General features: G+C 59.7%; 100 protein-coding genes and 8 tRNA genes (1 of these 108 running past the window's edge). 78 read left to right on the forward strand and 30 right to left on the reverse strand.

Annotation, left to right across the window (positions count from 1 at the left end):
- Positions 1-666, forward strand: a 666-nt coding sequence (locus tag ACQRCA_RS00005; protein ID WP_427717269.1) for an MATE family efflux transporter, incomplete at its 5' end; no start/stop codon positions are given.
- Positions 667-751: 85 nt separating this feature from the next.
- Here the strand turns inward: ACQRCA_RS00005 and ACQRCA_RS00010 are convergent.
- The gene (locus tag ACQRCA_RS00010) at positions 752-1,237 is read right to left on the reverse strand and encodes a cob(I)yrinic acid a,c-diamide adenosyltransferase (protein ID WP_427717271.1); all 486 of its coding nucleotides are present in this window, start codon (positions 1,235-1,237) and stop codon (positions 752-754) included.
- Positions 1,238-1,329: 92 nt separating this feature from the next.
- On the opposite strand from ACQRCA_RS00010, the gene ftsH reads away from it, so the two are divergent.
- Positions 1,330-3,222 carry an ATP-dependent zinc metalloprotease FtsH gene (gene ftsH, locus ACQRCA_RS00015; RefSeq protein ID WP_195838531.1) on the forward strand — a complete coding sequence of 631 codons (1,893 nt, stop codon included), beginning with the start codon at positions 1,330-1,332 and terminating at the stop codon, positions 3,220-3,222.
- A gap of 75 nt (positions 3,223-3,297) precedes the next feature.
- On the forward strand, positions 3,298-3,750 hold the full coding sequence (locus tag ACQRCA_RS00020; protein ID WP_427717274.1) for a DUF523 domain-containing protein: 453 nt from the start codon (positions 3,298-3,300) through the stop codon (positions 3,748-3,750).
- Positions 3,751-3,880: 130 nt separating this feature from the next.
- On the opposite strand, the gene ACQRCA_RS00025 is transcribed toward ACQRCA_RS00020, so the two are convergent.
- Positions 3,881-4,969 carry an iron-containing alcohol dehydrogenase family protein gene (locus tag ACQRCA_RS00025; RefSeq protein WP_427717276.1) on the reverse strand — a complete coding sequence of 363 codons (1,089 nt, stop codon included), beginning with the start codon at positions 4,967-4,969 and terminating at the stop codon, positions 3,881-3,883.
- Positions 4,970-5,479: 510 nt separating this feature from the next.
- On the opposite strand from ACQRCA_RS00025, the gene ileS reads away from it, so the two are divergent.
- The 25 genes from ileS (at position 5,480) to ACQRCA_RS00150 (ending at position 31,425) form a co-directional block, all read left to right on the forward strand.
- On the forward strand, positions 5,480-8,257 hold the full coding sequence (gene ileS, locus ACQRCA_RS00030) for an isoleucine--tRNA ligase (protein WP_427717586.1): 2,778 nt from the start codon (positions 5,480-5,482) through the stop codon (positions 8,255-8,257).
- 403 nt (positions 8,258-8,660) lie between these two features.
- Positions 8,661-9,242 carry a signal peptidase II gene (gene lspA, locus ACQRCA_RS00035; RefSeq protein ID WP_427717279.1) on the forward strand — a complete coding sequence of 194 codons (582 nt, stop codon included), beginning with the start codon at positions 8,661-8,663 and terminating at the stop codon, positions 9,240-9,242.
- A complete protein-coding gene (locus tag ACQRCA_RS00040) occupies positions 9,242-10,255 on the forward strand; it encodes an RluA family pseudouridine synthase (protein ID WP_427717282.1) in 1,014 nt (337 codons plus the stop codon). The genes lspA and ACQRCA_RS00040 overlap by 1 nt, the downstream gene beginning before the upstream one ends.
- A gap of 82 nt (positions 10,256-10,337) precedes the next feature.
- A complete protein-coding gene (locus ACQRCA_RS00045) occupies positions 10,338-11,633 on the forward strand; it encodes a glycosyltransferase family 2 protein (protein WP_154515488.1) in 1,296 nt (431 codons plus the stop codon).
- 77 nt (positions 11,634-11,710) lie between these two features.
- Entirely contained in the window at positions 11,711-12,133 is a 423-nt protein-coding gene (locus tag ACQRCA_RS00050; protein ID WP_427717286.1) for a prepilin peptidase, read from the forward strand.
- Positions 12,134-12,164: 31 nt separating this feature from the next.
- Entirely contained in the window at positions 12,165-13,412 is a 1,248-nt protein-coding gene (locus ACQRCA_RS00055; protein WP_427717289.1) for a deoxyguanosinetriphosphate triphosphohydrolase family protein, read from the forward strand.
- A gap of 60 nt (positions 13,413-13,472) precedes the next feature.
- Positions 13,473-14,822 (forward strand): replication-associated recombination protein A, encoded by a 1,350-nt coding sequence (locus ACQRCA_RS00060; protein ID WP_427717291.1) that lies wholly within the window; start codon positions 13,473-13,475, stop codon positions 14,820-14,822.
- Between the two features lie 100 nt (positions 14,823-14,922).
- Positions 14,923-15,513 (forward strand): hypothetical protein, encoded by a 591-nt coding sequence (locus ACQRCA_RS00065; protein ID WP_427717294.1) that lies wholly within the window; start codon positions 14,923-14,925, stop codon positions 15,511-15,513.
- Positions 15,506-15,883, forward strand: a complete 378-nt coding sequence (locus tag ACQRCA_RS00070) for an ATP-binding protein (RefSeq protein WP_427717296.1) — start codon at positions 15,506-15,508, stop codon at positions 15,881-15,883. Before ACQRCA_RS00065 ends, ACQRCA_RS00070 begins: the two co-directional genes overlap by 8 nt.
- Position 15,884: 1 nt before the next feature.
- Positions 15,885-16,676: an RNA polymerase sigma factor SigF gene (locus tag ACQRCA_RS00075; protein WP_427717298.1), complete on the forward strand. Its 792-nt coding sequence runs from the start codon at positions 15,885-15,887 to the stop codon at positions 16,674-16,676.
- Positions 16,673-18,082, forward strand: coding sequence for an AI-2E family transporter (locus tag ACQRCA_RS00080; protein WP_427717301.1), 1,410 nt, complete (start codon positions 16,673-16,675; stop codon positions 18,080-18,082). Before ACQRCA_RS00075 ends, ACQRCA_RS00080 begins: the two co-directional genes overlap by 4 nt.
- 148 nt (positions 18,083-18,230) lie before the next feature.
- On the forward strand, positions 18,231-20,888 hold the full coding sequence (gene alaS / locus ACQRCA_RS00085; RefSeq protein WP_427717304.1) for an alanine--tRNA ligase: 2,658 nt from the start codon (positions 18,231-18,233) through the stop codon (positions 20,886-20,888).
- A gap of 17 nt (positions 20,889-20,905) precedes the next feature.
- A complete protein-coding gene (ruvX, locus tag ACQRCA_RS00090; RefSeq protein ID WP_035138185.1) occupies positions 20,906-21,334 on the forward strand; it encodes a Holliday junction resolvase RuvX in 429 nt (142 codons plus the stop codon).
- Positions 21,327-22,760 (forward strand): endolytic transglycosylase MltG, encoded by a 1,434-nt coding sequence (gene mltG, locus ACQRCA_RS00095; protein ID WP_427717309.1) that lies wholly within the window; start codon positions 21,327-21,329, stop codon positions 22,758-22,760. The genes ruvX and mltG overlap by 8 nt, the downstream gene beginning before the upstream one ends.
- A 2-nt stretch (positions 22,761-22,762) precedes the next feature.
- Positions 22,763-23,260: a YqeG family HAD IIIA-type phosphatase gene (locus tag ACQRCA_RS00100; RefSeq protein WP_117646451.1), complete on the forward strand. Its 498-nt coding sequence runs from the start codon at positions 22,763-22,765 to the stop codon at positions 23,258-23,260.
- Between the two features lie 8 nt (positions 23,261-23,268).
- Positions 23,269-23,802, forward strand: coding sequence for a shikimate kinase (locus ACQRCA_RS00105; protein WP_154515515.1), 534 nt, complete (start codon positions 23,269-23,271; stop codon positions 23,800-23,802).
- A complete protein-coding gene (locus tag ACQRCA_RS00110) occupies positions 23,799-24,908 on the forward strand; it encodes a hypothetical protein (protein WP_427717313.1) in 1,110 nt (369 codons plus the stop codon). The genes ACQRCA_RS00105 and ACQRCA_RS00110 overlap by 4 nt, the downstream gene beginning before the upstream one ends.
- Positions 24,909-25,040: 132 nt before the next feature.
- Positions 25,041-26,171 (forward strand): M24 family metallopeptidase, encoded by a 1,131-nt coding sequence (locus tag ACQRCA_RS00115; protein ID WP_427717316.1) that lies wholly within the window; start codon positions 25,041-25,043, stop codon positions 26,169-26,171.
- Positions 26,172-26,330: 159 nt separating this feature from the next.
- The gene (gene efp / locus ACQRCA_RS00120; RefSeq protein ID WP_154515524.1) at positions 26,331-26,894 is read left to right on the forward strand and encodes an elongation factor P; all 564 of its coding nucleotides are present in this window, start codon (positions 26,331-26,333) and stop codon (positions 26,892-26,894) included.
- A gap of 24 nt (positions 26,895-26,918) precedes the next feature.
- Positions 26,919-27,281, forward strand: coding sequence for an Asp23/Gls24 family envelope stress response protein (locus ACQRCA_RS00125; protein ID WP_427717319.1), 363 nt, complete (start codon positions 26,919-26,921; stop codon positions 27,279-27,281).
- 3 nt (positions 27,282-27,284) lie between these two features.
- Positions 27,285-27,869 carry a transcription antitermination factor NusB gene (gene nusB, locus ACQRCA_RS00130; RefSeq protein WP_427717322.1) on the forward strand — a complete coding sequence of 195 codons (585 nt, stop codon included), beginning with the start codon at positions 27,285-27,287 and terminating at the stop codon, positions 27,867-27,869.
- A 2-nt stretch (positions 27,870-27,871) separates the two neighbouring features.
- Complete coding sequence (locus ACQRCA_RS00135; RefSeq protein ID WP_154515533.1) at positions 27,872-28,138, forward strand: exodeoxyribonuclease VII small subunit; 267 nt, start codon at positions 27,872-27,874, stop codon at positions 28,136-28,138.
- Between the two features lie 8 nt (positions 28,139-28,146).
- Positions 28,147-28,950, forward strand: a complete 804-nt coding sequence (locus ACQRCA_RS00140) for a TlyA family RNA methyltransferase (RefSeq protein ID WP_427717589.1) — start codon at positions 28,147-28,149, stop codon at positions 28,948-28,950.
- Positions 28,947-29,807, forward strand: a complete 861-nt coding sequence (locus tag ACQRCA_RS00145; protein WP_427717325.1) for an NAD(+)/NADH kinase — start codon at positions 28,947-28,949, stop codon at positions 29,805-29,807. The genes ACQRCA_RS00140 and ACQRCA_RS00145 overlap by 4 nt, the downstream gene beginning before the upstream one ends.
- Positions 29,797-31,425, forward strand: coding sequence for a DNA repair protein RecN (locus tag ACQRCA_RS00150; RefSeq protein WP_427717328.1), 1,629 nt, complete (start codon positions 29,797-29,799; stop codon positions 31,423-31,425). Before ACQRCA_RS00145 ends, ACQRCA_RS00150 begins: the two co-directional genes overlap by 11 nt.
- Before the next feature lie 220 nt (positions 31,426-31,645).
- Here ACQRCA_RS00150 and ACQRCA_RS00155 read toward each other — a convergent pair whose 3' ends face one another.
- Positions 31,646-32,503, reverse strand: coding sequence for a MurR/RpiR family transcriptional regulator (locus ACQRCA_RS00155; protein WP_427717331.1), 858 nt, complete (start codon positions 32,501-32,503; stop codon positions 31,646-31,648).
- 271 nt (positions 32,504-32,774) lie between these two features.
- On the opposite strand from ACQRCA_RS00155, the gene ACQRCA_RS00160 reads away from it, so the two are divergent.
- The 10 genes from ACQRCA_RS00160 to ACQRCA_RS00205 all read left to right on the forward strand — a co-directional run bounded on the left by ACQRCA_RS00160 (position 32,775) and on the right by ACQRCA_RS00205 (position 43,761).
- A complete protein-coding gene (locus ACQRCA_RS00160) occupies positions 32,775-34,784 on the forward strand; it encodes a fructose-specific PTS transporter subunit EIIC (RefSeq protein WP_427717334.1) in 2,010 nt (669 codons plus the stop codon).
- A gap of 529 nt (positions 34,785-35,313) precedes the next feature.
- A complete protein-coding gene (locus ACQRCA_RS00165; RefSeq protein ID WP_022094575.1) occupies positions 35,314-35,577 on the forward strand; it encodes an HPr family phosphocarrier protein in 264 nt (87 codons plus the stop codon).
- A 133-nt stretch (positions 35,578-35,710) separates the two neighbouring features.
- On the forward strand, positions 35,711-37,414 hold the full coding sequence (gene ptsP, locus ACQRCA_RS00170; RefSeq protein WP_427717339.1) for a phosphoenolpyruvate--protein phosphotransferase: 1,704 nt from the start codon (positions 35,711-35,713) through the stop codon (positions 37,412-37,414).
- A gap of 74 nt (positions 37,415-37,488) precedes the next feature.
- Positions 37,489-38,421 carry a 1-phosphofructokinase family hexose kinase gene (locus ACQRCA_RS00175; protein WP_349125764.1) on the forward strand — a complete coding sequence of 311 codons (933 nt, stop codon included), beginning with the start codon at positions 37,489-37,491 and terminating at the stop codon, positions 38,419-38,421.
- A gap of 227 nt (positions 38,422-38,648) precedes the next feature.
- Entirely contained in the window at positions 38,649-39,581 is a 933-nt protein-coding gene (locus tag ACQRCA_RS00180; protein WP_427717343.1) for a 1-phosphofructokinase family hexose kinase, read from the forward strand.
- 192 nt (positions 39,582-39,773) lie between these two features.
- The gene (locus ACQRCA_RS00185; RefSeq protein ID WP_427717346.1) at positions 39,774-41,168 is read left to right on the forward strand and encodes a CCA tRNA nucleotidyltransferase; all 1,395 of its coding nucleotides are present in this window, start codon (positions 39,774-39,776) and stop codon (positions 41,166-41,168) included.
- Between the two features lie 226 nt (positions 41,169-41,394).
- Positions 41,395-41,471: transfer RNA gene (locus ACQRCA_RS00190), tRNA-Glu, on the forward strand.
- A 22-nt stretch (positions 41,472-41,493) separates the two neighbouring features.
- Positions 41,494-41,570, forward strand: a tRNA-Glu gene (locus tag ACQRCA_RS00195).
- Between the two features lie 150 nt (positions 41,571-41,720).
- Positions 41,721-43,013 carry a lysylphosphatidylglycerol synthase transmembrane domain-containing protein gene (locus ACQRCA_RS00200; RefSeq protein WP_427717349.1) on the forward strand — a complete coding sequence of 431 codons (1,293 nt, stop codon included), beginning with the start codon at positions 41,721-41,723 and terminating at the stop codon, positions 43,011-43,013.
- Between the two features lie 136 nt (positions 43,014-43,149).
- Positions 43,150-43,761: a TetR/AcrR family transcriptional regulator gene (locus ACQRCA_RS00205; protein ID WP_427717352.1), complete on the forward strand. Its 612-nt coding sequence runs from the start codon at positions 43,150-43,152 to the stop codon at positions 43,759-43,761.
- A gap of 103 nt (positions 43,762-43,864) precedes the next feature.
- Here the strand turns inward: ACQRCA_RS00205 and ACQRCA_RS00210 are convergent, their stop codons facing one another.
- The 6 genes from ACQRCA_RS00210 to metK form a co-directional block, all read right to left on the reverse strand.
- Positions 43,865-45,079, reverse strand: a complete 1,215-nt coding sequence (locus tag ACQRCA_RS00210) for an ABC transporter permease (protein WP_427717354.1) — start codon at positions 45,077-45,079, stop codon at positions 43,865-43,867.
- Positions 45,076-45,849, reverse strand: coding sequence for an ABC transporter ATP-binding protein (locus ACQRCA_RS00215; RefSeq protein WP_427717357.1), 774 nt, complete (start codon positions 45,847-45,849; stop codon positions 45,076-45,078). Before ACQRCA_RS00215 ends, ACQRCA_RS00210 begins: the two co-directional genes overlap by 4 nt.
- Complete coding sequence (locus tag ACQRCA_RS00220) at positions 45,849-47,282, reverse strand: efflux RND transporter periplasmic adaptor subunit (RefSeq protein ID WP_427717360.1); 1,434 nt, start codon at positions 47,280-47,282, stop codon at positions 45,849-45,851. Before ACQRCA_RS00220 ends, ACQRCA_RS00215 begins: the two co-directional genes overlap by 1 nt.
- Positions 47,283-47,411: 129 nt before the next feature.
- A complete protein-coding gene (locus tag ACQRCA_RS00225) occupies positions 47,412-48,869 on the reverse strand; it encodes a L,D-transpeptidase (RefSeq protein ID WP_427717362.1) in 1,458 nt (485 codons plus the stop codon).
- Positions 48,870-49,285: 416 nt separating this feature from the next.
- A complete protein-coding gene (sdaAA, locus tag ACQRCA_RS00230) occupies positions 49,286-50,893 on the reverse strand; it encodes an L-serine ammonia-lyase, iron-sulfur-dependent, subunit alpha (protein WP_427717365.1) in 1,608 nt (535 codons plus the stop codon).
- A 344-nt stretch (positions 50,894-51,237) separates the two neighbouring features.
- Entirely contained in the window at positions 51,238-52,518 is a 1,281-nt protein-coding gene (metK, locus tag ACQRCA_RS00235; RefSeq protein ID WP_427717367.1) for a methionine adenosyltransferase, read from the reverse strand.
- A 326-nt stretch (positions 52,519-52,844) separates the two neighbouring features.
- On the opposite strand from metK, the gene gltX reads away from it, so the two are divergent.
- The 5 genes from gltX (at position 52,845) to ACQRCA_RS00260 (ending at position 60,062) form a co-directional block, all read left to right on the forward strand.
- The gene (gene gltX / locus ACQRCA_RS00240) at positions 52,845-54,320 is read left to right on the forward strand and encodes a glutamate--tRNA ligase (RefSeq protein WP_427717370.1); all 1,476 of its coding nucleotides are present in this window, start codon (positions 52,845-52,847) and stop codon (positions 54,318-54,320) included.
- A 70-nt stretch (positions 54,321-54,390) separates the two neighbouring features.
- Complete coding sequence (gene priA / locus ACQRCA_RS00245) at positions 54,391-56,862, forward strand: replication restart helicase PriA (protein ID WP_427717372.1); 2,472 nt, start codon at positions 54,391-54,393, stop codon at positions 56,860-56,862.
- 18 nt (positions 56,863-56,880) lie between these two features.
- The gene (def, locus tag ACQRCA_RS00250; RefSeq protein ID WP_427717375.1) at positions 56,881-57,417 is read left to right on the forward strand and encodes a peptide deformylase; all 537 of its coding nucleotides are present in this window, start codon (positions 56,881-56,883) and stop codon (positions 57,415-57,417) included.
- A gap of 327 nt (positions 57,418-57,744) precedes the next feature.
- Positions 57,745-58,665, forward strand: coding sequence for a methionyl-tRNA formyltransferase (gene fmt / locus ACQRCA_RS00255; RefSeq protein ID WP_427717377.1), 921 nt, complete (start codon positions 57,745-57,747; stop codon positions 58,663-58,665).
- Positions 58,662-60,062 (forward strand): RsmB/NOP family class I SAM-dependent RNA methyltransferase, encoded by a 1,401-nt coding sequence (locus ACQRCA_RS00260; RefSeq protein WP_427717380.1) that lies wholly within the window; start codon positions 58,662-58,664, stop codon positions 60,060-60,062. Before fmt ends, ACQRCA_RS00260 begins: the two co-directional genes overlap by 4 nt.
- Positions 60,063-60,520: 458 nt before the next feature.
- On the opposite strand, the gene ACQRCA_RS00265 is transcribed toward ACQRCA_RS00260, so the two are convergent.
- The 7 genes from ACQRCA_RS00265 to glgB form a co-directional block, all read right to left on the reverse strand.
- Positions 60,521-60,757 (reverse strand): FmdB family zinc ribbon protein, encoded by a 237-nt coding sequence (locus tag ACQRCA_RS00265; protein ID WP_427717381.1) that lies wholly within the window; start codon positions 60,755-60,757, stop codon positions 60,521-60,523.
- An 88-nt stretch (positions 60,758-60,845) separates the two neighbouring features.
- Positions 60,846-64,142 carry a 4-alpha-glucanotransferase gene (locus tag ACQRCA_RS00270; protein ID WP_427717383.1) on the reverse strand — a complete coding sequence of 1,099 codons (3,297 nt, stop codon included), beginning with the start codon at positions 64,140-64,142 and terminating at the stop codon, positions 60,846-60,848.
- 217 nt (positions 64,143-64,359) lie between these two features.
- A complete protein-coding gene (gene glgA / locus ACQRCA_RS00275; RefSeq protein ID WP_427717385.1) occupies positions 64,360-66,681 on the reverse strand; it encodes a glycogen synthase GlgA in 2,322 nt (773 codons plus the stop codon).
- Positions 66,682-66,771: 90 nt separating this feature from the next.
- Positions 66,772-67,899 carry a glucose-1-phosphate adenylyltransferase subunit GlgD gene (gene glgD, locus ACQRCA_RS00280; RefSeq protein ID WP_427717388.1) on the reverse strand — a complete coding sequence of 376 codons (1,128 nt, stop codon included), beginning with the start codon at positions 67,897-67,899 and terminating at the stop codon, positions 66,772-66,774.
- A gap of 4 nt (positions 67,900-67,903) precedes the next feature.
- A complete protein-coding gene (locus ACQRCA_RS00285) occupies positions 67,904-69,052 on the reverse strand; it encodes a glucose-1-phosphate adenylyltransferase (RefSeq protein ID WP_427717391.1) in 1,149 nt (382 codons plus the stop codon).
- Positions 69,053-69,157: 105 nt separating this feature from the next.
- Entirely contained in the window at positions 69,158-71,584 is a 2,427-nt protein-coding gene (locus ACQRCA_RS00290; protein WP_427717393.1) for a glycogen/starch/alpha-glucan phosphorylase, read from the reverse strand.
- A gap of 94 nt (positions 71,585-71,678) precedes the next feature.
- Complete coding sequence (glgB, locus tag ACQRCA_RS00295) at positions 71,679-73,958, reverse strand: 1,4-alpha-glucan branching protein GlgB (protein ID WP_427717395.1); 2,280 nt, start codon at positions 73,956-73,958, stop codon at positions 71,679-71,681.
- Between the two features lie 331 nt (positions 73,959-74,289).
- Between glgB and ACQRCA_RS00300 the strand changes: the two genes are divergently transcribed.
- The 32 genes from ACQRCA_RS00300 to ACQRCA_RS00455 all read left to right on the forward strand — a co-directional run bounded on the left by ACQRCA_RS00300 (position 74,290) and on the right by ACQRCA_RS00455 (position 99,697).
- Positions 74,290-74,979, forward strand: coding sequence for an HAD family hydrolase (locus tag ACQRCA_RS00300; RefSeq protein ID WP_427717398.1), 690 nt, complete (start codon positions 74,290-74,292; stop codon positions 74,977-74,979).
- A gap of 9 nt (positions 74,980-74,988) precedes the next feature.
- Complete coding sequence (locus ACQRCA_RS00305; RefSeq protein WP_427717400.1) at positions 74,989-75,657, forward strand: thiamine diphosphokinase; 669 nt, start codon at positions 74,989-74,991, stop codon at positions 75,655-75,657.
- Between the two features lie 169 nt (positions 75,658-75,826).
- Positions 75,827-75,902, forward strand: a tRNA-Ala gene (locus tag ACQRCA_RS00310).
- A 384-nt stretch (positions 75,903-76,286) separates the two neighbouring features.
- Positions 76,287-76,361, forward strand: a tRNA-Val gene (locus tag ACQRCA_RS00315).
- Positions 76,362-76,491: 130 nt separating this feature from the next.
- Positions 76,492-76,564: transfer RNA gene (locus ACQRCA_RS00320), tRNA-Ala, on the forward strand.
- 200 nt (positions 76,565-76,764) lie between these two features.
- Positions 76,765-76,840, forward strand: a tRNA-Ile gene (locus ACQRCA_RS00325).
- A 317-nt stretch (positions 76,841-77,157) separates the two neighbouring features.
- Positions 77,158-77,230 (forward strand) — tRNA-Ala (locus tag ACQRCA_RS00330).
- Positions 77,231-77,305: 75 nt separating this feature from the next.
- The gene (locus ACQRCA_RS00335; RefSeq protein ID WP_427717402.1) at positions 77,306-79,339 is read left to right on the forward strand and encodes an ABC-F family ATP-binding cassette domain-containing protein; all 2,034 of its coding nucleotides are present in this window, start codon (positions 77,306-77,308) and stop codon (positions 79,337-79,339) included.
- Complete coding sequence (locus tag ACQRCA_RS00340) at positions 79,326-79,622, forward strand: hypothetical protein (protein WP_427717404.1); 297 nt, start codon at positions 79,326-79,328, stop codon at positions 79,620-79,622. Before ACQRCA_RS00335 ends, ACQRCA_RS00340 begins: the two co-directional genes overlap by 14 nt.
- A gap of 9 nt (positions 79,623-79,631) precedes the next feature.
- Positions 79,632-80,315 (forward strand): site-2 protease family protein, encoded by a 684-nt coding sequence (locus tag ACQRCA_RS00345; protein WP_427717406.1) that lies wholly within the window; start codon positions 79,632-79,634, stop codon positions 80,313-80,315.
- Positions 80,316-80,399: 84 nt separating this feature from the next.
- Complete coding sequence (locus tag ACQRCA_RS00350) at positions 80,400-81,209, forward strand: segregation and condensation protein A (protein ID WP_427717409.1); 810 nt, start codon at positions 80,400-80,402, stop codon at positions 81,207-81,209.
- A gap of 11 nt (positions 81,210-81,220) precedes the next feature.
- Positions 81,221-81,949 carry an SMC-Scp complex subunit ScpB gene (gene scpB / locus ACQRCA_RS00355; protein ID WP_427717412.1) on the forward strand — a complete coding sequence of 243 codons (729 nt, stop codon included), beginning with the start codon at positions 81,221-81,223 and terminating at the stop codon, positions 81,947-81,949.
- Positions 81,936-82,901 (forward strand): pseudouridine synthase, encoded by a 966-nt coding sequence (locus tag ACQRCA_RS00360; RefSeq protein WP_427717415.1) that lies wholly within the window; start codon positions 81,936-81,938, stop codon positions 82,899-82,901. Before scpB ends, ACQRCA_RS00360 begins: the two co-directional genes overlap by 14 nt.
- A gap of 66 nt (positions 82,902-82,967) precedes the next feature.
- The gene (cmk, locus tag ACQRCA_RS00365; RefSeq protein ID WP_427717418.1) at positions 82,968-83,654 is read left to right on the forward strand and encodes a (d)CMP kinase; all 687 of its coding nucleotides are present in this window, start codon (positions 82,968-82,970) and stop codon (positions 83,652-83,654) included.
- Between the two features lie 3 nt (positions 83,655-83,657).
- Positions 83,658-84,386, forward strand: coding sequence for a lysophospholipid acyltransferase family protein (locus ACQRCA_RS00370; protein WP_427717420.1), 729 nt, complete (start codon positions 83,658-83,660; stop codon positions 84,384-84,386).
- 2 nt (positions 84,387-84,388) lie between these two features.
- Positions 84,389-85,288, forward strand: coding sequence for a 4-hydroxy-3-methylbut-2-enyl diphosphate reductase (locus ACQRCA_RS00375; protein WP_427717422.1), 900 nt, complete (start codon positions 84,389-84,391; stop codon positions 85,286-85,288).
- 2 nt (positions 85,289-85,290) lie between these two features.
- A complete protein-coding gene (locus ACQRCA_RS00380) occupies positions 85,291-86,733 on the forward strand; it encodes a DUF512 domain-containing protein (RefSeq protein ID WP_427717423.1) in 1,443 nt (480 codons plus the stop codon).
- 10 nt (positions 86,734-86,743) lie between these two features.
- Positions 86,744-88,078 carry a ribosome biogenesis GTPase Der gene (gene der, locus ACQRCA_RS00385; RefSeq protein ID WP_117629385.1) on the forward strand — a complete coding sequence of 445 codons (1,335 nt, stop codon included), beginning with the start codon at positions 86,744-86,746 and terminating at the stop codon, positions 88,076-88,078.
- Positions 88,071-88,754 (forward strand): glycerol-3-phosphate 1-O-acyltransferase PlsY, encoded by a 684-nt coding sequence (plsY, locus tag ACQRCA_RS00390; RefSeq protein ID WP_427717425.1) that lies wholly within the window; start codon positions 88,071-88,073, stop codon positions 88,752-88,754. The genes der and plsY overlap by 8 nt, the downstream gene beginning before the upstream one ends.
- 9 nt (positions 88,755-88,763) lie before the next feature.
- Entirely contained in the window at positions 88,764-89,771 is a 1,008-nt protein-coding gene (locus tag ACQRCA_RS00395) for an NAD(P)H-dependent glycerol-3-phosphate dehydrogenase (RefSeq protein ID WP_427717427.1), read from the forward strand.
- Positions 89,772-89,789: 18 nt separating this feature from the next.
- Positions 89,790-90,461: a ribulose-phosphate 3-epimerase gene (rpe, locus tag ACQRCA_RS00400; RefSeq protein WP_427717430.1), complete on the forward strand. Its 672-nt coding sequence runs from the start codon at positions 89,790-89,792 to the stop codon at positions 90,459-90,461.
- A gap of 6 nt (positions 90,462-90,467) precedes the next feature.
- Positions 90,468-91,646 carry a cysteine desulfurase family protein gene (locus tag ACQRCA_RS00405; RefSeq protein WP_427717432.1) on the forward strand — a complete coding sequence of 393 codons (1,179 nt, stop codon included), beginning with the start codon at positions 90,468-90,470 and terminating at the stop codon, positions 91,644-91,646.
- Positions 91,643-92,452, forward strand: coding sequence for a Nif3-like dinuclear metal center hexameric protein (locus ACQRCA_RS00410; protein ID WP_427717435.1), 810 nt, complete (start codon positions 91,643-91,645; stop codon positions 92,450-92,452). The genes ACQRCA_RS00405 and ACQRCA_RS00410 overlap by 4 nt, the downstream gene beginning before the upstream one ends.
- Positions 92,449-93,168, forward strand: coding sequence for a zinc ribbon domain-containing protein (locus ACQRCA_RS00415; RefSeq protein WP_427717438.1), 720 nt, complete (start codon positions 92,449-92,451; stop codon positions 93,166-93,168). The genes ACQRCA_RS00410 and ACQRCA_RS00415 overlap by 4 nt, the downstream gene beginning before the upstream one ends.
- A gap of 2 nt (positions 93,169-93,170) precedes the next feature.
- On the forward strand, positions 93,171-94,385 hold the full coding sequence (gene coaBC, locus ACQRCA_RS00420; protein ID WP_427717439.1) for a bifunctional phosphopantothenoylcysteine decarboxylase/phosphopantothenate--cysteine ligase CoaBC: 1,215 nt from the start codon (positions 93,171-93,173) through the stop codon (positions 94,383-94,385).
- 80 nt (positions 94,386-94,465) lie between these two features.
- Positions 94,466-94,542 (forward strand) — tRNA-Pro (locus ACQRCA_RS00425).
- 294 nt (positions 94,543-94,836) lie between these two features.
- A complete protein-coding gene (locus tag ACQRCA_RS00430) occupies positions 94,837-95,541 on the forward strand; it encodes a CDP-alcohol phosphatidyltransferase family protein (RefSeq protein ID WP_427717441.1) in 705 nt (234 codons plus the stop codon).
- 66 nt (positions 95,542-95,607) lie between these two features.
- The gene (locus ACQRCA_RS00435; RefSeq protein ID WP_195838557.1) at positions 95,608-96,042 is read left to right on the forward strand and encodes an FHA domain-containing protein; all 435 of its coding nucleotides are present in this window, start codon (positions 95,608-95,610) and stop codon (positions 96,040-96,042) included.
- Positions 96,043-96,045: 3 nt separating this feature from the next.
- A complete protein-coding gene (locus ACQRCA_RS00440; protein WP_427717444.1) occupies positions 96,046-96,930 on the forward strand; it encodes a MerR family transcriptional regulator in 885 nt (294 codons plus the stop codon).
- Between the two features lie 38 nt (positions 96,931-96,968).
- Positions 96,969-97,499: an adenine phosphoribosyltransferase gene (locus tag ACQRCA_RS00445; RefSeq protein WP_195838556.1), complete on the forward strand. Its 531-nt coding sequence runs from the start codon at positions 96,969-96,971 to the stop codon at positions 97,497-97,499.
- A 32-nt stretch (positions 97,500-97,531) separates the two neighbouring features.
- A complete protein-coding gene (locus ACQRCA_RS00450; RefSeq protein WP_154516376.1) occupies positions 97,532-98,653 on the forward strand; it encodes a coiled-coil domain-containing protein in 1,122 nt (373 codons plus the stop codon).
- 177 nt (positions 98,654-98,830) lie between these two features.
- The gene (locus ACQRCA_RS00455) at positions 98,831-99,697 is read left to right on the forward strand and encodes a DegV family protein (RefSeq protein ID WP_427717446.1); all 867 of its coding nucleotides are present in this window, start codon (positions 98,831-98,833) and stop codon (positions 99,695-99,697) included.
- A 73-nt stretch (positions 99,698-99,770) separates the two neighbouring features.
- Here the strand turns inward: ACQRCA_RS00455 and ACQRCA_RS00460 are convergent, their stop codons facing one another.
- Both ACQRCA_RS00460 and ACQRCA_RS00465 read right to left on the reverse strand, forming a co-directional pair.
- Complete coding sequence (locus tag ACQRCA_RS00460) at positions 99,771-100,382, reverse strand: DUF1836 domain-containing protein (RefSeq protein WP_427717447.1); 612 nt, start codon at positions 100,380-100,382, stop codon at positions 99,771-99,773.
- 154 nt (positions 100,383-100,536) lie between these two features.
- Positions 100,537-101,475, reverse strand: a complete 939-nt coding sequence (locus ACQRCA_RS00465) for an NAD(P)/FAD-dependent oxidoreductase (RefSeq protein ID WP_427717450.1) — start codon at positions 101,473-101,475, stop codon at positions 100,537-100,539.
- A gap of 186 nt (positions 101,476-101,661) precedes the next feature.
- Here ACQRCA_RS00465 and ACQRCA_RS00470 point away from each other — a divergent pair, with 186 nt between their 5' ends.
- Positions 101,662-102,894, forward strand: a complete 1,233-nt coding sequence (locus ACQRCA_RS00470) for an MGDG synthase family glycosyltransferase (protein ID WP_427717453.1) — start codon at positions 101,662-101,664, stop codon at positions 102,892-102,894.
- 134 nt (positions 102,895-103,028) lie between these two features.
- On the opposite strand, the gene dut is transcribed toward ACQRCA_RS00470, so the two are convergent.
- Genes dut through ACQRCA_RS00485 form a run of 3 tightly spaced genes read right to left on the reverse strand, consistent with a single transcriptional unit; the run spans position 103,029 to position 104,421 of the window.
- Positions 103,029-103,472, reverse strand: a complete 444-nt coding sequence (gene dut / locus ACQRCA_RS00475; RefSeq protein WP_427717456.1) for a dUTP diphosphatase — start codon at positions 103,470-103,472, stop codon at positions 103,029-103,031.
- Between the two features lie 4 nt (positions 103,473-103,476).
- The gene (gene nrdR / locus ACQRCA_RS00480) at positions 103,477-103,920 is read right to left on the reverse strand and encodes a transcriptional regulator NrdR (RefSeq protein ID WP_427717459.1); all 444 of its coding nucleotides are present in this window, start codon (positions 103,918-103,920) and stop codon (positions 103,477-103,479) included.
- 51 nt (positions 103,921-103,971) lie between these two features.
- A complete protein-coding gene (locus ACQRCA_RS00485) occupies positions 103,972-104,421 on the reverse strand; it encodes a LysM peptidoglycan-binding domain-containing protein (RefSeq protein WP_427717462.1) in 450 nt (149 codons plus the stop codon).
- Positions 104,422-104,585: 164 nt separating this feature from the next.
- On the opposite strand from ACQRCA_RS00485, the gene lexA reads away from it, so the two are divergent.
- Positions 104,586-105,230: a transcriptional repressor LexA gene (gene lexA, locus ACQRCA_RS00490; RefSeq protein ID WP_427717464.1), complete on the forward strand. Its 645-nt coding sequence runs from the start codon at positions 104,586-104,588 to the stop codon at positions 105,228-105,230.
- Entirely contained in the window at positions 105,230-105,934 is a 705-nt protein-coding gene (locus ACQRCA_RS00495; protein ID WP_427717466.1) for a heparan-alpha-glucosaminide N-acetyltransferase, read from the forward strand. Before lexA ends, ACQRCA_RS00495 begins: the two co-directional genes overlap by 1 nt.
- On the opposite strand, the gene hflX is transcribed toward ACQRCA_RS00495, so the two are convergent.
- From hflX to ACQRCA_RS00540, 9 genes are all read right to left on the reverse strand, one after another.
- Positions 105,919-107,208 carry a GTPase HflX gene (gene hflX / locus ACQRCA_RS00500; protein ID WP_427717469.1) on the reverse strand — a complete coding sequence of 430 codons (1,290 nt, stop codon included), beginning with the start codon at positions 107,206-107,208 and terminating at the stop codon, positions 105,919-105,921. The two genes, ACQRCA_RS00495 and hflX, sit on opposite strands and share 16 nt — an antisense overlap.
- A complete protein-coding gene (gene miaA, locus ACQRCA_RS00505; protein ID WP_427717471.1) occupies positions 107,208-108,146 on the reverse strand; it encodes a tRNA (adenosine(37)-N6)-dimethylallyltransferase MiaA in 939 nt (312 codons plus the stop codon). The genes hflX and miaA overlap by 1 nt, the downstream gene beginning before the upstream one ends.
- Positions 108,146-109,516: a tRNA (N6-isopentenyl adenosine(37)-C2)-methylthiotransferase MiaB gene (gene miaB / locus ACQRCA_RS00510; RefSeq protein ID WP_427717472.1), complete on the reverse strand. Its 1,371-nt coding sequence runs from the start codon at positions 109,514-109,516 to the stop codon at positions 108,146-108,148. The genes miaA and miaB overlap by 1 nt, the downstream gene beginning before the upstream one ends.
- A 64-nt stretch (positions 109,517-109,580) precedes the next feature.
- Positions 109,581-109,898 (reverse strand): stage V sporulation protein S, encoded by a 318-nt coding sequence (locus ACQRCA_RS00515; protein WP_118079896.1) that lies wholly within the window; start codon positions 109,896-109,898, stop codon positions 109,581-109,583.
- A gap of 74 nt (positions 109,899-109,972) precedes the next feature.
- Positions 109,973-111,058 (reverse strand): ATP-binding protein, encoded by a 1,086-nt coding sequence (locus ACQRCA_RS00520; RefSeq protein ID WP_427717475.1) that lies wholly within the window; start codon positions 111,056-111,058, stop codon positions 109,973-109,975.
- Between the two features lies 1 nt (position 111,059).
- Positions 111,060-112,613, reverse strand: coding sequence for a ribonuclease Y (rny, locus tag ACQRCA_RS00525; protein ID WP_154516337.1), 1,554 nt, complete (start codon positions 112,611-112,613; stop codon positions 111,060-111,062).
- Between the two features lie 256 nt (positions 112,614-112,869).
- Positions 112,870-113,562 carry a regulatory protein RecX gene (locus tag ACQRCA_RS00530; protein WP_154516334.1) on the reverse strand — a complete coding sequence of 231 codons (693 nt, stop codon included), beginning with the start codon at positions 113,560-113,562 and terminating at the stop codon, positions 112,870-112,872.
- 11 nt (positions 113,563-113,573) lie between these two features.
- Positions 113,574-114,722 (reverse strand): recombinase RecA, encoded by a 1,149-nt coding sequence (gene recA, locus ACQRCA_RS00535; RefSeq protein WP_154516331.1) that lies wholly within the window; start codon positions 114,720-114,722, stop codon positions 113,574-113,576.
- A 257-nt stretch (positions 114,723-114,979) separates the two neighbouring features.
- Positions 114,980-115,343 carry the 3' portion of a CinA family protein gene (locus tag ACQRCA_RS00540; protein WP_427717479.1) on the reverse strand. Its footprint extends 152 nt past the window's final position, so 364 of the gene's 516 nt are visible here — the last part of the coding sequence; the start codon falls outside the window, past its right edge; the stop codon is at positions 114,980-114,982.

The following is a 115,343-nucleotide window of genomic DNA, read 5'->3' on the forward strand; positions in this document are numbered from 1 at the left end:
TCCAAACTCGGCATTGATCCTGGTATTTGCAAGAGCATGATCTCGTGTGGTCTGCCGCTTGGCTTTCAGTCTGCTGCGTATTCGATTTCCAACGTCTTGATTCAGGTGTCGGTCAACTCGTTTGGTGCCGATGTCACCACGGCCTGGGGTCTTTCGGGCCGCTTGGATGGCATTGTCTGGATGGTTACCGAGGCGCTTGGCGTGTCGATCACCACGTTTTCGGCACAGAACTTTGGCGCGCGCAACTACGAGCGCATGCGCAAGGGCTACCATACGTCGCTCGTGCTGTCGTTTATGCTCATTGGTGGCCTGTCTGCCGTGCTGCTGGTGTTCTCGGGTCCTCTGTCGCGTCTGTTTGTCGACGATGCTTCGATCTCGGCCTACACCACGACCATCATCCATTTTATTGCGCCGTTCTATGCGATTTTCTCGATTATCGAAAACGCGTCGGGCTCCATTCGCGGTGCCGGCGTGAGCTTGCAGCCCATGATTCTCACGATTTTCGGCACCGTCGTGCTCAGGGTGATCTGGGTGTTTGCGATCATGCCTTTCGATCCGTCGCTTGAGCTCCTGCTGCTGGTTTACCCCGTAACCTGGCTCATCACGGCCACGATGTTCACCATCTACCACCACAGCGGCAACTGGCTAGGCCGCGCCACTGCCTAATGATCCGTATGAGACAGAGGAAAACGGATCATTGCTCTCCGTGGTGATGTCGATGATTCGTTTTCCTCCGTCCCCTTTGGATCAATTAGTATTCGATGCCTTGACGGGCTAGGAGGCCTTCGTCGAAGTAGTGTTTGACGGGGCGCATTTCGGTTACGAGGTCGGCAAGGTCGGCGAGGGGCAGCAAGCCGCGGCCAGTGAGTACGAGCTCCGTGGTGGTTGGTTTCATCGCGATCAACGCTTCGACATCTTCGCGCGTCACAAAGCCCCGTCGCATGGCTTCTCCCAGCTCATCCAAGATCAGCACGTCGACTTGGCTAATCTGCTCGCGCGCCAGATCCATGATCTGTGCGGCACAGGCTTCGGGCGTTTCGCGGTCGGCTTGTTCGATGCAAAGCCCCAATCGATGAGCTGCGTCATGTTCGGCGCAGTGCAGCTTCTTGGCAAACTGAAGCATGAGCACGTTAAGTCCATAGCCCGTGGCGCGCAGCGCGAGCCCCAGCGCAGCCGTCGTCTTGCCCTTGCCGTCGCCCGTATAGATTTGAACCTTGCCGACTTCCAGTGATGCCATCTCTGTCCTTTCGTGCCCGGTGACGGTTTATCGCCGGCCGGGTGGGGTATTCTAGTTAGCATTATCAACCCCAGTAGATGGAGTTCAAGCAGATGGAGATGGATGACAACAAACGTAGACGGAATATGATCCTCTACGTGCTCATCGCCTTCGTCGTCTACCTCGTGCTCTCGACCGTTCTGTTCCCCAACATCGGTCACACGCAGCAGATTACGAAGACCGATTACTCGACGTTTGTCAAAGCGCTCGACAAGAAGAGCGTCGATAAGGTCGAGTACAACACGGACGATTACTCGATTTATTACACCAAGAAGGGCGAGGACGAGAACATCGCCTACAAGACGACCGGTGTGCCGAATGATGCGGGCTTTACCGATCGCGTGCTTGAATCTGGCGCCTCGCTTGAGTCGGTCGTTCCCGATAAGAACTCGGGTCTGATGACTTACTACCTGCTCACCCTCATTCTTCCCATGGCGATTTTCTTCCTGATCGGCTGGTGGCTCAACCGCCGCATGAAGAAGGCCATGGGTGATGACGGTCCGTCGATGAACTTTGGCGGCGGCGGTTTTGGCGGCGGTGGACTGGGCAAGTCCGGCGCGCGCGTGATTGCCTCCAAGGACGTGGGCGTGACCTTTAAGGATGTTGCTGGCCAGGAAGAGGCCAAGGAGTCCCTCAAGGAGGTCGTCGACTTTCTGGAGAAGCCGCAGCGCTACGAGGAGATTGGCGCCAAGCTGCCGCGCGGTGCCCTCCTTGTCGGCCCTCCGGGCACCGGTAAAACCCTGCTTGCCAAGGCTGTGGCCGGCGAGGCTGGTGTGCCGTTCTTTAGTATTTCGGGCTCTGAGTTTGTTGAGATGTTCGTCGGCCGCGGCGCCGCCAAGGTTCGCGATCTGTTTAAGCAGGCCAAGGAAAAGGCCCCGTGCATCGTCTTTATCGATGAGATCGATACCATCGGCAAGAAGCGTGACGGCGGCGGCTTTAGTGGTAACGACGAGCGCGAGCAGACGCTCAACCAGCTGCTGACCGAGATGGACGGCTTCGATAACCACAAGGGTATCGTCGTCCTCGCTGCAACCAACCGTCCCGACAGCCTTGACCCGGCCCTGTTGCGCCCCGGTCGTTTTGATCGCCGCATCCCCGTTGAGCTGCCCGACCTGACCGGCCGTAAGAACATTCTTGAGCTGCACGCCAAGAGCGTGAAGACGCAGCCGCCGATCGATCTGACCGCGATTGCCCGCGCCACGCCCGGTGCCTCGGGCGCCGACCTGGCCAACATTATCAACGAGGGCGCCCTGCGTGCCGTCCGCGAGGGTCGCAAGCGCGCCACGCAGGACGACTTTGAGGAGTCGGTGGAGGTCGTCATCGCCGGTCAGCAGCGCAAGTCCACGGTGCTGTCCGACCACGAGAAGCAGGTCGTTTCTTACCACGAGATCGGTCATGCCATCGTTGCCGCTCGCCAGAAGGGCTCTGCGCCGGTCACGAAGATCACCATCGTGCCGCGCACGAGCGGTGCTCTGGGCTACACCATGCAGGTCGAGGAGGATGAGCGCTTCCTGACCACGCGCCAGGAGATCCTGGACAAGCTCGCCGTCTATTGCGGTGGCCGTGCAGCCGAGGAGCTCATCTTTGGCGAGATGACGACCGGCGCCGCCAACGATATCGAGCAGGCCACCAAGCTCGCCCGTAACATGGTGACGCGCTTTGGTATGTCCGATGAGTTTGGCATGATGGCGCTCGGTACCGTGCAGAACGCGTACCTTAACCAGGATACGTCGCTCACCTGCGCCCCCGGTACGGCCGAGCGTGTGGACGCGATTGTCGCCAAGCTGATCGAGGATGCGCACGACCGCGCCCTGCAGATCCTGAAGGAGAACAAGTTTAAGCTCCACGAGCTGGCTCGTTATCTGTACAAGAAGGAGACGATCACGGGCGAGGAGTTTATGAATCTCCTCACGCGTGAGAATCCGCTGATGCCAAAGCAGCAGTAATACTAGTTGCGCAGTGCTTTCGCCCCATTTGAGTGTCCACCTCAAATGGGGCGTTTTGCTTGGGAAGAGTTGTATATGAAGATCGTGGTTAGTGCCTGCTTGATGGGCGAGAGCTGCAAGTATAACGGGCTCGATAATTACCATCGCGAGCTGGTCGAGGCTTGCGAGCGCACGGGAACCGAGGTGCTCCTCGTGTGCCCCGAGGTTTTTGGCGGTCTGCCCACGCCGCGCAAGCCGTCCGAAATTGTGAACGGCGAAGTCCGTACCTGCGAGGGCGTGTCCGTTGACAGGGAATTTCGCTTGGGTGCCCAACGAGCACTCGATATGTGCGAGCAGGCGGGCGGGCCGGAAGAGATCGCCGCGTGCATCTTACAGGACCGTAGTCCCTCGTGCGGTGCAGGTCGCGTCTACGATGGCACCTTTAGCGGCACGCTCACCGCGGGCAACGGTGTCTTCGTCGACCTGCTCCTGCGCCACGGGTACCGTGTGATTCCCGCAAGTGAATTTGACCCGAGCATGTTGGAATAGCAAATGAAAGGGGGCGGCCATCGAGTAGATGGTCGCCCCCTTTACTGGCAAGCTAAACAATTTCAACAGATGTTCAATGGCGTTTTCCCAGATAAAACCTGCCAAAATAAACCTGTCCCTTTTTGGTAGGTTAGGCGAGGAGCGTGTGGCCGTAGGCGTTGGCTGCCTTGATGGCGGCGGCGAACTTCTCGTCGGTGAAGGGCTCGGGGTTACCCTGCTTCCACTCGTTGGTGGCGTGCGCGTACTCGCACAGGGCAGGGATATCGGCCTCGGAAAGCCCGACCTGCTCAAGCGTCACGGGCAGGCCCATCTGCTTGTTAAAGGCCGCGTATCGTTCAAGGTTCTCGGTGTCGCCCGTGTAGGCGAACAGCACGAGCACGCCCAGGCTTACGACCTCGCCGTGCAGGTAGGTGTCCTCACGCGGAATGCTGCAAGTGGCGTTGTAGAACGCGTGTGCCACGCTCGAGTTGTAGTAGTAATCGTTCTGGTTGGTCAGGTTCGAGACATAGCCCGTGTTGACCACGATATCGAGCGCGATCTGCTTGACGGCCTCGCTCGACAGGTCCTGGCGCACGTCCTCAAGACCCTGGACGCCATAGGTAAACAGCGGCTCGGAGCAGGTGTGGGCGAGTGCCAGGCCAAGACCGGCGGTGTGCTCCAAATTTCCGGCGCTCGTGGCGTACTCGACCTCGGGCTGCTTGGACAGGGCATCGCCCACGCCGGCCCAGAAGTACTCTGCCGGTGCCTCGGCGATGATCTTGGGGTTGATGAAGATGTGCGCGGGGCGGTTGGGGTACGAATAGCCCTCGAGCGAGCCGTCGTCGTTGTAGACAACGGCAATGGCGGTCGCGGCGGAGCAGTTGGAACAGATCGTCGGGACCGTAAAGACGATCTTCTTGAGCTCGATGGCCGCGGTCTTCACGGTGTCGAGTGCCTTGCCGCCACCACAGGCTATGAGCACGTCTGCCTGCTGGCAGGCGGGGGAGTTTACGACCTTGGCGATATTGGCGCGTGTGCTGTTGGTGCCGTAGACGCGCGTCTCCAGAACCTCGACGCCGGTGCCTGCCAGCGCGGCTTCGATACCGGGAAGTGCTGCAGCCAGTGCTCGCTTGCCACCGATGATTGCGACCTTGGTCGCTCCGTATTCGGCCAGCGCGCCGGGCAGCTCGTCGAAGCAGTCCTCGCCGACGGTATAGTCGCTCACTCCGATCGTGCGCATAGCAACCTTCTTTCGTTCGATAAAGTGCTTTCAGGTATTTTGCTCCTAGAGAAGGTCCACAGCCGCGAGAAATTTCGAACGTATAAAACCAGTGTTGAGGGTTTTTCGCCGGCGCGGAACGTGCTAGCATACTCCGAATAAGCGTTGATGGGGACGAGTAGTCGGCCGTCCGCATGCTACAGAGAGCGGGGAGCGCTGAGAACCCGTGCATGCGACCGATGAAAATCACCCCGGAGCTGCGGTCCCAACGGACGTGCCGCGCAGGCACGTCTTAGTAGATATCGCCGAGATGGTCGTCGATACAGGCCAGCCGAGTAACGGATGCGAGCGCGCGGCGACGCGGGCGAGGGCATCTAAGCTGGGTGGTTAAGCGAAGAGCTTTTACGGGCAGACTGCCTGTCTTGTGGCGCTTCGTCCCAGCTTGCAGGGACGGGCGCTTTTTTGGTGCCCAGAGGGCGTGCGCGCCCATGACAAGAAAGGGGTACCGTGGCAAACGAGTACAAGCAGACGATGAATCTGCCCAAGACCGGTTTTCCCATGCGTGCCGGTCTTTCCAAGTCCGAGCCCAAGCGACTCAAGGACTGGCAGGACAACAAGGTCTACGAGCAAGTTCTAAAGAAGAACAAGGGTCACAAGAAGTTCGTGCTGCACGACGGCCCTCCGTATGCCAACGGCCCGATCCACATCGGCCACGCCATGAACAAGATCTCTAAGGACATGATCAACCGTTACTGGATGATGCAGGGCTATGAGGTTCCCTATGTCCCCGGTTGGGACTGCCACGGTCAGCCGATTGAGCACAAGGTCGAGGAGAAGCTTGGCACCGAGAAGTTCAACCAGACCTCCACGGCTAAGATCCGCGAGCTTTGCAATAAGTTCGCTGTCGAGAACATCGAGCTGCAGAAGGCCGGCTTCCGTCGCCTGGGCGTGCTTGGCGACTGGGACAACCCGTATCTGACGCTCTATCACCAGCATGACGCCGCCGACATCGAGGTCTTCAAGGCCATGTTCGACAAGGGCATGATCTATCGCGGTCATAAGCCCGTCCACTGGTGCAAGCACTGCCACACCGCACTGGCCGAGGCCGAGATCGAGTACTCCGACGAGACGAGCCCGTCCATCTTCGTGCGCTTTGAGATGACCACTAAGCCTGCCGGTCTCGAGAACTTCGACGGCCCGGTTGACTTCATCATCTGGACGACCACGCCGTGGACCATTCCCTCCGACCAGGCCGTTTCCCTTAAGCCCGGCGCCGCCTATGTTGCCGTTGACCACGATGGCCGTGCCGAGGTCATGCTCGAGGACCTGGCTCCCAAGTGCTGTGAGGAGTTTGGCTGGGAGTACACCCCGGTCATGGTCGACGGTAAGCCCTATGTGGTTCCCGCTGAGACCTTCCACCACATCCACTACAAGCAGCCGATCTTTGACGGTGTCGAGGGCGTGGCGCTGCTGGCCGATTACGTCGGCGTCGATGACGGTACCGGTATCGTCCACAACTCGCCCGGCCATGGCGTTGACGACTACTTCGCCTGCCTCAAGGAGGGCATCACCGATATCTGCATGCCGGTTGATGACGACGGTAAGTTCTACACCGGCGAGGAGTTTGGTACCGGTGGCCCCTTCAGCGGTATGGATACCGACGAGGCCAATCCGCACATCATCGAGTTCCTGCGCGAGCGCGGCACCCTGGTCCTCGAGAAGAAGATCACGCACAGCTATCCGCACTGCTGGCGCTGCAAGCACCCGGTGCTCTTCCGTGCTACCGACCAGTGGTTTGTCTCGATGGACAAGACCGGTTTGCGCGAGCAGGCTGGCAAAGAGATCCGCGAGAACGTCAAGTGGTATCCGGCTCACGCGGCCAACCGCATCGGTGCCATGGTCGAGCAGCGTCCCGACTGGTGCATCAGCCGTCAGCGCAACTGGGGCGTGCCTATCCCCAGCTACACCTGCGCCGACTGCGGCGAGAAGGTCATGAACGACGCCACGCTCGACGCCGTCATCAAGCTCTTCCACGAGAAGGGCTCCGACGCCTGGTTCACCGACGCTCCCGAGAGTTACCTGGGCGAGGCTTGCGTCTGCCCCAAGTGCGGCGGCCATCACCTCAAGGCCGATAAGGACATCCTCGACGTGTGGTGGGACTCCGGCGTGTCCTGGAAGGCCGTCTGCGAGTATCGCCCCGAGCTTGAGTACCCGGCGGATGTGTACCTCGAGGGCTCCGACCAGCACCGCGGTTGGTTCCAGAGCTCGTTGCTCACCTCGGTGGGTGCCAATGGCCACGCTCCGTACAAGGCGGTCGTCTCGCAGGGCTTCACGCTCGATGGCCAGGGCCGCAAGATGTCCAAGTCGCTCGGCAACGTCATCGACCCCAACAAGGTCTGCGACGAGATGGGCGCCGATATCATCCGCCTGTGGGTCGCCTCGGTCGATACCAGCTCCGACGTCTCCATCGACCACGAGATCCTTGCTCGTACGTCCGATGCCTACCGTCGTTTCCGCAACACGCTGCGCTTCCTGCTCTCCGAGCTCGAGGGTCAGTTTGAGCCCGAGACCGACGGCGTCGCCTTTGCCGACCTGCTGCCGCTCGACAAGCTCATGGTTGCCCGTCTGACCCAGGTCCAGGCCGAGGTCGACGACGCCTACGCCAGCTACGAGTTCCCGCGCGCCTACCGTGCGCTCTACGACTTTGTGGTTACCGAGCTTTCCAACGTGTACCTCGACGCCCTGAAGGACCGTCTGTACTGCGACAAGCCCGGCTCGCTCGAGCGCCGCAGCGCCCAGACCGTGCTCGCTGAGCTCTTCTCGATGCTCATGCGCGACCTGCAGCCGATCCTGTCCTACACGGTCGACGAGGCCATGGCCTATGCGCCCGCCGGCTGCGTCGATCACCAGAAGTACGCCGCGCTGCTCGATTGGTACAAGTCGCCCATCACGGTCGACGAGGCCAATGAGTTCGAGGGCGTGCTCGAGGCCTCGCTCGAGCTCCGTAGCGCTGTGACCAAGGCCCTTGAGGATGCCCGCTCCGCCGGCACCTTCACCAAGAGCCAGCAGGTCCGCGTCAAGGCGGTCGTTCCCGCCGAGATGTATGCGCTGCTGACCGGCGACAAGGCCGTCGATCTGGCCGAGTTCTACATCGTCTCCGATGTTGAGCTGACCCAGGGCGAGGAGCTTTCCGTCGCTATTGAGGCCGCCGAGGGCGAGTGCTGCGACCGTTGCTGGAACTATCGCACCACCGTCGGCGAGTACAACGGTCACGCGCATATCTGCAAGCGCTGCGCGAATGCCTTGTAGTTACGCGGTTTTACCAAACCGCGTAACAGGTTGACGCTGCAAACCCGCCAGAGCGGCAATCTGCCTTTCAGCTTCGGCGGCATGACCAGAAGGTCTATGCCGCCTTGCTTCAAGGCACCTTGCTCGCTCTGGCGGGTTTTCGGTGTCGGTAGTCTTTTTGGGACGGGGCTTTTTTAGCTACCCTACCTCAAATAAGGACTTAATCTTCGAAAGCGCTGGACTGGGTAGCTAAAAAAGCCCCGTCCCAAAAAGACTACCCGGTGAAGGGACAAGGGGACAGCCCCTTTGTCGCATTGGTGGATATGTCGTGCGTTCTGCGTAAGGCAATATAAGATGGTTATTTGCGTTAAATGGAATTCGACGTTCTTGAGGGTAGGGGATTTCTTTGGGTCGTGGTGCGGATATGACGCCGCCTTTGCGTTGGCGGTTGGGTGTTGCTGGTGGGGTGGCGCTCTTTGTGTTGCTTGTTGACCAGCTGACCAAGCTTGCGGTTCGTGCCGTGGGCGATACCCTGCATATGACTGTTATCCCCGGCGTGATCGATTTTGTGTTTGTCCGCAATATCGGAGCTGCCTTTAGCATGGGCGAGGGCCATGGCATAGCGTTTGCCGTGCTGGCGCTTGCGGCCATTGCCGCCATTGCCGTGTACTTGCTCCGTGCTCCTCAGCTCGCTCGCCTAGAGGTCGTGGGTATGGCCATGGTTGCGGGCGGCGCCATCGGCAACGCGATCGATCGCCTGGCCATGGGCTTTGTGACTGATTTTATTGCCACTACCTTCATTGATTTCCCCGTCTTTAACGTGGCCGATATCGGCATTACCGCCGGTGTCGTTCTGGCGCTCATCGGATACATGTTCTTGAGTCCCGCCGCTCGCGAGGTCGATGCGACCGCCGAGCTCAACGCCCGTGACGAGGCCCGCGCCAAACGTAAAGCTAAGCAGCGTGGGGAGCGTGCCCGCAAGATTCGCGAAAGGAATGAGCGGTAATGGCCGACATCCATATTCTCGTTGCCGACGATTGCACCGGTCAACGTCTCGACGCCTATCTGGGCGCCAACGATGGCTGCCCCACGCGCTCTGCCTGCGCGCATCTGATCGAGGGAGGCGCCGTTGCCGTCAACGGCGAGACCTGCCTATCTAAAAAGTATGTCGTACGCTCCGGTGACCGCATCTCGGTCGACCTGCCCGAGCCGCATGACCCGACCGACGTGATCCCCGAGGCCATCCCGCTCGACATTCGCTATGAGGACGACTATCTCATGGTGCTCTCCAAGCAGCGCGGCCTGGTGTGCCATCCTGCGCATGGTCATGAGAGCGGCACCCTTGCGAATGCCTTGGTCTATCACTGCGGCATCGACCATCTGGGTACCGTGCAGGGCGAGGACCGCCCCGGCATCGTGCATCGTCTGGATCGCGATACCTCGGGTCTTATGCTCGCGGCTAAAGACGATGACACCCAGCGTGCGCTTCAAAATCTCATCCGCACGCGCACGCTCGACCGTCGCTATATTACGCTCGTTCATGGGCACATCGCCATGGACGAGGGCACTATCAATACTGGTATCGCTCGCTCCACGCGCGACCGCGTGAAGATGGCGGTTTCCGATGACCCCTTTGCGCGCCAGGCCATCACGACCTTTAAGGTCCTTGAGCGCTTTGATTCCACGCGCTTCGACGACGGCTACACGCTTGTCGAGTGTCACCTGTTTACCGGCCGCACGCATCAGATTCGCGTTCACATGCGCCATATCAACCACGCCTGCGTGGGCGATCCACTCTATGGTAAGTGCGATGCTCGTGCCGATCAGGGTTTGACCAGGCAGTTCCTGCATTCCTGGCGTGTGGCGTTCGATCATCCCGTGACGGGGGAGCACATCGAGTGCCGTGACGAGCTGCCATGGGATCTTGCGGCGGTTCTGGATGATCTGGCCCCGCGTTCGCTCGGCCGCACTGCCGCTGGCAACGAAATCGTCCCTCAGCTCGGTCTGCTCGAGGCCTAGCCAGTATTAGGTGGTTTCTTGAACTCCGTAAGCCTGCGGTAAGATATACGGTTGTTTACGTCACGCGTTCCCGGGAGCCTGCATGCTCGCCTTTTTACAAACCAACACACCTATCGTGATCTTCAACCAGATTGTCGTCACGCTGCTTACGGTCTGCTTTCTGTACCAGGTGGTCTTCTTTGTCATCGGCGCTCTTCGTGGTGAGGTCGCGCCTCCCAAGGCCAAGAAGCTCCATCGTTATGCCTTCTTTATCGCGGCGCATAACGAGGAGGCCGTGATCGCCAACCTCGTGCGCTCCATTAAGGACCAAGATTATCCGTCCGAGCTTATCGAGGTCTTCGTGGTCGCCGATGCCTGCACCGACAACACGGCGCAGCTCGCGCGCGAGGCGGGCGCCGTCGTCTATGAGCGCAATGACTTGGCCCGTAAAGGCAAGAGCTGGGTCATGGACTATGGCTTCGACCGCATCCTTAACGAGTATCCCGATACGTTTGAAGGCTACTTTATCTTCGATGCCGATAACGTTATCGCCCGCGATTACGTGTCCAAGATGAACGATGCTTTTGACCAGGGCTTTCATGTTGTTACGAGCTATCGCAATTCCAAGAACTTTGGCAGCTCGTGGATCTCGGCAGCTAATGCCACGTGGTATCTGCGCGAGGCGCGCTTTCTTAACAACGCGCGCAACATCTGTAAGACGTCTTGCGCCGTTTCGGGTTCGGGCTACCTCATCTCCGCCAGCGTTATCGAGGGTATGCACGGCTGGCAGTTCCACACGCTGACCGAGGATATTCAGTTCACCACGTTCTGTGCCATTCACGGCATTCGCATTGGCTATGCGCCGGCGGAGTTCTTTGACGAACAGCCCGTGACGTTTAAGGCATCCTGGAAACAGCGTATGCGTTGGACCAAGGGCTTCTACCAGGTGTTCTTTACGTACGGTAAGCACCTGGTCAAATCGACCTTCCGCTATCATCGCTTTGCCGCCTACGACATGTTTATGACGATCGCGCCGGGCATGCTGCTCTCTCTGATCTCGATGCTCGCTAATGCGACGTTCCTCATCGTGGGCGGCCTTTCGCACGGTTTCTTGGCTACCGAAGTCGAGATGCAGGCGTGTGCCGCTTCGCTCATTATGACCTTCGCTATGATGTATCAGACTTTCTTTATCCTGGCGCTGCTCACGACTATCTTTGAATACAAGCATATTCACTGCGCGCAAAAGTGGCGTCTGGTAACCAACCTGTTTACCTTCCCGATCTTTATGTTCAGCTATATCCCCATTACGGTGGCAGCGCTGTTCTTGAAGGTCGACTGGGTGCCGACGCAGCACGCCGTAAGCGTTACCCTCGACGAGGTCATGCAGGGCGCCAAATAACCACCATCAAAACCACCACAAAGGGGATAGAACCTTTGCGGTGGTTTTACGTTTGAGCGCTCAGTTGAGGGGTTTCGATGTTCTATATCCCGTTTTGGATTTGCATCTTTGCCGGCGCGGCGATTGATGCCCGCGATCGGCGGTTTCCCAATGAGCTTGCCGGCGCGTGTGCGGTGGCGGCGTTTGCAGGCGTCTGGCTCGACAAGGGCGTTAACATGGCGCTTGACCACGCCGGTCTTGCGGTCATCGTCTACCTTGCCCTTGTGCTTACTGAGTCACTCTGGCGTCGCCTTCGCCATGCCCCCGGCGTTGGCATGGGGGATGCCAAGGCGCTCTTTGCCCTTTGCACCTTCGATCCCCTGGGCGGCGTCGTCGCGTTTGCAGTTGCGCTCCTGACCCTTGCCGCCGCCTGTCTCATCGTAAAATCGCGCTCGCTGCCTTTGCTGCCGTTTTTGGTGCCAATATTTGCCATAATCGAGTTCGTGGGTAGTACGCTGTAACCGTTTGCGCGCCCTTTTTAAGGAGCATGCCATGGCAATCAATCAACAGACAGCCGCCATCAAGGCGCGCCTGGATCGCATTCCCGCGGCGTTGTCGCCCGAGCTGGTCGAGCGCATTGCCGCCGACCGCGCCGCGGGTGTCGTTAATCCCTATCGATACGGTGACGACCAGGCCATCCGCCGTGTCGATCGGGCCGCAGACGAGGGCACGCTTATGCGTCCGGCCTTTATGCGCGATATCGAAAAGATTCTGCATCTGCCAGCATACACACGTTATGCAGGCAAAACGCAGGTCTTCAGTTTTCGCAGCAACGACGATCTGTCGCGCCGCGGCCTGCACGTGCAGCTTGTCTCGCGCATCGCTCGCGATATCGGGCGTGCTCTGGGGCTCAACTGCGATCTGATCGAGGCGATTGGCTTAGGCCACGACTTGGGCCACACGCCCTTTGGCCATGCCGGTGAGCGTTTCCTCAACGATATCTATCACGAGCGCACGGGTCGCTATTTTTTCCATAACGTACAATCCGTCCGCGTGCTCGACGCGCTGTACGGCCGCAACGTGTCGCTCCAGACGCTCGATGGCGTACTGTGCCACAACGGCGAGTACGAACAGCGTGTTTTTGAGCTTTCGGACATGGGTTCCTTTAACCAGTTCGACCGAACCGTCGAGGAATGCATTGCCACGGGTTATAGCGCAATTGAGCACCTGCGCCCCATGACGCTCGAGGGCTGCGTGGTTCGCATCTCGGATATCCTTGCCTACGTTGGGCGCGATCGCCAAGACGCCATGGCGGCGGGCCTGCTGTCACCCGACGCCTTTGACGATGGCCTGGGCGGTGCATACAACAGCTGGATCCTTACGCATGCCTCTATCGATATCGTCGAGCACAGCTATGGCAAGCCGCGCATCGAGATGAGCGAGGACCTGTTTGAGGAGATCCGCCGGGCCAAGCGCGAGAACTACGAGAAGATCTATAGCAAGGGCGGCATAGAAGGCGACTCCGAAGCGGAGCTGCGCGAGGCCTTCGAAAAGCTCTATGACCGTTGCCTGCGGGATATAAACGAAGGCGACGAGTCCTCGTATATCTTTAAGCACCACATTTCTCGCATTGAGCAGCAGCTTTCCTACTACGATCGCACCTATGCATGGCAGGACGATAAGGACCAGACGGTCGTGGATTACATTGCGAGCATGACGGACGGTTATTTCTGCGAGCTCACGAGCAAGCTGTTCCCGGGATTGATGTTTCCGCACCGTACCTATATTAACGAACGGTAGTTCGTATATATTCGGTATACTGTTCATGGAAAACGTTTTTGATTGATGCACGGGATGGCTATGGACGACCTGTTTTCTGCTTCGACGCGTGAGCGTTCCTTTCAGAATGCGCCGCTTGCGGTGCGCATGCGGCCCAATTCGCTCGACGAGTACGTGGGCCAGCAAAAGGCCGTCGGTAGGGGCTCGTGGTTGCGTGCCGCGATTGAGCATGACGTGCTGTCGAGTGTGATTCTGTATGGGCCGGCCGGTACGGGCAAGACGACGCTGGCCCACATTATCGCCAACCATACCAAGAGCGAGTTTGTCGAGGTCAGCGCCGTGACGGGCACTGTGAAGGACCTGCGCCGCGTGATTGACGAGGCCAAGACGCGCCTGAATACGTACGACCGTCGCACCATTCTTTTCATCGACGAGATTCACCGCTTCTCCAAGTCGCAGCAGGATGCCCTGCTGCATGCGGTTGAGAACCGTACCGTCATTATGATTGGCGCCACGACGGAGAATCCGTACTTCGAGGTCAACTCGGCGTTGCTCTCGCGCGGTCGCGTGGTGGAACTTGAACATTTAAAGGACGAGGATATCGCCACGCTTATCGAGCGTGCGCTCGAGGCGCCGCAGGGTTTGAACGGCAAGTTCTCGGCCGATGAGGATACGGTTAAGACCATCTGCACGCTGGCTGCGGGTGACGCTCGCTCGGCACTCACGACGCTCGAGCTTGCGAGCGAGATTGCCGTCACGCGTCCCGATACCGAGGGAACGCCAGCGCCGGCGGCGGGGGAGCGTTATCCCATTACCGTGGATGACGTAAAGATTGCCAATCCGCGCCGTGGTTTTTCGTATGACAAAAACGGCGACATGCACTACGACATCATCAGCGCGTTTATTAAGTCTATGCGCGGCAGCGACCCCGATGCCACGATCTATTGGCTCGCGCGCATGATCGATGCGGGGGAGGACCCTAAGTTTATCGCTCGCCGTATTATGATTCAGGCTTCCGAGGATGTTGGCAACGCCGACCCGCAGGCGCTATTGGTGGCCCATGCCGCGTTTAAGTCTGCCGAGGTCATCGGTTATCCCGAGTGCCGCATTAATCTGGCTCAGGCTGCACTCTATGTGTGCTTGGCGCCAAAATCCAACGCGTGTGAGGCCTCGATTGATGCGGCGTTGGCCGATATTCATTCAAGTGGGCTGCGCGAGGTGCCGAGCTATCTACGCGATCGTCATCGCCCGGGCAGTGACGAATACGGTGTGTATAAGTATCCGCATGATTATCCCGAAGGCTGGGTCGATCAACGCTATTTGCCCGAGGGGCTTGAGCGCGGTGCGTTTTGGCAACCTGCCGGCCGCGGCTGGGAAGAGTGGCGTGTAGAGCAAAGCGAGCGCGACCGTAGCGGGAATGCACCGAAGTAGCCGCTGGTATTTTTGTCTCACGTTGCTGCTCTTGGCATGTTCGGTCCTCTTTGGGGTACCATGAACAGCGTCTGTATTTCGATTCCTTCGGGAGGCTTGTATGAGTCCCATCCAAATCGCCCTGCTGCTGCTCGCCGTTGCCGGCGTGTGGGCTGTCATCGAGCTCGCGCTCACGCTGCGAAAGACCCGCACTGTCGTCGATTCGCTCGACAAGACGGTGAGCGACCTTAACAACACCATCGCCGAGGCTCAGCCCGTGGTAGCAAAGCTCGATGGCGCCGTCGATGAGCTCACCCCCGCGCTGGCGCAGGTTGAGCCGCTCCTCAAGTCGAGCAAGACCGCCGTCGACGCCCTTACCTCCAATCTCGTAGAGGTCGAAGCCGTGGTTCGCGACATTTCCGAGGTTACGGGCAGCATGGCCGAGGCCAGCAATGCTGTGTCGAGCGTGACCGACTCTGCGGCCGGTGCCGTTCAGAAACTCTTTAACAAGGTGAAGGCTCCCGCGGTCGAGGCCGAACGCAATCTTTCCGCTGCCGCCGAAGCCGAGCAGCCGACCGAGCGTGTCCTGATTGGCGAAGCCGGGGACGATGCCGCTGCTGGTGACGATGATGCACAGAAGCCTGCTGCTAAAGCAGCCCGGTATTACACCTACACGCCCGCCGAGACCTTTGAGGAGTCCTGCGATGAGTAGTGAAGCAACTTACTCCATCACGCTGACTGTTGCCGGGGATCCGCGTCTGGCACGCTTGGTGCGCATGACGGCGGCTAATGTCGGCGCGCTCTGTTCCATGTCCGTCGATCGCATCGAGGACATTCGTATGGCTGCCGAGGAGGCCTTCATCTTTGGCTGCACGGCCGTTGATTCTGACGTTATCTCGATCAAATTCGATGTCGACGAGTCTCACGTGGGCATGACCTTCACCTTTGGCGACCAGGCGACTGTCGATGAGGATGACCAGGCCGCCGTATATGCCGAGCTCATTCTGGCAAGCGTGTGCGATTCCTACGAAAAGACTGCGGCGCCTCTGACGCTTTCCCTCGATCTCAAGGCGGATATCTAATATGACCGAACGTTCCCGGAGCGGTAAGACCGCTTGGGACAAGGAGAAAACCCGCGAGCTGTTTCGTCGCTACAAAGAGACCGGTGATCCGGACGCCCGCGAGCAGCTCGTCATGTCCCATATGAACCTGGTAAGGTTTCTTGCCAACAAATTTAAGAATCGCGGCGAGCCGCTCGACGACCTCATGCAGGTCGGCTATCTGGGTTTGCTCAAGGCTATCGACCGCTTTGACCCCGAGCGCGGACTTGAGTTCACCACGTTTGCCACGCCCACCATCTTGGGTGAGATCAAGCGTCACTTCCGCGACAAGGGTTGGAGTGTGCGCGTTCCGCGTCGCCTACAGGAGCTCTCTGCCAAGGTTAACCAGGCCACCGACAAGCTCACTAACGAGCTACAGCGCTCGCCTAAGGTTGAGGAAATCGCTGAGTACCTAGACGTGACCGTTGACGAGGTGCTGGAGGCCATGGAATCGTCCTCGGCCTATACCTCGGTGCCCATCGAGGCCCCCGGTGCGTCCGATTCTGACGACGCGCCTTCAATTCTCGACCGCTACGCCGACGACGACAACGAGCTCGACTTTACCGATGACCGCCTGGTGATTGAGGAGGCCATCCGCGATTTCTCGCCGCGCGAGCGCGAGGTTATCGAGCTGCGTTTCGTAAAGGGCATGACCCAGATCGAGATCGCCAAGAAGCTGGGCATCTCGCAGGTGCAGGTCTCGCGCCTGCTGCGCCGTACCCTTAAGAAGGTTCAGGACAAGATCGACCCCGACGGAGTGATGGTTCGTTCATGAGTGAACACCCCCAACAAACCGATCGCGCGCTGCGCGATACCCGTATTCTGACGCTTCGCATTTGGGCCGTCGTCGGCTGCATTGTCATCGCCGCCGTCATCTTTAACCTTATGGGTATCTTGGCGCCGGTTATCGAGTTTCTAGCTGTCGGTTCCATCATCGCTTTTGTGATGTCGCCGATCACTAACTGGCTCGAGCATCACGGCGTCAACCGTGGCATTGGTTCGCTCATCGCGCTGATCGTGGTCGTTGCTGTGCTCGTCGGTGTCGTTTGCATCTTGTCGCCGATTCTCTTTGGCCAGATCATGGAAGTCTTGAGCCGCCTGCCTGAGCAGCTTCGTGTTGCGGGCGGTGATCTCAACGAGATGGTCTCGCATGCCAAGACGCTCAACAACACGCCGCTCAAAGAGTATCTGGACGATAATCTTTCTTCGCTGGTTACCGTGGCGTCCAAGTATGTATCTCAGATTGCCGCTGAGCTTGGTCGCGGTGTATTCCCGTTCATTACCAATACGGCCTCGCAGCTGTTCGTCATCTTCCTCGGTCTGGTGCTTGCCTATTGGTTGGCCTGCGACTATCCCCGTATGCACCACGAGGTCTGCACCATCATTGGTCAGGAAAAGGAGACCTCGTACCGCTTTATGGTTGCGATTCTTTCGCGCTCGGTCGGCGGTTATATGCGCGGCATGGTCGTGACGTCCATCTGCGGTGGCATCCTCGCCTTTATCGGCTTTACGCTCATTGGCCATCCCTACGCGGCGCTCATGGCCATCTTTACGGGCATTATGCACTTGGTCCCGGTTGTCGGTCCCTGGGTGAGCGCGGCGATTGCCACGGTGCTCGGCTTTATGTTCAGCCCGATGCTGGCTTTGTGGACCTTGGTCGTGACCATGGTGGCACAAAATGTCACTGACAACGTCATTTCGCCTAAAGTCATGCAGAGCTCGGTCCAGGTGCATCCCATCATGAGCCTGACGGCCCTCGTTATCGGTTCGGCGCTTATGGGCGCCATCGGCATGGTCATCGCCATTCCGCTGTGCGCGGCCCTCAAGGGCATTTTCGTTTACTACTTTGAGAACGAGACCGGCCGCCAGCTCGTGGCATACGACGGGGCCGTGTTTAAGGGCACGCCGTATCGCGATACTGAGGGTAACCCGGTTGCCGCCTATGACGCGCTTGGAGACGATACGTTCATCTATGAGTCCGAGCTCATCGGTAACGAGACTGCGCCCGAGGCGCAGGCCATGCCCAGGCCCGAGCTCGATAACCCCTGGATCAAGCTCTCGGGCCTTCAGCCCGATGCTACGGGCTTTTTCAAGAATCCCTTTGCCAAAGACGACGATTCAAACTTGGACGACGATACCAATACCGGCATCGACGGTTCCATGGACGATGATGAGCAGTAAGTCATTTCAAGTTCAAGTTCATAGGCAATAACGTGCAAATTCGCTGGAGGGTCGCTGTTTGGCGGCCCTCTTTTTTGCACTTGCGCGGTGGGATGGTAATATCGTTACGTTTGAACTGTTTCGATGTGAAACCGAGGAGATTCCCTCTATGAGTGCTGACTACCCGTCAATGACTACGGCTGAGATTCGCTCTAAGTTCCTCAACTTCTTTGAGGAGCGCGGTCTTAAGCTCTATCCTTCTTCGTCCCTCGTCCCCGACGATCCTTCGCTGCTGCTTGCCAACGCCGGCATGAACCAGTTTAAGGAGTATTACCAGGGCAAGAAGACCATGAAGGAGATCGGCGCTATCTCCTGCCAGAAGTGCGTCCGCACCAACGATATCGACTGCATCGGCGAGGATGGCCGTCACCTGTCCTTCTTTGAGATGCTTGGCGACTTCTCCTTTGGCGGCGTCTCCAAGCAGCAGGCCTGCGCTTGGGCCTTTGAGCTCATCACCAAGGAGTTCAAGCTGCCGCTCGACCGCCTGTACTTCACCGTCTTTACCGAGGACGACGAGACCCATGACGTGTGGCGCTCTCTGGGCGTTGCCGAGGATCACATCTCGCGTCTGGGCGAGGACGACAACTTCTGGGCCGCCGGCCCCACCGGCCCCTGCGGTCCGTGCTCCGAGATCTACTTTGACATGGGCGAGGAGGTCGGCTGCGGCAGCCCCGACTGCAAGCCCGGCTGCGACTGCGACCGCTTCCTGGAGTTCTGGAACCTCGTCTTTACCCAGTACGACCGCCAGGAGGACGGCTCCATGCCGGAGCTGCCGCACCGCAACCTCGATACGGGCATGGGCCTGGAGCGCATGGCCGCAATCATGCAGCACAAGACCGCCAACTACGACGGCGATCTGATGCAGCACCTCATCAAGCTGGGCGAGGAGATCAGCGGCAAGACCTATGACGCCGACGATTACTCCGGTGCCAGCCGCTCGCTGCGTATCATCGCCGATCACTCCCGTGCCGTCGACTTCATGATCTCGGACGGCATCCTCCCCGGTAACGAGGGCCGCGAGTACGTCCTTCGCCGCCTGCTCCGCCGCGCCGTGTTCCACGGTCGCCTGCTGGGTATCGAGGGCGCCTTCCTGACCAAGTTCATCGACGAGGTCAACGCTCAGATGGGCGAGGCCTATCCCGAGCTGCTCAAGAACGTCGCGCTCGTTAAGGGCATCGTCGCCTCCGAGGAGGAGCGCTTCTCCACGACGCTCGACAACGGCCGCGTTTACCTGGACGAGGCCCTGGCCGCGCTCGCCGACGGTGCTGTCCTTCCGGGCGATGTTGCCTTTAAGCTGCATGACACCTTTGGTTTCCCCATCGACCTGACCGTCGAGATCGCCGGCACCGCTGGCCACGACGTCGACATGGACGGCTTTACCGCCTGCATGGAGGACCAGAAGGCCCGCGCCCGCGCCAACGCCAAGGGCGACGCTTGGGGCAGCTTCAACGACGTGTGGGTCGAGCTTTCCGACAAAGTTGCCGCGACCGAGTTCGACGGCTATGACAACGACGTCATCGAGGGCGCCAAGGTTGTCGCCATTGTTCGCAACGGCGAGTCTGTAGAGTCCGCCGCTGCGGGCGAAGATGTCGAGGTTGTGCTCGACCGCACCCCGTTCTATGCCGAGATGGGCGGCCAGCAGGGCGACGCCGGTGAGCTTTCTGCCGAGGGCGTTGCGCTGACGGTTTCCGATACCAAGAACCACAACGGCCTGTATGCTCACGTCGCCCACGTTGCCGAGGGCACGCTGACCGTCGGTGCCACCGTGACCGCCTCGCTCGACGCCGAGCGCCGTGGCTTCCTGCGCCGCAACCACACCGCCACCCACCTGCTCGACGCCGCCCTTAAGCAGGTCCTGGGCGAGCATGTCTCCCAGGCCGGCTCGCTGGTGACGCCCGAGCACCTGCGCTTTGACTTCACGCACTTTGAGGCCCTGTCCTCCGAGCAGCTCAAGGCTGTCGAGGACCTGGTCAACCAGCAGATCTTCGCTTCCAAGCCGGTCGTGACCCGCATCATGGGCATCGATGAGGCCAAGGCCGCCGGCGCTGTCGCCCTCTTTGGCGAGAAGTACGGCGACGTTGTCCGCGTTGTCTCCGTGGGCGCCGAGGACCAGCCGTTCTCTCGCGAGCTCTGCGGTGGCACGCATGCCGCCAACACTGCCGAGATCGGCCTGTTCAAGATCATCTCCGAGTCCTCCACGGGCTCCAACGTCCGCCGTATCGAGGCCGTAACCTCCAAGGGCGCTCTCGACTACATGGCCGACCGCCTGGCACTCGTTGACGCCGCTGCCGCTGCGCTCAAGTGCCGCGTTGACGAGGTTCCCGCCCGCGTTGAGAACCTGCAGGCCGAGCTGCGCGAGACGTCCAATAAGCTCAAGAAGGCCCTGACCGGTGGCTCCTCCGACGCTATCTCCAATGCTATCGAGGGCGCCCTCGAGCTCGATGGCTACAAGCTTGTTGTCGCCGAGCTCCAGGGCCTTGAGGCTGCTGACCTGCGCAACGTCTGGGATACCGTGCACCAGAAGGTTTCCGGCCCCGTTGCCTGCGTCGTCGCCAGCGTGACCGAGAAGGGCACCCCGGCCCTGCTCGCCGCCGGCTCCGATGACGCCGTGAAGGCCGGTTTCCACGCCGGCAACGTAATCAAGCAGATCGCGGGCCTGGTCGACGGTCGCGGTGGCGGCCGTCCCAACATGGCCCAGGCCGGTGGCAAGAACGCCGCCGGTATCGCCGATGCCCTCGCGGCCGCTAAGACCGCGCTGGGCGCCTAAGAACCGAAGTAGTCGCTGTGGTCGCGCTCGCACTGGACATAGGGGAGACCAGGATTGGCATTGCCGTCTCGAGCCGTGATGGCAAGATGGCGATGCCTGTCAAGGTACTCCCGGCCGCCGAGGTCACCGGTATGGCCAAGACGTTCCGTTACCTGGTCGAGGACTATGAGCCCGACATCCTGGTAAGCGGACGTCCCTTGACCATGGCCGGCGAGCCCGGCCCTCAAGCCGAGCGCGTTGCCGCCGTGGCACAAAAGATCGCCGACGAGCTCGATCTTCCGTTGGAGTTTGAGGATGAGCGTCTGTCCTCGCAAGAGGCAAAGCGTATCTTGCGCGAGCAGGGCCTCAACGAAAAGCAGATGAGGGGCAAGATCGACATGATTGCCGCCAGCCTGTTTTTGCAGACGTGGCTCGATCGTAAAAACGAGGAGGTTTCGCATGCCTAGCGCTTCCGATCCGCGCCAGCCGAATCGTACACGTCAGCCCGCGTCGCGCCCTGTCCAGCCTGGCCAGCGTCCGGCACAGCCGACGCAGCGCGCAGCTCAGCCTGGCGCGCGCCCGGTGCAGTCCTTCGCTCGTTCGGCCCAACCTGCTCAAAGGACGGGTCAGCAGCCTTCTGCTCGTTCGGTTCAGCATCCGGCTTCTCGCGCGGCTCAGCAGCCCACTGCTCGTACGGCCCAGCCTGCAGGCGGTACCCGCTTTAAGCAGCAGGCACCTGTCCGGCGAACGCAGGCTACCCAATCTCATTCGCATCATGCTCGCGGTTTGCATGGCGTTGCTCCGGCGACCCGCTCGAGCTACGACACGCGTGCTCGACGCGGTGCTCAAAAGAAGAGTTCTCCGGTTCCCATGATCATCGGCGTTGTGGTGGCGGTACTCGCGCTTGCTGTGATCGCTTTCTTTGTCGTGCCGGCCGTCAAGGGCTTCTTTGCCGGTGAGGATACGAAGGTTACGGCTGGTCAGCAGGTTACGGTGACCATTCCCGACGGTGCTTCGGGCGACACCATCGCCTCGATCCTCTCCGAGAACCATATCGTCGAAAATCCCAAGGATTACTATGCGGCGGTCAAAAAGCTCAATGCCGATATGTCGCTCAAGCCTGGTACCTATTCGTTCACCACATTCATGGATGCGACCAAGGTTGTTCAGCAGCTCATGGAAGGCCCCAATGCGGGCTCCAATGCGCTTACTATTCCCGAGGGTCTAACGGTCGATCAAGTCGCCGACCGTGTGGCCCAGGCCTACGACAGCATCTCTAAGGAGGACTTCCTCAACCAGGCCAAGGCCTCCAACTACGTGGACGACTATAGCTTCCTTAAGGGCGCCGCCAACGATTCGCTCGAGGGTTTTCTGTTCCCCAAGACCTATTCGCTGGGCAAGGACCCGAGCGCCGATGACGTTATCCGCGCCATGCTCGATCAGTTCAACACCGAGTACAAGTCTCTCGATTTTGCCGGGTGCGAGGCCAAGATCAAAGAGCGTTACGGCGTGGAGATGTCCGATTACGACATCATCAATCTCGCTTCCATCGTTGAGCGCGAGGGTCTCAACGCCGAGCAGCGCGCACATGTCGCCTCGGTCTTCTACAACCGCCTTGCCGGCAAGCTCGACGGTCTGCGTTATCTCAACAGCGATGCGACCATGATGTATGTCACCGGTGGCGTGGTTTCCGCCGACGACCTGCAGAGCGATAGTCTGTATAACACCTATAAGCACGAGGGTCTGCCACCCACGCCCATCTGCTCCCCGTCGCTCGAGGCACTCAAGGCCACGCTTGAGCCGACCGACTCCGATGACCTGTATTTCTACATTACGCAGGACGAGGAGTACTTCTCGCAAACCTACGAAGAGCACCAACAGTCTTGGAATTAAACATGAGGATTTTCAGCCCCAAACGATATGTTGCATCCGTCGACCGCATCGACCTTGATACCCTGTGGGCCGACGGCAAACGCGCCATTCTGCTCGATCGCGATAACACCCTGGTGCCGCGCGACACCGAGCAGGTTCCCGCCGCGGTTTCCGCTTGGCTCGACGCCGCCCGCGCCAAAGGCTTTAAGCTGTGCATGGTGTCTAACAACTGGCATCGCGACCAGGTCATGAGCTCGGCACGCGAGCTGGGACTCGAGGCCATTAGCCACGCCATGAAGCCGGCTCCGTTTGCCCTCAAGGCGGGTCTTAAGCGCCTCGGCGCCACGGCCGACGAGGCGGTGCTGATCGGTGATCAGCTCTACACCGACGTGTGGAGCGGCAATTTCGCCGGCGTCGATACCATCCTGGTAAAGCCGCAGGCCACTCAGGACCTGTGGTATACGCAGATCTTCCGTATCTTTGAGCGCCGGGCCCTGCGCGACCTTCCCTGCGAGGAATAGGTCTCGCTATGTCCCAGCACACCAAACACGGCTGCGACCATATCTTCTTTATCGGCTTTTTGGGCGCGGGCAAATCGACGCTTGCGCGCAACGTGGGCACTATGTTCAAACGTCGCTTTATCGATACCGACCGCCTTGTCGTGCGTCGTTGCGGTAAATCGGTGACCGAGATTTTTGAGACCGAGGGCGAGGAGCGTTTTCGCGAGCTCGAGACCTCGGCGCTCCGTTCGCTCCAAAGCGAGCGCAGCCTGCTGGTTTCCTGCGGCGGAGGTATCGTCGAGACTCCGGTGAATATTGAGCTTATGCACCAGATGGGTATCTGTGTGTATCTCGAAGGCGACTTTGAGGATTCGATTCGCCAGATTCGTCGGTCCGACACGCGTCCCGATTTCCGTTCGCCCGAGCATGCCGCGCGCCTGTTTGAGCATCGCCGTCCGCTATATCGCCAGGCCGCCGATATTACTCTTGATATTCGCAACAAGTCCTTCGAGGACGTTTCCTACCTTTGTGCCGAGATGCTTTTGGAGCGTGGGCTGCTATGATTCGCCGTCAACTGATCAATTTTCAAAACCGCAGTGTCGATGTCCGCGTCGGATTGGGCGCGTTCGAGGAGCTGTCGCGCATGTTTGCCTCGGCTGTGGGCAAGCCTAAGCGCGCGTTGGTGGTTTGGAACGACGCCACGTCAGAGCGTTTTGGCGAGGTCGTCGAGCATGCGCTGGTTGATGCCGGTTTTGTCGTGTCGCAGCTCCCACTCGAGGTTTTGCCTGCTGGTGCCACGCTGGCCGATGCCGATGCCATCTTTGGCGCCCTATCTGCCAACGGCATTACCTGCGACGATCTGGTTGTCGCCGTTGGTGATGCCGCAACCTGCTCGGTTGTTAGCTGGTGTGCTAATCAGTGGTGCGGTCGTACCGAGTGCGCCTCGCTGCCGACAACGTTCGACGCCATGCTCACGGTCGCGACGACCATGAAGCCGCTCGTCGCCTCGTCGTCGAATGCACTTCCCGCTATCGCGTTCCGTCCCGAATCGGGCTTGGTCGTGTGTGACCTCGACCTTGTTCGCGAGGCGGACCCCGAGGATCTCAAGCTCGGCTATGTGGTGCTTGTTGGCACCATGCTTTCGAGCAGCAAGTCCCGCTGGAATCAGTTTACCGAGACTGTTCCCGAGATTCTTTCCGGCGAGGAGGTCGCGCTCGTCAATGCTGTGCAGTGGTCCCAGACCGCGCGCAAAGATGTGCTCATGGCCACGAACCCCAGTGCTCGCCATGCACTCGATTTTGGTAAGACAGGGGAGCGCACCCTTCGCGCCTGCCTGGGCGAGGCCGCGGCTAACGTTCCCGCATACCAGCTCCTTTCCGAGGGTATGCGCTTTGAGGCGCGCCTAGCACATGATGCCTGTGACTTCGATATCGACAATGTGTTTGATCTCGACGATTGCCTGGAGGACTTTGGCATCGAAGAGCTTGCCTTCGACTTGGAGCCCACCGCGTTTATCGAGGAGTTCCGCAAGCAGCAGTTTGCCCGCTCAAACCGCAGCATGCTGCCGCTGCCCGCGGCGCTCGGCGCCATTCGCCTGACAAATGTCGAGGACGAGATTCTCGAACGTCATGCGCAGGCGTATCTGGCTTCTCGCAAGGAACTTTTTTAACTTTATTGACATCCATCGTCTTTCGTATCATTTTGAGGGACGGGTTTTCAATCGGTTGCGAATCGCTTGTGGTTCGGCTATTCGTTTGAAGCCCGTCCTGCTCTTTTTGAGGACAATAAGAAAGGAATCTGAATGTCTGAGTTTGCTGCCGGTCCTGCCGGTCGTATCGAGCGTGTCCGTGCCCTGATGGTCGAGCGCGGCTACGATGCTATCGTCGTGCGCGATGAGGCCAACCTCCGTTGGCTCACGGGTGTGAAGGGCGTCTTCGATTACACCTTCGAGTTTCCGCACGCCGCATTTATTACGGCCGATCAATGCCTGTTCCATACCGACTCGCGCTATCTCAACAGCTTTGAGGAGAACACGCCCGCCGGCAGCCCCTGGGTCTACGACATGGACGAGGGCACCATCCCCGGTTGGGTTGCCGACAAGATCGCGGCCAACAAGTGTCGTGTCTGCGCCGTCGAGGATGACATGCAGATTAACTTTTACCAGGGTATTCAGCGTGGTCTTGAGGATCGCTCCGTCGCCTGCATGCTGCCGCTGATGCATGACGACATTCGTAAGATGCGCGCCATCAAGGATGCCGAGGAGATCGAGCTCATGCGACACGCGCAGTCGATCACCGATGCCGCCTTCCAGCACATGCTCGGCTTTATTAAGCCCGGTATGACCGAGAAGCAGGTTCGCAACGAGCTCGAGAACTTTATGTTCGCCAACGGTGCCGACAGCTTGGCCTTTGGCTCCATCGTCGCGAGCGGTCCCAACACCGCCAACCCGCATGCCGTCCCGAGCGACCGTGTCATCGAGAAGGGCGATTTCGTCCTCATGGATTATGGCGCGGGCTACTGCGACTATCGCTCCGATATGACGCGTACCGTCGTGATGGGCGAGCCCACGCAGGAACAGCTCGACCTGTACGAGCTCGTGCGCCGCACCCACGAGGAGTGCGTCGCCGCTATCCATCCGGGCGTCGAGGGTAACGATATCTTCAAGCTTTCCAAGAAGATCATCGGCGATGCCGGTTATGGCGATTACTACAACCATGGCCTGGGCCATGGTGTCGGTATCGACATCCACGAGCTGCCCAACTTCAACCGCAGCAAGAACATCATCGAGGTCGGCTCGGTTGTCACCATGGAGCCCGGCGTCTACCTGCCCGGCGTGGGCGGCGTGCGCTTGGAGGATTACGGTGTTGTCACCGAGAACGGCTATGAGCCCTTCACCAAGACCCCGCACGACTTGCACGTCATCGACTGCTAAGCCATTCAGTTTGATTTTGGAAGCGGGGCGTCCGAAATGATTCGGGCGCCCCGCGTTCTCTTTTTATGCGCTCGCCGCAGGCGCCGCCTGCAAGTGTATAATTTCGCTCGTATGTAATTTGGACGCTTGTGCGTTCTACCCATAACAAGAAAGGTCGCTATGCCTACCATTTCTACCGCCGACTTCAAGAACGGCCTCGGTCTCCGCATTAAGGACAAGGTCTACACCATCGTCGAGTTCCAGCACGTCAAGCCGGGCAAGGGCGGTGCTTTTGTGCGCTACAAGACCCGCGATATCAAGAGCGGTCGTGTCGTCGAGAACACCTGCAACGCCGGTACCAAGTTCGAGAGCGTCATGCTCACCACCCGTGAGTTCCAGTACCTCTACAACGACGGCGCCGACTACATCTTCATGGACAACGAGTCCTACGAGCAGGTTCCCGTTCCCGAGGACATGGTGGGCGAGAACTCCAAGTGGCTGCGCGAGAACGACACCTGCCAGTTGCTCTTCGCCGACGACGAGCTCATGGGCGTGACCCCGCCGATGTTCATCGAGACCACCATCGTCCAGACCGACCCGGGCTTTAAGGGCGACACCGTTCAGGGTTCCACCAAGCCGGCCACCATCGACACCGGTGCTGTCATCCAGGTCCCGATGTACCTCAACGAGGGCGAGGTCATCAAGGTTGACACCCGCGACGGCAAGTTCGTCTCCCGCGTCTAGCAACCAACTCTTCTAGGAGGACTCATGCCCCAGGAAATCAAGATTGACGGCATCGGTATTTCGCCCGATGTTCTGACCGCCATCGTCTCGCGCGCCGTCACGGATGTCGAGGGCATCGCCTCCGTGGGCGTCAAGGACCTTGCCACCAACCTTGTCTCCATGATGTTTTCGTCCAAGTCCCCGGCTTCCGATCCGGCGGTAGAGGCCGAGGTCATCGGCGACAAGCTCGCACTCACCGTGCGCGTCGTGGTGTTCTTTGGCTATCCGTTCAAGAAACTCGCCGAGGCCGTTCGCTCCGCCGTGGTCGCAGCTATCGATGCCCAGGTAGGCGTCGAGGTCGAGCGCGTTGACGTTTGCATCGACGGCCTCGTTTTCCCCAAGGAGTAACCTTTGAGCCTTAAGGTTTATCGCGGGCGTACGCTTGCCCGCAGTCAGGCGCTGCAGCTGCTGTTCCAGGCCGAGGCGACGGACAGCCCGCTCGAGCGCGTCCTCGAGGGCGATTTCCTGATCTCGAAGGGTCCCCTCGACCCCTACGCTCTGGAGCTGTGTCGCGGTGCCTACGAGTATATCGACCGCATCGACTGCGCCCTGCGCTCCATCGCCAAGAACTGGGATCTTATGCGCATGCCCGGCGCCGATCGCAATCTGCTGCGTATCGCCGTCTATGAGATGCGCTTCCTCACCGACGAGGAGGTCTCGGACGCCATCGTGATCAACGAGGCTGTAGAGCTTGCCAAGGCCTATGGCACCGACCAGTCCGCGTCGTTTGTCAATGGCGTGCTGGGCAAGATCGCGCGTAGCGAGGAGCTGCCGGGCGAGGACCTGTATCAGGAGCTGCTGGCCGAGGACCGCGCCCGCGAGGAGGCCCAGGCCGCCGAGGCTGCCGCTAAGGTTGCAGCCGCTCAGGCTGCGGCCGGCGTTCTCGACGAGGGTGCCGAGGTCGCCGAGGTCGAGACCGGTACCGTCGAGGAGTAGCCATGCCAGAGGGTTCCGTCCGCAACTTCGACGAGATCTCGGACCGCTTGGACCAGATCATCGCTACCGTTCGCTCCAAGGATACGTCCTTGGAGCGTTCGCTCGATTTGTTTGACGAGGCGATCGAACTTGGCTCCCGTGCGGTCGATATGGTCGACAAGTTTGAGTTGACGCCTCGTGAGGCCGATAAGCTCGAGCAGGAATACGATGAGGATGCGGCAAACGAATCCCAGGATAGCCAGGCCGCGTCTCCGGATACGAATGGTTGATGGCATTCATGAAACGCGTGCGTCTCGATGACGAACTGATTTCACAGGGCATCTGCGCCGACCGCGCGGATGCCCTTCGCACTCTTATGGCCGGCTTGGTCTCGAGTGGCGGCGAGCGTTTGACCTCGCCGGGCCTTAAGGTGACGCCCGGTCTGCCCCTGCACGTGAAGGGCCGTATTCCCTACGTGGGGCGCGGCGGGCTCAAGCTCGAGGGCGCGCTCGATGCGTTTGGGATCGATCCCATGGGCCTTGCTTGCCTCGATGTGGGCTGCTCCACGGGCGGCTTTACCGATTGCCTGCTCAAGCGTGGCGCCGCAACGGTCGTTTCGGTCGATGTGGGTCGCGCTCAGTTTGATTGGTCGCTGCGCCAAGACGAGCGCGTGAGGCTCCATGAGCGCACCAACGTGACACAACTGCCCGAGCTTGGCTACGGCGGCGCTATCGACTTGGCTGTCTGCGATGTGTCGTTTACGAGTATCGCGAATATCATCGACGCCGTGTTGGCGTGCCTGAAGCCTTCGGGTTCGTTCTGCACGCTCGTAAAGCCGCAGTTTGAGGCGCCGGCTGCGCTGGTGGGCGAGGGCGGTATCGTGACCGACCCCTCCGTCCGCCGCGATACGCTTATGGCGGCGATTGAGCTCTTTGCCGCCAAGGGCCTGTTCCCGCTCGACGTGTGCGTGTCGCCCATCCATGGCGCCAAGGGCAACGTCGAATTTTTCCTGTACGGCACGAGGTTTGCCTCTGGCGAGCGTGCCGACGATGAGCTGCAATCACAGGTAACGGCTTTGAGCGAGAAAGCTGCAACGCTATGAAGGTCTTTCTGGTTCCCAATTACTACAAGCAAGAGGCGGTCGAGAGCGGCCTGATGCTCGAGCTTTGGCTTTCGCGCCAGGGCTACGAGGTCGCATGGGCTGCCGATCAGCGTTCCAAGATCCAGTGTGCGCCCGATGTTGACGATGCCGACCTGGTCATTACGCTCGGCGGCGACGGCACGCTGTTGCGTGCCGCCCGCATTCTCAACTACCGCGAGATCCCCATTCTGGGCCTTTCCTATGGTCATTTGGGTTTTTTGACGGCTGCGAGCCCCGAGGATCGCGATATTTTGCAGGTCGTGAGCGATGCCCTTTCCGGTGAGCTCCATGTGAGTCGCCGCGCCACCCTCGCCGCGGATATCGTTTCGGTGCGCGAAGATGGCACGAAGGATGTCGTGCGCACGTTTGCCCTTAACGATATGGCGCTTACGCGCGGGCCCCTGTCCGATATGGTTGAGTTCGACATCACGGTGTCCGGCCATCATATCGACCGCCTGCGCGGTGACGGTGTCGTCGTTTCGACAGCGACCGGTTCCACCGGCTATGCGCTTTCCGCCGGCGGCCCCATCGTCAGTCCCGATTACACGGGCATGGTTTGCGTGCCCATCGCCCCACATACCATTCAGGCTCGCGCCTTTTTGACCTCGCCAAGCGATGTCGTCGAGATTTTTATGTCCGATGACCGCCCGAGCGTGCCTGCGATCGCCATCGATGGACAGTTTATTACCTGCGATGGCACGGTCGAGAGCGTGGCCGTGCGTCGCGGTCCCGGCGATGTACTGCTGCTGGATTACGGCCCCGAGAGCTTCTATAACTCGGTGAGCCGCGTGTTCTACGGAGTGCGTCATGATCGATGAGCTGCAGGTTTCCAACATTGCCCTCATTCGCGAGGCGACGTTGGTTCCGAGCGCGGGCTTAACGGTTCTGACCGGAGAAACCGGCGCCGGTAAGACTGCGTTGCTCTCGGCGCTTAAGCTCATTCTGGGCGAGCGCGCGGATTCGTCGACGGTGCGCGAGGGCGAGACGCTTGCCAACGTCGAGGCGCGCCTGTTTGACGGCCCGCACGACACGGAGGGCTTCACCGTTCAGCGCAGCCTTTCTGCCGAGGGTCGAAGCCGCGTAAAAATTGACGGCCGCATCGCCAGCGTGCGCGAGCTTTCCGAGCGCGTCGGCGCGATGATGGATCTTTGCGGCCAGCACGAGCACCAGCGCCTGCTCGACCCGGCGCATCATGTTGCCATGGTCGATGCATGGGCGGGGCGCCCGGCGCTCGAGGCGCTCGATCGCTATCGTGCTTGCCTTAAGGCATCTCGCGCGGCTGCCAAAGAGGTCCGTCGCGTCGAAGAGGCCTCACGCGCGCAGGGGAGTCGTGTCGAGGAATCGCGCTTCGCTCTGGAGCGCATCGCCGAGGTCGACCCCAAGCCGGGTGAGTATGAGGAGCTCGAGGAGCTGCTGCCGCGCTCCGAGCATGCCGAGGTGTTGGTGGCAACGGCCAACGATGCCCATGCGTCGCTTGCTGACGAAGGGGGAGCACTCGATGCCGTGAACAGTGCCGTCGCGGAGCTTTCGCGTATGGCTACTGTCGATCGCAAGTTGGGTGATATCGCCGATGCGCTTTCGGATGCCTGCATCTCGCTCGAGGATTGTGCCAACGAGCTGCGCGCCTATCGCGATGGGGTCGCCTTCGATCCGCGCGAGCTGGCTCGTATGCGCGAGCGGTATTCCGACCTTAAGGGACTTTTGCGTCAGTGGGGTCCCACCATGGACGACGTGTTTGCCATGCGCGATAGCTCGCGAGAGCTGTTGTCGCTGGTAGACGATGGTGATGAGCAGATTAAGAAGGCGCGCGAAACGCTTGGCGCGGCGGAGCGCGAACTGTTCGCCGCCGCCAAGGCACTTAAGCGCGCACGCAATACGGCAGCCCCGCGCTTTTGCCACGAGGTTGGCCGTCAGATGGCGCGCCTGGAGATGGGCGGCGCCGAGCTCGTTTGGGACTCGCGCGATCTTCCGCGCGCCGAGTGGACGCCGGCGGGCCCTTCGAGCTACGAGCTTTTGTATCGTAGCGGTGCCGGATTGACGCCGCGCCCCCTGCGCCGCATTGCGTCTGGCGGCGAGCTGAGCCGTGTCATGTTGGCGAGCAAGGTTGTTTTGGGTAACGCGGACGGCGTGGATACGTTGGTGTTCGACGAGGTCGATGCCGGTGTTGGCGGCTCTACTGCACGCGCCCTTGCGAGCGTTCTGGCAGATCTTGCCGCAACGCATCAGGTGATTGTCGTAACGCACCTGGCGCAGGTCGCCGTCATGGCCGACAAACATTACGTGGTGAGCAAAGAGCCCGGCGACGTTCCCCAAACCCATCTGGATGAGGTGACCGGGGACGCCCGTACCGCAGAGATCGCCCGCATGCTGAGCGGTGATCAATCGGAGGCGAGCTTGGCGCACGCTAAGCAGATGCTCGAGGAAGCGCGTGCTTAGGCCGAGCCGTTACATGTATGTTCGACTCGGCCGCCACGAAACCGGCCCATCTACTACGTTTAATAGGCTATCGGCAACCACGCCTTGAATTGCAAAAAGAAAACCGCAGGTAGAACGCCTGCGGTTTTTCTATTTTCGGTTTGTGGTTGGGCCATAATGATAAAACGTAGTAGATGGGCCGGTTTCGTGGCGAGTGGCGTTTGTCGGCTCGCCAAAATTTCTATTCCACGACCTTATCTGGCTGGATAAGCTCCTCGTAGTAGCTGATGTGCTCTCGGGCGTCCTCGATTTCGGGCAGCAGGAAGTTGTAGATAACCTCGATGATCATCGTGGCGCTGATCTTGGAGAACGCAAAGTCGCCCGTGGTGAGCAGCGCCTCGTGGTTCACGGTATTAAAGGTGTAGTCGGCTAGGCGAGCAAGCGGAGACTTGCTGTCGCTGCTGATGACGACTACGGTGGCACCACAGCCTCGAGCCGCTTTTGCCATGCGATTCAGTCGACGCGACTTGCCAGAGTTCGAGATCAGCACGATAACGTCGCCGGGGCGCAACGTGAGCGCAAAACCAATCGAGGTCTCGCTGATGGTGCTTGACATACAGCGAAGGCCCAGTTGCGAAAACTTAAACGTCGCGTCAAGCGCAACTGCGTTGGTATTACCTACGGCTGCAAACTCGATAGCCCCTGCGTTCTTAAACGCGTGCACGACGGCTGCCAGTGTATCGTGATCAATGCCATCGATGGTCGCATTGAGTTCACTGACCTTTGCGGCGAGGATGTTTTTGAGGCTCTGCTCCATATTATCGAGCGAGACCTCGTCGGTTAGGCCTTCATTGCGCTGGCTCTCCAGATCGCGCGCCAGCGAAAACTGAAAGCTGCGAAAGCTTCCAAAGCCCAGCTTGCGGCAGAAGCGCGAGACGGTGGCCTCGGAGGTTGCGGCGGCGCGCGAGAGTTGCGCGGCTGTTAGGAGCGGTGCCTCGGACTGGTGCTCTAGGATATAGTCGACAATGCGTTGCTCGGACTCGCTGTATCCCTTGTGCGTGCTAATAAGGGAGAGTGCGCTCTTGCTGCTATAGGACATGGATGACTCCTGGTTGGCATTAAAACCTGTCTTGTTGTGTGCCGCTCTAGTATACGGGGATTTCAATTACAAGATACACCTTGCTGTTTCAAAAGTTGATGGTAAACTTTCATCGACCGTTTACGGTTATGAAAGAACCTTTCACCGGAGAAATAGGCTTGATTGCTTCTCATATAAGCGGTGGCTTGGTATCTTTCAGGAGTGGAAAAGCGCGCACCGTAGCGCGTGTAGGGGAGCGCCCGCGGGCGCAGTACTCAAGAAGGAGGGACACATGGCTAAGTTTGACATCATCGCCGCCACCGGTTGCCCGACCGGCATCGCGCACACCTTCATGGCGAAGGAGGCGCTGGAGAAGGCAGCTGCCGAGCGCGGTCTGACCATTAAGGTCGAGACTCATGGCCAGGTCGGTGTCGAGAACGAACTCACGAAGGGTGAGATCGCCGGTGCCAAGGCTGTCGTCGTCGCAGCCGATAAGGATGTCCAGGCGGAGCGTTTCGCCGGTAAGCCCATGGTTTCCGTCGGTGTTTCCAAGGCCCTGTCCGTCGAGGCTGCCGGCAAGCTGATCGACCGCGCTCTCGCCGCCAAGGGCGACGACACGGTTGCGGCTGCTGCCGATGTCGAGGATGAGGTCGAGGAGAAGGAGTCCATCGGTCACATCATCTATAAGCACCTCATGAACGGCGTCAGCCACATGCTGGTCTTCGTCGTTGCCGGTGGTGTTCTGACCGCCGTTTCGTTCCTGTGGGGCATCACGTCCTTCGACTCGACGGCTGCCGACTACAACAGCTTTGCCGCTATGCTCAAGATCATCGGCGGCATCGCCATGAACCTCATGGTTCCCGTGCTTTCCGCCTATATCGCCGAGTCCATCGGCAAGCGCCCGGCGCTCGTTCCCGGCTTTGTCGCCGGTATGATCGCCATCCAGGGCCTGCCCGTTAATGCCGAGACCGGCATGATCGATGCCGGCGGTGCCGGCGTGGGCTTCGGCTTCCTGGGCGGCATCGTCGGCGGCTTCCTCTCTGGCTATGTCATCCTGCTGCTCGAGAAGGTTTTTGCCAAGCTGCCCAAGAACCTGGACGGCCTCAAGGCTATCTTCCTGTACCCGCTGTTCTCGACCGCCATCGTCGGTCTGGTCATGCTCGGCATCTCCGGCCCCATGGCTGCCATTAACACCGCCATGATGGACTTCCTCAAGGGTCTGTCTGCCTCTGGCGCTGTTGTCCTGGGTCTTGCCATTGGCTGCATGTGCGCCTTTGATATGGGCGGCCCGGTCAACAAGGCTGCTTACGTCACCGGTACCGCTATGCTCACCGAGGCCCTGGCTGCCGGTGTCGGCACCGACACCTATAACTTCGGCACCAACTTCATGGCTGCCGTCTCCGCCGCCTGCATCGTTCCGCCGCTGATCACCACCTTCGCCGTCATCGTCGGCAAGAAGTACTTCAGCCAGGAGGATCATGACGCCGGTATCGTCAACCTCATCCTTGGTTGCACCCACATCACCGAGGGCGCCATTCCGTTCATGACCAAGAACATCTGGCCCGTCATGCCCATCATGATGCTCGGTTCCTCCATCGCCTCGATTCTGACCATTATGTTCAACGTCCACGATCCGGCGCCTCACGGTGGTTTCCTGGTCCTGCCCGTTGTCGAGAACGGTCCGCTGTGGGTCCTCGCGATCCTCATCGGCGCCGTGGTCGGTGGCATCCTGTTCGTTGCTTTCAAGAAGTATGACTTCGAGAAGAATCAGAAGGCCGCTCCCGCCGCTGCCGCTAAGCCGGTCGAGGCTCCCAAGGCCGCTGCCGTCGAGGCCCCCAAGGCTGAGGCTTCCGACTTCGTGAAGGTCGAGAACGTTTTTGTCGCCGAGGATTTTGCTTCTCGTGACGAGGCCCTGAGCTTTGTCTCCAACCAGGCTGTCAAGGCCGGTATCGCTGACGACGCCGACGCCGTAATGAACGCCTTTCTAGCCCGCGAGGCCGAGGGCACCACGGGCATGATGGAGGGCTTCGCTATTCCGCATGCCAAGTCTGATGCCATTACCGAGGCCGCCGTCATCGTCGTCAAGGACGACTCTGGCGTGACCGGTTGGGACACCATGGACGGCGCTCCCGTCAACGTGGCTATTGCCCTGCTCATCCCCGGTGCCCAGGCCGGCACCACGCACCTCAAGATCCTGTCCAAGGTCGCCGAGGCGCTCATGGACGAGGGCTTCCGTGCCACCTTTAAGGGTTCCACCGACGCTGCCGAGATCGCTAAGACGATCAACGCCCGTCTGGTCTAATCCCGCAGCTTGCGAATAACATCGCCCCCTGTATATAAGGCGGAGACTCCATCAGGGGTCCCCGCCTTTTTTCAAGTAACCCGGTACTGAGGGGCGTTTCCTTCCTGCCGATAGTTCGGCATATTCCTCGGTTCACAAGAGGGCATAGATAGCCCCATCAACCAGATCAACCAGGCGAACAAATTATCAGCCAGAATTTCGTTCGCACGATATTGCTCTGGACCGACCGAGTTTCCGCAGCTTGCTCGCCCACAGGGGGCCGGGCGCGGCCAGTGAGATTTATCGCGAGATCCGCACGAGCCGAAGAGCACTTAATATGCTCTTCGTGCGAGCAGGACTGTAGAGCAGGAAATCTCACTGGCCGCGCCCGGCCCCCTGTGGGCGAGCAAGCGGACGACAAACACATCTGTCCAACAATTCGTGCGAAACATAATGAAAAACCGTTTGATGTGAGTTAATATAATCAACGTCGTGAATATGGCTCCTGTCGCATTGCTGATAGGGGTTAAACACAAAAAAGGAGTCAATTATGGTTTCTGAGAAGGCTACCCTCGTTAATCCTCAGGGTCTTCACATGCGTCCGGCTGGCCTCTTCGCCTCCACCATGGGCAAGTACGCCTGCGACGTGACGGTCGTCACCCCCGAGAAGGAGGTCAACGGCAAGTCCCCGATGGCCCTCATGGCTGCCGGCATCCCCTGCGGTACCGAGGTCGAGGTCAAGTGCGACGGCGCTGACGAGGCCGAGGCTCTGGCTGCTGCCATCGAGCTCATCAAGAGCGGTCTTGGCGAGTAGAACTCAAACGGGTCGCATGTTGAACAACTAAGTTCATATTTGGGGGCGCAGTGACCTGTTTAAAGGGAACTGCGCTCTTTTGTCATGGATATGGCAAAACGCTTTATCACATGACACGGAGAGAGGAATGGGAATGTATCAGGGAGTCAACGCTTCCGAGGGCATCGGTATCGGCACCGTCATGGTTGCCGTCGAACCCGACTTGACGTTTGAGCCGCACGAGGTTGCTGATTCGGCAGCAGAGAAGGAGCGCTATCAGGCCGCCCTTTCGGTCTTCTGCGAGAAGACCCAGGCTCAGGCCGACCACATGAAGGAGACGGTGGGCGAGGCCGAGGCCGAGATCATGAGCGGACACATCGTCCTGGCTCAGGACCCGGGCATGACCGACGCCATCAACGCCGCCATTGACGGCGGCACCTGCGCCGAGCAGGCGCTCATGGACACCTCGACCATGTTTGAGAACATGTTCCTGTCCATGGACGATGAGATGTTCCGCCTGCGCGCGGCAGACATCGCCGACATCCGCACCGGTATTCTGGCCGAGCTTTTGGGCAAGGAGGTCGTCGATCTCTCCGTCCTGCCCGAAAACACTGTCGTTGTCGTGCACGACCTTACGCCGTCCATGACCGCCACGATCGATAAGGCCCACGTTGCCGGTATCGTCACCGAGACCGGTGGCCGCACCTCGCACTCCGCGATCATCGCGCGCGCCCTCGAGATTCCGGCTGTCCTTTCGGTTGCCAACAGCTGCACCGCGCTGCGCAACGGCATGACCGTTGTCGTCGACGGTGGCAAGGGTATCGTCGAGGCCGATCCCGACGAGGAGACGCTCGCCGCCTACACCGCCAAGGCCGAGGCTTTCGCTGCCGAGAAGGCAGCCCTCGAGGCTTTCCGTGGCAAGCCGTCCGTGACTGCCGATGGCATCAAGAAGATCATTGCCTGCAACATCGGTAACCCCGATGACGTGCCCAACGCGCTCGATCACGACGCCGAGGCCATTGGCCTGTTCCGCTCCGAGTTCCTGTTCATGGACTCCGCCGAGCTTCCTTCCGAGGAGGAGCAGTTCAACGCCTATCGTAAGGTTGCCAGCGCGCTCAATGGCGCTCCGGTCATCATCCGCACGCTCGACGTGGGTGGCGACAAAGAGATCCCGTACCTGCACATGGTCAAGGAAGAGAACCCCTTCATGGGCTTCCGTGCCGTGCGTTACTGCCTGGCCAACCCCGACCAGTACAAGGTACAGCTCCGCGCTCTGCTGCGCGCCAGCGCCTTCGGTGATGTCAAGATCATGATCCCGCTCGTCACTTGCGTCGAGGAGGTCTTGGCCGTTAAGGAGCTCGTCGAGGAGTGCAAGTCCGAGCTGACCGAAGAGGGCCGCAAGTTCAACGAGAACATCGAGGTCGGTATTATGGTCGAGACGCCTGCCGCATCGCTGATCGCTGACCGCCTGGCCGAGGTCGCCGACTTCTTCTCGATCGGCACCAACGACCTGATCGGCTACACCATGTGTGCCGACCGTGGTAACGACACCATTTCTAACCTGTACCAGGTGTACTATCCCGCCGTGCTTCGCTCGCTCAAGAACATCATCGAGAGCGGCGTCAAGGCTGGCATCATGGTCGGTATGTGCGGCGAGGCCGCTGCCGATCCGCTGCTTGAGCCGCTGCTGATCAGCTGGGGCCTCGAGGAGTTCTCGATGAGCGCTCCGTCTATCCTTCGCGCCCGCAAGACCATCAGCCAGTGGACCAAGGCCGAGTGCGACGATCTCGCCGAGAAGGCGCTCGCCTGCAACACTGCCGAAGAGGTCAAGGCGCTGCTTGAGGCTGCCGCTCGCTAATTTGGTATCAGAGGTAACCGCGTGGTTGGAATGGGCTGGCCGCGCGGCCCTCAAATATACAGGGGGTACTGTAAATGTTCTACACGCTAACCGCTAACCCGGCTGTCGACATGACGGTTTCGAGCTCTCCGCTCGAGCCCGACGAGAACGTCCGCACCGGCTCGGCCAGCTACACGGCTAACGGCAAGGGCCTCGACGTGTCCTTCGCCTTTAAGAAGATGGGTGTCGACACCGTCGCGCTCGGCTTCTTCGCCGGCTTCACGGGCAAGTTCATCGTCGAGGAGGTCATGAACCTGGGTTGCCTGTGCCGCCCGGTTTGGACCGACGGCATCACGCGTATCAACACCTACGTCAACGATGGCCAGCACGAGTACGGCATCCTTAACCCCGGCGCCCCGATTACGCCGGAGCACCAGAAGGAGCTCTACAACATCCTGGACACCGCGGGCGATCTTGAGTGCCTGATCGTCTCCGGCTCCGTGCCTCCCAAAGCTACGCCCGACTTCCTGGCTCAGGTCATGGAGCACGCTCAGGCTCGTGGCGCCGACGTCGTCCTTGACCTGTCTTCCGACAAGCTCAAGGAGCTCGCTCACAAGAAGCCGCTGCTCATCAAGCCGAACCATCACGAGATGAAGGCCATCTTTGGCGTGCCGGTCGACACCGACGACGAGGTCCGCGTTGCTATGAAGATGGCTCACGATGCCGGCGTCCAGAACGTGCTGCTCACCCGTGGTAGCCGCGGCGACGCTTACTTCTCCAACGGCGAGGACATCTGGTACGCTAAGCGTGAGTTCAACATCAAGCTGGTCTCTTCCGTCTGCGCCGGCGACTGCACGCTCGCTGCGTTCCTGCACAAGTGGTACAGGGATCGCGACAACGTCGAGGAGGCCATGAAACTCGCTATGGCCACCGGCGCCAACGTTGCCGAGTCCGTGGGCATCGGCGACTTCGGTCACGTCGATGAGTATAGTAAGCGCGTTGCTGTCCGCAAGCTCGATCGCAAGTAAGCGAAACGCTACATATTCGTGGCTATATGGCGCCCCGGTTTAAGCCGGGGCGCTTATTTGTAAATTGCAAATGAGCTTCAGGGCAAGCACTCCTGATTTTTTTGCCCCGCCTTGCTGCTTTTCTGGCGACCTGCACGCGTTCTACACCGTTCGCCGAGTTGCTATGGTCTTTTCACAAGGTGTGGAATATACTTTCATTAACACGTTGCTTTGTGAAAGGAACATTCATGATTTACACGCTCACTGCAAATCCCGCCATTGATTACAACATTTCCTGCGACGGACTTTCCGCCAACACCGTCACCCGCACGCGCAACGCGGTCTATACGCCCAATGGCAAGGGTCTCAACGTCTCGTTCACCCTCGATCACTACGGTGTCGACACCACGATCCTGGGCTTTTTTGCCGGCTTCTCAGGCGAGTATATCGTCAAGGGCGCCGAGGCCCTGGGTGTGCCCGTCAAGCCCGTGTGGACTGACGGCATCACGCGCGTCAACGTTTTCCTCAACGCCGGTCCCGATACCGAGTACAACATGGTCAATGCAGGCGCTGCCATCAATGCTGCCAACGAGCAGGAGATGTTTGAGCTCATCGACTCGCTCGACGACATGACCTGCCTGGTCATTAGCGGCTCGCTGCCCCCCAACACCTCCGAGGGTTTCCTGGCCGAGGTTCTTCGCCGTGTTAAGGCAAAGGGTGCCGAGTTCGTGCTCGATATTTCGAGCCATCAGCTGGCCGATCTCATTGCCATGGAGCCGTTGCTCATTAAGCCCAACGACGACGAGCTGCTCGACATCTTTGGCATTAAGGTGAGCGGTGGCGACGACGAGTCCGTTAAGTGCGCTATGGCTGAGCTGCACGCCAAGGGCGCTAAGAATGTGCTGCTGACCCTTGGCGGCGACGGCGCGTACTTCTCCAACGGCGAGCACATTTGGTTTGCCAAGCGCACCTTTGAGGTCAAGCTGCTCTCGACGGTCTGCGCCGGTGATTCCTCGCTTGCCGCCTTCCTGTCCGTGTGGCACGATGCCCCCGAGTGCGTCGAGGACGCCCTGCGCCTCTCGATGGCAACCGGTGCCAACGTGGTCGAGTGCCCTGGTTTGGGCGATTTTGCCAAGGTGGACGAATATAAGAAGCACATCGACGTTCGCCAGGTCTGCTAACCGTTTAGACACATCGTTGCCGAACACCCGCTTTGGATCTCCGAGGCGGGTGTTTTTATCTGTTGGCCGCATGGGCTCTGCTGTCTCGTTCGCGCGAATCGACGATGTGATTTCATGTGCGCTCACGCTTGTTTCTTGCTAGACTGCTTGAGAACCATCGTTTAACGCTTGCAAGCGTAGGAGGCCATAGGTATGTGTAATGTTTCGCTCAACGGTACGCAGCCCACAGATGCCTCCCTGCGTGTGCTACGTGCGCTTGAGGACGCCGGTCTCGAGGCCTGGTTCGTAGGCGGTTGGGTGCGTGACGCCCTGATGGGACGTCCCAGCCACGATGTTGACATGTGCTGTAGCGGCCTGTGGCAAGAGTCCAAGGCGGCGCTCGAGGCAGCCGGCATTGCGGTAGTTGAGTCGGGCATAAAATTTGGCGGCATTACCGCCCTTTGTGACGATGAGCGTATTGAGGTCACGACGTATCGCCTGGACGGATTTTACACCGATGGTCGCCATCCCCAGAGTGTGGAGCGTGCGGCGTCGCTTGAGGACGATCTGGCACGTCGTGACTTTACCGTTAACGCCATGGCTTGGCATCCCCAGCGCGGTCTTGTCGACCGTTATGATGGCCAGGGCGACCTGGAGCGTAAGCTGATTCGTGCCGTTGGAGATCCCAAGCGTCGCTTTAACGAGGATGCGCTTCGCATGCTGCGCGCCGTGCGTTTTGCCTGCCGTCTGGATTTTATGATCGAGCCTAAGACCAAACAGGCGCTTGCCGAGTGCTCGCCGCTGCTCGATGCCGTGGCACGCGAACGCGTGGGCATTGAGCTCGAGGGGATTCTATCGACCGGACATGGGGGAGACGCGATGCTACGCTATCCCGAGCTTGTTTGCGCCGCCGTGCCCGAGCTTGCGCCGGCTCGTGGGTTTGACCAGCGCAGCGTCTACCACGCCTTTAATGTCTACGAGCATATCGCTCGCGTTTTGACGGTAGCGGGGGAGCTGGCACTGTGTGACGGCGTGGCGCCTTCGTCGAGCTTAATGTGGGCAGCGTTTTTGCACGATGTCTCCAAGCCCGATTGCTTTACGGTCGATCATGCGGGCAGCGGCCACTTTTACGGTCATCCTGAGCTTGGTGCCAAGAAAGCGCGCGCTATTATGGATCGCTTGGCGCTTTCGCACGATTTGGTTCGCGACGTGTGTCTGCTTATCAGGTATCACGATAAGCCGTTGCGCCCCGAGCGCTCCTGTTTGCTCAATATGATGCGCTCGCTTTCGGGTGAGGGCGTCGACACGCCGCGTTTGATTGACGAGCTTATGGACCTTAAGCGTGCCGATACGCTGGGTAAGGCACCGTCGTGCTTCTATTACGTCGAGACGATCGAGGAGATGCGTTCGCTCGCACACGAACTGTTGGAAGCGGGGGAGCCCTATACGCTTAAGATGCTTGGCATCAACGGAGGGGACCTGATTCGCGCCGGCGTCAAACCGGGGCCTGAGCTGGGACAGCTTCTCAACGTCGCCCTCGACGCCGTGATCGAAGACAACGTCCCCAACACCCGCGAAGCCCTTCTGGCCCACCTCAACCTGGGGTAGCTAATTTGGGACGGGGCTTTTTTAGCTACCCCCGCTGTCAATAGGACGAACAATCGTGATTCTGGCAGGGGTAGCTAAAAAAGCCCCGTCCCAAATTAGCTACCAGGTTGACCTGCTTGTTCCATAACCTCACGACAAAATTTGGCCAATTTGGAATTTCTTCTTGCGCTCGCGTTTTTTGTCCCGTATTATATGTCCTCGCAGCACGGCAGTGCAGATGTCATGTGGCCCGTTCGTCTAGCGGTTTAGGACGCCGCCCTCTCAAGGCGGAGATCACCAGTTCGAATCTGGTACGGGCTACCACTTCTTTTCTGCTGAGGCTTATGGCCCGTTCGTCTAGCGGTTTAGGACGCCGCCCTCTCAAGGCGGAGATCACCAGTTCGAATCTGGTACGGGCTACCAAGTTTTGGATACCCGACCTTCTTTTCGAAGGGCGGGTTTTTTTTACCTGCGGGCTTGTCTGTTAATCCCATTTGCCCCATAGCTTTACGTTTTGCCTATCTCCCATACGGGTACAATAGGCCAGATACATTGACGGTCAGAAGGAGCCTCATGACGGAGTCCTCTCAGCATACCCCAAAGCCTCAAGTCGATGTTTCGGGCGGCGATGACAACAAGAGCGCACGTCGTGGTGCCATCTTTATTGGTATTGTGCTGGTGGGCTATATTGTCTATTTGGTCGTGACCGGTCAGATGGGTCAGTTCTGGGCCGCCATGGCTAGCGTTCAGGCGCCGTGGCTCGCTGCCGCGTGCTTCTGCATGTTCCTATACTTGTTTTTTGGCATCGTGGCGTACGCGATTGCCGTATGGCTCGATCCCAATTCGCCTGTCGGCATCCGCGACCTCATTTCGGTCGAGGCGAGCGGCATCTTCTTTGGCAACCTGACGCCCATGATGATGGGCTCCACGCCTGCCCAGATTTATCGCCTGACCAAAGCCGGCCAAAATGTGGGCGAAGCGGGTGCCACGCAGTTCACCCGCTTTATCGTGTACCAGTTTGGTTTGGTGGCATGGGGTGCCATTCTGCTGCTCGCCCGCATGCCGTTTTTTGCCGAGCGCTATGGCGACATGACGCTGCTTTGCGTCTTTAGTTTTGGCGGCCACTGCTGCATTCTTCTCGGCATCTTTGCCGTGGCGTTGATGCCCAAGACCGTCACGCGCGTCGCACATTGTATTATCAATTGGCTCGAGCGCATGGGTGTTTCCGCTACTAAGATCGAGGGCTGGCGTACCTTTGTCGATGGCGAGATCTACTCGTTCTCCGAGAAATTCAAACTCTCTGCCGGCCATTTTTCGTCCATGCTGCTCACGGTCGTCATCACCATGTTGCAGCTGGCGTTTTTCTACCTGGTTCCGTATTTTTTGATGCTTGCCTTTGGTCAGTACGACGTTGACTTTTTCTCGGTCATGGCGGCGAGTGCTTTTGTACAGCTGTTGAGTTCCGCCGTCCCGCTGCCTGGCGGCACCGGTGGTGCCGAGGGCGGCTTCGCGCTGTTCCTGGGTCACTTTTTTGGCACGGCAGCGACTGCCGGCTATCTGCTTTGGCGTCTGATCACCTTTATCGCGCCGACCATTTTGGCCGCCCCTCTTTTGGGCCTTAAGAGCGCTCATAACGAGAGTATCCATGCGCGCTGGGACCGTATGATGTACAAGCTCGGGCGCACTCCTCAGAAGCCTTCTGCGTCCGTTAAGGCACATCCAGCCTCTCAGGTTACCGTGGACCCCAATCAGCATGCTCAAAAGACTGCTGTGGCCTCTAAACCGGCACGGAAGACCTATGTTCGTCAGACTGGCGACGGTATCCGCGTTTCCCCTGCGGCGCTCAATAAAAAGAAGCGGCCCTAGAGCCCAGTTGGTGAGTCGTGCGTTCTTAATGATGCTCGTCATTGCGATGCTGGATGTAGGATAATCCTCTTACGTTGATTATCTCCCACTTGTACAGGAGCTATAGGTGGGCAGTTGACACGAAGGGGACACGTCTATGGCCACCACTAAACCGCGCCTTGACCGCCGCGTCGTTCGCAGTCGCAATGCGATTCTTTCGGCATTCGAGCGACTGCTGATGGAAAAGCCCCTCGCCGATATTACGGTGAGCGCCATCGCGCGCGAGGCAAATGTCGACCGTAAGACCTTTTACGTGCACTTTGGCACGGTCGACGGCTTGCTCGATGCCATTGCCGTGGATGTGGTCGAGATGATTGTCGACTCAGTCGAGAAGACGCTTTCCTCTATGGGCGGTAACACCAACGAGCGGGCACTCGGAGCGGCGGCGACCTTCTTCAAAACCGTTAACGAGGCGCTGTGCAACAATTTGGTGCTCAATCGCCAGCTGATTGAAAACATTCCGCTCGACGATTTTATGACGCGCTTGCGTGTGCCGCTCGAGCACGAGATTGCCGAGCGCGACCTGCTGCCCGATGGCTTAAAGGACGAGCTGTTCGACTATTATCTGGCGTTTTTGCTTTCGGGCATTATCGGCATTTACCGCACGTGGGCACTCTCCGATGGCTCGGTGCCCATCGAGCGCATTTCGGAGGTCGCTAACAATCTGACGTTGAACGGGCTATCGAGTCTGGAATCTCGTTTCGAATAGCACTAGCGCCTTATCCCCTCTGAGTTGCGGTGAAATAAGGACTGAATAGCCTTTTAACGGCTAAAACACTCCCTATTTCACCGCAACTCAGGGGGGGATTGAGTTACTGGTAGCGCAGGCACTCCACGGGGTCGAGTTTTGCGGCCCGGCGGGCGGGGTAGAAGCCAAAGATTACGCCGATGCCGACGGAGACCGCAAAGGCCAGCAGCACCGTGGCGATCGAAAAACTCGGCGTAATGGTACCGCTGGCACCGAGTTCGCCAAGCACGCCGGAACCCGCGGCGAACATCGCTAGGCCCCAGGCAAGCAGGTAGCCAATCAGGACACCTAGCAGACCGCCGGTGATGCACAGCGCCGAAGACTCGGCCAAAAACTGTGCGGTGATATCGCGACGGCTGGCACCCAAGGCTCGACGAATACCGATCTCGCGGATGCGTTCGGTCACATTGGTGAGCATCATGTTCATGATGCCGATACCGCCCACGAGCAGCGAAATGCTGGCAACGGCGCCCATGATGAGCGAAAACGCGCCCATAAAGGAGTTGAGGGCGTCGATGGCGCTTTTCATTGAGGTCGCCGACACGCTGTCATATTCGTCGTCATCCGCGATGCCCTTCATGCTGCGCACCTTGGATTCAATCGTCTCGCACAGCTCATCCATGTCCGTACCCTCGACGGTGAGCGCCGTTACGCTGGGAAAAGACGGGTTCTCGTCGCCAAAGAGGCCCGAGATGGTCTCGCGCGGCATGTAGAGCGTGAGTGAGCCCATGGAGTCGCTGCCGCCGTCGATAACGCCGATAATCTGCACCTCGCCGTTCGACACCTTGATGGTCTTGCCGAGCGCGTCCTGTTCGTTGCCGTACAGCTGGTCCGCGCCGCCGCGGCTGATGAGCGCCACGCGTGCGCCAGATTGGGACTCAGCCTGCGTATAGGTGCGCCCCGCGACGAGCTTGCTGGCGCCCACTGCGTCGAGCATGTCGCTATCGACGCCCTGCGCCATGACGTTATAGCTTTTGTCACCGGCCTTGTACTCGGTATAGGCACTGTCCACGATACCGATCTGCTCGATCTGCGGTACCATCTTGCGAAGATTCTCAACGTCCGACTCGGTGAGCTCTTGCGACGAATAAATCTGCACCATACGCGCGGCGTTGAGGCCCAGGCTGTTGACCAGGCTGTTTTGGATACCGCCGATAAGCGAGGTCATGGCAATGACGGAGGCGATGCCAATAACAATGCCCAGGATGGTGAGTAGGCTGCGTCCCTTGTTGGCCTCGAGGGAGTGAAGGGCTTCTTGGATAAGGTCGCGCGTGCTCATGCCTTCACTCCTTTCGTCGGATTGGCGTGTGCGGAAATCATGGGCAGGTTATCAATGGCGCCGTGCAGGGTCTGCGGTGCGTGCGCGATGTACGCGCCGTCGTGGATTCGGCCGTCGCGAATGGTTACGGCACGGTCGGCCTCGGCGGCGATACCGGGATCATGCGTGATGAGCACAATGGTCTTGCCACGTTCCTGGAGTTTGTGGAAGGTCTCCATCACGAGCGCTCCGGTGGCGGAGTCCAGGTTTCCCGTCGGCTCGTCCGCCAGGATGATGGGCGGGTCGTTGACGAGGGCGCGCGCGATGGCAACCCTCTGCATCTGTCCGCCTGAGAGCTCGGAGATGCGGTGGTCCCAGTGGTCGACCGGCAGCGTGACGGCTTGCAGCGCATGAACGGCGCGCATCTCACGCTGAGCCCGCGGCACGTTGGTGTACGACAGCGGCAGCATGACGTTTTCTATGACCGATAGGCGCGGCAGCAGGTTAAAGCTCTGAAAGACAAAGCCGATGCTCAGGGCGCGGACTTCGGTGAGCTCGTCATCGTCGAGCTCCGCCACGTTGAGGCCCTGCAGGTAATAATCGCCTGCCGTTGGCTTGTCCAGGCAGCCCAGGATGTTCATGAGCGTTGACTTGCCCGAGCCAGAAGGGCCGGTAATGGCCACGAATTCGCCGGGATTCACTGCCAGGCTCACGTTATGCAGGATATGGGCGCAGCCGGCCTCGCTCTCAAAAATGCGATGCACGTTGCGGATGTTGATGACGGGACGCATTACAAGCCCTCGTCGGCAGACATGCTGCCAGAGTCGTCGCCGTCGGCCGTCATGCCTGCGCCGGTGTCCACGATGAGGGTGTCGCCGTCGCGCAGCTTGGTAACGGGTACGTCTGCGTTGGTCTCATTGCCCTGGTCGTCGCGCTTGACCTGCGTCTTGCCGACCACGGCGTCGTTATCGTTTTGCGTCACAATGGTCACCTTCACGCGGCGCATCTCCTTGCCTTCACCGTTGGTTGCCACGTTGACGTAATAGTGCTCGCCATCCTCGGTCATGAGCGCCATGGTCGGCACCATCACCACATCGTCGAGCTGCTCGGTTACCACCGAGACCTCGGCGGTCATGCCCGGCTTGAGGCGCGCGTCGGGCGCGTCGATCAAAATATCGACGTTATAGGTCACGCTACCGCCGCCACCGTAGGTGGAGTCGGAGTTTGCCACCGAAGCGATTGTCGTGACCGTTCCCTGGCTCACGATATCGGGAAAGGCCGGATAGGTGACGTTGGCGTTCTGGCCCACTGTGATCTTGGCGATATCCTTTTCGCCCACCTGAACGGTGACCTTCATCTTGGAGAGGTCAGCGATCTGCATGCACTGCTTGCCGCCGGTCGTATCGCCTTCGCCCATAATCATGCCGCCCGTCACCGTGGCGCCGACCTTGGCGTTGAGCTCGACGATGCTGCCCGAGCTGGGCGCGGTCACGGTGCGCTCGGCGGCTTTGGCGTTGGCCTGGTCCAGGGTCGCCTGGGCCGAGGCCAGGTTACGTTGGGCGCTCGAGATGGCGCTCGTGTCGGCACTCGTGTCGGCGCCGCCGCTGGCGCCACTTGCGCCTGCCGCATCTGTGTCAGTCGCCGGAGCGGCTTGGGCGGCAGCTACCGCTTTCTGCGCGTTGGCGAGGTCTTCCTGTGCCGCCGCCACCGCGCGCTGCGCCTCGGCAACGTTGCGATCGAGCTCGTCATTTTTAATGGTCATGAGCACATCGCCCTCGTTAACGGACTGGCCGGCTGATACGTTGATCGATGCCACCGTGCCGTCGACAGAAGGGGAGACCACCGAAGCCGAGATAGGCTTGAGCTGGCCTTTAGCCTCGACGGTGGTCGTAAATGTACCCTCGGTGACCATGTCGGTCACCGGCCCGTTGGTACCTGCGGGCCGTGCGTTGATGACGAAGGTTACGACTACGGCGATGAGCACAGTGGCGGCCACGACGCCGGCCGCAATGCCGCGTCGGATGAGCTTTTTGCGCCGACGCTCGGCACGCTTCGCCTTGAGCTTGGCGTAGGCCTCTTCGTCAGAAATCTCGGTTGCATCGCTTGTGCTGCCGTTTTGCTGTGTGGCGCGCACGTTTGTTATGAGGGGAAGCGTTTCGGTGGCACCCTCGGGCGCTCGCTCGGTATCATTCGGTCCCGGGGTGATGGTGGGGACATTCGACATAGCGTATCCTTTATAGAAAGTTTTTCGATAAGTATATGCGCCCGTCGCGAGAAGCGGGCGCATATGGCGGATTCTTTCGGAACTGTTAGATTGGAGCGTCAGTTCCCCGTTGTGCGAAGGCGTGTTTCCCTACGAGTGCACGACCACGCATAGGCCTACGTTGATGCAATCGTGGAGTGCCTTGGCATCGGCCAGGCGCAAGTTGATGCAACCGTGGCTGCCGCACCATTTGTACGAATTTGGGTCGTCAAAGCTCTGATCGTTTTGCCATGTTGCATCATGGAAACCAACCATGTTGCCTTCAAACGGCATCCAATATGACACGGGGCTTTCGTATTTTGGTTTTCCGGTCTTTGGGTCTTTGGCACCGATGAGCTTGCTTGCGCCGTCATTACTATTGATCTGCCAAACGCCCTCGGGGGTGGCATCCTCTCCCGGTTTGCCCGAGATAAAGTTGGCTTCCCAAACGATATTACCGTTCTCGTCATAGTAGCGCGCGTGCTGCTCGGACAGGTCGACGTCGATATACGCCTTCCAGTCGGGCTCTCCCTTTGCGGTATAGGTGTCGGCCTTCTGGGAGTACTTAATCTCGATTTCGCCGGTCTGCTTGTTGTTAATGGCGTCCTCGACCTGCTTGGCAAGCGCGTCGCTATCGACGGACCAGCCAAAGTCACCGCCCTCGACGGCACATTCTTTGCCGTCGGCACGCGTCCACCAGCGGGTGGTGCCCACGGTATTAAAGCCGTTGGCGAGCTCGGCTGCCCAGCTACCGATCTGCGACGTATCGAGTGTGGGGTTGGCCGGATCGGCAAAGCTGATCCACTGCAACACGGAGCTGCCGTCGACCTTGCCGGCATCCTCGCCGTTGAGCTTGAGGGTCACGTTGACGCCCAAGAAGTTGTTGGCGGCATCGCATGCGGCCTGAATCTGATCATTGGTCAGCGTTTCATTGAGCGGCTCATAGGCATCGTTGCCGAGCTTGGAAAGATCTACGGTCTCGGCCAGCGAGGCAAGCTCGAGCTCGGCATACTTAATGACATGCTCGCGGTTGAGTTTTTCGTTGGAGCGCGCCTTCTCGACGGTAAACTTGCCGGCTTGCTCGTCATAGGAGCTATTGGCCTCGAACGTACCCGAACGGCCCTCGTTAAACTCGTCAATGGCGGCGCCCAGATCCTCCTCAAACTTCTTTTGGTCAAAGGTGTCAGAGAGCATGGACAGGTCGACGTCTTGTTCAAGATCGACTTTGTTGGAGGTAGCGATTGTTTTGGTCTTGCCGCTTAAGGATTCCACAAGGCGGACCGGCCATATAAAGGCTTCGTTGCGGCTGATGATTTCTTTTGCGGCAGCTTCGCCGTCGACGATGGGTTCATCGGACTCGGGTTGATAGATCCAGTTAAAGTCATCGCCTGTCACGGTGAGCTTATAGTGCTTCCATGCCGAGTTGACCTTAGTGGCAGCAGACGAAGCGTTGGAGAACGAGACGTCGACGCCGGCAATGGTGGTGTTGGGATAGGCTACCTGCGAAAATGCGACAACGCCAACAATGTAAACGACAACAATGAGGCCCAGAGCAACGAAAAGGGTCATTTTCGCCCCGGATTTTTTCCCGTTGGCGTGGTTCTCTGACCCACGGGGGTCCTTGTGATGGTTTTGCGTGTGTGAAGGCGCGTGCTTAGTCGCTTTATTGCTCTGACGCTGCTGATACGCATGGGGGTTCTGGCGCTGTGAGGTGTTTCCCGAACCATGCTTTGTGCTATGCGTTGGTGTAATGGGGCGCGGCGACTGAACGCCGCCGGTAGGCCTAGAAGGCTGCTGCGGATCGGGAATCAGTTGGGTGCGGTCGTTTTGCGACATCGTATGCATATCCTTCGAGTTTCGCCTTGCGGCTCATCGTGTTTTTACTGGGCTTGCATTATAGCGATTACCCTGTTGTTTGTGGTATTGAAACGGTGGCATTGGCAAGAGGTTGGACATTTGTCCCACCTCTTGTTTTGGACTGCTCTTTATCCGCACACACCGCATTTTGCACAGGCCGAAAGCGCGGCCGGAGCCTGCGCGATGCCGCCCTTTGCCGTCTCGCGCAGCGTGGCCGGCAACGCGTGGCCCACCGAGAGCATGACGTGTGCCATCTGGTCAAACGGCACCAGGCTCTTAATGCCGGCAAGGGCGAGCTGCGCCGAGCTAAATGCGGCCGCCACGCCGATCGCGTTGCGGTTTTGGCATGGCACTTCGACAAGGCCGCCCACGGGATCGCATACAAGACCAAGCAGATTGCTCAGTGCGATAGAGCTAGCGTCGAGTGCCTGCTCGGGCGTGCCGCCCAGCATCTGGACTAGCGCGGCAGCGGCCATGGCGGCGGCGCTGCCCACCTCAGCCTGACATCCGCCTTCGGCACCGGCGACGCAGGCACTTGTGGTGAGGTTGAGACCAATCGCGGCAGAGCAGTAGAGTGCGTCCATGACCTGTTCGTCATCGAGCTGTAGATGGTCGGCGAGCGCCAACACGCAGCCGGGCACGACGCCCGCAGAGCCGGCCGTGGGGGCGGCGACGATGACGCCCATGGTGGCAGAGCGCTCAAGCACGGCCATGGCGCGGGCTACGGCTTCGGTTTGGACGGCGCCCATCAGGTTTGTGCTCAGATCGTTGCGGCGTGTGGCGTCGACGAGTTTTGCCTCGCCGCCGATAAGCCCGCCGAGCGAGCGCTGCGGTGCGGCGATGGGCGCCGTTGTCTCCTCGCGCATGACCTCGAGTACGCGGCGCATCGCGGCGACGGCGTGCTGCTCGCCGGTCAGGCGGGCTTCGCGTACGGCCATGACGGCGCCAATGTTGAGGCCCAGTTCGGCGCAGGCGTCGAGGAGCTGTTCGCCATCGTCGAAGATTTCCTTGGCGGAAACGCCGGGGGAGAGCGATGAGGCCGAGCCGGGAAGCTCAATGAAGGTGGCGTAATCGACATGGTCGAGCATGCGTAGCATGGGAACGACGATGTCATCGGGGGTGCCGTCGGTCTCAAAGACGGAATAAGCTTGGCCGCCTACCTCGGTGCGGTAGGTGCGGCAGAAGGCAATGTTTACGTGTGCGTAGGCGAGCTGGTTCGTGAGCGCGGCGAGAACGCCGGGGACGTCCTGGTGCGCCACAAACAGGGTGGAATACATGCCCGAGATATCGACGCCGACGCCGTTGATGCGGCTGATGCGCATCTTGCCGCCGCCAAGGCTCTCGCCACGGACCTGCGCCGTGGCGCCCGTGTCATCGACCATGTCGATGTCGACGGTGTTGGGGTGGATGGAGGCGTCGTCGCCCTTAATGTCAAAGTGATAGCTGAGGCCCCGCTCGCGCGCGAGGTCAAAGGCCTGCTTGATGTTCTCGTCGTCGGTGTCGAGGCCCAAGATGCCCGCGACGAGTGCGCGGTCGGTGCCATGGCCGCGGTAGGTGTGGGCAAAGGAGTTCCACAGGCCAAAGGTGACCTTGGTGATGCGGCCTTCCAGCAGGCTGGCGGCAACCTGGGCGCAACGCAGGGCGCCGGCGGTGTGCGATGAGCTGGGGCCGACCATGATGGGGCCCAAGATCTCGAATGCCGAGGTCGTAGCTAGTGTTTGCGGCTTGCCTGCCATGGCTGCTCCTTTTCTATCCCGTCGTCCCGAGGGGCGGGGCATACGCTGTCCCGCCGTTCCGAGGGCTTTAGTATTTGGTCGCCTGCTCGGACAGTCCTGCTCGCACGGAGGCCACATTAAGTGGCCTCCGGCTCGTGCGGAACTCGCGATCGACCAAATACTAAAGTCCTCGGAACTTAGGATACATGGTTGGAGTCGCTCTGCTGCAAAATTTATCGGTTGGTGACCTATTCGGTGTCCTATGTCGATACATCTTCACCACCGTTCAAATAAAAAAGAGGTACCGGTTGTTCCGGTACCTCTTTTTGGTGCGTTTTTATTTGGCTGTGGCTTTTGCCGCTGGCTTACAGGCCGCAGGCTGCTTTGAGTTCGTCGATGCGGTCCGTTTTCTCCCAGGTAAAGTCGGCGTCTTCACGGCCAAAGTGACCGTAGGCTGCCGTCTTTTCATAGATGGGGCGACGCAGGTCCAGGTCGCGGATGATTGCGCCCGGGCGCAGGTCAAAGGTCTTCTCCACGGCCTCGACGATCTTGTCCTCGGCAATATGCGCGGTGCCAAAGGTGTCGACCATGATCGACAGCGGCTTGGACACGCCGATGGCGTAGGCCAGCTCGACCTCGCAGCGATCGGCCAGGCCGGCGGCGACTACGTTCTTGGCGACCCAGCGAGCGGCGTACGCGGCAGAGCGGTCGACCTTGGTGCAGTCCTTGCCGCTAAAGGCGCCGCCGCCGTGACGGCCGTAGCCGCCGTAGGTGTCGACGATGATCTTGCGGCCGGTCAGGCCCGTGTCGCCCATGGGGCCGCCCACGACAAAGCGTCCGGTGGGGTTCACATAGATATCGGCGCCATCCCACGGCATGTTCTCGGCATCCATGACGGGTGCGATGACATGCTCGATGAGGTCGGCCTTGATCTTGCCCATGTCCTCAACTTCGGCAGCATGCTGCGTGGAGATGACGATGGTTGTGACCTCCACGGGCTTTCCGTCCTCGTAGCGCACGGTGACCTGGGTCTTGCCGTCGGGGCGCAGATAGGGCAGGGTGCCGTCGTGGCGCACGGCGGACAGGCGTTCCGCCAGGCGGCTTGCCAGGTAGTGCGGCATGGGCATGAGGGTCTTGGTCTCGTTGGAGGCGTAGCCAAACATCATGCCCTGGTCGCCGGCACCGATCAGGTCGATCGGGTCGGTGGTGGCGCCGGTGTGGGTCTCAAATGACTCGTCGACGCCCTGGGCGATATCGGGGGACTGCTCGTGGATGAGGCTCATGACGCCGCAGGTATCGCAGTCAAAGCCAAACTTGGCGCGGTTGTAGCCGATGCGGCGGATGACGCCACGGGCGATTTCCTGCACGTCGACGTATGCCTGGGTGCGAATCTCTCCGGCGACGATGACGGTGCCGGTGGTCACGAGGGTCTCGCAGGCGCAGCGGACGTTTTCCACGTTGGCGGGCACGCCGTTGGGCGCAATATAGCCCTGCTCCTGCAGCTCTATTTCTTTGGCGAGGATTGCGTCGAGGACGGCATCGCTGATCTGGTCGGCGATCTTATCGGGATGGCCTTCGGTCACCGACTCCGACGTAAACACAAAAGACCCCTGCTGGGGCGGGATGGAACGAAGCTCTTCTGACATGATTGTCCTTTCGAATAACGTGTCCCAGCGACCGTTACCATTCCGCCGGGCTCTGTATGCAGGGGCACATCATAGCGCGTAAATCCAACATTCACACCCTTTCCGCACCTAGTCATTAGGTAGCTAATTTGGGACGGGGCTTTTTTAGCTACCCCGGCTGATTGTTTGCTGGTTTAGCCGATAGCCTGCCGGGGCAGCTAAAAAAGCCCCGTCCCAAATTAGCTACCCGGCTTCGATGACTGGGTCGGTGCCCTTTGTGCGGAGGTGGGCATTGTTGCTTTATACTGGTGCGGTTAGACATCCATCCTGCAATCGAGGAGATTTCCATGGCATCAGACGTTCGCGTCCGCTTTGCACCCTCACCGACGGGCAAGCTGCACATCGGCGGCGCCCGCACCGCTATCTATAACTGGGCTTTTGCCCGCGCAAACGGCGGCACGTTCATCCTGCGCATCGACGACACCGATCCCACCCGCTCTACCGATGAGAACACGCAGATCATTCTGCGCGCTATGCGTTGGCTGGGCCTGGACTGGGATGAGGGCCCCGAGGTTGGCGGCGACTTTGGCCCCTATGCCCAGACCGAGCGCCTGGACCTGTACAAGCAGGCCGCCCAGAAGCTTTGGGACGAGGGCAAGGCCTATCCCTGCTTCTGCACCAAGGAGCAGCTCGAGGCCGACCGTAAGGCCGCCCAGGAGCGTAAAGACCCCTTCCAGGGCTATCAGCGCCGCTGTCGCGATCTCGATCCCGAGGAGGCACGCCGCCGCATCGAGGCAGGCGAGCCCTACGTCCTTCGCATCAAGGTGCCCGAGGACCGCGGCGATGTCGTCATCCACGACGCCGTCCACGGCGAGGTGACCTTCGACGCCAAGGAGCTCGACGACTTTGTCATCTTCCGCTCCGATGGCACGCCCACGTATAACTTCGCGACCGTCGTCGACGACGCCATGATGAAGATCACCCATGTCATCCGCGGCGATGACCATCTGTCCAACACCCCGCGCCAGGTCATGGTTTACGAGGCCCTTGGCGCCCCCGTTCCCACGTTCGCCCACATCTCCATGATCTTGGGTGCCGACGGCAAGAAGCTCTCTAAACGCCACGGCGCCACCTCGGTGGAGGAGTACCGCGACGCCGGCTACCTGTCCGACGCGTTCGTTAACTACCTGGCGCTGCTCGGCTGGTCGCTCGACGGCGAGACCACGATCATCCCGCGCGATGTTCTGGCCAGCAAGTTCTCGCTCGACCGCATCTCCAAGAACCCGGCGACCTTCGACCCCAAAAAGCTCGACTGGGTCAATGCCGAGTATATCAACAACATGTCCGACGCCCAGTTTGCCGACGAGATCATGATCCCCGAGCTGCACGAGGCCGGTATGATCGAGGGTAACATCGAGTACGGCGAGGACTGGATCGACGCGCTTGCCGCCATCGTCAAGCCGCGCACCAAGATGCCGGCCGACGCCGTGACCGTCGCCGCTCCCATCTTTGCCACGGCCGAGACGCTCGAGTATGACGAGAAGTCTGTCAACAAGGGTCTGGCCAAGGAAGGCATGGGCGCCATTCTGGATGCCGCCAAGGTCGCGCTCGAGGGCGTGGATGAGTGGACTGCTGCCAACATCGACGCCGCGCTTGAGCCGCTGCCCGAGCAGATGGACCTCAAGAAGCGCGTGGTGTTCCAAGCTGTGCGCGTCGCCGTCTGCGGTAACATGGTGAGCCCCCCGCTGGGCGAGACCATGGCGCTCGTCGGCCGCGACGACTGCCTGGCGCGCATCGACCGCGCCCGCACGATGGCGCTGTAGCAGCTGCGTAAACGCATGTTTCCGAGCCCCGTTCACCCGAGCGGGGCTCTTGTTTCTAAAGACGTATGGGATGGGAGGTACAGAGACCATGGCCGAGCAACTGTCGCTGTTTGGTTCGCCGGAACCTAAGGAAGCTTCGAAGTCCGCGGCCCCTGCCGCCGCCCCGGCGCAGCCCGAGCTCGCACCCGAACCCGTCTCCGCCTACGCGAGCGTGGTTCTCGACATCCCGACCCGTGCGCTCTCCGAGCCATTCGACTACGGCATCCCGCAGTCCCTTGCCAACGATGCCCAGATCGGGTCCACGGTCCTGGTCCACTTTGGCAACCGCGCGGCCGCGGGCTATATCGTCGATATCGCGCCCGGGCTGGGTGACCTGCAAGGCAACGACACTCTCGACCCCTTGCGCATCAAGCACATCGAGGCCATCCTCAGCAAGCCGCTCTTTACCGCCGAGGCTGCACGCATTGCGCGCTGGATGAGCCACGAGTACGTCGCGACGCTTTCCGAGTGCCTGCGTCTGTTCTTGCCTCCGGGCGGCAGTCCGCGTGTCGTGAAGGGCGATGACGGCGTGTGGACCGTTGAGCGCCCCGCCGTAAAACCCATCCAAAACCGTTGGGTCATGCTCACGCCCGAGGGATTCGACTACACGCCGCCTAAGACAGCGGTCCGTCAGCGTCAGCTCATCGACGCGCTCCAATGCGGCCCGGTCACGACGCGCGACCTCAACCTGCTCTACAACAGCATGTCGGCGACCATTAAAGCGCTTGAAAAACGCGGCGTCGTGGTGGTGGAGGAGCGCCGCGCCTGGCGTGGGTGTAGCGAGCAGACCACGTTGTCCTCGGCAAGCGGCAAGGCGCCGGTCTCTCTCACAAGCGGCCAGCAGCAGGCGCTCGCCCAGATTGAACGCGCCCGCCTTGATGCCCATGGCGATGTGGTCCTTGTCGATGGCGTCACCGGTTCCGGTAAAACCGAGGTTTACCTCTCGGCGATTGAGCGCGTGCTGGCGGCCGGCCGTTCGGCCTGCGTGCTCGTGCCCGAGATCTCGCTGACGGCCCAGACCGTCGGCCGGTTCCGCTCGCGCTTTGGCGAGACGGTCGCGGTCTTCCACTCGCGTCTTTCGGCCGGCGAGCGTCTGGACCAGTGGGATATGGTTGCCAGCGGTGCCGCGCGCGTGGTCGTGGGCGCCCGCTCGGCGCTCTTTTGCCCGCTCAGCGATCTTGGCCTCATCATCATCGACGAGGAGCACGAGACCAGCTACAAGCAGGGCTCCAGCCCGCGCTACCATGCGCGCGAGGTGGCTGCCGAGATGGCGCGCCGCTATCGGTGCCCGCTCGTGTTGGGCTCCGCCACGCCCTCGGCCGAGGCCCTCGACCGCTGTCGCCGCGGTATGTACAACGGTGCCACCTGGACGCGTGTCGAGATGCCCGAGCGACCGGGACACGCCGTGCTGCCCACGGTCCGCATTGCCGACCTACGCCGCGAGTTCGCGCACGGCAGCCGCTCCATGTTCTCTAAACCGCTGATGGAGGGCTTGGAACGCGTGGTCGAGCGCCGCGAGAAGGCCGTACTGCTGCACAACCGCCGCGGTTTTGCGCCGTTTTTGATGTGCCGTGAGTGCGGCTGCGTCCCCACCTGCAACCACTGTTCTACCGCACTCACGTACCACGAGCGCACGCACACGCTGCAGTGTCACACCTGCGGATCGTCCTGGCGCGTGCAGCCCTATCCGGCGCCCACGAGTCGTTGTCCCAAGTGCGGCAGCCGCTACCTGGCAAAAATGGGGCTGGGTACGCAGCAGATCGAGGACGCCCTACACCAGATGATGCCCGACGACGTCGCCATCATTCGTATGGACGCCGATTCCACACGCGGCAAGGATGCGCACAAAAAACTACTCGAGCAGTTCGATGCCGCCGATTGCGCGGTGCTGCTGGGTACCCAGATGATTGCCAAGGGCCTCGATTTTCCCGAGGTCACGCTCGTGGGCGTGGTCAATGCCGACTTTGCGTTAAAGCTGCCCGATTTTAGGGCGGGGGAGCGCGCCTACGATTTGCTGGAACAGGTCGCCGGTCGCGCCGGTCGCGGCGATCGTCCCGGCGAGGTTATCATCCAGACATATCTGCCCGAGGACCCGGTCATTCGCGCCGTCGCAGAGCACGATCGTTCGATCTTTACCGACTACGACCTGGACCAGCGCCGAGACGCGCTGTACCCGCCTTTCGTGCGTCTTGTCAACATCTTGGTGTGGTCGGCGAATCGTGATAATGCGCAGGACTACATTGGGCGCATCGCAAAGCTTCTCAAGCGCCGCTGGCATGCCGCCGCGCCTGACTTTTTGCGGGCCGGAAGTGTCTTGCCGCAGGTGCTGGGCCCGGCTTCGTGTGTAATCGAGAGAGCCAAAGACCGTTACCGCTTCCATCTGCTTGTAAAGTCGCCGGTAGGGTACCATGTCTCTGATGATATCGACGCCTGCCTCAAAGAGGTGGGCTCCGTGCGCGGCGTGAGCGTGAGCGTTGACGTCGACGCCTATGATTTGATGTAACAACCCGAAAGGATGGCCATGGAAGCCAACGGAATCGTACTTTCCCCCGACCCTCGTCTGCGTCAGGAGTGCGCCGTTATCGAGGAGATCACCCCGGCGATTGAGGCGCTTGCCGAGAAGATGAAGAAGATGATGTTCGACAACGGCGGTTGCGGCCTGGCTGCCCCGCAGATCGGCGAGCTCATCCAGCTCGTCACCATCGACTGCGACTACACCGACAAGAACGACTATGACCCGTACGTGCTCATCAACCCTGTCATTGTTGAGCAGAGCGACCATCTGGTGCCGTTTAACGAGGGCTGCCTGTCCATTCCCGGCATTAGCTGCGAGATCGAGCGTCCCGACCATGTCGTTGTCGAGGCATACGATCTGGACGCCAATCTGATTCGCTATGAGGCCTCGGGCGACCTGTTCTGCGTGTGCCTGCAGCACGAGATCGATCACCTGCACGGCAACACCATGTTCGAGCGACTCAAGCCGATGCAGCGCATCAAGGCCGTCAAGGAGTACCAGGACGCCCTGGCCCGCGGCGCTCGACCGGGCGAGACTGAATAAGGTCGTCCGTCCCTGGGGCTGGCCGCCTATATATCGTCCCGCGCGCAGTTTCGCAGCGCAGCGAGAATGTTTGAGCACGGGATGATATATAGGCGGCCAGCCCCAGGGACTACTAGTTCTTGGCTCGGTTCGCCCGGGTGCCGTCGGGCCAGGGAGAGGCGTCTTCGCTGATAATTGCTTTGTTGGAAGAGCTGCTTTTATTGCGGCTCTTTCTTTGGTTTTGGGTATATTTGTTCATGTTGAATTGTTATTGCGGATGGGCTGGGGGCTTGGCTTTCCGCTGGTATTTGTAGCCGTCTCGGTTTTGTTTGAGGGGAGACGTTCTTGATGCGTATTGTGTTTATGGGTACGCCCGATTTCGCGGTGCCGTCGCTGACTTCGCTTGTTGAGGCTGGGAATGAGATTACGCTGGTAATTACGCGTCCCGATGCTGTTCGCGGGCGTGGTAAAAAGCTGGAGCCGTCTCCTGTTAAGGCCAAGGCGCTTGAGCTTGGCCTGCCCGTTGTTGAGGCAAATCGTATGACGCCGGATGTTATTGATCGGCTTAAGGCTGCTGATGCCGATATTTTCTGTGTGGCTGCCTATGGCTGCATTTTGCCCGATGAGGTGCTGCATATGGCGCCGCTCGGTATTGTGAATGTTCATGCTTCGCTGCTGCCCCGTTGGCGTGGCGCCGCTCCCATTCAGCGTGCCATTCTTGCTGGTGACGAGGTTGCCGGCGTTTCCATTATGCGCATTGGGCATGGCGTGGATACGGGCGCTTATTGCGCCCAGGCGTCGACCTCGGTTGCCGGTAAACATGCCGAGGCATTGACCATGGAGCTTGGTGAGCTGGGCGGTAAGTTACTTGCCGATACGCTTCCCTCGCTTGCCGATGGCTCGGCTGTTTGGACTGAGCAGGATGAGTTCCTTGTCACGCATGCTGCCAAGATTTCCAAGCAGGAGATGCGTCTGGATCCGCAGATGGGGGCGCTTGATTGCGTGCGTCATGTGCTTGCCTCTTCCGACACCGCTCCCGCTCGCTGCGTGATTGCCGGCAAGACCGTGCGCGTGCTCGATGCCGCGCCGGCAGATGTATCGCTTGGCGAGGGGCTCGTCGCTGTTCAGGCCAAGCGCGTCTACCTGGGCCTGTCCGATGGCGCGGTCGAACTGCTCGAGGTTAAGCCCGATGGTAAGCGTGCTATGGCTGCTTCTGCCTGGGCTGCCGGCCTGCAGGGTGCGGATCTTTCGTGGGGTGTTTTGTCATGAGTAAGCTTTCCCCCGCGCGCAAGCTCGCGCTTGATGTTTTGATGGAGGCCGATCGCCGCGGCATGTACGCTCGTGATGTGCTCTCGTCCCGCGCCTCGGCCAAGGCCATTGACCAGCGCGATTCTGCTTTTGCCGCTCGTTTGGCACTGGGCGTTGCAGCCACCCAGGGCATTTTGGATGAGCTGCTCGACCAGTTTCTCGATAAGCCCAAAAAGGTCGCGCCCCGTGTGCGCATGGCACTACGTATCTCGGCCTTCGAGATGCTCTACCTGCATACCCCGGGTCGTGTTGCGGTGAGTCAGGGCGTTGAGCTCGTGCGCAGCGGTGCTAAGTCTGCCGCCGGTCTGGCGAACGCCGTGCTGCATAAGGTTGCGAACAACGTCGAGGACTTTGCCACCGCGGCGGATGCGGATGAGTCCGAGCGCCGTTTGGTTCGCCTATCTCGCCTGATGGGCATGCCGCGCTGGCTGTGCGCTCGCATTATTGCGTCGTTCGATACACCCGAGGGCGCGCTCGGCTTTGCCGGCAATCTGGCGCCCGCGCCGCTGGCTTTGCACGAGAATGCCTTTGCAACCAAACCCGATCCGTACATTTCGCATCTTGTGGCACCCGTGTTCCCGGGTTGCCATGCGCCGGTCGACGCGCAGGCCACGGTTGCGTCGGGTGTGTTTGAGCGCGCAGCTGCCGTGGCCTCGGACCTTAACGCCCAGCTCATCGCTACCGCGGCGACGCGTCCCGGGCGTTGTCTAGAGATTGGCGCCGGTCGTGGCACCAAGACCTATGTGATGATGTGCCAGGCCAAACGTGCCGGTTACGACCGTCAGCACACCGCACTCGATTTGCACGACCGCAAGTGCGACCAGAATCTCGCACGTCTGCATAAGGCGGGTATTACGGGTGTTCGTACGGTGTCGGGCGATGCCTGCGAGCTCAATGAGGTGCTCACGTCCTTTGACGCGATGCTTGGCGAGCCTGTCCTGTTCGACACGGTGTTTATCGATGCTCCGTGCTCGGGCACCGGCACCATGCGCCGTCATCCCGAGATACCGTGGCGTCTTGCCGAGGGCGACGTTACGACCGAGTTGCCCCGCCTGCAGCTGACGATGCTCAAGGAAGCAGCCGCGCGCGTCGCTGCCGGCGGTGAGCTTATCTATGCCACCTGCTCGGTCTTCGACGAGGAGAACACGCAGGTCGTTGATGCCTTCCTAGCCTCTCCCGAGGGCGCCGGCTTTACCGTGGCACCCCTCTCCGAGGCACAGATTCTGCAGCTGCCCGATTTCGCGCAGGCCAAGAAGCTTGTCTCCGTACGCCAGAACGACCGTGGACTTTTCCAGAGCGTCCCCGCAAACGCCGATTCCTACGACGGCCACTTCTGCGCCAGACTGGTCCGCAAGTAAAACGGATTCCAAGGGTAGCTAATTTGGGACGGGGCTTTTTTAGCTGCCCTGGCCGCCAGTCGGCCAAACATTTGCGTTATCAGCTGGGGCAGCTAAAAAAGCCCCGTCCCAAATTAGCTAAAGAGTGGGAAAAATAGCCCCGTTTCATACTTGCTGCTATCAAAAGTAGAGCGGATTACGGGGCAAGATTGGTGATGCCTGACCACAGCAAAAATGGCCTAAATAAAACCGCAGGTAGATGGTTTGTTGAAATTTGCAAATTACCGGAATGGATAGAGGTTGCCAATTCGGCCCCGTAATCAGCAGGGTTTTGAAATGTTACAAACTTAGCATCAGCCCGAAATCGATCTAAAGAAAAGTTGCGGTGAAATGGATCCTGCTTGGCCGTTGAAAGGGCTGATTCAGGAACTATTTCACCGCAACTCATCAGGAAGCCTGGGTGTCGGGACCGCTTGTCGCTAGTGGTTATGCGGGCAGTCGGCACAGCAACCGCTTGTGGCGCTGGTGCTAAACCCGCCACTGCGCTGGTCGGTGTTGTAGAAACCGCTGCCGTCGAACTTAATGCCGCTGGCCGAGAACGTCTTGGATGCCGGGGCGCCGCAGCTGGGGCATACAACCTCGGGAGTCTCGGACATGGGGTGCTCAACCTCAAAAACGTTGCCGCAGCTCGTGCACTTATATTCGTAGCGCGCCATAATACTTCCTTTTCAGCACAAAGCGGGCAGATCGCTCTGCCCGCAAAAATTCAAACAGCTGTAACTGTACCCTATATCGGGGGTTTTATCACGCTTCGCCCCAGAATCTATGGGTGCTGCGCAGGAGCTTCGCAGTTTTCTTTTCGGCCTCCGCAACGTCTGCCTCTTGTGCCTGCCACGTCCAGTTGCCTGTGGCTACTCCCGGCACGTTCATACGTGCGTCGTCCCCCAGCCCCAGCACATCCTGCAGCGGCATCATCACCAGGGGGGCGTCGCTTGCGAGCGCGTCGCCCATCAGCTTGGCCGCCACCTCAGCACCGCTCGTCTCGTCGCCGCCTGCAAAGGAGCGCGTGCACCAGCCAGCGAGTGTCGAAGTGTCGTGCGTCGAGGTGTACAGGATTTTGCCCGGCGTGGGATGAATTCCGCAGCGAACGTCGTAGTCACTAAACTCCAGTACGTCCATGCCGGGAAAACCGCAGGTTGAAGCCATAGCGCGAACGCCAGGCGTCAGATAACCCAGATCCTCGGCAATAAAATTGAGCGGACCCAGCTCGTCGTAGGCGGTCTGGAACAGGTCCTTGCCCGGACCAGCAAGCCAGCGGCCGTCGGCACAGGCTTTGCCAGCGGGAATGCTAAAGTAGTTGTGGAAGCCCAGGAAGTGGTCCAGGCGCACGCGGTCGTAGAGCGCGAACGCTCGGCGCAGGCGATCGAGCCACCAGCGATAGCCGCTCTCCTTCATGTGATCCCAGCGGAAGGTGGGGTTGCCCCACACCTGACCTTCGGGCGCAAAGTTGTCGGGCGGCGCACCGGAGATCTCGATTGCCTTGCCGGTATCGGACAGCCAGAAGTTATCGGGCTCGCTCCACGCATCTGCCGAATCGTCCGATACATACATCGGGATATCGCCGATGACCTCGATGCCCTTCTTGTGCGCATAGTTCATGAGCTCGCACCAAGCCAGGTCAAAGCGGTACTGCATGTACGCCTGAAGCTCGGCCTCGTCGTGGAAGCGCTTGTCGTCGATCAGATGCTCGTTGTAGCGCGCGACATCTGCCGGCCAATTGTGGCGCGACTCGCCCTCAAAGTATTTCTTAACGGCCATGTAGACGCAGTACTTCTCGAGCCAATCGGCATTGCGATGTTTAAACGCGGTGTACAGCGGGTCGGCATCTTCGCCACCGTGGGCCTTCCAAGAAGCGAAGTCGGCGGCCAGCTCCTCGTGACTCTCGGGCAGCAGGTCTATGTTACCTGCAAAAGCCGAGGGTCCGGCATAGGGGGAGCGGAAGAAATCCGTCGGGTTGACGGGCAGGACCTGCCAGTAGCGCATGCCCATGGCGGCCAGGTGGTCGATAAAGCGGCGCGTGGGTGCGCCGATTGTACCCGGCTTGCCATCGTCAGTCGGCACCGAGGTGATGTGGCACACGACGCCCGCGCCATGATCGAGCGGCTCCTGCAGGCGCCTCTCGGCATGGTGATAGATGATCGAAGAGCCCAGCGGGTACAGATCGAGCGTAACCGTGCCGTTGTGGATCTCGCACTCGTGACCGCTGATCACGTCGCTCGCACATTCAACGAGCGCCGGAATCGTCACGCGGTGCGAATTGCGCAGGCTGCGGTTGATGATAACAGTCGCAGCTTCGCCGTCTTTGCCCGTGCGGGTGTAGGCAAGGACGTCGTCGTTAAGCGCGAAGGCCTTGATCTCGCCGTCAACCATAAAAGGCAACGCGCGGCGCAGGGCGGATGCGTTCTTCACGATGGCCAACGTATCGAAATCGTGGAGCTGGTCCTTTGTCGGCAGGGTACGGCGGTTGCCCGGATCGGTGAGGCCCTCCAGGCCGTACTCATCGCCATAATAGATCGAGGGCACGCCGGGGAAGGTCATCTGCATGAGCGTCGCCAACCAAAAGCGCCTCTTGGCCAGGTCCATGGAGTTCTCATCCAAGCGCCATTTGCTACGCTCGCTCTCGGGTAGCTGCGACTCGTCGGGACCACCGCCGAGCACCGAGATAATGCGCGGACGGTCGTGGCTCGAAAGCAGATTGAGCGCGCAGGCCAGTGCCTCGCGCGGGTAATTCTCGCGCAGCGTCTCGATGTCCTCGGCAGCCTGATAGGCATCTCTGTAGCCCATCAAAAAGCCGATGACCATATCGCGGAAAGGGTAGTCCATGGCGGAATCGAGTTCGGAGCCCTGCAGATAACGGCGCAGATGGCCATAGCTGATCTTGTTGGAGGCGTCCTCCCAGACTTCGCCGAGCAGCAGCGCATCGGGCTTCTCTTCGAGCACGGCGGCCTTGATATCGGCCAGGAAGTCATCGGAAAGCTCGTCGGCCACATCGAGTCGCCAGCCGTGGGCACCGGCGCGCAGCCATTTGCGAATGACGCCGTCCTTGCCTAGAAGCTTTTTACGCACGAGCTCGGAATTCTCGTTGAGGGCGGGCATGTTGCTCACGCCCCACCAGCAGTCATACGAGCCGTCCTCGTGGAAGGTAAACGCATCGCGCCACGGGGAGTCCTCGCTCTGCCACGCGCCGACGCCGGGATAGTTGCCGTAGCGGTTAAAGTAGATCGAGTCGTCGCCCGTATGGTTGAAGACGCCGTCCAGGATGATGGAAATGCCGAGCTTCTCGGCCGCCTCGCATAGCTCCGTAAAGTCCTGCTCGGTTCCCAGAATCGGGTCGATCTTGGTGTAATCGGCCGTGTCGTAGCGGTGGTTGCTCGCGGCCTCAAAGATCGGGTTGAGGTAGATGGCCGTAAAGCCCAGCTCGGCGATGCGGGGCAGGTCATTTTGGATACCCTTGAGAGAGCCGCCGTAAAAATCCCAAGTCTTGATGGATCCGTCCTCGGCACGCTCGTACACGGGCGGCTCGTTCCAGTTCTCGACCATGCGACGCTGGATTCCCTTACGCGGTTTTTCGACATCGGCCAGCGTGCGTTCGCGCCAGTTTTCGTCGCGGGCGTAGCGGTCGGGGAAGATCTGGTAGACCATGCCGTGCTCGTACCAGGTGGGACGGTTCTCGCGGTGCTTGTAGACGGTAATCTGGAAGGACGGAACCTCGGCGTAGTCGTATACAACGCCCTCGCCGCCGGTGCGACCCTGCGGCGCACCCAAGCGGACCTCGGACTGGCCTTCGATATTGCATATAAAGCTGTACCATACAAGACAGGGCTCGGCGCAGTTGAGCTCACCGGTAAAGATGCCATCGCCCTTGTGCTCCATGGGGATCAAGGTCTCTCCGATGCCGTCGACCCAGGTGCGCAGGGTGAGCGTTGCCTGGTTGGGGTCGGCATCCTCCAAAATCACCGAAAGCGAAACGGAAGTTCCAGTGGTCACAGCGCCAAAAGGAGTGCGAAACTGCGTCAGGCGGCTGTTGTGTATCAATCTCATAGTACGGTCCAGTTCTATACAATCATGGCCAGCGGGTCATGGGCTTAACGCACAGTGCATAAGTATATCCGTTGCACTTTAGTTGTATAAACTACAGTCGCTCACTATCGGCGAACGGTTGTCCTAGAAAATCGTTTTACCAACTATCTACAGAGAAGGGGCGCCCAGTTGGAGCGCCCCTTGTTTAGGGTTTTTATTAGGTTTTAGATCGTCCGGACTAGTGGCGCTTACGGGTGGCCGTTGCCTTGCGGACGGAGGTCTTCTTGGTCGGAGCCTTTTCCTCGGCTGGAGCGGCGGGGGAGACCGGGGCCTTCTTGGCGGGTTCGGTCTTTACCGTAGCCTTCGGAGCGGTCTTGACCTCGGCGTCCTTCGGTTCCGGCTCGGCCTTTACTGCGGGTTCGTCCTTGGCTTTAGCCTCTGCCTTGGGAGCGGCCGTCTTGGTCGTAGCCTTTTTGGCCGTTGTCGTTGCGCGCTTGCGTGTGGTGGTCTTGGCGGCCGGCTTTGCCTCGACAGCTGCCTTGGCCTTGGGCTCGGAGGGTGCCTCCTCGACCTTGACGGCGGGCTTTGCAGCAGCCTTCGGGGCCGTCTTCGCGGCGGCCTTCGTCGTAGCAGCCTTGGTCGCCGGCGACTTCGTAGCCGTGGCCTTCTTGGCGGTCGCGGTCTTCGTCGGGGTCTTCTTGGCCGCGGTCTTGGTCGCGGTCTTTGCCGCGGTCTTAGCCTCGGCAGTGGTAGCCTCAGCGGTGGCCTCGGCCTTTACCTCGGGAGCGGCCTCGGCTTCGACGGCCTTCTTGGCAGCGGCGGTCGTACGCTTACGCGTGGTGGTTGCCTTGGCAGCGGTGGTCTTGCTCGTAGCGGCCTTCGTGGTCGTGGCCTTCTTAGCCGTTGTCATGCGGATCGTCGTCTTCTTGGCGGCAGGCTTCGCCGTGGGCTTTACCTCGCCGTCGTCAGCCGGCTTCTCCTCGGCTTTGGGCTCCTCGGCAGCAGCGGGCTCCTTAACGGGTGCCGCAGGCTCGGCCTCAGCGGCAACCGGCTCCTCCACAGCCGCAGCAGCCTCCACTGCCACCGGCCTCTCAATCTCTGGGTGCATAAAGAAGTACAGGTCCAGATACTTATCGGCCGAACGTGTCCAGCTAAAGTCCTGGCTCATGGCCTGCGTGACCAGCTGATCCCAGGCCTTGCGGTTATCCCAGAACAGGCGAGCCGCGCGGAACACCGCGTCGCCCATCTCGTCGCCGTTAAAGTGACTAAATGAGAAGCCCGTGCCCTCGCCGGTAAACTCGTTGTACGGTTGCACGGTGTCCTTCAGGCCACCGGTCTCGCGCACAATGGGCAGGGTGCCGTAGCGCATGGCGATGATCTGCGACAGGCCACAGGGCTCAAACTTCGAAGGCATCAGGAACATATCGGCGGCGGCATACATGCGCTGCGAAAGCGCCGGGTCAAACTCGATACGCGCCGCCATGGTGCCGGGGTATTTGCCCTGGAAGTAGCGCAGGCCGTCCTCGTAGTCGCGGTCGCCGGTACCCAGCACGGCCACCTGAACGCCACCGGACAGGATGCGGTCGAGCGCGTACATGACCAGGTCCATGCCCTTCTGTCGCGTCAGGCGCGTGACCATCACCATAAGCGGACGGTCGTCGCGAATCTCGAGCCCCAACTCCTCCTGCAGCTTGGCCTTGCATACGGCCTTCCCCGTGCGGTCATCAACCGTGTAGTTGGCGGCAATGCGCTTGTCGGTCGCCGGATCAAAACCCACAACGTCAATGCCGTTGAGGATACCCTGCAGAGCGTACGAACGCTCGCGCAGCACGCCGTCCAGGCCCTCGCCAAACTCGGGCGTCTGGATCTCGCTCGCATAGGTGGGGCTCACCGTGGTGATGGCATCGGCATAGTGCAGCGCGCCCAGCATATAGTTAATGCTGCAGGCGTCACAGCGCAGCTGCGTGGCGGCTGCTGGAATATGCGCCATACCCAGTATGTCTTCCATCACAGTGTCGCTAAACTGGCCCTGGAACGCCACATTGTGGATCGAGAACACGGTCTTGACGCGGTCGTACAGCGGCAGGCCTTGGTAGAACTCTCGCAAGAACACGGGCGCCAGCGCCGTCTGCCAGTCGTTGCAGTGCAGGATGTCGCACTCAAAGCCTTCGGGCAGGTGCTGCAGGCTCTCGGTGATGGCCTTGGAGAAAAACGCGAAGCGCTCGCCGTCGTCAAAGAAGCCGTAGGGATAGTCGCGCGCAAAGTAGTGCTCGTTGTCCACGAACATATAGGTGACGCCGTCGTGCTCGAGCTTCTCCAACCCGCAGTACTCGTTGCGCCAGCTCAGGCTCACGTAAAAGTCGGTAAAGTGCTCCATCTGCGCCTTGTACTCGTCCTTGATGGTGGCGTACTTGGGCACCATCACAATGACTTCGGCGCCAGCGCGCACGAGTGCCGCAGGCAGCGAGCCCGCCACGTCACCCAAGCCACCGGTCTTAACAAACGGCGCGCACTCTGCCGAGGCAAACACGATCTGCATCTTTTTGCTGGTTTGTGCCATTTTGTCTCCCATGTTGCAATTCTAGAATAGTCGCCTGGCGCTAACCGGGCGACTATTCTACAAGTTACGTGCGATTATGTGGTGCCAACGTTAACGAGCGATGGTGGTATCGGAAGTTAACGGAGCCTTGCCCAGCACCAGGATGTTCTCGGGCGTACCGCGAAGCTCGGTGTTGGTGGGAACCACGTTGTTCTTGTCCAGGATGGCGTTCTCAACACGGGCGCCGCTCTTGATGATGCAGCTCTGGTTGATGATCGAGTTGGTCACCGAGGCGCCTTCCTCGATCACAACGCCGCGTGACAGGATCGAGTTGCGCACGGTGCCCTTGATGATGCAGCCGGCCGAGATGATCGAGTTGCAGGCGTGGCTGCCGGTCGCGTAACGCGAAGGCGGCACGTCGTGGGCCTTGGTCAGGATCGGGCGCTCGGGGTCAAAGAGCTGATCGGCCACGGTCTGGTCGAGCAGGTCCATGCTGCGACGATACAGCGACTTCTCGCTAAACACGCCCACGACCTCGCCCTTGTACTCATAGCTGCACACGTCGATGTTGCCAAAGTCGCCCTGGAGTGCCTCGAGCAGGTCCAGATAGTCGGCGGCTTGGTAGTGGTCGATGATCTCGAGCAGCGTCTCGCGGTTGACGATGCAGCAGTCCATAGAGGCGTTGTCGCCGTACGCGACGCCGGCGCTCACGCCCGTCAGGCGGCCGTTCTCGTTGATATCGAGCTTGGTCTCGTCTTCGATGTTGTGCGTGGCCTTGCAGTACACCACGGTCATCTGGGCACCGGATTTCTCGTGCGCCTCGATAATGGTGTTGAGGTCCATGTTAAAGATGACGTTGGTGCCCATCATCACAACATAGGGCTTGTCCGAGCGCTGGAACAGCGTCTTGTTGGAGATGATGTCGCGGAGCAAGAAGCGCATGCCGCCCTTTGTGGTGCCATACGCGTTGCCGGGCACCATGAACAGGCCGCCGTTCTTGCGGTCCAGGCCCCAGTCCTTGCCCGAGCCCACGTGGTCGATCAGCGAGCGGTAGTTGCCCGGCATGACAACGCCGACGGTCTTAATGCCGGCATTCATCATGTTGGACAGCGGAAAGTCGATCAGGCGGTAGCGGCCCAAAAACGGAACGGACGCGATGGGGCGATCCTTGAGCAGCACGCTGCCGTAGGTCGAAGAGTAGTTAGCGGTGATATAGCCGATGGCCTTGCGATTGATCATCGGATCATTCCCCCTTCCCGACAACGACGTCATTTCCAACGACGGCCGTATCCTTGGTGGTATCGACAGAGCCGAGCTTCACGCCCTCTTCGACCGTGGAGTTCTCGCCCAAAATAGCGCGGCAAATGTGCGCGCCGCTCTTAACGTGCGCACCCGGCAGCAGCACGGAGTCCTCGACCACGGCGCGCTCCTCGATAATGACATCGGTCGAAAGGATCGAGTGGCGAGCGGTGCCGTAGATCTTGCAGCCATTGGAGACCAGGCAGTCGTCCAGGCGACCGTCCGGGCCAATGTAGTGCGGCGGACGCGTGGTGATGTTGGACATGATGGGGAAGCTCTTGTCAAACAGATCGAACTCGGGGTTGTTGCCCAGCAGGTCCATCGAGGTCTCGTGGAAGCTGGCGATGGTGCCAACATCCTTCCAAAAGCCGTGGAACTCGTAGCTGTACAGGCGCTTGTCCTCGCCGAGCAGCTTGGGGATGATGTCCTTGCCAAAGTCGTGGCTCGAGCGCTGGTCCAGAGCGTCCTCCTCGAGCGCCTTGATCAGCACGTCGGCCGAGAAGATGTAGATGCCCATGGACGCGAGGTTCGAATCGGGCTTCTCGGGCTTCTCCGTGAACTTGGTGATGCGGCCGTCCTCGGGATCGGTGGTCAGGATGCCAAAGCGGCTGGCCTCCTCCCACGGCACGGGCATAACGCTCACCGTGAGGTCGGCGTTGTTCTCAATGTGCGTCTTGAGCATCTTGCGGTAGTCCATGCGATACAGATGATCGCCCGAAAGAATCAGGACGTACTTGGGGTCGTTGGACTTGATGTAGTTGAGGTTCTGCGTGATGGCGTCGGCCGTGCCCGCATACCATGCGCCACCGGTTTGCGTTTCGTACGGCGGCAGGATCGACACGCCACCGTCGCGGCTGTCCAGATCCCACGCCTCGCCAGAGCCCACGTAGGCATGCAGCAGATAGGGACGATACTGCGTCAGAACGCCCACCGTGTCGATGCCCGAATTGGAGCAGTTAGACAGCGAAAAGTCGATAATGCGGAACTTGCCACCAAAGCTAACCGCCGGCTTAGCGATCTTTTGGGTGAGTGCCCCCAATCGACTGCCCTGTCCTCCTGCGAGGAGCATCGCGATGCATTCTTTCTTACTCATCGGTTTCTCCTTCTGTCATCGATGTTCCTAAACCCATTAGCGACGGGCGTGGCGCTCGGTCGCGCCCGTCGAGTAATGCCGTGCGGCAAAGGGAACTCGCGGCCTTTAAGCGTGCCAGATCTCGTCGCGGTACTCGCGAATGGTGCGGTCGCTCGAGAACCAGCCGCTCGAGGCGGTGTTGAGCAGCGCCTTGCGGTTCCAGGTCTCCTGGTCGCTATAGCTGCCCGTGAGCTTCTCCCATGCATCCACGTAGCTGCGGAAGTCTGCCATGACCAGGTCGGGGTCGTTGTTGTTCATAAGCTCGTTGTAGATGCTCTCAAAGTTGCCCGAAAGGCCGGCAAACGTGTTGTCCTTGAGCTCATCCATCACGCGGCCCAGACGTTCGCGATCATTGTTGAGCGTATCCCACGCAAAGTAGCTGTTCGATGCCCAGAGCTGCTCGACCTCGGGAGCGGTCAGGCCAAAGATCGCCTCGTTCTCGCGGCCGGCCAAATCGGCGATTTCGATGTTGGCACCGTCGAGGGTGCCCAGCGTAATGGCGCCGTTCATCATGAGCTTCATGTTGGACGTGCCCGAGGCCTCCTTGCCAGCTGTGGAAATCTGCTCCGAAATCTCGGCGGCAGGGTAGATGAGCTGTGCGTTGCTCACGCGGAAGTTGGGGATAAAGCAGACCTTCATGACCTCGTTGACGCGCGGGTCGTTGTTGATGACCTCGGCCACCGAGTTGATCAGGCGGATGGTCTCCTTGGCAAAGGTGTAGCTCGAGGCAGCCTTGCCGCTAAAGATAAAGGTCGTCGGTGTCACGTGGAAGTTGGGATTGGCGATGCGACGGTTGTAGATGTCCATCACCTTCATGATGTTCATGAGCTGGCGCTTGTAGGCATGGAAACGCTTTACCTGAACATCGAAGACGGTGTTGGGGTCTATAACCAGACCGGTCTCTGCCTTAACGTAGGCGGCAAGGCGCTCCTTGTTGGTGCGCTTGGAGGCACCCACGGCCTTCAGGAACTCGGTGTCGTTCTGAAAACCTTTAAGTTTCTCCAGCTCAAAGGCGTCCTTCAGCCAGCCGTCGCCAATGGCCTCGGTCACGAGCTTGGCGTAGGTGGGGTTGGCCTCGGCAAAGAAGCGACGGTGCGAGATGCCGTTGGTCTTGTTGTTGAACTTCTCGGGCGTTAAGGCATAGAAGTCCTTGAGCACATTGTTCTTGATGATATCGGAGTGAATCTTGGCCACGCCGTTGACGCTGTGGCTGCAGATCACGGACAGGTTGGCCATGCGAACCTCGCCGTCCCATAGGATGGCGGTCTGGCGCAGGCGCTCCTGCCAGCCTTCCTGCGTAGTATCGAACGACTCATGCCAACGACGGCTGATTTCGTCGATGATCTGGTACACACGGGGGAGGAGCTTGGAGAACGTACCGATGGGCCATTTCTCCAGGGCCTCGGGCAGGATGGTGTGGTTGGTGTAGCTTACGACCTGCGTCACGATGTTCCAGGCGTCATCCCACTCGAGCTTCTTCTCGTCGATGAGGATGCGCATAAGCTCGGGGCCGCACATGGCGGGGTGCGTATCGTTGGTGTGGATGGCCACAAACTGCGGCAGCAGCTCCCAGTTCGCGCCGTGCTCCTTCTCAAAGGTGTCGAGCAGGCTATAGATACCGGCCGAGACAAACAGGTATTCCTGCTTCAGACGAAGCAGACGGCCGTGCTCGCCGGCGTCGTTGGGGTAGAGGATGGCGCTGATGGCCTCGGCCTCGGCGCGCTCGGCGTCGGCCAGGGCGTAGTCGCCGCGGTTGAAGGCCTCCAGATCGAAGTGCTCCTCGACCGGCTCAGCGGCCCAGACGCGCAGCTTGTTGACGGTCTCGCCGGCATAGCCCACCACGGGGATGTCGTAAGGGACGGCCAGGATGTCCTGCGTGTCCACGGTTCGATAGAACGTGCGACCGTTCTCCTCAAAGCCCTCGACGCGGCCACCAAACTTAATGGTCACGGCCTTGTCCTGACGACGGACCTCCCAGGGATAGCCGTTGGTGAGCCACTCGTCGGTGGTTTCGACCTGGCTGCCGTTGACGATCTCCTGTTTAAACAGGCCGTAGCGGTAGCGCATGCCGTTGCCGTAGCCGGCAATGCCCTCGGCTGCCATGGAATCCAGGAAGCATGCGGCCAGACGACCCAGGCCACCGTTGCCCAGCGCCGGATCGGGCTCCTGGCTCTCGATGACGGACAGGTCAAGGCCCATATCGTCGAGTGCCTCGGCGACCATGTCGCGCACGCCAAAGTTGAGCAGGTAGTTGTCGAGCAGGCGGCCGATCAAAAACTCGATCGAGAAGTAGTACACGCGCTTCTTGCCCTCGGCGGTGGCGCGGGCGTCGCTCTTGGTGGCAACGGTGCGCGCCTTCTCGGCCACGAGCTTGGCCAAGGCGTTAAAGCGATCCAGGTCGCTGGCGGCCTCGACGCTCTTGCCGCTAATGCTCATGACGGCATCGCGATAGAGCTCGGTAAACTCCTGCTTGTTGTCGAAGATCTTATTCATACGTTCCTTTCCCCCGGGGATGTTTCTCCCGGAACGGTTGTGACTTGTATCCTACGCCCCGCTGGGGCGGGTAATTACAGCTGTAATGGCTTTGTTACGCATCCTTAGGTGATGACTTAACAGAAGCAGACTTGGCTTTGGTAGCGGCCTTTTTGGCAGCCGGCTTCTTGGTCGCGGTAGCCTTGGCAGCGGGCTTTGCGGCGGCCTTAGCCTTGGCCTTGGTCGTCGCAGCCTTCGCCTTGGCCGGAGCCTTCTTGGCGGCCGCTGGCTTGGGCTTTACCGAGGACGCACGCTTGCGGGTCGCCTTCTTGGGCTCCTCGACCACGGGCGGCTTATAGCTGCTGGGGCCGCGACGCTTAAGCACCACGCCTGCCAGGCTGGGCACCTTAATCTCGATGGAGTCCATCTGCCCGTTCCAGGGATAGGGCTCGCTCGAGCAGGTGTAGGGCTCCTCGCCAGCATAGCCGCTGCCGCCAAACTCGGGACGGTCGGAGTCAAAGATGACCTCCCAGTCGCCCTCACGCGGCACGCCCACACGGAAGCTCTCGTAGGCCGCCGGGTCAAAGTTGATCAGGATCACGAGGTCGTCATCGACGTTTTCGCCCTGACGCACAAAGCTCACGATGGACTGCTTGGAGTTGTCCGCGTCGATCCAGGTAAAGCCGTCGTCATTGTAGCCGCGCTCGTACAGGGCAGGCTCGGCGGTATACAGGTGGTTGAGCGCCTTAATGAACGCCTGATGGTGTGCATGGGTCTCATACTGCTCGGTCAAGAACCACTGAATAGATTCGTAGTAGCGCCACTCGATAAACTGGCCGATCTCGTTGCCCATAAAGTTGAGCTTGGCACCGGGGTGCGTCATCTGGTAGAAGGCGAGCGTGCGCAGGCCGGCAAACTGGCGCCACCAGTCACCCGGCATGCGGCCGATGAGCGAGCACTTGCCGTGCACGACCTCGTCATGGCTCAGCGGGCAGATAAAGTTCTCGGTAAAGGCGTACATGATGGAGAACGTGAGCAAGCCATGGTTGCCGGGGCGCCACGGAAAATCGGTCTGCATGTAGTGCAGGGTGTCGTTCATCCAGCCCATGTCCCACTTGTAGTGGAAGCCCAGGCCGCCGTCCTGCGGCGGATAGGTCACAAGCGGCCACGCGGTGGACTCCTCGGCCATCATCATCACGTCGGGGTAGTGCGCCTCAACAGCGCAGTTGACCTGACGGATAAACGCGCTGGCGTCCAGGTCCTCCTCGGTACCGTACTTGTTGAACTTCTTTTGGCCAGGATCGTCAATGCCAAAGTTGAGGTACAGCATGCTGGACACGCCGTCCATGCGAATGCCGTCCACATGGAAGTTCTCGATCCAGTACAGCACGTTGGAGACCAAGAAGGAGCGGACCTCGCCGCGGGCAAAGTCAAACTTGTGCGTGCCCCAGTTGGGGTGAATCTCGTGCTCAAACAGCATGTGGCCGTTAAAGGTGGCAAGGCCGTGGGAGTCGGCGCAAAAACCGCCGGGCACCCAGTCCATAATCACGCCGATGCCCGCCTCGTGGCACGCATCGATAAAGTGCATGAGCTGCTGCGGGTTGCCGTAGCGTGACGTGGCGGCAAAGTAGCCGGTCGTCTGGTAGCCCCAGGAGCCATCGAAGGGGTGCTCCATAAGCGGCATGACCTCGATATGCGTGTAGCCCATATCGCGCACGTAGTCCACGAGCTCCACCGACAGGTCGTCGTAGGTGTAAAACTCGCCGCGCTGCGCAGGGAAGGGGTCCATGGGACCGGGGTAGTTGCCGTACTCGTCCGGCTCGCCCTGTGGCTCGTCTCCGTGGCGCTTCCACGAGCCAATATGCACCTCGTAGATGTTGAGCGGCTGCGACATATGGTTGTGCCCGGCGCGGCGTTTGAGCCACGCGGCGTCGTTCCACTGGTAGCCATCGAGGGTCCACAGCACGCTCGCCGTTCCCGGAGGGCACTCGGCCTTAAAGGCGTACGGATCGGCCTTGTAGAGCTTTTCGCCCTCGTTGGTCTCGATGAGGTATTTATAGAGCTGGCCCTGCTCGGCGCCAGGAATAAAGCCTTCCCAGATAGCGCTCGTGTGTACGGGCACCAGCGGGTTGGCTTGTTCGTCCCAATTGTTAAATTCACCGATAACGTGGACGCTCTTAACGTCGGGCGCCCAAACGCAAAAACGCCAGCCGCGCGTGCGCTGCTGCGTGTCGGGATGCGCGCCCATCTTTTCCCAGCTGCGCTCCCACATTCCAATGCCAAACAGATAGACATCGTCCTTGGTGAGCTCCGGTGCGTGCGGGGCGACTTTACGGGTAGCGGGCTTTTTGGTTGCTGGCTTTAGCTTTGTATCGCTCACGTTTGATCCCATCATGACGCGGCAGCGTGTTGCCTTGGTGACTAGATGCGAAAGGTCCAAGGCTGCGCGAATCGAAGGGACGGCGATAGCTCTATGAGTCGTCCCACCTCGCGTGCACGGTGGAACTTTCGGCAAAAACCACAATAACACCTGTCCGTTAGTTTTATGGACGAAAGTGGATTTACGGTGGCGTTTAATCGGTGAGCGCCATGTTTATGCCACTGACAGAATTGCGATGGTAAAACTCTTGACAGTTTTACCAATTAGGGTTTCAAGATTTTTAGATTTACGTTTGGTAAAACGTTTTTAGCAGGTTGTTTACCATTTGACATTGAAAGGTTTGCGAATGAACCACACAGCCGCCTCTAATGTTGCTTTTATTTTTGATTGCGACGGCACACTGGTAAATAGCACTCCCGTTTGGGCCTATGCCCAGCCCGCATTATTGCGGCGTCACGGCATTGATGTAACGATTGACGATTTTGCCCAGTTTGAGCATTTGTCGCTCGAGGACGAGTGCCAGGCCTACCACGACACGTGGGGCATTGGCGAAAATGGCGAGGAGCTGTATCGCGAGCTGAGCGACATCCTGATCGATGGCTACTCCAAGGTGCCGCCGCGCGAGGGGCTCCTGGCATTTTTGGAGCAGGCGAAGTCGGCCGGCATTGCTATGTGCGTGGCCACGTCCACGCCGGCCGAGCTGGTGCGGTCCGCACTCGTGGGTGCGGGGCTCGACGCCTATATGGAGTTTATTACCACGACGGGCGAGGCGGGCCGCTCCAAGCAGTTCCCCGATGTGTACGAGCTGGCGCTGCGTCGCCTGGAAGAGCGCCACGGGCACCAGTTTGAGCACGCGTGGGTGTTTGAGGACGCCGTCTTTGGCCTTAAGAGCTCTGGCACTGCAGGCTTTAAGCGCGTGGGCATTTATGACCCGCACGGCCGTATGGAGCGCGACGAGGTTCGCGATAACTGCGATATCTTTATCGATAGCTATGAGGACCTGGACCTGGCCCGCGTGCTTGCGTTTGAGGGATAGGCGAGGGCCGTGGCTTGCAAAGTATTAGTTGTTTGCGGCTCACCGGTGGTGGCGAGCGCGGATCTGTTGCGTCGACTAGCGGGGGAGTGCGACCACGTTGTCGCCGTGGACCGCGGGCTCGACGCGCTGCTGGGCGCTGGCCTGGGTTGCGACGTGTATGTAGGAGATGCCGACACGGTGAGCGACACCGGTCGCGCGTTGGTCGATGCCGCCGAGGCCTTTGAGGTTGAGCGCCACGACCCCTACAAGGACTATACCGATCTAGCGTTGGCACTCGATTCGGTCCGCCGTCGCTGGCCGGGTGCCGAGGTGGTTGCGACCTGCGCCACCGGCGGCCGTCCCGACATGGCCCTGTCTGTGTTAGGGCTACTGGCAGGCTATGCGGACGCCCCCATTTGGATTGCCGAGGACAAGGTGGTCGCCCGCATCCTTCACGCAGGCGAGTCGTGGATCATCGAGGGTGCCGAGGGCAAGACGTTCTCCATCATCGCCATAGCCCCTGGGACAGTAGTAAGCGAACACGGCCTAGAGTGGGAGCTAGACCACAGCCCTCTAGGCCTGTTAGCTGACACGGGCATCTCTAATGTCGTAAGGAAAACGGCCAAGATTCAAGTCCACCAAGGCATCGTAATCGGTTTTTTATACCGTGAGGGTTTTATCGGGATGGTGGGCGAGTAGGCAATCGCCGCGTGAGGGTTTTATCGGGACGGTGGGTTAATTGACTGATTTTGCCAAAGTCAAAATCAGTCAATTCAGCCCCGTCCCAGGAAAACCCGTAAGTAAGAAGATCAAGCCAAAAAACTTCTTGCACAACCAAGGATCTTACCCTATAGTATCTCCTCGTCACGGGGGCGTAGCTCAGCTGGGAGAGCGCTTGACTGGCAGTCAAGAGGTCAGGGGTTCGATCCCCCTCGTCTCCACCATCGTGAATGTAAAGCCTTCGGAAAACCGGAGGCTTTTTTTCTTATAAAGAGGCTCAATTGGTTGACTGTGTTCGCGGCGGGCGTTTCGGCGCGAGTCTATAAAAAGGTTTAATCATTTCAATAAATGGTGGTGTGGTCCAGCGGGATTTACGAGTACGAGCATCCCAAGATCTTCGACACCTATTACGAGAAGGTCTTGCCGTATGAAAATTGGTTTAGCTGCTGGTTTTGACGACGAGTGTAGGAACAGGTCGTTGTGCTGCAAGTATGCCGTAAACACGGATTGCTCCGGAGCGGTTTGACATACGATTTTACAATCGAAGCCAAAAAGTTCTTGGTAATCCTCGCGTTGCTATGTTAGTATCTCTTTTGCCGAAAGGCGACGGGCGATTGGCTCAGGGGTAGAGCATATCCTTCACACGGATGGGGTCACAAGTTCGAATCTTGTATCGCCCACCATCAAAAGCACAGGTCAGAGGTGATAAGCCTCTGGCCTTTTTCTTTTTGACACAGAGAGTGTGATCAAAAAAGTTTCTTCAAAATTGTTCTTGCACCCTTGGAGGAGTTCCCGTATAGTACTTTTTCGCACGGGGGCGTAGCTCAGCTGGGAGAGCGCTTGACTGGCAGTCAAGAGGTCAGGGGTTCGATCCCCCTCGTCTCCACCCGAGCATTGAATGAGGCTCCAACGCAAGTTGGGGCCTTTTTTCATATAGGCACACAAGGTCAAAGGCAGGACCATGATCCTTCCGATCGAAAAGATCGTGCGTTGAATGACCATTGCGCGCATGGTAGTATTTCACGTCGTGGTGCAACGACACGCTAAATGGAACTTCTCCATTGCCTTTGCAACCACTAATATAAAGGGCTCTTGGCGCAACGGTTAGCGCAGGGGACTCATAATCCCTGGGTTCTGGGTTCGAATCCCGGAGGGCCCACCAGATTTTTCAACAGGTCAGGCAATCTGTCTGGCCTGTTTCTTTTTCATGGCAACATTTTCTTGCAAGTAGCTTGTTTGCCCACTTCCAAACGCCTTGGGTCGCGTTCATGGCGGGAGGTCCCCGGGGGCGACCGGGCTGGAGCCGGAAAGGCGGGCTGCGGCAGCACCGCACGCCTTAGGGCGCGCCCCGCGGGCATGGCCAGGCATCGCGGACTCTCGATCCTGTGCGGGTCCGCGCCCCCGCGCCGCGACGGCGAAAGTTTTTCTAAAATTGTCCTTGCATCTCCGTCCGAGTTCCCGTATAGTACTTCTTCGCACGGGGGCGTAGCTCAGCTGGGAGAGCGCTTGACTGGCAGTCAAGAGGTCAGGGGTTCGATCCCCCTCGTCTCCACCCGAGCATTGAATGAGGCTCCAACGCAAGTTGGGGCCTTTTTTCATATAGGCACACAAGGTCAAAGGCGGCACCATGATCCTCCTGGTCGACAAGATCGAAAAAAGCTTCGGCGCGCGCGTCCTCTTTAGCGGCGCGTCCTTTCAGATCAACCCCGGCGAGCGCTTTGCGCTCGTGGGACCCAACGGCGCCGGCAAAACCACCATGCTCAAAATCATCATGGGTATCGACAGCCCCGACGCCGGCCAGGTCCAGTACTCCAAGGACTGTCAGGTGGGCTACCTCGAGCAGGAAACCAACCTGGAGCACAAGGATACGACCATCCTCGCCGAGGTCATGGCCGCCGCCAAGGAAATCCGCCGCATGGGTGAGCGCGCCAACGAGCTGCAGGCCCAGATCACCGAGCTCTCTGAGCAGGGCAAGGACGTCGACGCGCTCCTTAACGAGTACGGCCAGGTCCAGGACCGCTTTGAGCACTTGGGCGGCTACGAGCTCGAAAGCAATGCCCGCAAGATCCTGTCCGGTCTGGGCTTTAAGGTCACCGACTTTGAGCGCCCGTGTTCCGAGTTCTCGGGCGGCTGGCAGATGCGCATCGCGCTGGCCAAGCTCTTCCTGCGCCATCCTGATCTGCTGCTTCTGGACGAGCCCACCAACCACCTGGACCTCGAAAGCGTCCAGTGGTTGTGCGGCTTTATCGCCAACTACGACGGCGCCGTGCTCATCGTCAGCCACGACCGCGCCTTTATGGACGCCTGCGTCGACCACGTCGCCGCGCTCGAGAACCGCCGCGTGACTACCTACACCGGCAATTACAGCAGCTACCTCAAGCAGCGCGAGGACAACCTGGAGCAGATGCGCGCCAAGCGTGCCGCCCAGGAGCGCGACATCGCCCACATGCAGGTTTTCGTCGACAAGTTCCGCTACAAGCCCACCAAAGCCGCCCAGGCGCAGGAGCGCATCCGCAAGATCGAGCAGATCAAAAAGGAGCTCGTCATCCTGCCCGAAGGCCACAAGCACATCGACTTTAAGTTCCCCGACCCGCCGCGCTCGGGCGACATGGTCGTGGGCCTGGAGGGCGTGTCCAAGTCCTACGGCAACAAGCACATCTATAGCGATATCGACCTCAAACTCTACCGCGGCGAGCATGTGGCGCTCGTCGGCCCCAACGGCGCCGGCAAGTCCACGCTCATGAAGATCATCGCCGGCCTGGAGCCGCCCACTACCGGCACGCGCGAACTGGGTACCAACGTGGGCGTGGCCTATTACGCCCAGCACGCGCTCGAGGGCATGACCGAGTCCAACACCGTCCTGCAAGAAATCGACACCGTCACGCCCAAGTGGACCGTGCCACAGCAGCGCAGCCTGCTGGGCGCCTTCCTGTTTAGTGACAACGATTCTATCGAAAAGCAGGTCCGCGTTCTTTCCGGCGGCGAAAAGGCGCGTCTGGCCCTGGCTAAGATGCTCGTGGCCCCCGAGGCACTTCTGTGCCTGGACGAGCCCACTAACCACCTGGACATCGACTCGGTGGACATGCTCGAGAACGCCCTACAAAACTTCCCCGGCACCATTGTACTGATCAGTCACGACGAGCACCTGGTGCGAGCCGTGGCCAACCGCGTCATCGACATCCGCGATGGCAAGGTCACGGTCTATGACGGCGACTACGACTACTACCACTACAAGCGCGAGGACCTCGCGGCCCGCGCCGCCGCCGAGGCGGCAGGGGAGAGCACGCCTTCCGCGGCCAAGCCCACCAAAGCCAGCGCCGCCCAGGCCGATACCCCCGCCGCCGCCCCCAAGCCAGCCGAGGGCAAAAAGACCAAGGAGCAAAAGCGCGCCGAGGCCCAGGCCCGCGCTGCGCTCAACAAAAAGCTCAAGGGCGTGCGCAACCAGCTCAAGAAGATCGAGGCCGAGCTCGACAAAAAGCGCGCCCGCTATGACGAGCTTATGGAATTGATGGCGAGCGAAGAGCTTTATGCCGATCAGGATAAGTTCAACGCCGCGCTGGGGGAATATAACGGCCTTAAGCAAGAGCTGCCCAAGCTCGAGGACGAATGGCTGGAGCTTTCCACCCAAATCGAAGAGGAGACCGCGCGTGAACTCTCGTAAGGCCGCTGCCGTGGCGATGAGCATCATAGCCATCGCGTGCCGCATCTGCGGCATTTTTATGAGCGCGATGACCGTGCTGCTGTGCTTTAGCGGCCTCTCCGCCAAGCTGCAGATTGTGGGCTTTGTCGTTGAGCTTTCTCGCGCGCTGCCGAGCGCCATCGCCGGATACGGCGTCATCACATCGCCCTTCGGCGGTGTGTTCCGCCTGGATTACGCCATCGTGGCCGTCATCCTGTTTGTGGCCGACTACCTGCTCACGCGCGCCTCGCGCCGCGTCCGCTAGGGGAGCGCCATGTCCAGTAGCTACCTCATGAACCTGCTCGCGAGCGCCGTCGCCGTCATCGTGGGCATCGTTATCCACGAGAGCGCGCACGCCGCCGCGGCCTGGGCGCTCGGCGACAAGACGGCCCGTTCGCGCGGCCGCGTCTCGCTCAACCCGCTCAACCATATTGACCCGTTTGGCACCATCATCCTACCGCTGCTCATGCTCGCCGCCGGCGGCCCGGTGTTCGCCTTCGCCAAGCCCGTGCCCGTGTACCTCAACAACCTTAAGCATCCCAAGCGCGACGAGGTCTTGGTGAGCGTGGCCGGCCCCGTATCGAACATCGCACTGGCGTGCCTTGCGGCCGCCATCATGCACACAGCATATGGCAACCTCTACACCAGCATGTCCTTTGCCGTGGCGTCCCAAATCATGAACTTTGGCGCCACCTTTATCGTGGTCAACCTGTCGCTTGCGTTCTTTAACCTTATTCCGATTCCGCCGCTCGACGGCTCGTCGATCATCGTGCCGTTTCTCAAAGGCAAGGCACTCGCCAACTACTACCAACTGCAGCAATACGCCATGCCGATCCTTATCATCGTGCTGTATCTGCTGCCCATGTGGACCGGCATCGACTTGATCGGACGATATTTCGACGTTACCGTGTATCCGCTCGCTGGGCAGCTGCTTAACTTCGCAATCGCCGGCATCTAAGGTAAACTTACAGGTCGACCGTGCAAAACGGTCGCAACATGCACCCAAACCGCGCCGCGAAGGCGCCGTCAAAGGAGGTCGAAGATGTCGTATCGCGTGTCGACGCAGGTCTACAGCGGACCGTTCGACCTGCTGCTGCAGCTGGTAACCCGCCAAAAAGTTGATATCGGCGCCATCTCTATCAGCGAGGTGGCCGAGCAGTACCTGGCCGAGGTCGAGCGTATTGAGGCGCTGGACCTGGACGTGGCGAGTGACTTTCTGCTGGTCGCGGCAACCCTTTTGGACATCAAGGCCGCCTCGCTGGTGCCGCAGGAGGCCCCCAGCAAATCCGTCGACGATGACGAGATTGACGAAGACCTCGAGGAGCTCAGCGCGCTCGACGGCGACGCCCTGCGCGAGGTCCTGATCCAGCGCCTGATCGCCTACAAGCAGTTTAAGGGCGCGGCGGCGGCTCTTGGCGCGCGCATGCAGGCCGAAAGCCGCATGCATCCGCGTGTGGCCGGCCCCGACCCCGAGTTTTTGGGCCTTATGCCCGACTACCTGGCCGGTATTACCCTGCGCGGCCTCGCCGTCATCTGCGCCGACCTGGACGGCAAGCGCCAGACCTTCCTGCTGGAGGCCGAGCACGTGGCGCCGCATCGCGTGCCGCTCGACCTGACGGTGGCCTCGGTCGACCGCTTTACCATGGCGCACCAAACCTGCACCTTCCGCGAGCTGTTAGACGGCGACGCCACCACCGAGCAGCTCGTCGTCACCTTCCTGGCCATGCTCGAACTCGCCAAGCGCGGCTCGCTCACCCTGAGCCAGGACGAGATCTTTGGAACCATTCGTATCAACCGCGTCGAGGGCGCCGAGGCCTACGTGCCCGGCGAGGGCCCCGAGCTCACCGAATAGGAGCGGCTACCATGTCAACCCTTTCTACGCTAGAGGCAAACAGCCTCAAGGGCGCCCTCGAGGCGCTCCTGCTGGTTTCGAGCGATCCGGTGAGCGCGCCCGCGCTGGCAGATGCGCTGGATATCGCCCCAGGCGAGTGTGCGTCGCTTTTGGCCGAGCTCAAAGTTGAGTACGAGGAGGCCAACCGCGGCTTTCAGCTGCGCGAGGTTGCCGGCGGCTGGCGCCTGTTTACGCATCCCGCCTACCATGACGTGGTCGAGGCCTATGTGCTGAGCTGGGATACGCAAAAACTGTCGCAGGCGGCACTCGAGACCCTGGCCGTCATCGCCTACCACCAGCCCGTTACGCGCGAGGTGGTCAAGGGCATCCGCGGCGTCAACTCCGACGGCGTCATCGCGTCGCTCGTTGACAAGGGTCTGGTGCGCGAGCTCGGTCGCGACCCCCAGCGCGGTCAAGCCATCATTTACGGCACGACCAACGCCTTTTTGGAGAAGTTTGGTCTGCGCTCCACCCGCGACCTGCCCGATCTGGAGCAGTTTGCCCCCGACGAGCAGTCGCGCCAGTTTATCCGCGAGCGCCTGAGCGGCCGCAGCATTCAGTCTACGCTCGAGGAGCAGGTCGAGGACCTGGACGAAGAGCGCGAGCTGCTGGATACCGATGTTGAGGATGTCGAGGCAGTCGGTGGCGAGGGAACACTTGCCGCTGACGACGCTGCGGAGGATACGCATGACGAGGACTAACGAAACAGGGGAGACGCGTACCGCTGGTGCCACGGGCGCGCCCGCGATCGACCCCCAGCCCGTCTACCCGCACACCATGCGCCTGCAGCGCTTTTTGGCGCGCGCGGGTGTTGCGAGTCGCCGCGGCTCGGAGGACCTGATGACCGCCGGCCGCGTGACTGTCAACGGCCAGGTCGCGACCGAACTGGGCACCAAGGTCGATGTGGACCGCGACCATATCGAGGTTGACGGCATGCCCGTCAAGCTCAACCAGGGCGCCGTGTACCTGATGCTCTACAAGCCGACCGGCTATCTCACCACCATGAGCGATCCGCAGGAGCGCCCCTGCGTGGCCGACCTGGTCCCGCGCGACCGCTTTCCGGGGCTCTTCCCGGTGGGCCGTCTGGACCGCGACACCACGGGCCTTTTGCTCTTTACCACCGACGGCGACCTGTCGCAGGACCTGCTGCACCCCAGCAAGCACGTCTACAAGACCTACCAGGCGCTCGTGGACGGACACCTGACCGATCGCGACTTGGAACCGCTGCGCCGCGGCATCGAGCTCGACGACGGCCTGTGCCAGCCGGCAATCTGCCGCGTTATTACCGCGCGCGAGGCCGAGGCGGTGGCTCCGCAGGGTGTGAAGCCTGGCACAACCGCCGTGGAGGTCATTATCCGCGAGGGGCGCAAGAACCAGGTCAAGCGCATGCTGAGCAAGATCCACCACCCGGTGATCCGCCTGCACCGCTGCAACTTTGCCGGCCTTGAGCTCAAGGACGTGGCCAAGGGCTCGTGGCGCGAGCTCACCGACCGCGAGGTACAGATCCTCAAGGCCGGCGGCATCCCGCCCAAGCAGGCCGGCGCCAAGCGCGGCGCTGCGCCGGCGACCAACACCGCGAGCCGCACGCGCCACCACGGCAGCCACGGCTCCGCGCCCAAGCGCAACACCTACCGCGAGCGCTACACGGGCTAGCCAGTCCGCCAGCAAGCAGCGCCCGCGTCCCATACCAGCACGTCAACCACCGAAAGGAAGCATTGCATGATCGTCGCCATCGACGGCCCCGCCGGTTCCGGCAAGTCCACCATCGCCAAGGAGATCGCCCGCCAGCTGGGCTTTAACAAGCTCGACACGGGCGCCATGTATCGCGCCGTTACCTTCGCCGCGCTCGACCGCGGCATCGATCTGGACGACGAGGCTGCCATCGACGCCCTCGCCGAGCAAATCGAGATCCGCTTTACCAACGGCACCGGCGAGGACACACGCCTGACCATCGACGGCGCGGACGCCTCGGCTGCCATTCGCACCCCGCAGGTGGACGCCAACGTCTCCAAGGTCTCGGCCTACCCGGGCGTACGCGCCGCCATGCTCATCCATCAGCGCCGCGCCGCCGAGGACCGCGACATCGTGGCCGAGGGCCGCGACATCGGCACCGTCGTGTTCCCCAACGCGCAGATCAAGGTGTTCCTGACCGCCGACCCGCGCGAGCGCGCCCGTCGCCGCGTGCTGCAGCGCCACCAAAACGACGCCCAGCCGCCCACCGAAGAGCAGCTCGAGGCCGAGGTCGACGAGACGCTCGACGCCCTCAAGCAACGCGACAAGCTCGACAGCAGCCGCGAGGTCGCGCCGCTCGTGCCCGCCGAGGACGCCGTGCACGTCGACTCCACCGCACATACCATCGACGAGGTCGTCTCGATAATCGAGGACCTCATCAACCAAAGGAGGTAGCTCATGCGCCTGTTTAAGCAGACGCCCGAGGATTACTACAACGCGCCTTATGCCGAGTTCCCCGTGCTCATCCGCGGCACCGTCTTCGTGGTCATGGGCATCCTGTGGGGCTTCTCCAAGCTCATGTGGCGCTGGAAGGTAGAGGACAGCGACCTGCTGTTTGAGCGCCAGGAAGGCCGCGGCAGCGTGGTCATCTGCAACCACACCTCGATGGCCGAACTCCTGGCTGTAGAGACGGCGCTATTCTTTGGCGGCCGCCGCATTCGCCCCATTTTTAAGTCCGAGTTTGCCAAGAGCAAGATCGTGCGCTGGGCCTTTAGCCGCGTGGGCGGCATTCCCGTCGAGCGCGGCACCGCCGACATGAAGTGCCTGCGTGCCGCCCAGCATGCGCTGCAGCGCGGCGAGGACGTCCTGATCTTCCCCGAGGGCACACGCATCCGCTCGCGCGAGATCAAGCCCGAGGTCCACGGTGGCTTTGCGCTCATTGCCCAGATGGGCAAGGCACCCGTCAACCCGCTCGCCATCTGTGGCTGGTCCGATATCACGCCTGCGGGCAAAAAGCTTATGCGCCCCAAAAAGTGCTGGATCCGTGCAGGCAAGGCCATCTCGCTATCCGATGCACCGGCCGAGCTCAAGCGCAAGGAACGCCTGGCATGGTTTGAGTCCGAGGCCATGAGCCGCGTCTACGCCATGCGCGACGACCTGTGTGCCGAGCACCCCGGCAGGTTCTAGCCATGGGCGAGATCGTCATGAACACCGTCGAGGCTGCGCCCGGCAAGGCAGACGCCCCCACCATCGAAATCGCAGCGCATGCCGGTACCTGCTACGGCGTGCAGCGTGCACTCGACATGGCGCTGGCCGCCGCGCCGCAGGCAGGGGAGAGCGCTCAGGTCCACACGCTGGGTCCGCTCATCCATAACCCCATCGTGGTGCGCGAGCTCGCCGAGGCAGGCGTCGGTCTGGCAGACACCTTGGACGACGCCGCATCGGGCACCGTGGTCATTCGCGCGCACGGCGTGGTGCCGCAGGTCATCGAGGCTGCTCGCGAGCGCGGCCTTACTGTGGTCGATGCCACCTGTCCCTACGTCAAGAAGGTCCACGTGGCGGCCGAGCGCCTGGTGCGCGAGGGCTACCGTGTGATTGTCGTGGGCGAGCCGGGCCACCCCGAGGTCGAGGGCATCCTGGGTCACGCCGGCGATGACGCGCAGGTCGTGAGTTGCGCCGCCGATGCGGATGCGCTGCCGCTCAAGGGCAAGGTGGGCCTGGTTGTGCAGACCACCCAAACCGCGCAGAACCTGGCCGAGGTAGTGGCCTCCATCACCCCGCGTGTGCAGGAGCTGCGTGTGATCAACACCATCTGCGCTGCCACGAGCGAGCGACAGCAGGCGGCCGCCTCACTTGCCAACCGCTGCGACTGCATGGTCGTCGTGGGCGGCAAAAATTCGGGCAATACGCGCCGCCTGGCGCAGATTTGTGCCGATGTCTGCGAGCACACCCATCACATCGAGGAAGCATCCGAGATTGAGGCCGCATGGTTTGCCAACGCGCGCCACATCGGCATCACCGCCGGAGCCTCAACTCCGCAAGAACACATCGAACGCGCCGTTGCGCGCATCAAGGAGCTTTGTCGCTAATCATGGACCAGACCGTACCCGCATACGCCGCCGAGGTGGCCGATTACGGGCGCAGCCGCGACCCCGAGCCGGGTGAGGGCGCGCTCGTAAAGAACGTGCGTCCCGAATCGCCCGCATGGGATGTGGGTATCGAGCCGGGCATGCGCGTGCTCACGGTCAACGGCGAGCGACTCACCGACATGATCGTGTGGCTCTGGGAGGCCGACGAGGACACCGTCGACCTAGAGGTTCTCGACCCGCGCGACGGCACCGTCACCCCCGTCGAGCTCGATCGCTTTCCCGGCGAGGACTGGGGCCTTGAGTTCGACGGCCCCATCTTTGACGGCATGCGTACCTGTGTGAACGCCTGCGTGTTCTGCTTTATGACCATGCTGCCCAAGGGCGGCCGCTCCACGCTGTATATTCGCGATGACGACTACCGCCTGAGCTTTTTGCAGGGCAACTTTGTCACGCTCACGAACCTTTCCGACGAGGACGTGCAAAACGTTATCGACCGCAATATGAGTCCCATGAACGTGTCGGTCCATGCCGTAAGCCCCGACGTCCGCCGACGCATGATGGGCCGCAACGCCCAGCGCGGCATGGACGTGCTCGAGGCCATCATGGCCGCCGGCATCGAGATCCACGCGCAGATTGTGCTGTGTCCCGGCATGAACGACGGCGAGGAGCTGCAAAAGACCCTACGCTTTTGCGAGGAGCACGAACAGATCACGAGTCTGGGCATTGTGCCACTGGGCTTTACCAAGCACCAGAGACGATTTACCTGGTCATACAGCGACAAACCTGAGCTCGCGCGCGAAACCATTGCCATGATCCGTCCCTTCCAGGATCGTGCCTACAAGCGCTTTGGCCGCCACACCTTCCAGATGAGCGATGAGTTCTATCTGGACGCCGGCATCGAGCCACCCCAGGCCGATTTTTACGACGGCTACCCGCAGTATTACGACGGCATCGGTATGATCCGCTCGTATCTGGACGAGACCGACGACGTGCTTGCCGCCGACGCCGAGCGTCTGGCCCGCGTCCGCGCTGGCATCGCCGGGCGCAACCAGCGCCTCCTGTGCCTCTCCGGCGCCAGCGCGCGCGACACCGTGGCGCGCTTTGTGGAGTCGCCACGGGGCCTTGCCGGCACCGTCACCGCTATCGAAAACCGTTACTTTGGCGGCAACGTGGACGTCACCGGCCTCATCGTCGCATGCGACATTCTGGAGCAGCTGCCGCAGGACCTCTCGGGGGTTATGCTCTTTGTGCCTAAGCTCATGTTCAACGCTGACGGCATGACGCTTGACGAGTATCATCGTGACGATTTACTCGCAAGCCTTGAAGCTCGCGGCGCCGAGGTTCATGTGGTATCGACCATGCCGCATGAGCTGCTCGATACCCTGGAGCATATCCTTGGCATTATGCCCGCAGGCTCTAACATTTCCACTGACCCTACCCATTAAAGGAGTGCAGATGAAACCTATCGTCGCCGTCGTCGGACGCCCCAACGTGGGCAAGTCCACGCTCGTTAACCGCCTGGCCCAGACCTCGGACGCCATCGTCCATGAGTCCCGCGGCGTAACGCGCGACCGCTCCTACCACACGGCCGATTGGAACGGCCGTGAGTTCACCATCGTCGACACGGGTGGCATCGAGCCGCTCAAGAGCGATGACGTCTTTGCCACGTCCATCCGCGACCAGGCCCTCGCCGCCGCCGAGGAAGCCGCCGTCATCCTATTTGTGGTCGACGGCCGCACCGGCGTCACCGAGGAGGACGAGTCGGTCGCCCGCATGCTCAAGCGCTGCGACAAGCCGGTCTTTCTGCTGGTGAACAAGCTCGACAACCCCGATCGCGAAAACGACAGCATCTGGGAGTTTTATTCGCTCGGCATCGGCGAGCCAACGCCGCTCTCGGCCCTGCACGGCCACGGCACGGGCGACCTGCTCGACGACATCGTTGCCCTGTTGCCCGAGGAGGAGGACGAGGTCGCCGACGAGTTCCCCGACGCGCTGAACGTCGCCATCATCGGCCGCCCCAACGCCGGTAAGTCCTCGTTGTTCAACCGCATCCTGGGCGCCGACCGCTCTATCGTGTCCAACATCGCCGGCACCACGCGCGACGCCATCGACACCGTCGTGGAGCGCAACGGCAAGCACTACCGCATGGTCGACACCGCGGGTATTCGCAAGAAGAGCACCGTGTACGAGAACATCGAGTACTACTCCATGGTCCGCGGCCTGCGCGCCATCGACCGTGCTGACGTGGCACTGCTCGTCGTCGACGCCTCCGTGGGCGTTACCGAGCAGGACCAGAAGGTCATGGGCTTGGCCATCGAACGCGGCTGCGCCATCGTCGTTCTGCTCAACAAGTGGGATCTGCTCGACGACGACCGCAAGCGCGAGGCCTGCATGGAGACCGTCGACCGCCGTCTGGGCGTCATGGCTCCCTGGGCCCAGTACCTGCGCATCTCGGCCCTGACCGGCCGCAGCGTCGAGAAGATCTGGGCAATGGTCGACGCTGCCGAGAAGACGCGCTCGCAAAAGATCACCACCTCGCGCCTCAACACCTTCCTCACCGACCTGCGCGAGTTTGGCCACACCGTAGTGGACGGCAAGCGTCGCCTGCGCATGCACTACGTGACCCAGACGGGCGTCAACCCTCCGACGTTTACGTTCTTCGTCAACCACAGCGACCTGGTCAACGACACCTACCAGCGCTACGTGGAGAACCGCATGCGCTCGACCTTCGATTTTGCCGGCACGCCCATTCGACTCTTCTTTAGGAAGAAGGAGCAAAAGGATGCATAATCCGATTCTGCTGACCGCCATCTGCGCCGTGGTCTCGTTCTTTATCGGAGCGATTCCGTTTGGCCTGATCCTGGGCCGCGTGTTCAACCACACGGACATTCGCAAGGCGGGCTCCGGCAACATCGGCACCACCAACGCCCTGCGCGTAGCCGGTCCCAAGGTCGCCGCGCTCACGCTGCTGCTCGACTGCTTGAAGGGCGCCATCTGCGTCCTTATCGCGCGTCCGCTCATCGCGAGCGTGGGCTATGCCTTCCCGGTGAGCATTATGGCTCCCGGTGCCGCCGGCGACTGGATGCTCGGCGTCATTTGCCTGGCTGCCGTGTGGGGACACATCTTCTCGCCCTACCTCAACTTCCACGGCGGTAAGGGCATCGCTGTGGGGCTGGGCGTCATACTGGCCTGGTACTGGCCCATCGGACTTTCGCTGCTGGGCATGTTTATCGTGGCCGTCGCCATCACCAAGTATGTGTCGGTGGGCTCGCTTGCCGCGGCCATCGGTCTTCCCATCGCCGCCTGCGCGGTCTTTCCGTACAGCAGCCTGGGCCTCAAGTTTTGCATGGCGATGATCGGCATCACCGTGGTGTGGGCCCATCGCGCGAACATCAAAAAGCTCATGACGGGTAAGGAATCCAAGCTCTCGTTTACCAAGCGCGTCACCGAGCCCGACGATAAGTAGGAGAGAGTCATGAATGTTGCGCTGATTGGCTCCGGCTCCTGGGGAACCGCCGTCGCCGGCCTTGCCGCCGCGCGAGCCGAGCGCGTGACCATGTGGGCCCATAGTGAGCAGACGGCCGCCGGCATTAACGGTGAGCACCGCAACCCGCGCTATCTGGTGGACTACGTGCTGCCGGAAAACGTTGTCGCCACGACGGACCTGGCCCAGGCGCTCGACGGTGCCGATGCGATCATCTTTGCCGTGCCTTCGACGCACCTGCGCGACGTCTGCCACCAGGCGGCGCCCTTTATCGCCGCCGACACCCCGGTGCTCTGCCTCACCAAGGGCATCGAGCCCGAGTCCGGCATGCTCATGAGCGAGGTCATCGCCAGCGAGATCGGCAACGAGGCGCGTGTGGCGGCGCTCTCGGGCCCCAACCATGCCGAGGAGATATGCCGCGGCGGACTTTCCGCCGCCGTCATCGCCAGCAAAGACTCGCAGGTAGGGGAGACCTTTAAGGACCTGCTCCTATCCACGGCCTTCCGCATCTATCTCTCGCAGGACATGACCGGCGTCGAGGTTTGCGGCGCCATGAAAAACGTCATCGCCATCGTGTGCGGCATCTCCGCCGGTACCGGCGCGGGCGACAACACGCTCGCCCTTATCATGACGCGCGGCCTGGCAGAGATCAGCCGACTGGTGCACGCCCGCGGCGGCCAGGCCATGACCTGTATGGGTCTTGCCGGCATGGGTGACCTTATTGCCACCTGCACCTCCGAGCATTCGCGCAACCGCACCTTCGGCTACGAGTTTGCCCACGGCGTATCGCTCGACGAGTACCAGGCGCGCACGCATATGGTGGTCGAGGGCGCCGTCGCCGCCCGCAGCGTGAGCGAGCTCGCCCGTTCGCTGGGCGTAGACATTCCGCTCACCTTTGCCGTGGAGCAAACGCTCTACAACGGTGTTACTTTGGATAGGGCGCTCGAGATCCTTACCGACCGCGTCCCCTCTCAAGAGTTCTACGGACTCACCGACTAGCGCAGAAAGGCTACTACCATGGGTTCCATCAAAATCGCTCCGTCCGTCCTTTCGGCTGACATGGCCAACCTCAAGGGCGAGCTCGACAAGATCGCCGGCGCCGACTATGTGCACTTCGACGTCATGGACGGTCACTTTACCGGCAACCTCACCTTTGGCGTCGAAATCCTCAAGGCCGTCAAGCGCTCCACCAAGGTGCCGGTCGACGCGCACCTGATGGTGTCGAACCCCGACGAGACCGTCGATTGGTATGCCGACGCCGGCGCCGATATGATCACCGTGCACTACGAAGCCTCCACGCACCTGCACCGCACGCTCACGCATCTGCAGCAGCGCGGCGTCAAGGCCGGCGTGGTGCTCAACCCCGCCACGCCCGTCTGCGTGCTCGAGAGCATCATCGAGGTCGTCGACATGGTGCTGCTCATGAGCGTGAACCCCGGCTTTGGCGGCCAGAGCTTTATCCCGGGCACGCTGCATAAGCTCCACGAGCTCAAGGCCATGTGCGAGCGCCACGGTGTGTCGCCCATGATCGAGGTCGACGGCGGCATCTCTTCCAAAAACATCGCCGAGGTCGTCAAGGCCGGCGCCAACGTACTCGTAGCCGGCTCCGCCGTATTTAAGTCCGAAGATCCCGCCGCCGAGGTTGCGCTGCTGCAGAAGCTGGGCAACGAGGCCGCACAGGAGGCATAAACCCTTATGACCGCAGGTCAAAACCGCATACCCGTGAATCTTGACTATGCCGCCTCGACGCCCATGCGCGCCGAGGCGCTCCTTGCGCAGCGCGAGTACGACGAAAGCGAGCTTGCCGGCGTCAACCCCAACTCGCTGCACTCGCTCGGCCGCAAGGCTGCCGCACGTCTGGAGGTTGCACGCCGCGAGATCGCCCGCAGCTTTGGCGCGCGCGTTCGCCCGTCCGAGATTGTCCTAACCAACGGCGGTACCGAGGCCAACCAGCTGGCGCTCCTCGGACTTGCCGAGGGTGCCCGTCAGCGCGATCGTAAGCGCGAGCGCGTGATCGTGTCTGCGATCGAGCATGATTCGATCCTGGACAACCTACCGCTGCTGCGAGCCGCGGGCTTTACCGTCGACCTGGTGCAGCCCTGCCGTGCGGGCTACATCGAGCCTGCCGCGCTGAGCGACTTGTTGGGCGACGACGTCGCGCTCGTGAGCATCATGGCCGCCAACAACGAGACCGGCGTGGTACAGCCTATCCGCGAGCTTGCCGCGGCTGCGCATACCGTGGGCGCCCTGTTCCACACCGATGCCATCCAGGGCTATCTGCATATTCCGCTCGATGTGACCGAGCTGGGCGTCGATGCCATGACCGTTGCAGCACACAAGATTGGCGGCCCCGTAGCCTCCGGCGCGTTATACCTAAAAAGCCGCACGCCGCTGCGCCCCCGCATCTTTGGTGGGGGACAGGAAGCCGGACGTCGTGCCGGCACGCAGGACCTGCGCACGCAGCTGGCCTTTGCCGCTGCCGCCTCGTCTCTGGCGCCCCATGTGGCTCAGGAGCGCGAGAAGCTGCAAGCCCTTTCCGACAGGCTCTACGCCACGCTCACGGCCCATCCGCGCATCCACGCCACCATGGGCGACTACACGCAGGCCGACCGTCTGCCCGGCATGGTTTCGATCAACGTCGACGGCATGGACTCCGAGGAGCTCATCATCAAGCTCGATGCCGCCGGTTTTGAGGTGTCGGCCGGATCGGCTTGCTCGAGCGGCAGCATGGACCCGAGCCACGTGCTCAGCGCCATGGGCATTGGTCGCGAGCAGGCGCTGGGCGCACTGCGCATCTCCTTCGATGACCGCGTGAATCCGAGCGATCTGGACGATTTTGCCCAGACGCTGCTCTCGATCGTAGGTGCCGCATGATCGTCGCCGAGCTCGAGCGTGCCCTGCTGGCACGCTATCCCAAGACGGACGCCGAGCCCTGGGACCACGTAGGCTTATCCGTTGGCGACCCCGACGACGAGATCCGTGGCGTTGCCTGCGCGCTTGACGCCACCAGGGACAACGTGCAGCGCGCCTTGGAAGCCGGAGCCAACGTGTTGCTCACGCATCATCCCGTCTACATCAAGGCGCCCGAGTCGTTTTGCCCGCCCAGCGCAACGCGCCCCCAATGCAGCGCGGCGCTCTACGAGGCGGCCCGCTGCGGGGTGAGCATCATCTCGCTCCACACCAACCTGGACCGCTCGCACGAGGCGCGTGCCTGTCTATGCAAGCTGCTGAACGCCGTGCCCGATAGCTCGCTGGAGCACGTGGACGACCCCGAGTCGACCGGCCTGGGCGCGCTTGCAACACTCAACGACCCGTGCACGCTGCGCGATCTTGCCGCCCGTGCTGCCACGGCCTTCGGAAGCGACCCACGCGTATGGGGCGATGCCGAGCGCCCGTGCCGCACCGTCGCCATTCTGGGCGGCTCCCTCGGCGACTTTGGCGAGCTTGCCATCGCCGCCGGTGCGGATGTCATCGTGACGGGCGAGGCGGGCTATCACGTGGCGCAAGATCTTGCCTTGCGCGGGCTGAGCGTGATCTTGCTCGGCCACGACCGCTCCGAGGAGCCGTTCGTGGATATCTTGATGAACTCTGCGGTTGACGCCGGGGTCGACCCCCGTCATGCGATTAAAATACTGAACCCTTGCCAATGGTGGACTGTGACAAAAGGAGAGAACTTATGAGCGCCGGCGCTACGCTACTCAAGCTGCAACAGATCGATTTGGAGCTCGCCCGCAACAAGAGCGAACTTGCCAATATGCCGGAGCTCAAGGAGCTCGCCTCAAAGCGCAAAACCTATGTAAAGCTTAAGTCCGAAATGACCAAGCTCTACGCTCAGCGCAAGGACCTCGACATTGAGCTGGACGATCTCAACACCACCGAGATCCAGACCAACAACGCCATCGAGGCCGCCAAGAAACGCCACTTCGACGGCTCTGACTACCGCGAGGTCCAGGATCTGGAAAACGAGCTCGCCACCCTGGCCAAGCGCCTGGACAAGATTGAGCACACCCGCAAGGATGTCGTTGTCGCCCACAAGGAGGCGCTCGACCGTGAGGCTCGCGCGCAGGCCATCATCGCCAAATTCGAGGAGGGCGTGAAGGCCGACACCAAGGCTGCCCGTGCCAAGGCCGCCGACCTCCAGGCTCAGATTGATGCCGCCACCAAGGAGCGCACCACGCTTGCCGCCACGCTGCCGACCGACGTGCTCACCGACTACGAGCGTCTACTCAAGCAGTTCCGTGGCCTGGCCGTCGAGACCATTAAGGGCAACATCCCCACGGTCTGCCACACCGCGCTGCAGGCGTCGTCCATGAGCGACCTCAACCACGACGGTAGTGAGATTACGCACTGCCCGTACTGCCACCGCCTGCTCGTGCTCCCCAACAAGGAAGCCTAGCAATGACGACGGCACCCGACAATTCAATGCAACTTGAGGGAAAAACGATCCTGCTGGGCATTACCGGCGGGATCGCCGCCTATAAGTCGTGCAATATCGTGCGCCTGCTGCAAAAGCGCGGCGCCCGCGTCAAGGTCGTTATGAGCGAGCATGCCACGGAGTTTGTGGGCCCGCTCACCTTTCGCGCGCTCACGGGCGACCCTGTCGCTGTAGGTCTGTTCGACGACCCCTCCGACCCCATCCACCATATCTCGCTGGCGCAGGAGCCCGACTTGGTGGTCGTGGCGCCCGCGACGGCCAATATCATCGCCAAGATGGCCAACGGCATCGCCGATGACCTCATCTCCACTACGCTGCTTGCCACGCCGCGTCCTATCGTGGTCGCGCCGGCCATGAACAATGGCATGTGGAAGGCGCCGGCCACGCAGGCCAACATGACCACGCTGCGCGAGCGCGGTGTCCACGTTGTGGGTCCGGGTAGCGGCTACCTTGCCTGCGGCGATGTGGACACGGGACGCATGAGCGAGCCCGAGGACATCGTCGAGGCCGTCTGCAAGCTGCTCGACCCCGCTCCTCAGGACCTTGTGGGCAAGCGCATCGTGATCACCGCCGGCCCCACGCACGAGCCGATCGACCCCGTGCGCTTCATTGGCAACCGTTCATCGGGCAAGATGGGTATCGCCCTGGCGGGGGAGGCCGCGCGCCGCGGTGCCGCCGTCACGCTCGTGCTGGGACCGACATCGCTCGACGTTCCCTGCGGCGTGGAGTGCGTGCGCGTACAAACCGCGGCGGAAATGCTCCAGGCTGCGCTGAGCGCCTTTCAGACGGCCGACGCGGCCATTTGTGCCGCCGCCGTCGCCGACTACACGCCTGCGGCCCCGGCGAACCATAAACTCAAAAAGGCCAACGAGCGCCTGGATCGAATTGAGCTCGTCGAGACCGTTGACATCCTGGCCGAACTCTCACGCCAAAAGGGCGAGCGCCGTGTAATCGGCTTTGCGGCCGAGACCGATAACGTCGTGGAGTACGCGCAGCGCAAACTCGTGCGCAAGGGTTGCGATGCCATTATCGCCAACGATGTCTCGCGCGCGGATTCGGGCTTTGGGACCGATACCAACAAGGCCTGGATAGTAAGTACAGCGGGCACGCAAGAACTTCCCGTACTAACAAAACCCCAGCTCGCAGATACAATTTTAGACTTGCTTCAAAATTTGTAAAAAAGTTCTTGCACAAGGACAAAGTTTCGGGTTACTATACACCCTGTTGCGAGCGAGAGCAGAGCAACAAACAAATGCTTCGGGACGTGGCGCAGCTTGGTAGCGCACTTGACTGGGGGTCAAGGGGTCGCTGGTTCGAATCCAGTCGTCCCGACCAGAAGTTTGCAGGTCAGGCACCTAGTGCCTGACCTTTTTTGTTTTAAGCAATTGCTTATAGCAACGAAGAGTCAACGACTTTCCCGTTCAATACGTCTACGCAACAAAAACCTGTACAACAGCCTCCACAAACAACATTTTTCGACATGTTTGGAGGCTGATGTACACAAAAGCGATAAACATCCCGGCCGATACCGTCCTCCACATGTCTGGACTCTCTATGCTCGCGCTGGATAGACATCGCCAGAACGGGTATAGTATCGAGAGTTTTGTCGTTTACCAGCGGGGGAGTCCTGTGGGCATCAAAAAGAAGATCAAAAAGGAGCTTATCGGCACCTCCGATTACCCGTCGAATAAGATTTTCACGATCTCCAATTTCATTACCTTCACGCGCCTGATCCTCACGCTGGTCTTCCTGTACCTGTTTGTGACGGACAACAACCGTGTCGTCGCCATTGTCATCTATGCCATCGCGGCCTCCACCGACTGGATGGACGGTCAGATTGCCCGCATGACCAAAACGGTCTCGTGGCTCGGCAAGGTTATGGATCCCATCTGCGACCGTGCGCTGCTATTTACAGGCGTTTTAGGTCTCGTGGTTCGCGGCGAGCTTCCCATCTGGGTCTGCGTGCTCATCATTGGGCGCGATATCTACCTGGGCATCGGCACGCTCATCGTGCGCCACTACCACCGTCGCCCCATCGACGTAGTGTTTCCCGGCAAGATTGCCACGGCGCTGCTCATGACCGGCTTCTCGCTCATGCTGCTGGGCTTTCCCACCGTGGACGGCTGGCATCTGCTGCCCGCCACGTTCACGGCCTTCCCGGGCCTCAACGGCAGCTCGGTACCGCTCGGCATCTTCTTTGTGTATGGCGGCGTCATCTTCTCCATGCTCACCGCTGTCATCTATTCCATTAAGGGTGGAGCGGCCATTAAACAGGCTGTTGCGCATCCAGAGGACGAAGACATCGACTTTCTTAACCCCGAAATCGAAGACTAAGCCATTGGGGTATTATTACGTACAGTTCATTCTTTGCGGCATGTCCGCGTTAAGTTAGGGGTTGTCATGGACAACATGGTTAACAATATGCCTCAAAACGATAAGACTGCCGACGCAACCTGCGTCTTCCGTGTGCCTTCGAGCGACGTTACCGTTCCCGATCTTATGGCGAACGTTCGCATCACTGCCCCCGTTCTGTCTATTGTCAAGGGGCCGCAGACCGGTGCTGCCTTTGAACTCGAGGATGATGTGACCACCATTGGCCGCGATCCGGCAAACGGCATTTTCCTCAATGACATGACCGTATCGCGTAGCCACGCACGCATTATTCGCGAGGGTCTGGCTGCTCGCATCGAGGACTTAGGCTCGCTCAACGGCACGTGGGTTGACGGCGCTATCGTCAATGCCGCCCCGCTGCACGACGGATCTTCCGTCCAGATCGGTACGTTCACGCTCATCTACCACGAGAGCACGCCGGAGCGCATCGAAACCGGTGAGTAGGGCATGGCCGAACGCAACTATCTGAGTATCGGCCAGGTCGTCAATTTACTTCGAGGCGCATACCCCGATCTTTCGAACTCAAAAATTAGATTTCTAGAAGATGAGGGGCTCATCACCCCTCATCGTACGCCTAAGGGGTATCGCCAATACTCCAAGGAGGACGTTGACCGTCTAGAGGTCATTCTGCACCTGCAGAAGACTCGCTACATGCCGCTCAACGTGATCAAGCAACGTCTGGAAAACGCTACAGATCTCTCCACGCTTGCCTACGAGGTGGGTCTGCTGTCCGATGTTCCGCTCAAGACGGAACCAAAGGAAACCAAGCAGAAACTGCACCCCATCGAGACCATTCCGGATATGTTGGGCGTCGAGATCTCGTTTATTCGCTCCTTGGCCGAAAACGACCTTATTCGCATTATCAAGAGTCCGCAGAACCGTGAGCTCGTCGACGGGCGCGATTTTCCGATTATCCGCTACTGTTCTGAGCTGTCACGCTTTCATATCGAGCCGCGAAACCTTCGTCAGTACGTATCATCCGCCAACCGCGAGTCTTCGATGTTCGAGCAAGTGCTCGTGAGTATGCTTGGCATGGACACCTCCGATGACGAACGCGATGCCAAGCTCGAACGCGCGTTTAAGAAGTTACATGACCTCACCGAGGGCGTGCATACCGCGCTGCTCAAGAACCGCGTATTTGAGTCACTCAACGCCGTAGTCGAGGACGCCGATATCGATGCCCTCGATGAGGAAATCGCACGCTCCGAATCAACCAAGGCCAAAAGCGAAGAGGCAACTGCCTCCGCGGTCCCCGTGCGCGAGGAATCCCTCGTGCAGCCGCTTAAGGTTGTCGCCCCCTCGCACACCGGCACCGCCAGCGCGGACAAATAAACGCTTCTACAAACCAGCCTCCCATGAAAGGTCACACCATGTACGACTTCGAATCTCACATCGTCGACATCCCCGACTATCCCGAGCCCGGAGTCGTCTTTAAGGACATCACGCCGCTCTTTAGCAATCCCGAAGCGCTTAAAGCCATGGTCGACGCACTAGCGGAGCATTTCTCCGGCATGGGCATCACTAAGGTTGTAGGACCCGAGGCTCGCGGTTTTATGGTAGGCGTGCCTGTTGCCGTGGCACTCGGCGCCGGCTTTGTTCCTGCACGTAAACCGGGAAAACTGCCACGTAAGACCGTTAGCCAGGAATACGAGCTCGAGTATGGAACCGATTCGATTGAGATTCACGTCGATGCCATCAGCTCTAAAGATACCGTGTTGATTCTGGACGACTTGGTCGCGACGGGCGGAACCGTCGAGGCAACAGGTAAACTGGTGCGAGATATGGGCGCAAAGCTCGTAGGTTATGGTTGTATCCTTGAGCTTGCGTTTCTTAATCCTCGCAAGAAGCTCACGCCTTCTAACGAGGACGTTGAGCTCTTTAGCCTGGTAACGGTGGACTAGCCGCTACCCTTAGATACCGGAAAGGAAGCTCCATGCGCACAGCAAACACGCACAAAAACATGGCACGCTGCGCTGCTACGGCAACCCTCGCTTGTGTTTTGGGCTTGGGCCTCGCGGCTCCTGCCTATGCCGATACCGCGTCCGATCTTGCCGCCGCTCGTACCAAACTCGAGCAGATCGGTACGCAAACCCAGCAAATTCATGAAGAACTCTCCGCTCAGACGCAGGAGCTTGATCAGACTGCAGGCGAGATCACGCAAAAGCAGCAAGAGATTGCCGAGGGTCAGGCAAAGCTTTCGTCCTACGTTGCCGGTGAGTACAAGACCGGCGGTCTGAGTCTCCTTCAGGTTCTGACGGGCGTCGACGATCTGGGCGATATGCTCAACCGTTTGTTCTACTACGGCAAGGTTTCCGACAAGCAGGCCCAGACCATTCAGGAGGTCAAGGACCTTAAGCAGCAGCTCACCGATAAGCAGGCCGAGCAGGAGAAGAACGTCGCCGCGACGCAGAAGAAGGTCGACGAACTCAACGCCCAGCAGGCTGAGGCCCAGAGTGTCGTGAACTCCCTGGATTCACAGCTGCAGGCCGAGCTTGCTGCCGAGGCCGAGGCGAACGCCGCGCTGCAGGCTGGCATAAATGCCAGCACCGCCGAAAAGGCCACGGTGAGCAACGACACCGCCGGTACGACCGAGAACACCAATAATGGTGGCGGTACGACCAACAACGGCGGCGGCAACACGCCTGCGCCCGCGCCCGCTCCTGCTCCCACGCCGCAGCCCTCGACGCCCGCCCCGGCACCGGCCCCTTCCGCGCCGAGCCAGTCCGTTGACGGCGGCAGCGTTGTCTCTCGCGCTTATAGCAAGCTTGGTTGCGCTTATTCCTGGGGCGGCATTGGCCCGAACAGCTTTGACTGCTCCGGCTTTGTAAGCTACTGCCTCACCGGCCGCTACTGCCGCCTGGGCACTACCGGCACCTTCATGGGTTGGCCCCGTGTTTCTGATCCTCAGCCGGGCGACGTCGTGGTTAACTCTTACCACACCGGCATCTACATTGGTAACGGCCAGATGATCCATGCTTCCGACTACAGCACGGGCGTTATCATCAGCTCCGTTGCCGCTGGCATGAACAACAATTATATTTTCGTTCGCTATTAAGTGTTTTAACTCAGCTAACGAAAGTGGACCTCGTATCCTTTGGGAGCGAGGTCCATTGTTTTATCTCGACCGCCCATTTTGTGTGTAAACTACAATCTAGTTTTGAATACTAGATATGCGCAGCATCTGTCCAAAAGATAGCTATAATTGTTGAGGAACAACTAGAAAGGACCCTCAATGAGCTGGGCACTCATCTCAGATTCGAGCTGCAATCTTCGCGATTGGCAACCAACCGCACCTCATACCACCTTTGCATTTGCACCCCTTAAGATCCGAGTGGGGGAGCGTGAATTTGTCGACGATCTCTCGCTCGATGTTCACGAGCTTAATGTTGCCATTCAATCGGAATCCAGCGCATCATCGAGCTCCTGCCCAAGCGTAGGGGAGTGGGCTGAGCTCTTTAAGCTCGCCGACAAGACGATCTGCATGCCCATCTCCGAGGGCGTCTCGGGAAGCTACAATGCCGCGGCCACTGCGCGTGACATGGTGCTTGCCGAAGAGCCCAATCGTAAGATTCACCTGGTTAATTCGCGCGCAGCAGGCGGCAAGATGGACCTGATCTTCTTACTGTTTGATCGCTATCTTGCAAGTAAACCGGATGCCTCCTTTGAGGAAGCCTGCGCCTACTTCGATAGCTTGGAGCAGAACAGCAAGATCCTCTTTAGTTTATGCAATTACGAAAACCTTGCGAAGGCCGGACGTATCCCCAAGGCGGCCGGTGTTATTGCCAACAAGCTCAACATCCGCATTTTGGGCACGGCGAGCGAAGCGGGCGAAATTGAACTCGTTGGGCATACGCGTGGCGAAAAGAAGATGCTCACCAAGATTGTCGACACCATGGAGGCCGAGGGTTTCACGGGCGGCGAGGTCATCATCGATCACGTTGAGAACGAAGCTGGAGCCCAGGCGCTTGCCGACCGCATTGTGGAGCACTGGCCAGGCTCCAAGACTATCATCATGCCCTGCAACGGCCTAGATTCCTATTACGCCGAGATGCATGGTCTCATCATCGGCTACGGCATGGGCGTGGCTTCGGGCCGATAAAGCTCAACCAAGCAAAAACGCGGACGGGACAAAGTGACTGATGGCTCTTTATCCCGCCCGCGTTATACGTCGCCTAGCTATTAAACCCATTGAACTTGAGGTAGCTCATCAGGTACGCCTTCGATACAAAAGACGAAACCGCACTGCGTACGAGCAGCGATTCGCGCGTAACCTGATGTGCGGTATCGGGCACGGGAGTCTGCTCAAGGGAAAAAGCCGCACGAATCGATGCCTCAAGTTGATCGACTACATAATCGAAGGCCGTCGGAGCGTCGTAGCTCAAGCGCTGAATATTAAAGAGCGCCTGAACCGCAGCGATGGGCAGCACCTGCTTAAAGATACAAATGGCAATGAGACGCGCAATCTGCTCACGGCCATACTGCTTTTTAACCGGAGCAGGAACGAGGCCGACCTTTACGTAGTTATTGATCATCGAAGGCGTGATAACGGGCTGCTCTACGCAAATCGAAAGCGGCTCCATCCACAGTGCAACATATTCAATAACCTGATCACGATAGAGTGTTACGTTGGGTAGCTGGTCATAGCGTGGCAGGCAGAGCGTATTGAGCTTGCGAACCATATCGGACTGAATAAATGCATCCGGCAGAACCGTCGGCTGAATATCCTCCGGCTTAATGCTGACCGATGTATCGGACATCGGGATAACATGTTTGACGTGGTTCATAAGAGACCTCCGTTCGTTTTCTATATTGTATTCTAGAATATCTAGTTTTGCATACCACATAGTCGCTAAGTAAAAGTGGTTGGACAGCACATTGACGCACCGTCCAACCACTTTGTATAAAGATAACAACCTTACATAAGATATATTATCGTACTTATCCTCGTAAGAAGGCGTATGCGCTGGTTGCCGCTATGGCTCCGTCCGAAACGGCGGTCACAACCTGGCGTAAACGCTTGGAACGGATATCGCCGGCAGCAAACAAGCCCGGCGTGCGCGTGGCCATCGAGTCGTCGGTAACGATACCGCCGTCAGGCGCCAGATCCACCAGATGCTGTACAAGCTCAGTATGGGGCTGTGTTCCGGCAAAGACAAAGATGCCAAACGAACCTGGATCGAAGGACTCGAAATAGGTATCACCAGTGGCGTTGTCCTTAAACGTGATAGTTGTAGGCATGGCCTCGCCCGATAGCTCCACAATACTAGTTTGGTACCTAACAGAAATATTATCTTTAGCGAGCACCTTTTGAACCACGCCATCGGGAGCACGGAACTGATCGCGGCGCAAGACGATGGTCACGCTGCTGGCAATTTCTGATAAGAACAGGGCTTCCTCGCAGGCAGCATTACCGCCGCCAATGACAAAGACCTGTTTGCCACGAAAGAACATGCCGTCGCACGTCGCACAATACGAAACGCCGCGACCGCGATACGTATCCTCGCCGATAAAGCCAGCAGAGCGCGGCGTGGCGCCCATGCAAGCGATAACACTCGAGGCCAGCGTATCGCCCGTATCGTGATGCACCGTAAACAGCGCCGCATCCGCATCGTAATCGATACCCGTAACCATGCTCCATACGACCTGCGCACCCAGGCCCTCTGCATGTTGCTGAAAACGCTCGCCGAGTTCGGCGCCGCTCAAGAGCGGAATGCCCGGATAGTTTTCGACCTCATTGGTTGTGGCGATCTGTCCTCCCGACATGCCCTGTTCAATCACGGTCGTCGTTAGATTGGATCGCGCAGCATAAATGGCTGCAGCATAGCCCGCTGGGCCGCCGCCGATAATCGCAACATCGATCGGCTGATGGGTAGTCATGGAGTGTCCTCTCATCGAAACATTGGCGTTCTTTGCGCTCATACCCAAATTTAGGAGAACATGACAGTCATGCACTACAATGATTCTTTGCGAAACAACGATGAAGGGGAGTTATCGATGGATCAAACGCAGATGGGCAATGACGCTCCCCTGCCCACGCAAAGCGCCCCCCAATCGGAGCAATTGATGCCGTCACCTGGACAAAAGCCCTTAGTGACCATTGTCCACGCATCGGTTGGTTCGGGACACAAAGCGGCAGCTAATGCTATCGCACAAGCATTCGAGCTTATACGCGGCACCAAGGGCATACCGCAGGATGTCGAAATTGAGGTCTTGGATATCCTCGATTTTGGACGCATAAAATTCGACGGCAACAAAACGGCCGCATCGTTTACCGGCGCTACACGCCCAATTTATGACTTGACCTGGCGATATACCCTTACCGGACACCTGCTTTGGGGCGGCGGCACGGCATGGTCGCGCATTATGTTCCCCGCATTTAACGAATACGTTCGCACTCGCAGGCCTATTGCCGTGGTCGCCACACATATCACGGCAGCCAACGTTGCGGTTGGTGCGCGCGTCATTACGGGCATCGACTATCCCGTCATTTGCGTGCCGACCGATTACGAGGTCGAGGGCTGGTGGCCCCATAAGGACACTGACTTATTCTGCGTGGCAAACGAGTTTATGGCCGAGACGCTCCGCCCACGCAAGGTTCCTGAGGCAAAGATACGCATTACGGGCATCCCTATTCGCGCCGGATTTGACACGGATTACAATCGTGAGGAAGAACTCGAGAAGTTCAATCTCCCTACCGACAAGACCATTGTGCTGGTAATGGCCGGCGCCAGTTTGCCTCAACCGTACGTTCGCTTTCGCGCGGCGATGGACCAAACCCTCCCCTTCCTCCGTAGCTTCGAGGACATGCACTTTGTCTTTTTGCCGGGCAAGGACACGGAATACGCTACGCGCCTGAAAACGCTCTTCGAAGCCATGAAACTCGAAAACGTCACGGTTCTTGACTATGTCGATGACATGGCAGCGCTCATGCACGGCTGCGATCTGGCAATTCTCAAATCGGGCGGACTCACTGTTACCGAATGCCTGTGTGCACACCTGCCGATGATTCTGTTGGGCAAGTCCTATGGCCAGGAAAAGGCCAACACCACCATGCTCACCGACTTGGGCGCCAGCATGCATGTCACCACCGCACGCGAGCTCATCGTGACGCTGCGCCATCTCCACGATCATCCCGAGTCGCTCAAGGCACTGCTCATCAATGGCGAAGTGCTACGCCGTCCACACGCGGCCGAGGACATCGCCATCGCAACCATGGAGCTTGCAGGCAAGCCCCAAAAGCGCAAACGAGCCTTCTGCCGCTTCTACTGGGGCGGAAAACCCGCGCATATCCGCTAGGGTCTTAATGTCCGCTTACCCGCGGGAGGCCCCTATATATCATCCCATGCTCAAACATTCTCGCTTCGCTGCGAAACTGCGCGTGGGACGATATATAGGCGGGTCGGGCCGGTCAGCGGACAGTACGTAAACGACTAAGCGACGCCGCTAGAACCGAAACCGCCGGCTCCTCGGTCGGTTTCGTCTAGTTCATCTACCTCCACGAGATTGACCGTGGGAACCTCTTGGATGACGAGTTGAGCGATTCGGTCGCCCTTGTTAATCTGGATTTCATTGGATGGATCCAGGTTGATAAGGATGACTTTAAGCTCTCCTCGGTAGTGGGCGTCTATAAGACCGGGCGTGTTGACTATAGACAGACCCTGCTTAATAGCCAGGCCACTGCGAGGCTGAACGAAGCCAGCGTATCCATCGGGCAGCGCGATCGCAAGGCCGGTAGAGACCAAGCGTCGCTCGAAGGGCTTAAGGGTACAGTCCTCATTGGCACGGAGGTCCAAACCGGCATCTGTAGGATGGGCGTATTTGGGAAGCTCGATCGTAGGGTCGAGACGCTTAATGTTGACCGTAATGTTGGACATAAAATCACCTTAACTTGTCGAGCTCTTGCAAAAACTCATCGATGTCTTTGAAATCGCGATAGACCGAGGCAAAGCGAATGTAGGCCACCTTGTCGATCTTGGCCAAGCGCTTAAGCACCATGTCGCCCAGGTCGTGGGACGTAACAGCCGTCAGCGTACGGGAACGTAGCTCCACCTCGATGTCATCGATGAGCTCATTGAGCTTTTTCGTGTCGATGTCGCGCTTAATCGTAGCGCGCATTAAGCCGACCAGCAGCTTATTGCGATCGAACCGCTGCCTTGACCCGTCAGATTTGATGACCTCGATGGGGTCTTCGCATCGCTCGAATGTTGTGAAGCGATAGTTGCACGAACAACATTCACGGCGGCGTTTAATGGTGTTATTAGATTCCTGCATACGGGAATCGACAACACGGGTATGTGCATTGCCGCATCTGGGACAGCGCATGGTACCTCCTCCAAAACGATAACAAGGGTACCATGTACCGGTGTTTAAATCTTACGAACGCGCAGGAACTTTAAGAACGTCACCCGCATCGAGTGACCCATGCTCCAGATGATTGACACTGCGAATTATGTCAGAAGTCTCCTGCGTAGAAAGACCGTCAACGGAATGCTCCTGAGCAAGCGACCACAAGGAATCGCCAGACTGAACACGGACGGTCTCATAGGTAACGTTAGATGCCGACTCGGCATATGCGGCGTGACGAGCGCTGAAGATCGAGGTAGCAAGTACAAAGAAGAGCGTGAGCGCAACGGCCAGGGCGACAATCGTCGAGGCCTTCAGAGCAACGGGGGCCGAAGTCGTGGCGACGCACTGGCTGCGGACGGGCTTGCCAGGCAGTGTTTGAAAACCAGATCGGCCGCCTTTGACAACCGTGAAAGCCGGCGCCGCAGGCGTCTCGAGCTTAAGGGCGAGGTTTCCCTGGACCATATCCGTTGCATTCATCATGTTCTCCTCTCGCGTTTTTTTGACGAGAACTGTTTTATCAAGGCGCGAGGACAAAAAAGTCTAGCGCGGGAACGAGTGTTCGGTTATTATTATCTTCGAACAGTTGTTCCTGTCAAGCAAACATAGAACATTTGTTTGGGTTAGGTAGAGAGGAATCCCTGATGGCTCGCAAAATTACCAAGCGACAGCAGCAGATTTACGACTTCATCAAGGAGTATCAGCAGGAAAAGGGCTATCCGCCCAGCGTGCGTGAGATGGCTTCGGCTGTGGGTCTTTCCTCCCCTAGCACCGTACATGCACATCTCTCCGCTCTGGAAGCACGCGGCCTGCTCAAACGTGACGCCACCAAGCCTCGTGCCCTAGAGCTCTTTGACGAGGACGGAGCCTCCGTCTCCATCTCAAAGTCCGATGAGCCCACGGCACCCCGCGGAACCGTATCGCTACCCCTCGTGGGCCGTGTCGCCGCGGGGATCCCCATCCTTGCCGAGCAGAATATCGAGGACACCTTTACCATCCCGACCGAGATCGCAACGGACCAGGGGTCTTTTATCCTCGAGGTCCACGGTAATTCGATGATTAACGTCGGTATCCTTAACGGCGACTATATCATCGTTCGCGAACAGAAGAGTGCCATGAATGGCGAGATCGTTGTGGCCATGATCGATGGCTCCGCAACGGTCAAAACGTTCTACAAAGAGCAGGGACGAGTTCGCTTGCAGCCCGAAAACGACACCATGGAGCCCATCTATGCGACAAATCCGACGATCCTGGGCAAGGTTGTTGGATTGATGCGCCGGTTCTCGTAATGCAAAACCGCATCACGGTCTTTGATACCATTCGCGGATTTACCATGCTGTCGATGGCAGGATTTCATGCTTGCTACGATCTTGCCTATCTTTATGGTTGGGATATTCCCTGGTTTACTCAGACCATCTTCCAAGACATCTGGCGTGCCAGCATCAGTTGGGTATTTTTGTTTATTGCCGGCTGGATGTGCACCCTCTCGCGCAACAACATAAAGCGTGCCGCTAAATATGCCGCTGCCGCTTTTGTTGTATGGGTCGCGACGACGCTCGTCTCAGTCGATGACTCGGTGAACTTCGGCATCATGTTCTGCATGGCGGCCTGCACCGCCATTGTCGCGCTCGCGCGTCCAGTGATTGTTAAAGTGCCGTCGGTATGGGGTATAGCAATTTGCCTCACACTTTTTGCCCTTACCTGGAGCATTCCTAAAACGGTTTATCCTATCCCCTATTTAGCTTGGCTGGGTTTCCCAGGTCCAGACTTTGTCTCTGGTGATTACTATCCAGTCATACCATTCTTATTTATGTACCTTGCAGGCTTCTTTGCCGCCCACACGACTCAGGAAGCAAACTATGAGGCGCCGGGATGGGCCTATGCGAATCCCATCCCGGCGCTCGCAAGTCTCGGGCGCCATGCGCTGCCGTTCTACCTGCTTCATCAACCGGTTATCTTGGGTGTACTGGAGCTGATTTACTCTGTTCGATAACGCTCGAGACGCGGTGCGATACGGGCTGGAAGCTTTGCCACAATACGAACGCCGTCCTCGAGGTATTCCTCGTGCAGAAGGGTTCCCTGTTCGTGCACGAGCGTGATTAACGCGCCCTCTCGATACGGGATATCGGCCGAGAGCAACACGTCCGTAGCGGCCGCTTCACGAGCGATGCGGTCCACTAAGTCATCAAGGCCCTCACCCGTCTGAGCCGAGAACAATACCGCCTCGGGATAGCGCCGGCGAAAGCTCAAGCGGTCGACGCTATCGAGCAGATCGATTTTATTGAACACGGTAAGCGTCAGGCGCTCACCGGCACCAATCTCGTCAAGGACGCGATCAACCGCCTCAAGCTGACGCTCGTAATCCTCATCGGAAGCATCCACAACTTTAAGAACCAAATCGGCGCCGAGCACCTCGGAAAGCGTAGATTTAAACGCGTCGACCAGGCCATGGGGCAGCTTTTGAATAAAGCCAACGGTATCAGTGATCGTCATGCCACGGCCACCGGGTAAATGATACGAACGCGTCGTAGGATCGAGCGTGGCAAACAGCTTATCCTGCGAAAGTACCGTGGATCCCGTCAATCGATTAAGCAACGTCGACTTGCCGGCATTGGTGTAGCCAGCCAACGCTACGCGAAACGCCGGCGATTCAATACGGCTTTTCGATTGCACATCACGACGTTGTTCAACCTGTTTCAATTCGCGGCGAAGCGCAGCGATCTTGTCGCGAATCAGGCGACGGTCGACCTCGAGCTGGCTTTCGCCCTGGCCAAAACGCGATCCAATGCCGCCACGCGTCTGTTCCTTAGCAAGGTGGCTCCACATACCTCGCAGACGGGGCAGTAGATACTGCAACTGAGCCAGCTGGACCTGTAAGCGACCCTCACGCGTCTGGGCATGCAGGCCAAAGATATCCAAAATCAACGCCGTACGGTCAATAATCTTGACCGGTTCGCCCACGGCTTTCTCAAGATAGGACTGCTGTGAAGGAGTCAAGTCGTCGTCGAAGATTACAACATCCGCATCCATACGATGCACCAAACCGCATAGCTCCTCGACCTTACCGGAGCCGATAAACGATTTGGGATAAGGTTTAACCAGACGCTGAGACAAGCGTGCCACGCATTGGGCTCCAGCAGTGTGAGCCAAGCGCTCGAGCTCGTCGAGCGAACGGTCGAGCGGCCAGGCGTTATCGCGCCACTCAACACCAACCAAGACGGCACGCTCAGGTTCAGGTGCCGTGGGAACCAAGGGAAAACGTGCCATTAGGCAGCCTCGATACGACGGTAGATATCATCGACGACCTCATCGATGGTAAACTCATCCATATCGAACCACACGATGCGATCGTCACGCTTAAACCAGGAAAGTTGGCGCTTGGCATAGCGACGTGAACGCATCTTGATAAGCTCGCGGGCCTCATCCATGGTGATAGCGCCTCGCAAGGCATCAATAATCTCTTTGTAACCTATTGCCTGCATCGACGTGAGTGCATCACCCAGGCCCTGGTCCATAAGGCCACGGACCTCATCGACCAGCCCCTGCTCAAACATAAGGTCGACACGCAGGTTAATGCGCTCATACAGCACTTCACGGCTACGCGTCAGACCAAACCACATGGCATGATAGCGCTCATGCGGAACGCTGAATTTCGACTTCTGCTGGGCATACGACACACCGTCATCGTGCATCTCGAGCGCACGGATCACGCGGCGCACGTTATGAGGATGAATCACGGCAGCCGATTCCGGATCACGCTCGGCAAGCAGGGCATGCAATGCTTCCTCGCCAATACGCTCGGCAAGCTCCTGATAACCCGCGCGACGTTCGTCCTCGAGCTCTCCCGAAGGAAAATCCATTTCATCGAGTGCAGCCTTTAGATACAAGCCCGTACCACCGCAAAAGACCGGAAGCCGTTGCTCACCTAGCAAACGCTCGATATGCGCCCGGGCATCAGACTGATAGAGCGCAGCAGAATACGCGACGCCCGGGTCCACGATATCGACAAGGCGCAGGGGCACCGAGCACTCCTCGGGCATCATCTTGGCCGTACCGATATCCATACCGCGATAGATTTGCATCGCGTCACACGATAACACTTCAGACGACAGACGAGAGGCCAGGCGGTCGGCAACATCACTCTTGCCGACCGCCGTCGGACCGACGATCGCTACGGCAGAAAGGTTTGTGCCGGGGGAAACCATTAGCGAGGCTCACCCACAACGGATCCAGACAGATACCACGTCTTGGCGACATCCACATCGACGTCGACGATTTTGCCGATAAGCTGATCGATGCTATAGCCAGCGGGAATCGGCGCATGCACTGTCTGGTTCTTAGGACTTTTACCAAGAAGGACAGCGTCGTTTTTCTTGCTCGTGCCCTCAATAAGCGCAGGCACCACGGTGTGAAGCTCGCCCTGGTTATACTCGTATGCCGTCGTCTCGATAACCTTGACCAGACGGTTAAAGCGCTCAAGGATAACCTCATGCGGGGTGGGATCATAAATCTCAGCTGCCGGGGTACCGGCGCGCTTGGAGTAAATAAACGTGTAGGCCTGGGCATAGCGCACCGTCTCGGCAAGCGAGAGCGTCTGCTCAAAGTCTTCCTCGGTCTCGCCCGGGAAGCCCACGATGATGTCGGTCGAAAGCGCAATTTCGGGCATACGGTTACGAATGCGATCGACCAGCCCCAGATAATCCTCGCGCGTGTACCGACGATTCATCTCTTTAAGGATGCGCGTGGAACCCGACTGAACGGCTAGGTGAAGCTGCGGCATAACGGCAGGTGTCTCGGCCATAGCATCGATGGTCTCGGGAAGCAAATCCTTGGGGTGCGAAGAAGTAAAGAAGATACGTTCGACGCCCGTATCACCCACGGCGCGCAGCAGGTCGGCAAAGCGCGGCTTGCCAAAGAGATCGCGACCGTAGGAGTTAACGTTTTGTCCCAGCAGCGTAATCTCGCGCACACCCTGACGCACCAGACCCGTCACCTCGTCGACAATCTCCTCGAAGGGGCGGCTCTTCTCGCGACCACGGACGTACGGCACGATGCAGTACGTACAGAAGTTGTTGCAGCCCGTCATGATGGGCACCCATGCATGATACTGCGTCTCGCGATGCCACGGCATACTCATGGCGTCCGTATCTTCATGCTCATTCGTGCGGATATGGCGCTTGCCATCCATAAACGCCTCGGCGATAAGCTCCGCCACGTGCGCAATCGAATGCGTACCAAAAATAACGTTGACGTTATCGACGTTGGTGAGCAAGCCCTCACCATCGCGCTGAGCGATGCAACCACCCACGGCGACCACACGCTTGCCCGAAGGAGAAGGAGGGAGACTCTTGCAGGAGTTGCACTGACCATACAGGCGCGTATCGGCAGCCTCGCGCACACAGCACGTCATGAATACGACAATATCGGCATGCTCCGGATCGAGCGCCATAAGACAGCCATAGGAATCGAGCAAACCGCTCACGCGCTCGGAGTCATGCTGATTCATCTGGCAGCCAAATGTGCGGATAAAATAGGTTTTACCGGCAAGAATATCGCGTACGAAGCGCTGGTCCATGAGCTTACATCCTAACGATGATATCGACGGGGCACAAAGGTGCTACAAACGTGCGAAAACTCGCTTACGCAACAGGCTTAACGTCGTCCATGACGACATTGTCCATAGCAGCCCGATTAATCTGGTGAACGTAGATAGAGAGACGGATTGCCGTGCGAGACTCCCCGTTAATGAGGATGTCAGAGAACACCGGCGCACAAGAGACATCAAAGCCAGTCGGAATCAAAAAACCTCGCGCAATGGCAACGGCCTTTATGGCCTGGTTGACGGCGCCGGCACCGACGCACTGAATGTTGACGGGAACGCCATCTTTGACCATACCGGCAATGGCGCCGGCAACGGACGCGGGCGATGATTTGCTTGATACCTTCAGGCAATCCATGAAGAAACTCCTGCGTTTAAAAGTACGTTTTAACTGCAATAACTGTATCGTACCGAGCGGACTCGGTAAAGATGCTACTCCTCTTTGGCAAGATCGAACGTCACGGTGATGCGATCACGTGAAACGCGAATCTTAGGGTCGCCGCACAGATTGAGGTAATACCGGGCGGCGAGGTCATTGAAGTCGCGCTCGACAGCACGCGAAAACTGCGCCATGTCATCCTTGGCAATGCGAAGGCCTCGACGGTCCTTGGCAAGATCGACTGGAGCCGGCAAATGCGAGGTGGAATCGCGCTCGCGCAGCAGACGCGCACACACGCCGCGAACGGGCTTAATCTGTCCCGAAAGAATACGGTGAGCAGTACGCTCGGACATCTCGAGACCCAGCCCGGAGCAAATCCGGATAAAGTCCTCGGCATCCGAAGCGAGGCCCAAACGATCGATAACCGGAAGCTCACACTCGTCATCGATAAAGAGCAGGCGTGACGTATCGAGACGACTGGAAGCCTGGGCATACAGGGTCGCAGCGATCTCGGACGGAGAGCCCAGATACACGTCGCAGTCGCGCAGCTCCTCAAGGGCAAACTCGCAGGCTGCGCGAATGATGTTGTGAGGACCGCGAGCGCATACATAGCGGCCGTCTTCGTCTTTAACCGCCTGAGGCCAGCTCGACTGGTCGGCGCGCTCAGCCAAGCGATCGGTATCAACGCACACCTTAAACGCTGAGCCCAAATCGACGCCCGATGTAACAACGCGTGCCTCATCGGTGTTCTGCTTGATAGAGAACAGCGCCATACCACGACCGTGAACACCCCAACGGTCCATCTTCATGCTCTCGAGCTTGGAGGTGACACGGGCATCGAAGATACGCTCCTGCATATCCTGCGGCACACCCGAACCGTTATCCAGGAAAAGGAGGGTACGAACACCCTCCTCCTTGGTCGTGGCTAGATAGACCTTATCGGCTCCGGCATCGCGAGCATTACGCAGCATCTCGATGACAATGTCCTCTACATGCTGAATGTCATGCTTGGCCTGACGGCGCTCGGCCTCCGAAACGCGGAGGCGGACATACCCCTCGCCAAGGTTTTCCTCGACGCGAAGGTTGCCCTCCCCCGACATCGACGCGATAAATGAGATGAGCTCGTTCGCGTCGTTCATGTTATTTAGCGATATCGACGGCACGGCTCTCGCGAATCACGACAACGCGCACCTGACCGGGATACTCCATCTCTTCCTCGATCTGATGGGCGATATCGTGCGCAAGCACCGTGGACTGGGCATCGGAAATCTTGTCCGGCTGAACCATGACATGGACCTCGCGACCGGCCTGCATAGCATAGGTACGCTCGACGCCGTCATGAGAGTTGGCAATCTCCTCGAGCTTCTCAAGGCGCTTGATGTAGCTCTCGGCCGACTCGCGACGGGCGCCGGGACGAGAAGCGGAAACAGCATCGGCAGCCTGGACCAGAACGTCGAGCACCGTGTTGGGGTCGACATCGGCATGATGGGCCTCGATTGCGTGAACGATAACGGGCTTCTCGCCATAACGGCGGGCAAGCTCGGCACCAATCACAGCATGCGGACCCTCAACGTCGTGGTCGATGGCCTTGCCCAGGTCATGCAGAAGACCCGCGCGCTTGGCGGTCACAACATCCAGACCAAGCTCGGAGGCCATGATGCCGCACAGGTCGGAGACCTCAAGCGAGTGCTGTAGCACGTTCTGACCAAACGAGGTGCGGTAGCGCAGAGCGCCCAGGGTTTTGACGATCTCGGGATGCAGGTCGTGGATTCCGGTATCGAAGGCAGCCTGCTCGCCGGCTTCGAGCACACGCTGCTGAACCAAGTCAGCGGCCTTGTGATACATCTCCTCGATGCGGGCGGGGTGAATACGACCGTCGGCAATGAGGTTCTCGAGCGCCACGCGGGCGGTCTCACGACGGACCGGATCAAAGCTCGAAAGCACGACAGTCTCGGGGGTGTCGTCGATCACAAGGTTGACACCGGAAACCTGCTCGAAAGTACGGATGTTACGACCCTCGCGACCGATGATGCGGCCCTTAAGGTCATCGGAGGGAATATGAACGGACGTGACGGTGACCTCGGCGGTATGGTCGGCGGCACAGCGCTGGATCGCCAGGGAGAGAATCTCCTGAGCGGTCTTGTGGCACTCGGCGCGGACCTGTTGCTCGGACTCACGGATGATGGTGGCCGCCTCATGGGTAACCTCACCGCGGACCTTGTCGAGCAACTCCTTGTGAGCATCCTCGCGCGTAAGGTCGGCAATACGCTCGAGCTCGGAGGTCTGCTTGGCGCAAAGCTCCTCAAGTTCGCGAGAGCGCTTCTCGACCTGACCGGCCTGGCTGGACAGCTGATGCTCGCGCTTATCGAGCGCATCGTTGCGTCGGTCAAGCGATTCCTCGCGCTGCATCACGCGATTTTCGAGCGCGCGAATCTCGCTCTTACGCTGCTTGTCCTCGGCCTCGGCGGCCTGTTTGTTCTTGATGATTTCTTCCTTAGCCTCGAGCAGAGCCTCTTTTTTGAGGGTCTCGGCCTGACGCTTAGCATCACCGATCAGGGACTCTGCCTGCGCGTGTGCCGACTGAATCTTTTCTTCGGCCTCGTGAAGACTACCCTGCTTGGCGGTGCGCATGTAGGCAATGGCGACGATGGCACCCAAAACAATGCCAACGAGCGCTGCAATGATAGGCGGCATGCTCACTCCTTTTATGGATTCGTTACACAACAAAGCGAACCGTCCATACGAACGGCTCGCGACATTTGAGTAATATGGGCGCAGCTTATGCGGGTCGGATACAGATAAACATATAAACAAACTCATCGCAGATGAGCACATATCACAATGCAAATGACAGTAATTATCCTACGTTGAACCGCAACAACTGTCAAATTAACGCACCCAGCACGGCGCCTATCGAGCGGTGAACGGCAGGAGCGTAACGTGCGCATGCTTAAACGTCGCATTTCTCGCTTAAGGCATCGAGGCGCGCCTTAACGGCATCCGCGGCAATGTGATAGGAAAAGCCCTTGCCCATCAAAAATCTGACGAGCTTTTCGAATGCACGCGCCTCGGGAACGCGACGCTTAGCGAGCAAAGCCGATGCGCGAGCCAAGTCGTCATCCTCGGCAAAATAAGCCTCGGGATACCCTGGAATCTCATCAAGTGCAACATGGCGACGCTTGAGTTCAGTCTCGATTTTTCGCTGTCCCCAACCACGACGCTTACGCTCCTCGATAAAGTACGAGCAAAAGCGGTTCTCATCTAAAAAACGATACTCGATGGCACGATTGACGGCAAAGTCGATCGCGGGCTGACGAAAGCCATAGCGCGCCAACTTATCGCGCACCTCGCCCGTAGCATGATCACGACGCGAAAGCATCTCGGTCACCATGGTGAGCGCACATTTGCATTCGATAAGCTGTACCGCCTCGCGAAAGTCATCCCAGTCGCAGGGAAGATCGAGACGGTTCTGGACGTACACACGTGCCACACGCACGGGAATCCAAATGGACCGTTCAAAACCGCCCTCCAGATCGCAATCGATATGTGCACAGGGCTTTTTAGACGCATAGCCGCTCGAGAACGAGGAGGCCGTCTTCTTATCCGGAAAAACGACCCTAGCCTCGGTCACCGTATACGACATGTCGCCATCCGTTACTCGTCGTCATCGTCGAGCATCGCGGAGCCATCGATGGCATACAGCTCGTCAAACTCCTCGGGGGCGGGCTGATCGGTCAACTCAACCTCGGAGGGGGCATCATCGTCATACTCAAGACCGCAGGCAAGGCGAACCTTGTGCTCGATCTCGTCGGCGCAATCGGGATGCTCGCGCAGGAACGTCTTAGCGGCCTCGCGACCGTTGCCGAGTTTGTCCTCACCATAGGCAAACCAAGACCCCATCTTTTTGCATATGCCGCACTCGACAGCCATATCCAGAATCGAGCCCTCTTTAGAAATGCCGGTGCCATACATGATGTCAAATTCGGCCGAGCGGAACGGAGCAGCCACCTTGTTCTTAACGACCTTGGCGCGTACGCGATTGCCGATAACCTCGTCCTTGAGCTTGATGGTATCGATTTTGCGAATATCGATACGCACGGAAGAGAAAAACTTGAGTGCGCGGCCGCCTGTGGTGGTCTCGGGGTTGCCGAACATGACGCCGATCTTCTCGCGCAATTGGTTAATGAAGATGCAGGTTGTGTTGGACTTGGCAAGCGAGCCGGCGAGCTTGCGGAGCGCCTGACTCATCAAGCGAGCCTGCAGACCCACCGTCGTGTCACCGATCTCGCCCTCGATTTCGGCACGCGGAGTCAAAGCGGCAACAGAGTCGACGACGATGGCGTCGATGGCACCGGAACGCACAAGCATGTCAACGATCTCGAGCGCCTGTTCACCCGTATCGGGCTGGGAAATCAGTACCTCGTCGATATCGACGCCGATGCGCGCGGCGTAGGTGGGATCAAGCGCATGCTCAGCGTCGATAAACGCCACGACACCGCCCATGGCCTGCGCCTCTGCAAGAATCTCGAGCGAAAGCGTTGTCTTACCGGAGGACTCGGGGCCATAAATCTCAACGATACGGCCGCGCGGCACGCCGCCGATACCCAAGGCGGCATCGAGCGCCAGAGAGCCCGTCGGAATAGCCTCGACCTCGAGCTCGGGACCGCCGTCGCCATACCTCATAATAGAACCCTGGCCGAACTTCTTCTCGATCTCGGCCTTGGTAGTGGCGATCATCTCGTCGCGCTCTTTACCCGTCGTGCGCGTATGAACGGTACGTACGGGACCTGAATTCTTGGCCATGAATAGCCCTCCTCTTAACAACCTGAATCGATGATAAACGAACGGCTGTTCGTGGTCAACCGTTCAGGTTCATCATATGCACCCGTCCATTCCAAAACCCGACCAAACGCCGACCAATCACCGACCAAACGCTTGACCATGCCAATCGCAATTACGAGTGCTCGTACAAATTAAAGACATGTGCCAGCGCAAGCGCATTCCTTGCCAAAGGTCCCTATCTCCACAATTAAGGGGCCCTATGGCCCCTTAAAACATGTCTATTCCATGGAATTGAGCACGCGGACAATGCGTTCCAAAGCCTCAGCGACCGCATAGGCACGAACGCACGACCGATCACCCTCGTAGTGACAGCGCGCAGACTCAACGACCGTCGCTCCCCCATCGGCCGCACGATACGCCCAGCCGATATAGAACGTGCCGGCGGGGTCTTGCTCGGTACCGCCGCCGGGCCCAGCGTAGCCCGTTGCGCTCACGGCGACATCGCTCTGATAGAGGTCCAGCGAGCCCGCGGCCATCTCACGCGCCGTCTGATGCGACACGGCGCTAAACCGATCGAGCGTTTCCTGCTCGACGCCGAGCACGCGATGTTTGATCTCATCGCAGTAGGTCACCGCACCGCCA

This window comes from Collinsella sp. SGI.095 (genome assembly GCF_050314535.1).
Taxonomy (GTDB): Bacteria; Actinomycetota; Coriobacteriia; order Coriobacteriales; family Coriobacteriaceae; genus Collinsella.

Excerpts from the sequence above, each read along its gene's own strand:
- ACQRCA_RS00010 (WP_427717271.1), bottom strand. The coding sequence starts at position 1,237 with ATGGCATCACTGGAAGTCGGCAAGGTTCAAATCTATACGGGCGACGGC.
- ftsH (WP_195838531.1), top strand. The coding sequence starts at position 1,330 with ATGGAGATGGATGACAACAAACGTAGACGGAATATGATCCTCTACGTG.
- ACQRCA_RS00020 (WP_427717274.1), top strand. The coding sequence starts at position 3,298 with ATGAAGATCGTGGTTAGTGCCTGCTTGATGGGCGAGAGCTGCAAGTAT.
- ACQRCA_RS00025 (WP_427717276.1), bottom strand. The coding sequence starts at position 4,969 with ATGCGCACGATCGGAGTGAGCGACTATACCGTCGGCGAGGACTGCTTC.
- ileS (WP_427717586.1), top strand. The coding sequence starts at position 5,480 with ATGAATCTGCCCAAGACCGGTTTTCCCATGCGTGCCGGTCTTTCCAAG.
- lspA (WP_427717279.1), top strand. The coding sequence starts at position 8,661 with ATGACGCCGCCTTTGCGTTGGCGGTTGGGTGTTGCTGGTGGGGTGGCG.
- ACQRCA_RS00040 (WP_427717282.1), top strand. The coding sequence starts at position 9,242 with ATGGCCGACATCCATATTCTCGTTGCCGACGATTGCACCGGTCAACGT.
- ACQRCA_RS00045 (WP_154515488.1), top strand. The coding sequence starts at position 10,338 with ATGCTCGCCTTTTTACAAACCAACACACCTATCGTGATCTTCAACCAG.
- ACQRCA_RS00050 (WP_427717286.1), top strand. The coding sequence starts at position 11,711 with ATGTTCTATATCCCGTTTTGGATTTGCATCTTTGCCGGCGCGGCGATT.
- ACQRCA_RS00055 (WP_427717289.1), top strand. The coding sequence starts at position 12,165 with ATGGCAATCAATCAACAGACAGCCGCCATCAAGGCGCGCCTGGATCGC.
- ACQRCA_RS00060 (WP_427717291.1), top strand. The coding sequence starts at position 13,473 with ATGGACGACCTGTTTTCTGCTTCGACGCGTGAGCGTTCCTTTCAGAAT.
- ACQRCA_RS00065 (WP_427717294.1), top strand. The coding sequence starts at position 14,923 with ATGAGTCCCATCCAAATCGCCCTGCTGCTGCTCGCCGTTGCCGGCGTG.
- ACQRCA_RS00070 (WP_427717296.1), top strand. The coding sequence starts at position 15,506 with ATGAGTAGTGAAGCAACTTACTCCATCACGCTGACTGTTGCCGGGGAT.
- ACQRCA_RS00075 (WP_427717298.1), top strand. The coding sequence starts at position 15,885 with ATGACCGAACGTTCCCGGAGCGGTAAGACCGCTTGGGACAAGGAGAAA.
- ACQRCA_RS00080 (WP_427717301.1), top strand. The coding sequence starts at position 16,673 with ATGAGTGAACACCCCCAACAAACCGATCGCGCGCTGCGCGATACCCGT.
- alaS (WP_427717304.1), top strand. The coding sequence starts at position 18,231 with ATGAGTGCTGACTACCCGTCAATGACTACGGCTGAGATTCGCTCTAAG.
- mltG (WP_427717309.1), top strand. The coding sequence starts at position 21,327 with ATGCCTAGCGCTTCCGATCCGCGCCAGCCGAATCGTACACGTCAGCCC.
- ACQRCA_RS00100 (WP_117646451.1), top strand. The coding sequence starts at position 22,763 with ATGAGGATTTTCAGCCCCAAACGATATGTTGCATCCGTCGACCGCATC.
- ACQRCA_RS00105 (WP_154515515.1), top strand. The coding sequence starts at position 23,269 with ATGTCCCAGCACACCAAACACGGCTGCGACCATATCTTCTTTATCGGC.
- ACQRCA_RS00110 (WP_427717313.1), top strand. The coding sequence starts at position 23,799 with ATGATTCGCCGTCAACTGATCAATTTTCAAAACCGCAGTGTCGATGTC.
- ACQRCA_RS00115 (WP_427717316.1), top strand. The coding sequence starts at position 25,041 with ATGTCTGAGTTTGCTGCCGGTCCTGCCGGTCGTATCGAGCGTGTCCGT.
- efp (WP_154515524.1), top strand. The coding sequence starts at position 26,331 with ATGCCTACCATTTCTACCGCCGACTTCAAGAACGGCCTCGGTCTCCGC.
- ACQRCA_RS00125 (WP_427717319.1), top strand. The coding sequence starts at position 26,919 with ATGCCCCAGGAAATCAAGATTGACGGCATCGGTATTTCGCCCGATGTT.
- ACQRCA_RS00135 (WP_154515533.1), top strand. The coding sequence starts at position 27,872 with ATGCCAGAGGGTTCCGTCCGCAACTTCGACGAGATCTCGGACCGCTTG.
- ACQRCA_RS00140 (WP_427717589.1), top strand. The coding sequence starts at position 28,147 with ATGAAACGCGTGCGTCTCGATGACGAACTGATTTCACAGGGCATCTGC.
- ACQRCA_RS00145 (WP_427717325.1), top strand. The coding sequence starts at position 28,947 with ATGAAGGTCTTTCTGGTTCCCAATTACTACAAGCAAGAGGCGGTCGAG.
- ACQRCA_RS00150 (WP_427717328.1), top strand. The coding sequence starts at position 29,797 with ATGATCGATGAGCTGCAGGTTTCCAACATTGCCCTCATTCGCGAGGCG.
- ACQRCA_RS00155 (WP_427717331.1), bottom strand. The coding sequence starts at position 32,503 with ATGTCCTATAGCAGCAAGAGCGCACTCTCCCTTATTAGCACGCACAAG.
- ACQRCA_RS00160 (WP_427717334.1), top strand. The coding sequence starts at position 32,775 with ATGGCTAAGTTTGACATCATCGCCGCCACCGGTTGCCCGACCGGCATC.
- ACQRCA_RS00165 (WP_022094575.1), top strand. The coding sequence starts at position 35,314 with ATGGTTTCTGAGAAGGCTACCCTCGTTAATCCTCAGGGTCTTCACATG.
- ptsP (WP_427717339.1), top strand. The coding sequence starts at position 35,711 with ATGTATCAGGGAGTCAACGCTTCCGAGGGCATCGGTATCGGCACCGTC.
- ACQRCA_RS00175 (WP_349125764.1), top strand. The coding sequence starts at position 37,489 with ATGTTCTACACGCTAACCGCTAACCCGGCTGTCGACATGACGGTTTCG.
- ACQRCA_RS00180 (WP_427717343.1), top strand. The coding sequence starts at position 38,649 with ATGATTTACACGCTCACTGCAAATCCCGCCATTGATTACAACATTTCC.
- ACQRCA_RS00185 (WP_427717346.1), top strand. The coding sequence starts at position 39,774 with ATGTGTAATGTTTCGCTCAACGGTACGCAGCCCACAGATGCCTCCCTG.
- ACQRCA_RS00200 (WP_427717349.1), top strand. The coding sequence starts at position 41,721 with ATGACGGAGTCCTCTCAGCATACCCCAAAGCCTCAAGTCGATGTTTCG.
- ACQRCA_RS00205 (WP_427717352.1), top strand. The coding sequence starts at position 43,150 with ATGGCCACCACTAAACCGCGCCTTGACCGCCGCGTCGTTCGCAGTCGC.
- ACQRCA_RS00210 (WP_427717354.1), bottom strand. The coding sequence starts at position 45,079 with ATGAGCACGCGCGACCTTATCCAAGAAGCCCTTCACTCCCTCGAGGCC.
- ACQRCA_RS00215 (WP_427717357.1), bottom strand. The coding sequence starts at position 45,849 with ATGCGTCCCGTCATCAACATCCGCAACGTGCATCGCATTTTTGAGAGC.
- ACQRCA_RS00220 (WP_427717360.1), bottom strand. The coding sequence starts at position 47,282 with ATGTCGAATGTCCCCACCATCACCCCGGGACCGAATGATACCGAGCGA.
- ACQRCA_RS00225 (WP_427717362.1), bottom strand. The coding sequence starts at position 48,869 with ATGACCCTTTTCGTTGCTCTGGGCCTCATTGTTGTCGTTTACATTGTT.
- sdaAA (WP_427717365.1), bottom strand. The coding sequence starts at position 50,893 with ATGGCAGGCAAGCCGCAAACACTAGCTACGACCTCGGCATTCGAGATC.
- metK (WP_427717367.1), bottom strand. The coding sequence starts at position 52,518 with ATGTCAGAAGAGCTTCGTTCCATCCCGCCCCAGCAGGGGTCTTTTGTG.
- gltX (WP_427717370.1), top strand. The coding sequence starts at position 52,845 with ATGGCATCAGACGTTCGCGTCCGCTTTGCACCCTCACCGACGGGCAAG.
- priA (WP_427717372.1), top strand. The coding sequence starts at position 54,391 with ATGGGAGGTACAGAGACCATGGCCGAGCAACTGTCGCTGTTTGGTTCG.
- def (WP_427717375.1), top strand. The coding sequence starts at position 56,881 with ATGGAAGCCAACGGAATCGTACTTTCCCCCGACCCTCGTCTGCGTCAG.
- fmt (WP_427717377.1), top strand. The coding sequence starts at position 57,745 with ATGCGTATTGTGTTTATGGGTACGCCCGATTTCGCGGTGCCGTCGCTG.
- ACQRCA_RS00260 (WP_427717380.1), top strand. The coding sequence starts at position 58,662 with ATGAGTAAGCTTTCCCCCGCGCGCAAGCTCGCGCTTGATGTTTTGATG.
- ACQRCA_RS00265 (WP_427717381.1), bottom strand. The coding sequence starts at position 60,757 with ATGGCGCGCTACGAATATAAGTGCACGAGCTGCGGCAACGTTTTTGAG.
- ACQRCA_RS00270 (WP_427717383.1), bottom strand. The coding sequence starts at position 64,142 with ATGAGATTGATACACAACAGCCGCCTGACGCAGTTTCGCACTCCTTTT.
- glgA (WP_427717385.1), bottom strand. The coding sequence starts at position 66,681 with ATGGCACAAACCAGCAAAAAGATGCAGATCGTGTTTGCCTCGGCAGAG.
- glgD (WP_427717388.1), bottom strand. The coding sequence starts at position 67,899 with ATGATCAATCGCAAGGCCATCGGCTATATCACCGCTAACTACTCTTCG.
- ACQRCA_RS00285 (WP_427717391.1), bottom strand. The coding sequence starts at position 69,052 with ATGAGTAAGAAAGAATGCATCGCGATGCTCCTCGCAGGAGGACAGGGC.
- ACQRCA_RS00290 (WP_427717393.1), bottom strand. The coding sequence starts at position 71,584 with ATGAATAAGATCTTCGACAACAAGCAGGAGTTTACCGAGCTCTATCGC.
- glgB (WP_427717395.1), bottom strand. The coding sequence starts at position 73,958 with ATGATGGGATCAAACGTGAGCGATACAAAGCTAAAGCCAGCAACCAAA.
- ACQRCA_RS00300 (WP_427717398.1), top strand. The coding sequence starts at position 74,290 with ATGAACCACACAGCCGCCTCTAATGTTGCTTTTATTTTTGATTGCGAC.
- ACQRCA_RS00335 (WP_427717402.1), top strand. The coding sequence starts at position 77,306 with ATGATCCTCCTGGTCGACAAGATCGAAAAAAGCTTCGGCGCGCGCGTC.
- ACQRCA_RS00345 (WP_427717406.1), top strand. The coding sequence starts at position 79,632 with ATGTCCAGTAGCTACCTCATGAACCTGCTCGCGAGCGCCGTCGCCGTC.
- ACQRCA_RS00350 (WP_427717409.1), top strand. The coding sequence starts at position 80,400 with ATGTCGTATCGCGTGTCGACGCAGGTCTACAGCGGACCGTTCGACCTG.
- scpB (WP_427717412.1), top strand. The coding sequence starts at position 81,221 with ATGTCAACCCTTTCTACGCTAGAGGCAAACAGCCTCAAGGGCGCCCTC.
- ACQRCA_RS00360 (WP_427717415.1), top strand. The coding sequence starts at position 81,936 with ATGACGAGGACTAACGAAACAGGGGAGACGCGTACCGCTGGTGCCACG.
- cmk (WP_427717418.1), top strand. The coding sequence starts at position 82,968 with ATGATCGTCGCCATCGACGGCCCCGCCGGTTCCGGCAAGTCCACCATC.
- ACQRCA_RS00370 (WP_427717420.1), top strand. The coding sequence starts at position 83,658 with ATGCGCCTGTTTAAGCAGACGCCCGAGGATTACTACAACGCGCCTTAT.
- ACQRCA_RS00375 (WP_427717422.1), top strand. The coding sequence starts at position 84,389 with ATGGGCGAGATCGTCATGAACACCGTCGAGGCTGCGCCCGGCAAGGCA.
- ACQRCA_RS00380 (WP_427717423.1), top strand. The coding sequence starts at position 85,291 with ATGGACCAGACCGTACCCGCATACGCCGCCGAGGTGGCCGATTACGGG.
- der (WP_117629385.1), top strand. The coding sequence starts at position 86,744 with ATGAAACCTATCGTCGCCGTCGTCGGACGCCCCAACGTGGGCAAGTCC.
- plsY (WP_427717425.1), top strand. The coding sequence starts at position 88,071 with ATGCATAATCCGATTCTGCTGACCGCCATCTGCGCCGTGGTCTCGTTC.
- ACQRCA_RS00395 (WP_427717427.1), top strand. The coding sequence starts at position 88,764 with ATGAATGTTGCGCTGATTGGCTCCGGCTCCTGGGGAACCGCCGTCGCC.
- rpe (WP_427717430.1), top strand. The coding sequence starts at position 89,790 with ATGGGTTCCATCAAAATCGCTCCGTCCGTCCTTTCGGCTGACATGGCC.
- ACQRCA_RS00405 (WP_427717432.1), top strand. The coding sequence starts at position 90,468 with ATGACCGCAGGTCAAAACCGCATACCCGTGAATCTTGACTATGCCGCC.
- ACQRCA_RS00410 (WP_427717435.1), top strand. The coding sequence starts at position 91,643 with ATGATCGTCGCCGAGCTCGAGCGTGCCCTGCTGGCACGCTATCCCAAG.
- ACQRCA_RS00415 (WP_427717438.1), top strand. The coding sequence starts at position 92,449 with ATGAGCGCCGGCGCTACGCTACTCAAGCTGCAACAGATCGATTTGGAG.
- coaBC (WP_427717439.1), top strand. The coding sequence starts at position 93,171 with ATGACGACGGCACCCGACAATTCAATGCAACTTGAGGGAAAAACGATC.
- ACQRCA_RS00435 (WP_195838557.1), top strand. The coding sequence starts at position 95,608 with ATGGACAACATGGTTAACAATATGCCTCAAAACGATAAGACTGCCGAC.
- ACQRCA_RS00440 (WP_427717444.1), top strand. The coding sequence starts at position 96,046 with ATGGCCGAACGCAACTATCTGAGTATCGGCCAGGTCGTCAATTTACTT.
- ACQRCA_RS00445 (WP_195838556.1), top strand. The coding sequence starts at position 96,969 with ATGTACGACTTCGAATCTCACATCGTCGACATCCCCGACTATCCCGAG.
- ACQRCA_RS00450 (WP_154516376.1), top strand. The coding sequence starts at position 97,532 with ATGCGCACAGCAAACACGCACAAAAACATGGCACGCTGCGCTGCTACG.
- ACQRCA_RS00455 (WP_427717446.1), top strand. The coding sequence starts at position 98,831 with ATGAGCTGGGCACTCATCTCAGATTCGAGCTGCAATCTTCGCGATTGG.
- ACQRCA_RS00460 (WP_427717447.1), bottom strand. The coding sequence starts at position 100,382 with ATGAACCACGTCAAACATGTTATCCCGATGTCCGATACATCGGTCAGC.
- ACQRCA_RS00465 (WP_427717450.1), bottom strand. The coding sequence starts at position 101,475 with ATGACTACCCATCAGCCGATCGATGTTGCGATTATCGGCGGCGGCCCA.
- ACQRCA_RS00470 (WP_427717453.1), top strand. The coding sequence starts at position 101,662 with ATGCCGTCACCTGGACAAAAGCCCTTAGTGACCATTGTCCACGCATCG.
- dut (WP_427717456.1), bottom strand. The coding sequence starts at position 103,472 with ATGTCCAACATTACGGTCAACATTAAGCGTCTCGACCCTACGATCGAG.
- nrdR (WP_427717459.1), bottom strand. The coding sequence starts at position 103,920 with ATGCGCTGTCCCAGATGCGGCAATGCACATACCCGTGTTGTCGATTCC.
- ACQRCA_RS00485 (WP_427717462.1), bottom strand. The coding sequence starts at position 104,421 with ATGAATGCAACGGATATGGTCCAGGGAAACCTCGCCCTTAAGCTCGAG.
- lexA (WP_427717464.1), top strand. The coding sequence starts at position 104,586 with ATGGCTCGCAAAATTACCAAGCGACAGCAGCAGATTTACGACTTCATC.
- ACQRCA_RS00495 (WP_427717466.1), top strand. The coding sequence starts at position 105,230 with ATGCAAAACCGCATCACGGTCTTTGATACCATTCGCGGATTTACCATG.
- hflX (WP_427717469.1), bottom strand. The coding sequence starts at position 107,208 with ATGGCACGTTTTCCCTTGGTTCCCACGGCACCTGAACCTGAGCGTGCC.
- miaA (WP_427717471.1), bottom strand. The coding sequence starts at position 108,146 with ATGGTTTCCCCCGGCACAAACCTTTCTGCCGTAGCGATCGTCGGTCCG.
- miaB (WP_427717472.1), bottom strand. The coding sequence starts at position 109,516 with ATGGACCAGCGCTTCGTACGCGATATTCTTGCCGGTAAAACCTATTTT.
- ACQRCA_RS00515 (WP_118079896.1), bottom strand. The coding sequence starts at position 109,898 with ATGGATTGCCTGAAGGTATCAAGCAAATCATCGCCCGCGTCCGTTGCC.
- ACQRCA_RS00520 (WP_427717475.1), bottom strand. The coding sequence starts at position 111,058 with ATGAACGACGCGAACGAGCTCATCTCATTTATCGCGTCGATGTCGGGG.
- rny (WP_154516337.1), bottom strand. The coding sequence starts at position 112,613 with ATGCCGCCTATCATTGCAGCGCTCGTTGGCATTGTTTTGGGTGCCATC.
- ACQRCA_RS00530 (WP_154516334.1), bottom strand. The coding sequence starts at position 113,562 with ATGTCGTATACGGTGACCGAGGCTAGGGTCGTTTTTCCGGATAAGAAG.
- recA (WP_154516331.1), bottom strand. The coding sequence starts at position 114,722 with ATGGCCAAGAATTCAGGTCCCGTACGTACCGTTCATACGCGCACGACG.